Raw genomic sequence first — 114,588 nt, forward strand, 5'->3', positions numbered from 1 at the left:
CATGCTGGTTTTAAACACATAATTCGGATGAAGAGGGCGTGGCCCGCTCGCGGACGGCGCTGGGAAGCCTGATTTCCGTGTAAAAATCTTGTCCAGGTGGTAAAAATTCTCGCCGCCATCGCAAAACGTGCCGACCGGCCTCGCGATCCCGGCCTCTTTTACAGATCATGCATGTCGGGCTATGCAGACGGCGAACACGGACGCGAAGGATTGCCTTCTATATTGGGCGTATCCTTCAGGCATGCGCAGGCGCGATCATGGCATTCCTCTCAGACACTCTGCCGAAACTGCCCGTCACGGAGGCGCTGCCCGCACTCGGTGCGGCGCTCTCGTCAGGCACGCGCGCCATCCTTTCGGCGCCGCCGGGTGCGGGCAAGACGACGCTGGTGCCGCTCTTTCTTCTCGATGCGGCCTGGCGGGGCGACGGCCGGATCGTCCTGCTCGAGCCGCGCCGGCTGGCGGCGCGCGCCGCGGCCGGGCGGATGGCGTCCCTGCTCGAAGAAAAGGTCGGCGAGACCGTCGGCTACCGCATGCGGCTCGATGTCAGGGTTTCCCAGAAGACCCGCATCGAGGTGGTGACTGAGGGCGTCTTCGCCCGAATGATCCTCGACGACCCGGAACTGTCAGGCATTTCCGCCGTGCTGTTCGACGAGTTCCACGAACGCTCGCTCGATGCGGATATCGGGCTGGCGCTGGCGCTCGACGTGCAGGCGGCGTTGCGCGAGGACCTCAGGATCGTCGTCATGTCGGCGACGCTCGATGTCGAGCGGGTGGCAGCCCTGCTCGATCATCCGCCGTCGATCGTCAGCGCGGGGCGCAGCTTCCCCGTCGAGATCCGCCACCAGGACCGGCCCGCCGGCGAGCGCATCGAGGACACGATGGCGCGCGCCATAACAGAGGCGCACCGCGCGGAAAGCGGCTCCATTCTCGCCTTCCTGCCGGGACAGGCCGAAATCACCCGAACGGCCGAGCGGCTGGCCGGCCGGTTCGGGCCGGAAACGACGGTCGTGCCGCTCTACGGCAATCTCGGCCAGAAGGAACAGGACGCCGCGATCCGTCCCGCGCCCGCGGGCACACGCAAGATCGTGCTGGCGACCTCGATTGCCGAGACCTCCATCACCATCGACGGCGTGCGCATCGTCATCGACAGCGGATTGCAGCGCCTGCCGGTCTTCGAGGCGGCGACCGGCATCACCCGGCTGGAGACGGTGCGCGTGTCGCGCGCCTCGGCCGACCAGCGCGCCGGCCGTGCCGGGCGAACGGAGCCGGGCGTGGCGATCCGGCTGTGGCATGCCGGCCAGACGGCGGCGCTGCCCGCCTTCACGCCGCCGCAGATTCTCTCCAGCGACCTCTCGGGCTTCCTGCTCGACCTTGCCCATTGGGGCGTGACCGATCCTTCGGCGCTGCTTCTGGTCGACCAGCCGCCGGCCGCCGCCCTGGAGGAGGCGCGCAACCTGCTGCGCCTGCTCGGTGCGCTGGACGCCGCCGGCGCGCTCACGCCGTCCGGCAAACGCATCCGCGACCTCGCCTTGCCGCCGCGGCTCGCGGCGATGATCCTGCATGCGGCTGAGGACGGCGAACAGCTCGCCGCCGCGCGGCTGGCTGTGCTGCTCACCGAACAGGGGCTGGGCGGCACGGCCGTCGATATCGAGGAGCGGCTGCGGCGCTTTTCCAGCGAGCGCGGCGAACGGGCGGAGGCCGCCCGCCGGCTGGCGCAGCGCATGGCGGAGGGTTTCGGCACGGCGAAGGCCGCCGGTTCCCGCGCGCCCGGCGCCCTGCTCCTGCATGCCTTTCCCGATCGCATCGCCCTGCAGCGCGGCGGGCGCGGCCGGTTCGTGATGGCCAACGGCCGCGGCGGCGAGCTGCCGGAGACCGAGCGCCTGGCCGGCGCCGACATGATCGTCGTGGCCGATCTCACCGGACAGGCCGGCCGCCAGCGCATTCTCGCCGCCGCCGAGATCGACCGCGCCACGGTCGAGGCCGAGCTTGCCGACAAGATCGTGCGCGAGGACCAGTGCGTCTTCGACCGCGCCAGCCGGCAGGTGCGGGCGCGCCGGGTGGTGCGGCTCGGCGCGATGATCCTGGAGGAAACGCCGCTGCCGCGCCCGAGCGGGCCGAAGGCGGCGCAGGCGCTTGCCGATGGCGTGCGCCAGCTCGGGCTCCAGGTCCTGCCGTTTTCCCGTGAGGCGGCGCAGCTGCGCGACCGGATCGGCTTCCTCCACCGCTCGATCGGCGAGCCCTGGCCGGACACGGGCGAAGCCGCACTTCTTGCACGGCTCGACGACTGGTTCGTGCCCTTCCAGGAGAACACGCGCGGCCTTGACGACGTCACGGCGGCGAGCCTGCACGAGGGGCTGATGGCGCTGGTGCCCTATGAGATGCAGCGCGATATCGCCCGCCTCGCCCCCACCCACTTCGAGGCGCCGACGGGACAGCACCATCCGATCCGCTATGATGGCGAGGAACCGGTGCTGGCGATCCGGGTGCAGGAACTGTTCGGGCTGAAGCAGCATCCGGCGGTCGCCGGCGGGCGGCTGCCGTTGCTCTTGGAGCTGACATCGCCGGCCCACCGGCCGATCCAGACGACGCGCGACCTGCCCGGCTTCTGGGCGGGCTCGTGGCGGGACGTGCGCGCCGATATGCGCGGCCGCTATCCGAAACACCCTTGGCCGGAAGACCCGGCCGCGGCCATGCCGACGACGCGCGCCAAGCCGCGCGGCACATGAGAAGGACCCTATGATGGCAGGCTACCAGGACATCGATTTCGAAGGCTCCGGCCGTCGGCTGCGTCTCGAAACGCTCATCCGCCTGCGCTGGCTTGCGGTGGCGGGCCAGTCGATCACCGTCATCGCGGTCAGCCTGTGGCTGGAATTTCCCCTGCCGCTGGTGCCGGCCGCCATTCTCATCGCGCTGCTCGCCGCGGTGAACTTCTTCCTCACCGTGCGCTTTGCGCCCGCCCATCGCCTGACGCCGCCATCGGCCCTGCTGCTGCTCGCCTTCGACCTCTGCCAGCTGATGGCGCTGCTCTTCATCACGGGCGGCCTTGCCAATCCCTTCGCGCCGCTGGTCTGCGTTCCCGTCATCATCTCGTCGTCGCTCCAGCCGGTGCGCTTCAGCGTCGTTCTCGGCCTGCTCGCGGTCGCGGGCATCACGGCGCTGGCCTTCACGCCCTTTCCGCTGCCGTGGTTTGCCGGCACGCTGCTCGTGGTTCCGCCGATCCTGACGGCCGGCTTCTGGTTCGCGATCGTCTGCACGACGGCCTTCGCCGCCTTCTATTCCTACCGCGTGTCGCAGGAGGCGACAGAGCTGTCGGACGCGCTTGCCGCCACCGAACTCATCCTGCAGCGCGAAAAGCACCTGTCGCAGCTCGACGGGCTGGCGGCCGCCGCCGCCCATGAACTCGGCACGCCGCTTGCCACGATCAGCGTCGTCGCCCGCGAGATGGAGCGCGAACTCGGCAGCGACGAGCGCTTCCGGGAGGACGTGCAGCTTTTGCGCAGCCAGAGCGAACGCTGCCGCGACATCCTGCGCCGGCTCACGACCCTTTCCACCGAAGACGAGGCGCATATGCGCGTGCTGCCGCTCTCCTCGCTGATGGAGGAGGTCATGGCGCCGCACCGCGAATTCGGCATCGCGCTCAAGCTCGTCGAGAACGGCGACCGCGCGAGCGAGCCGGTCGGCACCCGCAATCCCGGCATTCTCTACGGCCTGGGCAACCTTCTCGAAAACGCCGTCGACCATGCCCGGGCGGAGGTGACGGTCACCGTGAGCCACACGCCGGAGCGGGTGACGATCGTCATCGAGGACGACGGCGAAGGCTATGCGACGGACATTCTCCAGCGCATCGGCGATCCCTATGTCACCAAGCGCCAGAAGGACGAGCGGGCCGGAGGACTGGGGCTCGGGCTGTTCATCGCCAAGACGCTGCTGGAGCGGTCGGGCGCCAGATTGGCCTTCGGCAACCGCACCGGCGACCAGCCGGGGGCGCGGGTATCGGTCGATTGGCCGCGGGCGCGCATGGAGGCAAAGGGTGCGAAATGACTTTACCCGCCGCATCTTAAGGGTGATAAGCTGATCCCGGTCAAGAATGGACGAAAATCCGCGACGGAAGACGTAAAATGGCAGAAAGCACCGAACCGCAGACGCAAACCGACGATATCGGCCCCGATCCCTCGCTTCTCCTCGTCGATGACGACGCGCCGTTCCTGCGCCGCCTGGCGCGCGCCATGGAGACGCGCGGCTTCGCCGTCGATACGGCCGAATCCGTCGCGGAGGGCATCGCCAAGGCCAAGACCACGCCGCCGAAATATGCGGTGGTGGATCTCAGGCTGGGCGACGGCAGCGGTCTCGACGTGATCGCCGCCATCCGCCAGCGCCGCGACGACACGCGCATCATCATGCTGACCGGCTACGGCAATATCGCGACGGCGGTGAACGCGGTGAAGCTCGGCGCGGTGGACTATCTCGCCAAGCCGGCGGATGCCGACGACATCTTCGCGGCGCTGACCCAGCGACCGGGCGAAAAGGTGGAGCTGCCGGAAAACCCGATGTCGGCGGATCGCGTGCGCTGGGAGCATATCCAGCGCGTCTACGAAATGTGCGATCGCAACGTCTCGGAAACCGCCCGCCGCCTCAACATGCACCGCCGCACCTTGCAGCGCATCCTGGCGAAGCGCGCGCCGAAGTAATCATCGCAGGATTGCGGACCCCCCTCATCCGCCTGCCGGCACCTTCTCCCCGTCGGGGAGAAGGAGGACATCAGAGGGCGCATCTCCTCCCTCCCTTCTCCCCCCGGGGAGAAGGTGGCCCGAAGGGCCGGATGAGGGGGTTTTTTACCGCAATGCTCCCTAAGCCGGCGTGTCCCGCCGTCCCGAAACGATGGCGGAGATATCCGGCCCGTCGCGCCTGGTATCCATGGAAAATTCCGCCAGCAGCAGCCGGCCCGCGGCCACGCGGGCAAAGGCGAAGGTCACGGCCTTGCGCGTCGGCGCGGCCAGCCTGTGTTCGGGCGCCTCGCGCAGCATGTGCGCGCCGTAGCCGTCCGACAGGATGAGCCCGCAGTCCTCGGGAAAGATATCGAGCGGCACGTCCTTGTGCGTGGCGAAGAACAGCCGGTCGCAATGGCGCCGGTAGTCCGGCCATTTGCGATCCACCCGGAAATCCTCGATCGAGGTCTTGATCTCGACGATCCAGATCTCGCCCTTGTCGGAGAGACTGATGAGGTCGGCGCGCCGGCCGCTCGCCAGCGTCAGTTCCGGCAGCACGGCATGGCGCATGTCCATCAGCATGCGCTGCACCCCGCGGCGTACCATCATGGCACGGTCGGACTGGCGGCCGTCGAGCAGCGGGTTGTCATTGTGCAGGGAAACGATCGTCATGTGGATCAACCTCGGCGATTCGCCATTCTAGCGCGAAGCGCGCGGGATGGCTCGAAACGGCCGGAAAAAGTTAAGGCGCGCCCGTCGGGACCGGTGCGCGCAACAGTTCATTAACCGCGCCGCGCGGTTCCTGTTCGCGCAGGGGCCGGCGGAGAGAAAACCGTTGAACGGCGCGCGGGGGCATGCTTGGCAAGAAACCGGGCATGGTGGAAGCAGCTGGCGGCCGGGCATTGTTGTTGCAAAAAAACAATCCCGCGGCTTTTTGCTTTGGCCAGAGCTCAGGCAAGGGCGCGCAGACTTGCATTGACCGGTTTAATCGAAAATAAACCATAATCAATGAAAGCTCCGCGTACCGGAACTTCTTAATCCCTGATCCAAGAGACTCACATGCGCTTCCGCAATGCCCTCCTTCTGTGCGGCCTGGCAGCGGCCGTCACACTCGCCGGTTGTTCGTCGTCCTCCACCTCAACGCCGGGCGAAAGGGTGGCGACAAATGCCATCTTTACCTCGGAATATGGCGCTGTTGAGGACAACGGTTACGCGCTGCCGGCCATCCCGATCAGCAGGGTGAACGAGAAGTTCCATCGCCAGATCGTCGATTACGCGACGAACGAGAAGCCCGGCACCATCGTGGTCAACACGCCGAACCGCTTCCTCTATTATGTCCTGCCCGGCGGCAAGGCCGTGCGTTACGGCATCGGCGTCGGCAAGCAGGGTTTTGCCTGGCAGGGCGAGGCCTATATCGCCTGGAAGCAGGAATGGCCGACCTGGCATCCGCCGCAGGAAATGGCCGCCCGCAAGCCTGACGTCGCCCGCTACGTCAAGGAAGGCATGGGCCCGGGCCTGAAGAACCCGCTCGGCGCACGCGCGCTCTACCTCTTCAATGAAAAGGGCCAGGACACGCTGTTCCGCCTGCACGGCACGCCGGAATGGGCCTCCATCGGCACGGCCGCCTCGTCGGGCTGCATCCGCCTGATGAACCAGGACATCATCGACCTCTACAAGCGCGTCCGCCCCGGCCGCTCGGCCCGCGTCGTCGTCCAGCAGTAACCGGACGAAACCCCCATCCGACAAGAAGCCGCCGGATCGCTCCGGCGGCTTCTTTCGTTTCGGGTCGATGCGGTGCCCCTCCCCGCGTTACGCGCAATTTACCCCTTCGCCTTCAGCTCCAGGCGGCGGCGATGCAGAACGGGCTCGGTGTAGCCGTTCGGCTGCTCGCGGCCCTTGAGCACCAGGTCCAGGGCGGCCTGGAAGGCGATGGAGCCCTCGAAATCGCCGGCCATCGGGCGATAGAGCGGGTCGCCGGCATTCTGCCCGTCGACCACGGCCGCCATGCGCTTCATCGTCTCGACGACCTGCGCTTCGGTGACGACGCCGTGGTGCAGCCAGTTGGCCATGTGCTGGGCGGAAATGCGCAGCGTGGCGCGGTCTTCCATCAGGCCGACATTGTTGATGTCGGGCACCTTGGAGCAGCCGACGCCCTGGTCGATCCAGCGCACGACATAGCCGAGGATGCCCTGGGCGTTGTTGTCGAGTTCGCGCTGGATCTCCTCCGGCGTCCAGTTCGGCCGGACCGCGACCGGCACCGACAGGATATCCGACAGTTTGGCGCGCGGGCGTGCGCGCAGCGACGCCTGCACGTCCGCGACATTGACCTTGTGGTAGTGCGTGGCATGCAGCGTCGCGGCCGTCGGCGACGGCACCCAGGCGGTGTTGGCGCCGGCCTTGGGATGGGCGATCTTCTGCTCCAGCATCGCCGCCATCAGGTCGGGCATGGCCCACATGCCCTTGCCGATCTGCGCATGGCCGGACAGGCCGCATTCAAGGCCGATATCGACGTTCCAGTTCTCGTAGGCGGAAATCCAGGCGGCCTGCTTCATGTCGCCCTTGCGGATCATCGGGCCCGCTTCCATCGAGGTGTGGATCTCGTCGCCGGTGCGGTCGAGGAAGCCGGTATTGATGAAGACGACGCGCTCCTTCGCCGCGCGGATCGCCTCCTTGAGGTTGACCGTGGTGCGGCGCTCCTCGTCCATGATGCCCATCTTCATCGTGTTGGGCGCCATGCCGATGGCGGCCTCGACGCGGCCGAAGAGCTTAGAGGCGAAGGCCACCTCTTCCGGCCCGTGCATCTTGGGCTTGACGACATACATCGAGCCGGCCTGAGAATTCTTGCGCCGGCCATTTTCGCCGACGTCGTGCAGCGCGATCAGTCCCGTCACCATCGCGTCCATGATGCCTTCCGGCACCTCGTTGCCGTCGCGGTCGCGGATCGCCGGATTGGTCATGAGGTGGCCGACATTGCGCACCAGCATCAGCGAGCGGCACTTCACTTCGAAGGTCGAGCCGTCGGGCGCGGTGTAGTCGAGATCGGGGTTGAGGCGGCGGATGAAGCTCTTGCCGCCCTTCGAAACCTCCTCCGAGAGGTCGCCCTTCATCAGGCCCAGCCAGTTGCGATAGACGACGACCTTGTCCTCGGCATCGACGGCGGCGACCGAATCCTCGCAGTCCATGATGGTCGTGAGCGCGGATTCGACCCAGACATCGGAAATATGCGCGGGATCGTCCTTGCCGGTCGGCGTCGCCGCATCGATCAGGATTTCGATATAGAGGCCGTTGTTGCGAAGCAGGACCTGGCTCGGGGCCGCCGCTTCACCAAGGTAGCCGGCGAACTTCCCGCCGTCGGCAAGGCCCGTCCGCACGCCGCTCGTCAAGGCGACGACAAGCTTTCCGCCTTCGACCGCAAGGCCGGCGACATCGCGCCAGAAGGCACCGTCGAGGGGGACGCTATCGTCCAGGAACGCGCGAACCCAGGCGATGACCCTGGCGCCGCGCACGGGATTGTAGCCCTTGCCCTTTTCCGCGCCGTCGGTCTCAGGGATCGCATCCGTGCCGTAGAGCGCGTCATAGAGCGAGCCCCAGCGCGCGTTTGCGGCGTTCAGCGCATAGCGCGCGTTCATGACGGGCACGACGAGCTGCGGGCCGGCGAGGCTGGCGATTTCAGGGTCGACGTTTTCCGTCGTCACCGTGAAGGCGTCGCCCTCGGGCAGCAGATAGCCGATCTCGCGCAGGAAGGCCTCATAGGCCGCCATGTCCGAAGGCGCACCGTTTTCGCGATACCAGGCGTCGATCTTCTCCTGCAGCGCGTCGCGCTTGGCGAGCAGCGCGCGGTTTTCGGGCGCAAGCTCGTGCACGATGGCGGAGAAGGCGGCAAAATAGGCCTCGGCGTCGACGCCCGTGCCGGGAAGGGCCTCCTTGACGAGAAAATCGTATAGATCGCTGTCGATCGAAAGACCGGCTTTTTCCGTATAGGTCATGAAAAGACTCCGAAGAACGGGACGAAGGGGGAGTATCCCGAATGCTGCCACTTTCCGCGGCTTTCATTCATAGTCAATTCGGCAATAACGTGAATTATTTATTCCGTAACGGAAACAATCCCGTCTAAGCCTCCCGGGCGATGCGCGGCCGGCCGCTGGCAGTCGCGGTAAAGCGTGCCTCGATCAGCTTGCGGCTGCCCTCCACCTCGGGCGCGTCGATCTCCTCGGCGAAGGTCACGGCCGGCTCGTCTGCGCCATTGGCGCGGGCAGCATGCAGGGCACCCGTCATCGCCCGCTCGCGGGCCAGCGAGAAGGCCGCGGTCTCGTCGACATGACGCACGCTCTCGCCCGCCCCGGCGACGACGAACACGCCCTCTTCCGGCTGCGTCACGAAGACGGTCACGCTGTTGCGCACCTGGCCGACGACCGCGCCGACGGCATTGGCCACCCCGGCATCGGCGGGAATGACCGATTCGGCACCGAGCATGGCGGCGATATCGGGATAGTAGACCGGTGCGGAGGCGCCTAGACCGACCAAAGGCCGGTCGAGCGCGATCTGGAACCGCACGATGCCGGCGCGCCGGTGCAGCGCCCGGTCGACGGCGACGGAGCCGGCCGGATCGATCGTACCCACGCCGTCATCGGCAAGGCACGCGGAGAGGATGACATCGCTGGATTGCCGGGTCAGCCGGTCGACGATGCGCCGCGCGAGCGCGTCCGGGCTGTCGGCGATCGGCCGGCCGGTGCCGTCCTTCACGCGGGCGGCAAGGGCAAGGCCGAGACGCGCGGCTTCGGCATCCCACTGTCCCTGCCCGCCCAGCACATGCATGGCGTCCGAGGGCGTCACCCCGCAGATATGCACGAGGCCGCGCGCCACCAGCCGGTCGAGCGTCGCCTTCTGCGGCGTCGTCATCAGCAGGCCGTCGAGCGGAACCGGAGCGGCGCCGATCTTCTCGTAGAGCGCCTGTTCCTGCGGCTGGAGGCCGCTTGCCAGCCGCTCGGGAACGCCCGTGCGCACGGCAAAACGCCCGTCGTGCCGGCCGACATGGGCGGTGCGCAGCTGGCGTTCCAGCACCGGCAGGATGCTGTCGGGATGCAGCGTCGAGGCAAGGCTGAGCGGCAGGAAACGCCGTGGGCCCAGATCGATGCGCGCCGCAAGCCCGCGGTCGTCGATGCGCACCTCCGAATCACCGCCGAGGCCGAAGGTGCGCATGGCGACAGCCTCCACCATGGTCCGGTAGCCGCCGACGACGGCTCCCTCCGCGTCGAGCTTCGGGCGGCCCTTGTCGAGCACCGCCACGTCGGTCGTCGTGCCGCCGATATCCGACACCACGGCATCGTCGAGGCCCGTCAGGTGGCGCGCGCCGACCAGGCTGGCCGCCGGGCCGGACAGGATGGTCTCGATGGGCCGCAGCCGTGCTTCGGCCGCCGAGATCAACGCGCCGTCGCCGCGCACCACCATCATCGGCACCTGGATGCCGCGACGCTGGAGAAAATCCTCGCAGGCGCCGATCAGCCGGTCGATCATCGAGACGAGGCGGGCATTGAGCAGCGTCGTCAGCGCCCGGCGCGGCCCGCCCAGCTTGGAGGACAGCTCGTGGCTGCAGGTCACCGGCAGGTGCGAGATGGCGCGGATGCGCTCGCGCACGCGCTGTTCGTGCGCCGGGTTGCGCACGGCGAAATAGCCGGCGACGGCAAAGGAGGACACGGTCTGCGACAGCGCGGGCAGCGCCTCGTCCAGCGCGCGCATGTCGAGCGGTGTCTCGTTGCCGTGCACATTGTGGCCGCCGGGCAGGAAGAGCACGGGGTCGGTGCCGAGCGCCTCGGCAAGGCCGTCGCGCTTGAGGTCGTCGGGGCCGAAGCCGATCATCACGAGACCCGCCCGGCCGCCCTGGCCTTCCACCAGCGCATTGGTGGCGAGCGTGGTGGAAAGCGAGACGAGGCCAATGGCGGAAACCGGCACCCTCGCCTTACCGAGCACCGCATCCACCGCGCCGGAAATGCCGACCGAAAGATCGTGGCGGGTGGTCAGCGCCTTGGCGCGCGCCACCACGCCGAGGGTTTCGCTGTAGAGGGCCGCATCCGTATAGGTGCCGCCGGTATCGATGCCGAGTAACAAATGGTCTGCCACGAGAATACTTCCAAACCGCATGCCGTCCCTGTTCAAAGCCGGCCTGGAATGGTGTTATGGCATGTCCGGCGCCGTTGTCACCATCCCGCCGGCGACATGCCTGTGAAGCATCGAGGAGACCCAGAGTGTTTGATCCGCGTCATGGAAACCGCCTGCTGAAAGTCCTCCTTGTCGGGACGGCCCTGCTCACCGCAGGCCTGCCCGCTGCCGCCCAGGAGGACGACGGGGCAGAGTATCAGGCCCAGATCCCCGATGTCTCGATCTACAAGGCGATGCTGGATGCCAACAAGCGCACGGGCTGGGTGCAGTTCCGCGAATATGCCGGCCAGCAGCTCATCTATTTCACGGCGTTGCAGAGCATGCATTGCCGGCTCAAGGAAGTGCGCTACTCCATCAATTCCGATGCGCTCGACCAGACCTTCCCGATGGCGACGTGCGATCCGGAGCTGCCTTTCAACCTGCCCTCGGACGACAGCCAGAACTGGATCTACATCAAGCTGAAGCCCGGCGAGGCGCAGACCATCGCCGTGCAGGCCGTCTGGGACGACGGCAGCGGCAGCGAGATCGTCGTCTACCAGCCGTGCAAGAACCCGGAAGCCACCTGCGCCGCGATCAAGACGATCAAGAAGGCGAAGGCCCGCGGGGACGAGCCCGCACCTTCAACGCCAGTCCGTTAGCCGGCTGCGTCGTCAGGCGCTGCACCGGCCAGGGCCTGGTGTCCTCCGTCATGTCGAAGCGGAAGCGGTGCATCAGCACGCCGAGCGCGATGATCGCCTCCTGCATGGCAAAGGTCGCGCCGATGCAGATGCGCGGCCCCGCGCCGAAGGGCAGGTACTGGAAACGGTGGATCTGGTCGCGGTTCTCGGGCAGGAAACGCTCGGGCATGAAGGCGCGCGGCTTCTGCCACAGCCGTTCGTGGCGGTGCAGCGTCCAGGGCATGACGAGGATCGTCACGTGGCGGGGGATCTCCACCACCTCGCCGTCCGGGCTCGTCCAGCTGTCGTCGGCGATGGCCTCGCGGTTGATGGAGGGTGCGGGCGGATAAAGCCGCATCGCCTCCTCGAAGGCCGCGCGCGTCCAGGGCATGCGGTCGAGCCAGTCGACGGGGTCCGCCCCGCTTTCCACCACGCGGTCGATCTCCTCTTCCATCGCCTCGCGCACATGCGGGGAATTGGCGACGCAGTAGAGCGTCCAGGCGAGCGCCCGGGCCGTCGTCTCGTGGCCCGCGCCGATGAAGGTCAGGATATTGTCCTCCACCTCCTCCATGGTCAGCCCGTCCGGCCCGGCGGCGCGCAACAGCAGCGTCAGGAAGTCGCTCGGCGCGTCGCCGCCTTCCGCCATGCGCTTGAGGCGAAGCTCCATCGTGTCGCGCACGATCTTGCGGAACTTGCCGAGCACCCGCTGCCCGCCGATGCGCGTGACGCGCGGCACCCAGGTCGGCGCGCGCAAAAGGTCCATCGGGTCGACGCGGCCCATGGAGTGCAGGAGATCGTCCACGTCATCGGCGAAATTCGTGGAGGCGGTGACGATCTCGCCGGAAAACAGCGTGTCCGACAGGATGGAAAAGGCAAGCTCCGTCATGTCGTTGCCGATATCGAAGACCGTGCCGTCCGCGCCTTCGTATTTCTGCACATAGAGCTCGGACTGCCTGAGCATCTGCGTGGCGAAGCCCTTGGCGTGGCGCGGCGTGAAGATGGGCGCGACGGCCTTGCGCGAGCGGCGCCAGACCGGACCCTCGGCCGTCAGCAGCCCGTCGCGCAGGATCGGCCGCAGCACAAGCTGGCGCACCACGGACATCTTGTAATTGGCGGCGTTGTCGACGAGCAGGTATTTGATCAGGCCGGGATCGTTGACGATCAGCGTCTTCTCGCCGACGAAGCTCGTCATGATCCAGGGCAGCGTGTAGGAGGGCTCACCCCACAGCTCCAGCGGATTGCGGAAGACGGTGCGGATGATTTCGAGTTTCGACGGCGGCACCGTGCGCGGGATCGGCGCGGGCGGTTCGAACGGCTCGGGACGCATGTCCATGGTCGGCTTCCTTCCTTCGGCTCGCCTCAATATGGGGCGCAACTGGGCCGAGAGGAAGGCGGCGGCCGGTCAAGGCCGCGTGAATCGACGCCCGATCGACGCCGAATTCGAGGAAAAGCCGCTAGAGCAGGCTGCGCAGGTCGTCCAGCTTGTCGTTGACCAGCCAGCCGTAATAGTTCTCTTCCGGCCAGGTCGCCTCGCCGGCGGCGCGGCGCGCGGCGAAGGCCGCGGCGCGCGCATCGGGCGTACCGATATTGTAGAGCGTCGCCGTCAGGCCGGGATTCTTGGAAATGTCCACGCCGGCGATCTTCTTGTAGGCGTCGATCGAGCGGCGGATGGCCGCGGCCATGTAGGCCAGTGAGATGTCCGGGTCCATGATCGCCTGGTAGACGCCGGCCGCATCGTTCTCGTCGAGCGGCTTATAGCCGGAGAAACGCGCCACGTCGTCGGTCAGCGTCAGCGCCGTCAGCGGGTTGATCTGGCCGAGGCCGAAGGTCTGGCCGGCATAGAAGGGCTGGAAGAACACCGCGCTGAAACGGTTCTTCGGGAAGGACGTGCCGCCGACCGTCTTGCCGCTGAAGGAGCGGTTCCAGACGTTCTCGCGGCAGGTCCACAGCGCGTAGGAACCCTTCTTGCCCTCGCATTCGGCGAACTGCGGACGCTTCAGGAAGTCGTCGATCGCCTCGCCTTCATAGGCGAAGCGGAAATTGCCGGTATAGGAGGCCGCCTTGACGTAATAGCTCTGCAGGCGGTCGTAGGCGTCGACATTGTAGGTGTGCTCGCCGACGATGGCGCCGACGATATGGATGGGGTCGATACCGTATTTACCGGCCGCCGCCTTGATCTTGCCCGTCAGCTGGCGATCGCCTGCCAGAAGGTCGCGCACCTTCTGGTATTTCGCCTCGAACGAGCTCTTGTTGCCCTTCGTGCGGCGAATGGAGGCGCCCGGAATGGCGGGCTGCTCCGCGTTGCGGTTGCCGGCGGGCACCACGTCGATCGCCAGCGCCGTGGTCTGGCTCTGCACGAAGAGGGCGGCTGCAAGGGCAAGCACGGGGAAGAGCTGTCGCACGGTTCCGGTTCCTGTCTGGTCAATCGTTCTAGATGGCATGGACGGGATGCAGGACAATCGTGTCGTCATCATGCCGGACGCGGCAATGGCCTAGGCCGCGTGTGCGGTTCTGTCGAGGGGGCGCGTGCCCAAAAGCGCGACACCGGCGGTTGCTAAGACAACCACCGGTGCCGAAACGTCACAGGATGTAGCGCGACAGATCCGTGTTGGCCGCCAGCGCGCCGACATGCTTCTTGACATAGTCGGCATCGATGACGAGGCGGTTGCCGCCCTTGTCCGGCGCCTCGAAGGAGATCTCGTCGAGCACCCGCTCCATCACCGTCTGGAGGCGGCGCGCGCCGATATTCTCGACGCTCGAATTCAGCTGCACGGCGACGTCGGCCAGCGCGTCGATGCCGTCCTCGGTGAATTCGAGTTCGACATCCTCCGTGCCCATCAGCGCCTTGTACTGGCGGATGAGGCTCGCTTCAGTCTCCGTCAGGATGCGGCGGAAGTCCTCGCGCGACAGCGCCTTCAGCTCGACGCGGATCGGCAGGCGGCCCTGAAGCTCCGGCAGGAGGTCAGAGGGCTTGGAGACATGGAAGGCGCCCGAGGCGATGAAGAGGATATGGTCCGTCTTCACCGGCCCGTATTTCGTGGCGACCGTCGTGCCCTCGACGAGCGGCAGAAGGTCGCGCTGCACGCCCTCGCGGGAAACACCCGCGCCCATGCCGCCGTCGCGCGCGGCGATCTTGTCGATCTCGTCGATGAAGACGATGCCGTCGTTTTCGGCAGAGCGGATGGCCTCGCGCTGGATCTGCTCGTTGTCGAGCAGCTTGTCGGATTCGTCGTCGATCAGGATCTTGTACGAATCCTTGACCGTCGTCTTGACCTTCTTGGTGCGCCCGCCCATCGCCTTGCCGAACATTTCCGACAGGTTCAGCACGCCGATATTGGCGCCCGGCATGCCGGGGATCTCGAAGCCGCCGGGCGTGCCGGTATCGGCCACGTCGACCTCGATGTCCTTGTCATCCAGCTCGTTGGCGCGCAGCTTCTTGCGGAAACTGTCCCGGGTCGCGGGCGAGGCGGTGGCGCCGACCAGCGCGTCGAGCACGCGTTCCTCGGCATTGGCATGGGCCTTGGCCGTCACCTCGGCGCGCTTCTTTTCGCGCACCAGGCCGATGCCGACCTCGACGAGGTCGCGCACGATCTGCTCGACATCGCGGCCGACATAGCCGACCTCGGTGAACTTGGTGGCCTCGACCTTGACGAAGGGCGCGCCGGCGAGCTTGGCGAGGCGGCGGGAAATCTCCGTCTTGCCGACGCCGGTCGGGCCGATCATCAGGATGTTCTTCGGCATGACCTCGTCGCGCAGGTCCGGCGCCAGCTGGTGGCGGCGCCAGCGGTTCCTCAGTGCGATGGCCACGGCGCGCTTGGCGTCATGCTGGCCGATGATGAAACGGTCGAGCTCGGAAACGATCTCGCGGGGGGAAAAATTGGTCATGGGTTTCCTCTAGCAACGGTCCCGGGCCAAGATCAGCGCCGGGCCGTCCTTTGTCATGCGTTGATCGAAAGCATGGAATCCGGCCTTCTCATAGGCCCGGATGGCATGCGCATTCTCAGGATGCGGATCGAGCACCACCCGCTCCACGCCCTCGGCGAACATCTTTTCCACGAAGGCATCGATCATGGCCGGCCCGTGGCCGAGGCCGACCATGTCGGCAGGGCCGATGAACTGGTCGATGCCGAGCGTGCGGTCCGGCCGGTCGCCGAAGGACAGGTCCGACGGGTCGATCCTGTAGCTTTGCAGATAGGCGAAGGGCTTTCCGTCATGGGAGACGATGAAGGACGCCATTGCAGGCTCGTCGAAATCCGCGGCGATACCCGCCACCTCCTCAGCCGGATCGCCCCACCAGCGCCGGACATGCGGCGCGGCGAGCCAGCGTTCCAGCATCGGCAGGTCGGCGGCCGTCACAGGCCGGAAAGCGTATGCCTCAGCGGTCGGCATCCAACGTCTCCACCACGACATTGTGGTTGGTGTAGACGCAGATGTCGCCTGCGATCTGCATGGCCTTGCGGGCGATCTCCTCGGCCGACTTGTCGGTGTCCATCAGCGCGCGGGCGGCGGCATAGGCATAATTGCCGCCCGACCCGATCGCCATGGTGCCGTGTTCCGGCTCCAGCACGTCGCCATTGCCGGTCAGCGCCAGCGTGACGGACTTGTCGGCCACCAGCATCATCGCTTCGAGACGGCGCAGGTAACGGTCGGTGCGCCAGTCCTTGGCGAGCTCGACGGCGGCGCGCATCAGCTGGTCGGGATATTGCTCCAGCTTGGCCTCGAGCCGCTCGAGCAGGGTGAAGGCATCGGCGGTCGCGCCGGCAAAACCGGCGATGACATCGCCCTTGGCAAGGCGGCGCACCTTGCGCGCATTGCCTTTCATGACGGTCTGGCCAAGGCTTACCTGGCCATCGCCCGCCATGACCACCTTGCCGTCCTTGCGGACGGTGATGATCGTCGTGGCGTGCATGGAAGCATAGGGATCGTGTTCACTCATATCAGACCTCTGAGGCCCGAGGACCGGGCAGGGATACCGTCGGCGAGGCGGCTTCGTTGTGCCCTATGTAAGCAGCGGTTCGGCGATTGCAAAGGCCGCGCGCCGTCATCGCGCGCCCGGCCCATGGAAAGCGCGGGAGAGGCTGGCTTCGTCCAAAATAAGCCTTGCTTTGTCTCTGGAATATGCGGGTTATGGTTTCCCATCCAATGTGAGGGTAATGACGATGGCCAAGGGTCAGGTCCGCAGCAACAAGGAAGTCCGCAAACCCAAGAAGGACAAGGTGGCCGCAAAAGCCGCCCCGACCCTTGGCGCGCAGGTGAAGAACAGCGAAAGCGCTACCAAAAAGAAATGACGGGCAAGGGCGCCGGTCCGCCGGCGCCCCTCTCCCCCATTTTCGTGCCGGCGCGATCCGAGCCACCCCTCCCCGCAATTGTCTTCGTCTTCGCTGTGCTTCGCAGGACTGTTGCGGTGTGGAGAAACGACGGTGGACACGGGGACGCCGTCACCGAAAAAACCCAATCATTCCAGTCCCAGCCGCCCTTTTCACCCACAAATCATCCCCGCTTTCCGCACATCGCCTATCCTGAACGTCCTTCCGCCGCCGGACGGATCGCGTAACGTGTCGATGCGGGCGGGAGGAGGCGCTTTCGTTGTCTGCCGTAACGTGCGGCGGGGGCGAGAGAGGTTTGGAGCGACGAAGGGGTGACGCCCTTCGTCGTGCGGGGCTTCCCCCTTCCCCGGGTCGCGGGGTCGGTTTGGGTCCGCCATGCAGGCAGGATGGCAGCCCATGCCCCCGGAAAGTGCGGAACGCGGTTTCCGGACAAGGCGCATGGGCCAGCCAGAATGCGCAGCGAAGCCCTGCCATGCCTGAAGGAGGACAAGACCGCCTCCGAAGAACGCCTGGGCCGCGCGAAAGCGAAGCCACCACACACACCCTTTCCAGAGGCGACGCTTTCGCGCGGTTCTCCGGATTGCCGAATGCTGATCACCCCGGCGGCGTGTCCGCGCGGGATCATCGCCGCATGCGCCGGAAACCCTCGAAAGACTGGCGTTTTATGAAGAGCCCTGTTAAGGAGCGCCAATAGTTTACCGGAGACTGCAATGAGCCGCACCGCCAGCGTTTCGCGCAAGACGAACGAGACCTCCGTATCGGTCACCGTCAATATCGACGGCACCGGCACGTCGACCATTTCGACGGGCGTCGGTTTCTTCGATCATATGCTCGACCAGCTGTCGCGCCATTCGCTCATCGACATGGAGATCAAGACCGAGGGCGACCTGCATGTCGACGATCACCACACCGTCGAGGACACCGGCATCGCCATCGGCCAGGCCATCGCGAAGGCGCTCGGCGACCGTCGCGGCATCACGCGCTATGCCTCGCTCGACCTTGCCATGGACGAGACGATGACGCGCGCCGCCGTCGATGTCTCCGGCCGCCCCTTCCTCGTCTGGAACGTCGATTTCTCGGCGCCCAAGATCGGCACCTTCGACACCGAGCTGGTGCGCGAATTCTTCAACGCGCTTGCCCAGCACGCCGGCATCACGCTGCATATCCAGAACATCTACGGCGTAAACAACCATCATATCTCGGAGACGTGCTTCAAGGCCGTCGCGCGCGTGCTGCGCACGGCGACCGAGATCGATCCCCGCCAGGCGGGCCGCGTTCCCTCGACGAAGGGTTCGCTGGCCTGAAAGCAATTCCAGCAAAAGCGTGAAGCGGTTTGCGTCCGGAATTGCGAAGCTAACAAAAGCCGGAGGCCGTCATGGCCACATTCCTCGTTCTGATACCACCGGGTGCCCTGAGCGGCGATGAAAAGGCCCGGTTCGTGCGCGACCGATTCTCCTGGGTCGCCTTCTTCCTGCCGTTCCTCTGGCTCGCCTGGCATCGCGCCTGGCTTGCGGCCGCCCTTGCCTTCGCCGTGCAAATGCTCGGCTCGGCCATCTCGGATCATCCGGTCTTCGGGCTTGCCGGGCTGGGCGTCTGCCTTGCCACCGGCCTGCTCGTGGCGCTCGAAGGCCCCTCGATGGTCGTCGCCGGCCTCGAGCGAAAGGGCTGGACGATCGATGCCGTGATCTCGGCCGAGGACCGCGCGACGGCGGAAGACATCTACGACATGGAAACCCCGGCCGGCGAGACGGAGGCGCGCGACGGCGTGTCCCTGCCGGCCTCCGGAACCGCCACGCGCCCGCATGCTCCCATGCTCGGCCTCGTCGGTTTCAAGGAAGGACGATAGAATGCGCGTAGCCATCATCGACTACGGTTCGGGCAACCTGCGCTCGGCCACCAAGGCCTTCGAGCGTGCCGCCCGCGAAGCCGGCATCGACGCCGAGATCGACCTCACGGACAAGGCCGACCGCGTGGCATCCGCCGACCGCATCGTGCTGCCCGGCGTGGGCGCCTATGCCGATTGCCGCCGCGGCCTCGACGCCGTGCCCGGCATGGTGGAGGCGTTGCGCGAGGCGGTGGAGGCCAAGGCCCGCCCCTTCCTCGGCATCTGCGTGGGCATGCAGCTCATGTCGTCGCGCGGCCTGGAAAAGACCACGACGCAAGGCCTCGGCTGGATCAAGGGCGACGTCGTGCTGATGACGCCGAGCGACCCGGATCTCAAGATCCCGCAGATCGGCTGGAACACGCTGGACCGCAAACGCGCGCATCCACTGTTTTCCGGCATCCCGGAAACGCTGCACGCCTATTTCGTGCACTCCTACCACCTCGCCGCCGAAAACCCCGACGACGTGGTCGCGACCGTCGATTACGGCGGTCCGATGACCGCCTTCGTCGCCAGGGACAACAAGGCCGGCGCGCAGTTCCACCCGGAAAAGAGCCAGGCGCTCGGCCTCGCCCTCATCTCCAATTTCCTCCGCTGGAAGCCCTGAACTGGAAAACGCCATGATCCTCTTTCCCGCCATCGACCTGAAGGACGGCCAGTGCGTTCGCCTGAAACTCGGCGACATGGAGCAGGCCACCGTCTACAATCCCGACCCGGCCGCGCAGGCCAAGGCCTTCGAGGACCAGGGCTTCGAATGGCTGCATGTGGTCGACCTCAACGGCGCCTTCGCGGGGACGAGCGTCAACGGTGCTGCCGTCGACGCCATCCTGAAGGCGACGAAGAACCCCGTGCAGCTCGGCGGCGGCATCCGCACGCTCGACCATATCGAGAGCTGGCTGGCGCGCGGGCTCTCCCGCGTCATTCTCGGCACCGTGGCCGTGCGCGATCCAGCACTCGTCATCGCGGCCTGCAAGGCGTTTCCCGGCAAGGTCGCCGTCGGCATCGATGCCAAGGGCGGCAAGGTGGCGGTCGAGGGCTGGGCGGAAGCCTCCGAGCTCGGCGTCATCGAGCTTGCGAAGAAGTTCGAGGGCGCCGGCGTTGCCGCGATCATCTACACCGACATCGACCGCGACGGCATCCTGACCGGCATCAACTGGACCTCCACGCTGGAACTGGCCGACGCCGTGTCCATCCCCGTCATCGCCTCGGGCGGCCTCGCCTCGATGCACGACATCCACCGCCTCGTCGCCCCCGATGCCCGCAAGCTGGAAGGCGCGATCTCCGGCCGCGCGCTCTACGACGGCCGCATCGATCCCGCCGAAGCGCTGGCGGTGATTCGTGAAGCACGGGGAGAAGCCGCATGACCCTCAAGGCCCGCATGATCCCCCGCCTCGAAAAGCAACCGCCCATAGCCCGGCGGCAGCGCTTTTCCTTCTCCCCCACGGGGAGAAGGTGGCCCGAAGGGCCGGATGAGGGGGCTTGCCCGATCTCGATCGTCAGCGTCACCCCCTCATCCCGCTGCCGCGACCTTCTCCCCGTCGGGGAGAAGGAAGCAGGACGCACCCTGCATGTTCAAGGTCCGACGGCCCTGCCCCGTGCAGCGCGGGCAACCGCGCAGCCGCGGAGCGGCGAGGACGCGCAAAACGAAAAGATGGAGGCCGTCCTTTGACCCTCAAGGCCCGCGTTATTCCCTGCCTGGATGTAAAGGACGGCCGCGTCGTGAAGGGCGTCAGCTTCCTCAATCTGGTCGATGCCGGCGATCCCGTCGAATCGGCCAAGGTCTATGATGCCGCCGGTGCGGACGAGCTGTGCTTCCTCGACATCACGGCCTCCTCGGACAACCGCGACACGATCTTCGACGTCGTGGCGCGCACCGCCGACCATTGCTTCATGCCGCTCACCGTCGGCGGCGGCGTGCGCACGGTCGCCGATATCCGCAAGCTGCTTCTGGCCGGTGCCGACAAGGTCTCGATCAACTCGGCCGCCGTCTCCAACCCGGATTTCGTGGCCGAGGCCGCCGACAAGTTCGGCAACCAGTGCATCGTCGTCTCGATCGATTCCAAGAAGGTCTCGGCCGAGGGCGAGGAAGACCGCTGGGAGATCTTCACCCATGGCGGACGCAAGCCGACCGGCATCGACGCCGTGGCCTTTGCGGAAAAGATGGTGGAGCGCGGCGCGGGCGAACTGCTTTTGACCTCCATGGACCGTGACGGCCAGAAGGGCGGCTATGACATCGCGCTGACCCGCACTATCGCCGACCGCGTTTCCGTGCCGGTCATCGCATCGGGCGGCGTCGGCACGCTGGATCATCTCGTCGAGGGCGTGCGCGACGGCCATGCGACGGCCGTGCTTGCGGCATCCATCTTCCACTTCGGCACCTATACGGTGGGTGAAGCCAAGCGCTACATGGCCGAGCATGGCATCGCCATGCGGCTGGACTGACGCGGCGCCGGCACATACCAAGCAATGAACAGGAGGCCCCGATGAGCACGTTTACCCTGGCCGATCTCGAAGCGATCGTGGCTGCCCGCGCGGCTGCCGATCCCTCGGAAAGCTGGACGGCAAAGCTCGTGGCGGCCGGGCAGCCGAAGGCGGCGAAGAAACTGGGCGAAGAAGCCGTCGAGACCGTGATTGCGGCCATCGAAGGCGACAAGGCCGCGCTGACCAGCGAGGCGGCCGATCTGCTCTATCATCTGATGGTCGTCTTGAAAATCGGCGGGGTGCCGTTACAAGATGTGCTGGGGGAGCTGGAGAGGCGCACGGGCCAGTCCGGCCTAGCGGAAAAGGCCAGCCGGAAGAATTGATGATCCAGGCAGCGCGCGACAAGGACCAGCCGGATATTCCGGATGATTTCGGCAACCGGAACTATTCGCCCTATCGATTCTTCCCCGCCGAGGAATGGGCGCATTTCCGTGCCGATACGCCGCTGACGCTGACGGCCGACGAGGTCCAGCGCCTGCGCTCGCTGAACGACCCGATCGATCTCGACGAGGTCCGGCGCATCTATCTCTCGCTGTCGCGCCTCTTGTCGGCCCATGTCGAATCCTCGCAGATGCTGTTCGAACAGCGCAAGCGGTTCCTGGCGCTGTCGAACGAGGCCAAGACGCCGTTCGTCATCGGCATTGCCGGCTCGGTCGCGGTCGGCAAATCGACCACGGCGCGTATCCTGAAGGAACTGCTGTCGCGCTGGCCGTCCAGCCCCAAGGTCGATCTCGTCACGACGGACGGTTTCCTCTATCCGAACGCCGTGCTCCAGCGCGAGAACCTGATGGAGCGCAAGGGTTTCCCCGAGAGCTACGATACCGGAGCGCTGCTGCGCTTTCTGTCGGCGATCAAGGCCGGCAAGCCGAACGTGCCGGCGCCGATGTATTCGCACCTCACCTATGACGTGCTGCCGAACGCCTTCCGTGCCGTCGACCGGCCGGATATCCTGATCTTCGAGGGCATCAATGTCCTGCAATCGCGCAACCTGCCGGCCGACGGCAAGATCGTGCCGATGGTGTCGGACTTCTTCGACTTCTCGATCTATATCGACGCCGAGGAAAGCCTGATCCACAGCTGGTATGTCGAGCGCTTCATGCGGCTGCGCGACACCGCCTTCCAGAACCCGGATTCCTACTTCCACCGCTATGCGCGGATCAGCGAGGCGGATGCGCTCGCCATCGCCGAAGGGCTCTGGCACAACATCAACCTGAAGAACCTGCACCAGAACATCCTGCCGACGCGCCCGCGCGCCGACCTCATCCTGCAGAAGGGCGAGAACCACCTCATCGAGACGGTGGCGTTGCGCAAACTTTAGCCGGATTCGAGCTAAGGATTGACGCGACGCAGCGTCAGGTTGATGCGCCCGGGATTTCTCAGGAGCGTGGACGTGCCGGGATAGATCCGGTCGACGCCATGGAAGATGAGCCGGCTCTCGCCCCCGAACACGAAGACGTCGCCGCTCGACAGCCGGAACGAGCGCGTCGGATCGCTGCGCGACGTGCCGCCGACGCGGAACAGGCACTGGTCGCCGAGCGAGACGGAGACGACCGGTGCGGCAAGATCCGTCTCGTCGCGGTCCTGATGCAGGCCCATCTTCGCCTCCGGGTCATAGAAATTGACGAGGCAGGCTTCCGGCGGCTTTGCGAAGCCGGAAACCGCTTCCCACAGGGCCAGAAGCGTTTGCGGGATGGCCGGCCAGGGGCGGCCCGTTTCCGGGTGGGTGGGCTGGTAGCGGTAGCCTTTGTCCTTGTCCGTCACCCAGCCGAGCGCGCCGCAATTGGTCATCCGCACGGACATCGCCTTGCCGGTCTTCGGCATGCGCGGCACGTAAAGCGGTGCATCGGCAACGACCGCGCGGATGGCGGCCACGAGGGCTTCCTGCGCCGCGCGATCGAAATAATCAGGGACATAGCGCAACCCCGGTGCGAGGTCGTGCCCCGTCTCCGTCACATCAGGTCTCCGACAGGTCCGGGATGCGCAGAACCTGGCCGGGATAGATCTTGTCCGGATGGGACAGCATCGGCCGGTTGGCGTCGAAGATCACGGTGTGCTTGGCGCCCTTGCCCTTGCCGTACTGGGCTTCGGCGATCTTCCAGAGGTTGTCGCCCTTCTTGACCGTGTAGAAGACCGGCTCGCTCGCGGGCGCGGACGCAACGGCAAGGCCTTCCGTATCGACCTTGGAGACGCCCAGCGTGTTGCCGACGGCGACGATGGCTTTCTCGAACACGGCCTGGTCCGCGACGCTGCCCTTCAGGACGACCTTGTCGTCGACAACCTCGACCTGCACCGCGTCGGTGCCGAGACCGTGCGATTCCAGTTCCTTCTTCACCGCTTCGGCATCCGGTGCATCGTCGCCGCCGCCGATGCCCAGCTTCTTGCCCGCGTTCTTGATAAAGCTGAAGAGACCCATGTGTTTACCTCCCGTTTTCAGCCGAATTAAGCAGACCCTTCCGGTAAAGGGAAGGAATTGTTTTCTTCAAACCGATAAACGGCCAAGTTGCGGCCGTCATTCGCCATCCGGCCGGGCGCGCATGCGCTTGACGTCGGAACGGCCGGATTTCGCCTTGAGGCGGCGCTCGACCGAGCCCTTCGTCGGCTTCGTCTTGCGACGCGGCGGCGGTGGCGGTTCGGCGGCCTTGAGGATCAGTTCCTTCAGCCGTTCGCGTGCATCCTCGCGGTTGCGCTCCTGGCTACGGAAGCGGCTGGCCTCGATCATCAGCACGCCGTCCTTGGACACCCGGCGGCCGGCGAGCTTCAACGCATTGGCCTTCACCCGCTCATTGAGCGCGGGCGAGTTGCGCAGATCGTAAAACAGCTGGACCGCCGTCGAGACCTTGTTGACATTCTGTCCGCCCGGACCGCCCGCCAGCACGAACTGCTCGGTCAGTTCCCAGCCGGCAATGGTGATCGTGTTGCTGATATGGAGGGGTTCGCTGGCCATGAGAGTTCCTTTCCACGTCGTTGTAACGGCGCGACCGGGAAACGGGAAGCCATTTGCGGCAACGAAAAACCCGGCCTTGCGGGCCGGGTTTCACGTGAATCACCGTCTGCAACAGGCTTATTCTGCTGCGACCTTGAGACCGGGAGCGGCGTCGCGCACGCTGCCGTCGACCTGATCCTCGAACTTCTCGAAGTTCGCAACGAACATGTCGACGAGCTTCTGGGCCTGCTTGTCGTAGGCGGCGCCGTTCGACCAGGTCGAGCGCGGATCGAGGATCTTCGTGTCGACGCCCGGCACCGAGACGGGCACCTGGAAGCCGAAATTGTCGTCGCGGCGGAAGAGCGCATCCTTCAGCGAGCCATCGAGGGCGGCAGCGAGCAGGGTACGGGTCGCCTTGATCGGCATGCGACGGCCTTCGCCGTAGGCACCGCCAGTCCAGCCGGTGTTGACCAGCCAGCAATCGACGCCGTGCTCGGCGATCAGTTCCTTGAGCAGGTTGCCATAGACCGTGGGGTGGCGCGGCATGAAGGGCGCGCCGAAGCAGGTCGAGAAGGTGGCTTCCGGCTCGGTCACGCCGCGCTCCGTGCCGGCAACCTTGGCAGTGTAGCCGGACAGGAAGTGGTACATGGCCTGGTCCGGCGTCAGACGGGCGATCGGCGGCATCACGCCGAAGGCATCGGCCGTCAGCATGATGATCGTCTCCGGATGCGGCGCACGGCCGGTGTCGCTGGCATTCGGAATGAAGTGCAGCGGATAGGCGCAGCGCGTGTTTTCCGTCAGCGAGCCGTCGTTGAAGTCGGGCACGCCGTTGGCGTCGAGCACGACGTTTTCCAGGACGGTGCCGAAACGCTGCGTCGTCGCGTGGATTTCCGGCTCCGCCTCGGCCGACAGGCGAATGGTCTTGGCGTAGCAGCCGCCTTCGAAGTTGAAGATGCCGTTCTCGCCCCAGCCGTGCTCGTCATCGCCGATGAGCGTGCGGTTCGGATCGGCCGAAAGCGTGGTCTTGCCGGTGCCCGACAGGCCGAAGAAGACGGCGGCGTCGCCGTCGGGGCCGACATTGGCCGAGCAGTGCATCGGCATGACCTTTTCGCTCGGCAGCAGCCAGTTGAGCACCGTGAAGACCGACTTCTTCATCTCGCCGGCATAATAGGTGCCGGCGATCAGCACGATGCCGCGCGTCAGGTCGCAGGCGATCATGGTTTCGGTGCGCGCACCGTGGCGGGCCGGATCGGCCTTGAAGGTCGGCAGGTCGATGATGGTGAGTTTCGGCGCGAATGTCGCAAGATCCGCCTCTTGCGGGCGGATGAGCAGGTTGCGGATGAACAGCGAATGCCAGGCGAGTTCGGTGACGACACGGGTCGGCAGCGCGTAATCGTCATCGGCACCGCCGATCAGGTCCTGCACGAAGAGATCGCGTTCGGCGGCATGGGCGAGCATGTCCGCGTGAAGCGCATCGAAATGCGCGCGCGACACGGCCTTGTTGTTATCCCACCAGATGGCGCTTTCGGTGTTTTCGTCGCGCACGACGAACTTGTCCTTCGGCGAGCGGCCGGTGTGCTGGCCGGTCAGCGCGCGAAGCGCGCCATGGGCGGTCTTGACCGCCTCGCCGCGGCCGAGCGCTTCTTCATAGAGCGCCTCGGCTGCAAAGTTGTACCGCACCGTGCCGTTTGTATGGATACCCATCGCGGTAAGCCCCTGCGCGGGGTTGCGAACGCCAAGTTCCTGCATGGTCCAACTTTCCTCCGTGGACGAAGACGCAAGGTCAATCTGGGCGGAACCTAATATGCAACTGTCACAAAGGCAAGCGCCTGATCGAAATTAGGCAATGATATCAAACAATTAATCGATTTAAATCTTTGTACTACTTTTTTAATCGTTTGAATAATCGATTTAAAAATGATTCGAAAAACCGCGGCGGAACGTCACCCTTTATCTTTGCCACAATTTGTTCCACCTTTATCCCCACAGAGGCGCATCACTTACCAGGACAGGAACTCGATCCGAGGTCGGGAAAGGCGCTCATGACTATGGAGACCAGCAGGATGCAAACGATCGCACTCGTCGACGACGACCGGAATATTCTGACATCCGTGTCGATCGCGCTTGAGGCGGAAGGATACAAGGTTGAGACCTATACGGACGGCGCCTCCGCGCTCGACGGCCTTCTCGCCCGCCCGCCGCAGCTTGCAATCTTCGACATCAAGATGCCCCGCATGGACGGCATGGAGCTTCTGCGCCGCCTGCGCCAGAAGTCCGACATCCCGGTGATCTTCCTCACCTCCAAGGACGAGGAGATCGACGAACTGTTCGGCCTCAAGATGGGCGCGGACGACTTCATCACCAAGCCGTTCTCCCAGCGCCTGCTGGTCGAGCGCGTCAAGGCGATCCTGCGCCGCTCCTCCAACCGCGAGGCCGCCGCATCGGCCGGTGCCGGCGGCAACGCCGCCAAGGCCGGCGAGATCGCCGCCCGCTCGCTGGAGCGCGGCCAGCTGGTCATGGACCAGGAGCGCCACACCTGCACCTGGAAGGGCGAGCCGGTGACGCTCACCGTTACCGAGTTCCTCATCCTGCATTCGCTCGCCCAGCGCCCCGGCGTGGTGAAGAGCCGCGATTCGCTGATGGACGCCGCCTATGACGAACAGGTCTATGTCGACGACCGCACCATCGACAGCCACATCAAGCGGCTTCGCAAGAAGTTCAAGATGGTCGACACCGATTTCGACATGATCGAGACGCTCTACGGCGTCGGCTACCGCTTCCGCGAGGCAGCGTAAGGCGCGATTTCGCTTGCATGAACCGCGGCAGCAATGGCATGCCGCGGTCGGCTGCGGAATGGCTCGAAAGGACGGATGCGCGTGTTGCAGGAGGTGCAGGAAAGGGCTGGTGAGGACGCCGAAGGCCGGCAGATGCCGCGTTCCTTGCGCCGCCGCTGGACCCATCCCTTCACGCTGGCGCGCCGCATCTTCGGCAATGCCGTCTTTTCCAGCCTCACGCGCCGCATCCTGTTCTTCAATCTCGTCGCGCTCGTCGTGCTGGTGGCGGGCATCCTCTATCTCAACCAGTTCCGCGAGGGGCTGATCGATGCGCGTGTCGAAAGCCTGCTGACGCAGGGCGAAATCATCGCCGGTGCGATTTCCGCCTCCGCCTCGGTCGACACCAACTCGATCACCATCGACCCGGAGAAGCTGCTCGAACTCCAGGCCGGCCAGAGCATCACGCCGCTGCCGAACGACGAGGACCTGGAGTTCCCGATCAATCCCGAGCGCGTGGCGCCCGTGCTGCGGCGGCTCATCTCGCCGACGCGCACCCGCGCCCGCATATACGACACCGACGCCAACCTGCTGCTCGATTCGCGCCATCTCTACACGCAGGGCCAGGTGCTGCGTTTCGACCTGCCGCCCGTCGAGCAGGAGAATGCCGGCGTCTTCGAGCGCCTGAACATCTGGTTCAACCGCATGCTGCAGCCCAGCAGGCTGCCGCTCTACAAGGAAGCGCCGGGCGGTGACGGCTCGATCTACCCTGAAGTGATGAACGCGCTGACGGGCGTGCGCGGCGCCGTCGAGCGGGTCAACGACAAGGGCGAGGTCATCGTCTCGGTCGCGGTGCCGGTGCAGCGCTTCCGCGCGGTGCTGGGCGTGCTTCTGCTCTCCACGCAGGCCGGCGACATCGACAAGATCGTGCATGCCGAGCGTCTCGCCATCATGCGCGTGGCGGGTGTTGCGGGTCTCGTCAACATCGCGCTGTCGCTGCTGCTCTCCAGCACCATCGCCAACCCGCTGCGCCGCCTTTCGGCCGCGGCGATCCGCGTGCGGCGCGGCGGCGCGAAGGAGCGCGAGGAGATCCCCGATTTCTCCGTCCGCCAGGACGAGATCGGCAACCTGTCCATCGCGCTCAGACAGATGACCACGGCGCTCTATGACCGCATCGACGCGATCGAAAGTTTCGCCGCCGATGTGAGCCATGAGCTGAAGAACCCGCTGACCTCGCTGCGCAGCGCCGTCGAGACCCTGCCGCTGGCGCGCACGGACGAATCGAAAAAGCGGCTGCTGGATGTCATCCAGCACGACGTGCGCCGCCTCGACCGGCTGATCAGCGACATTTCCGACGCCTCGCGCCTCGACGCCGAGCTGGCGCGCAGCGATGCCCGCACGGTCGATCTGGAAAAGCTGCTGGGCGACCTCATCGACGTCTCGCGGCAGATCAACACGCGCAAGAAGCCGGTGACGCTGGATTTCGTCGTCGACCGCAAGGACAATCCGAAGGCACGGTTCGAGGTCAGCGGCTACGAACTGCGCATCGGCCAGATCGTCACCAACCTCATCGAGAACGCCCGCTCCTTCGTGCCCGATCCGGGCGGGCGCATCGTGGTGCGGCTGTCGCGCGGGCGCGGCGACCGCTGCCTCGTGCAGATCGAGGACAACGGGCCCGGCATCCAGGCGGAAAACATCGACCGCATCTTCGAACGCTTCTACACCGACCGGCCGGCCGGCGAGGCTTTCGGGCAGAATTCCGGCCTCGGCCTCTCCATCTCGCGGCAGATCGCCGAGGCGCATGGCGGCACGCTGAAGGCCGACAACATCATCGACAAGGCGACGGGCGAGATCGCCGGCGCGCGCTTCACCCTCTCGCTGCCCGCCGACAAGCAGAAATGACAGCCCCTGTCCCCGCCCCGGCCAACGTGCATGGAACGGCGATCGTGATCGGCACGACGGGGCTTCTCTTCACCGGCCCCTCCGGCGCAGGCAAGAGCATGGCCGCGCTGCATTGCATGACGGAGGCGCGCGCACGCGGGCTGTTTTCCGCGCTCGTCAGCGACGACCAGATCCTGGTGAGCGTCGAAGGCGGCCGGCTCATCGCCCGGGCACCCGTTTCCATCGCCGGCCTTGCCGAACTGCGCGGCGCGGGCATCGTCTCCGCCGGGACCATCGAGGCGGCCGTGCTGCGCCGTGCCATCCGGCCGATCGCACCGCCGTTTGCCGAGCGGCTGGCGCCGGAAGGCGAAACCGTGGAGGTGCTGCCCGGCCACGCCCTGCCGCTGACGCGGCTGCCGCTTGCCGCCGGTTGCACCGCCTTTTCGCTGCTCGCCGCAATTCACCCGGAAATTACCGGGACTTGTTCGCGAAAGCCGCTCGAAAAGGGAAAAACGGCCATTTTAGGCTTGCCTTCGGACTTTTCATTGACATGATGGCCACCCCAATGGTGGACGGAATTGTTGCATTGCGATATTCCGCCGTCCGTTCGAATTGGGAAACGGGAGCGACTGCTGATGATCGGACTGGTGCTTGTCACCCATGGCAAGCTGGCGGAGGAATTCCGGCACGCCCTTGAACACGTTGTCGGACCGCAGAAGGCGATCGAGACCGTCTGTATCGGCCCCGAGGACGACATGGACCAGCGTCGCCAGGATATCCTGCGGGCGGTCCAGGAGGCCGATCAGGGCAACGGCGTCATCATCCTCACCGACATGTTCGGCGGCACCCCGTCCAACCTCGCCATCTCCGTGATGAACGGCGACGGCATCGAGGTGATCGCCGGCGTCAACCTGCCGATGCTGATCAAGCTTGCCGGCATCCGCGGCGAGAACAACATGGAGAAGGCGCTGATCGACGCATCGGAAGCCGGCCGGAAATACATCAACGTCGCCAGCCGCGTCCTCAGCGGCAAATAAGGTCTCCCGCCCTCCATGACCGTCTCGAAAGAGCTCCTCATCATCAACAAGCGCGGCCTGCACGCCCGCGCCTCGGCGAAATTCGTCCAGACGGTCGACGGTTATGACGCGGAGGTCACCGTCTCCAAGGACGGCATGACCGTGGGCGGCACCTCCATCATGGGCCTGATGATGCTCGCGGCCAGCCCCGGATGCAGCGTGCACGTCACCGCCACCGGCGCGCAGGCCCAGGAGGTTCTCGACGCGCTCGATGCGCTGATCGCCGACAGGTTCGGCGAGGAGATATAATCCTCCATCAGACATAAGGACATAAAGACTTCTTTATGTCTTGGTTGCTCCAGCCGGCATTTCCTGATAGGAAGCGCCATCAACCAGAGCCAGAAGGCTGGAGTATTTCATGACCACCACGCATGACTACCACGTCGCCGACATCGCGCTTGCCGATTTCGGCCGCAAGGAAATCGAGATCGCCGAGACGGAAATGCCGGGCCTGATGGCCTGCCGCGAAGAGTTCGGCGCATCCAAGCCGCTCAAGGGCGCGCGCATCACCGGCTCGCTGCACATGACCATCCAGACCGCCGTTCTCATCGAGACGCTGGTGGCGCTGGGTGCGGACGTGCGCTGGGCCTCCTGCAACATCTTCTCCACGCAGGACCACGCCGCCGCGGCCATCGCCGCCGCCGGTATCCCGGTCTATGCCGTGAAGGGCGAGACGCTGACGGAATACTGGGAATATACCGACAAGATCTTCCAGTGGACCGATGGCGGCCTCTCCAACATGATCCTGGACGACGGCGGCGACGCCACCATGTACATCCTGCTCGGCGCCCGCGCCGAAGCCGGCGAGAACGTGCTGTCCAATCCGGGCTCGGAAGAAGAAGAAATCCTCTTCGCCCAGATCAAGAAGCGCCTTGCCGCCTCCCCGGGCTGGTTCACCAAGCAGCGCGACGCCATCAAGGGCGTGACGGAGGAGACCACGACCGGCGTCAACCGTCTCTACCAGCTGCAGCAGAAGGGCCTGCTGCCCTTCCCGGCGATCAACGTCAACGATAGCGTCACCAAGTCGAAGTTCGACAACAAGTACGGCTGCAAGGAATCGCTGGTCGACGGCATCCGCCGCGGCACCGACGTCATGATGGCCGGCAAGGTCGCCGTGGTGTGCGGCTACGGCGACGTGGGCAAGGGCTCGGCCGCCTCGCTGCGCGGCGCGGGCGCGCGCGTCAAGGTCACGGAAATCGACCCGATCTGCGCCCTGCAGGCCGCCATGGACGGTTTCGAAGTGGTGCAGCTCGAGGATGTCGTGTCCTCCGCCGACATCTTCATCACCACGACCGGCAACAAGGACGTCATCCGCGTCGAGCACATGCGCGAGATGAAGGACATGGCGATCGTCGGCAATATCGGCCACTTCGACAACGAGATCCAGGTCGCGGCCCTCAGGAACTTCAAGTGGACCAACATCAAGCCGCAGGTCGACATGGTCGAGTTCCCCAAGGGCAACCGCATGATCCTGCTCTCCGAGGGACGCCTGCTCAATCTGGGCAACGCCACCGGCCACCCGTCCTTCGTGATGTCCGCCTCGTTCTCCAACCAGGTGCTGGCGCAGATCGAGCTCTTCACCAAGGCCGACGCCTACAAGAACGAAGTCTATGTCCTGCCCAAGCAGCTCGACGAGAAGGTCGCACGCCTGCACCTCGCCAAGCTCGGCGCGAAGCTGACGGAGCTTTCCGATGAACAGGCCGGCTATATCGGCGTGACGGTGCAGGGCCCGTTCAAGGCCGAACACTACAGGTACTGATCCTTACCCGGATTATCCACAACATCTAGGGGCGGCGCGCTTGACACGAGCGCGCCGCCTCTTTTTTAGGCCCGTCCCTTCCCGACGATTCGGTAAACAAGTATCGTTAACGCGTTGATTCGGCGTGCAGATGCGGACCCTTCGCGCCGGATTGGGATGTCTTGTCGATCAGGCGGCAAACGGACGGAGACATACCGGGGATGATGTCGGAACTGAAACGAGGCCGTTCCGGGCAGGCTTTTGGCATGCCGGAGCGGGACAGGGCGCATTCGGTTGCGCCGCAAAATGGATTTATGGTTAACGGACGGCTGATGCGCCCCGTGGCGCGCCGCCTGGCATCCGTGCTGGCGGCGGGATCGGCGCTTGCAGCATTCGCAGGACCGGCGCATGCCGCCGGCCCCTATCTCGCCACCACGGAAATCGTCACCGTCTCGATGCTGCTGGGCGTGATGTCCGCGGCCATGCTCTCCGCCATCTGGATGATCCGCCAGCGCGGCCGCATGGAAGCGGAAAACCGCGAGCTGCGCGCCCATCTCTCCGACGCCCGCCACAACGTGTCGCGCCTGCAGGCGCTGATCGGCGACAAGGACCGCCGCATCGTCATGTGGGACGGCCTGTCGGGCAAGCCCGAATTCCTCGGCCAGCTGGCGCCGGAAACCGGCGCACCGGTCGCCGACCGTGATTTCCTGGCCTTCGGCCGCTGGCTAAAACCCACTTCCGCCGCCGAGATCGAGCGTGCCGTCGAGCGGCTGCGCACGCAGGCGCAGAGCTTCGACCTCATTCTCGAAACGAGCCGTGACGAAGTGCTGGAGGCACAGGGCCGCGTGTCCGGCGGGCAGGCCTTCGTGCGCTTCGTGGCGCTGAACAATCTGCGGGCGGAAGCCGCCGAGCTGAAGCTCGAACGCGAACGGCTCGTCGCCGCGCTGAGCACATTGCAATGCCTCATCGACCAGATCGATCTTCCCGTCTGGCAGCGCGCGCCCGACGGCTCGCTCGCCTGGGTGAACGAGGCCTATGCGGAGGCCGTCGAGGCGAAGGACGCCGCCGCCGCGGTGCGCGAGGCGCGCGAGCTTCTTCCGACCGTCGCGCGCGAAAAGATCCGGGCGACCAGCACCTACGACACCCCGTTCCGCGACAAGGTCTCGACCGTCGTTCGCGGCAATCGCAGCTTCTTCGACGTGGTGGATGCGCGCACGCCCAATGGCTCGGCCGGCATCGCGATCGACGTCTCGGATGTCGAGGCGGTGCGCGAGGAACTGACGCGCACGCTGAAAAGCCATGCCGAAACGCTCGATCACCTTGCCACGCCCGTCGCCACCTTCGACGGCGAGCAGCGCCTGCAATTCTACAACCAGGCCTTCCAGCGCATGTGGGAGTTCGACACGGCGTTCCTGGAGAGCAAGCCCGGCAACGGCGAACTGCTCGACCGGCTGCGCGCCGCCGGCAAGCTGCCCGAACAGCTGAACTGGAAGCAGTGGAAGGACACAGCCCTTTCCGTCTACCGCGCCATCGACACCCAGAGCGACCTCTGGCACCTGCCGAACGGCCAGACGCTGCGCGTCTTCGCCACCGCCCGCCCGCAGGGCGGCGCCACCTGGGTCTTCGAGAACCTGACCGAGAAGGTCGACCTGGAGACGCGCTACAACACGCTGATGCTGGTGCAGGACGAGACCATCGACCACCTGGCCGAGGGTGTCGCGGTGTTCAGCCCCGACGGGCGCATCCGCCTGTCCAACCCGGCCTTCCGCGCCATCTGGGGCATCAGCGAGGCCGAGGCGAAGTCGGGCACGCATATCCGCGCCATCGAGCAGGCCTGTGCGCCGTCCTACGACAAGCCGGACGGCTGGAAGCGCTTCGGCCAGATGATCACCAGCTTCGACGACGAACGGCCCTCCTCGCAGGGCATGCTGGAACTGCGCACCGGCCTCGTGCTCGACTACGCCGTCATCCCGCTCTCCAACGCGCAGACGATGCTGACCTTCGTCAACATCACCGACAGCGTGCGGGTCAGCCGGGCGCTTACGGAGAAGAACGAGGCGCTGCGCAAGGCGGACGCGCTGAAGAACGATTTCGTCCAGCACGTTTCCTACGAGCTGCGCTCGCCGCTGACCAATATCATCGGTTTCGCCGACCTCCTGAAGACGCCGACCATGGGCGAGCTCAACGAGCGGCAGGCCGAATATGTCGACCATATCGCCACCTCGTCAGCGGTGCTGCTGACCATCGTCAACGATATCCTCGACCTTGCGACCGTCGACGCCGGCATCATGGAACTGGACTATACCGAGATCAACCTGACGGACCTGCTCGACGACGTGTCCATGCAGTTCGCCGACCGGCTGCACGAGGCGCAGGTGACGCTGGAGATCACCGCGCCCGACAATCTCGGCACCATCGTCGCCGACCAGCAGCGCCTCAAGCAGATCCTCATCAAGCTCCTGAGCAATGCCGCCAATTTCGCGCCGGAGGGGAGCGCCATCGGCCTGCGCTGCTGGCGCGAGGGGGCCGACCTCGTGCTGACCGTGACCGACCGTGGCCCCGGCATTCCGCAGGACGTCCTGACCACCGTCTTCAACCGCTTCGAAAGCCATGGCCGCCAGGGCGGGCCGGGGCTTGGCCTCTCGATCGTCGAGAGCTTCGTCAGCCTGCACCACGGCACCGTCACCATCGACAGCCAGGAAGGCCGTGGCACGAAGGTCACCGTGCGCATTCCTTCCGCGTCGATGACCTCGTTTGCAGCGGCGGAATAGCATGGCGCTCGACATCGTCCTTGCCGATGAAGCCGCAACCATCCGCTTCGGCGAGGACATGGCGCTGGCGCTGAAGCGCGGCGACTATGTCGCGCTATCGGGCGATCTCGGTGCCGGAAAATCCACCTTCTCCCGCGCCCTGATCCGCGCCATCGCCGATGACGCTTTTCTCGAAGTGCCGAGCCCGACCTTCACGCTCGTCCAGACCTATGACCTGCGCATTCCCGTCGCGCATTTCGACCTCTACCGCATCGCCGACGCCGCCGAGATCGACGAACTGGGCTTCGACGAGGCGCTGTCGGACGGCATCTGCCTGGTGGAATGGCCGGAAAAAGCCGACGGCGCGCTGCCCGCCGATGGCATAAGCCTGACTTTCGTGCATGAGGGCGATGGCCGGCGCGTCTTCATCGACGGCCCGGCACCGGCGCTCGCCCGCATCCGCCGGTCGCTCGCGATCCGCGCCTTTCTTGACGAAGCCGGCTACGGAAACGCCACGCGCCGCCACCTGACGGGAGACGCCTCCACGCGCGCCTATGAACATATCCATACCGGCGCGCGCCGCTTCGTGCTGATGGATTCGCCCGCGCACCTGCCCGGGCCGATCCTCGCGCAGGGCAAGTATTACCAGCAGATCGCCCATATCGCCGAAGACGTGAAGCCGTTCATAGCGGTGGGCCGCTATCTCGTTTCGCGCGGCCTGCGCGCGCCGGCAATCCATGCCATGGATATCGCGCAGGGCATTCTCCTGATCGAGGACCTGGGCAGCGACGGCGTTCTCGACGCCGGCGGCGCGCCGATCGCCGAGCGCTACCGCGAAAGCGCCGCCTGTCTTGCGCATCTGCACGGACAGGCTTTCGAGCGCGACCTGCCGGTGACCGACGGCATCATCCACCGCGTGCCGGATTTCGACCGGGATGCGATGCAGATCGAGGTGAGCCTGCTCACCGACTGGTACCTTCCCTTCACGCGCGGCACGCCGGCAAGCGACGCCGAGCGCCGCGACTATATCGCCATCTGGGACGGGCTGATCGAAAGCCTCGGGGCGGCGGAGCACAATCTGCTGCTGCGCGACTTCCATTCGCCCAACATCATCTGGCGGCCGGATGCCGCGGGCACCGACCGGGTCGGCATCATCGACTTCCAGGACGCGATGATCGGTCCTTCGGCCTACGACGTCGCCTCGCTGGTGCAGGATGCCCGCGTCGACATGCCCGACGCGGTCGCGCAGGGCGTGCTCGACCACTACCTTTCGCTGCGCGCGGCTGAGGGCGGCTTCGACCGGGCGCGCTTCCTGCGCGACTGGCACGTCATGGCCGCGCAGCGCAACTGCAAGCTCATCGGCCTGTGGGTGCGGCTGATGCAGCGCGACGGCAAGCCGGCCTATATGCGCCACATGCCGCGCACCTTCCGCAATCTCACGCGCGCGCTTTCCCATCCCGACCTCGCCCCCTTGCGCGACTGGTGCGAAAAGGCTGGAATCCTCGCGACCGAATCATAAGCGCGGGATAGCGATGAAGATCGAAGACGCCATGGTGCTGGCCGCCGGCCTTGGAACGCGCCTGCGGCCCATCACCGACACGATGCCCAAGCCGCTGGTGCCGATCGCCGGAAAGCCGATGATCGACTACGGGCTCGATGCACTCGCCGCAGCGGGCATCACGCGCGCCGTCGTCAACGTACATCACTTCGCCGAGCAGATGCGTGCGCATCTCGCCCGCCGCGCGGTGCCGGAAATCCTTCTCTCCGACGAGACGGAGCGGCTGATGAATTCCGGCGGCGGGCTGGCCAGGGGCCTGAAGCTGCTCGGGCGCGGGCCGGTCATGGTGATGAACGCGGATCTCTTCTGGATCGGCGAGAAAGCCGGCGAAAGAACCAATCTCCAGCGGCTTGCCGAACGGTTCGACCCTGACGCCATGGACATGCTGATGCTCTGCGTGCGGCTGGAGGACACGACGGGCCATAACGGCAAGATCGATTTTTCGCTCGACGATGCCGGACGTCTCACCCGCTATCGTGAAGGCTTCGGCACGCCGGTCGTCTATGCCGGTGCCCTGGTGCTGATGCCGGGCCTGCTCGACGACGCGCCCGACGACGCCTTCAACCTCAACATCTATTTCGACCGGGCCATCGAAAAGGGGCGGCTTCACGGCATGCTGCTCGACGGGCACTGGATCACCGTCGGCACGCCCGAGGCGGTCGGCGCGGCGGAGGCCGTGATCGCCTCGTTCGGCGAGGCGGCGGCATGAGCGGCGCGCCGGGCGGCCGGATCTACACGATCCCGGCGAGCCTGCCCTTCCTGAAGACGGTCGCCGAAGCGCTTGTCGACGGGCGGCTCGTGCCCGGCTTCACCTACGATCCCGCCGATCCGCTGGCCTTGGCGGATGTCACCATCTATGTGCCGACCCGCCGCTCCGCGCGCGTGCTGCGCTCGGAATTCGTCGACCTGTTCGGCGGCCGCTCGGCCATCCTGCCCACCATCCGGGCGCTGGGCGAGACCGAGGACGACAGCGGTTTCTTCGACGAGGTGGCGCCGGCACTGCTCGACATGGCCGAGCCGCTCTCCGGCCCGACGCGGCTTCTGGAACTTGCCCGCCTCGTGCTGGCCTGGCGCAACCAGCTGCCGGCCGCCGTGACCGCGGTGCATGCCGAAAGCCCCCTTGTCGCCCCGGCAAGCCCGGCGGATGCCGTCTGGCTCGCCCGCAATCTCGCCGACATCATCGACGCGATGGAGACGGAGGAGCTGGACTGGACGGCGCTCGATACGCTCGATACCTCCAACCATGCGCTGTGGTGGCAGCTGACGGCCGAATTCCTGAAGATCGCCAGCGATTTCTGGCCGGCGCGGCTGGCAGAACTCACCCGCTCCTCCCCTTCACTGCGTCGCAACGCGACGCTGCATGCCGAGACGGAACGCTATCGCCACACGCCGCCGGCTGGCCCCGTGATCATCGCGGGTTCGACAGGCTCCATTCCCGCCACCGCGGGGCTGATCGCGGCAGTGGCAAAGCTGCCGAACGGCGTCGTCATCCTGCCCGGCCTCGACCGCTTCATGAGCGACACCGACTGGCTGCTCGTCGGACATCAGGGCGGCGGCGCGGACACGACGCGCAAGCCGGATGCGGCTTCGCGCAGCCATCCGCAATACGGCCTCCACCGCCTGCTCGCCCGCATGGGCTGCACGCGCGACGATGTCGAGCCGCTGGGCACGCCGCCGGAGACGTTGGAATACCGCGCGCGGATCCTCTCCAGTGCATTCCTGCCGACGCAGGCGACGGCGGGCTGGGGCGACGTGCGCTCGACACTGGATGCCGGGCGCGTGGCCGATGCCTTCCGCGACGTCGCGCTGGTGGAAGCGGCCAATGAACGCGAGGAGGCCGTGGCGATCGCCATCGCGCTGCGGCTTGCGCTGGAGGACGGCCCGGACGCGCAGGCCGCGCTGATCACGCCGGATCGCAAGCTTGGCCGGCGCGTCGCCGCCGAGCTGGCCCGTTTCGGCATCGAGGCGGACGATTCCGCCGGCACGCCGCTCCTTTCCACCCCGCAGGGCACGCTGCTGCGCCTGCTCGCCGAGGCGGCCCTGCGCCCCGGCGATCCCGTGGCGCTCGTGGCGCTGCTGAAACATCCGCTTGCCCGCTTCGGACTTTCCGCCGACGACCGGCGCGACGCGGTGACGGCGCTGGAGCTGACGGCCCTGCGCGGCGGCACGGCGGAAATCGACATCTCGACGCTGGAGCCTTTGCTCGACGCCGCGCTGGCGCGGCAGGCCGAGGATCGCCACCCGCCGCGCTGGCGCAGTGCGCTGCCGGAAACCGCCCTTCCCCTGGCGCGCACGCTTGCAAGGCGCGTAGCAGACGCGGTGGAGCCGCTCGCCGGTGTGCTCGTGCAGCAGAGCCGCACGGGGCGGCGCTTCTCTTCCAGGCTTGCCGTCTCGGACTGGGCGGAGCGCACCGGCCGTGCGCTGGAGGTCGTCGCCATCGACGAGCGCAACGACCTGGCCGCGCTGTGGTCCGGCGAGGCGGGCGACAGCCTCGCCAACCTGCTCAAGAGCGTGATGGAGACCGACGGGCAGATCGAGGCCGACGGGCCGCAATGGTGCGATATCATCGAGGCGCTCGCGGCGAGCGAAAGCGTCAAGCCGCGCTCGATGCGCCATCCCCGTGTCTTCATCTTCGGCGCGCTCGAATCGCGCCTCCAGAGCGTCGATACCGTGGTCATCGGCGGGCTCAACGAGGGCACCTGGCCGGGCCAGGCAGCCAACGACGCCTTTCTCTCCCGCATCATGAAGGTGGAGATCGGCCTGGAGCCGCCCGAGCGCCGCATCGGCCAGCTCGGCCACGATTTGCAGATGGCCGCGGGTACGCGCAAGCTGATCCTCACACGGGCCTTGCGCAACGGCACCGCCCCGACCGTCGCCTCGCGCTGGCTGCAACGGCTGCTCGCCGTCGGCGGTCCTTCGCTGGCGAACGACCTGCGCAGCCGCGGCCGCGACCTGATCGACTGGGCCGGGCGGATCGATCAGGGCCAGAGCGTGCCGAACGCGCCGCGCCCATCGCCCAAACCGCCGGCCGGGCTGCAACCGAAGAAATATTCCTTCAGCGAGGTCGGGCGGCTGCGCCGCGACCCCTATGCGATCTATGCGCGGCATATCCTGCGGCTCGACCCCATCGCGCCGTTCAACCTCGACCCCGGGCCGGCCGAGCGCGGTTCGCTCTATCACCGCATCGTCGACCGGTTCGTGCGCGAGGAGAAGACCGGCGAACCGCTTACCCTCATCGACCGCATCCTGCACGAGGAATTCGACGCGGTCGCGCTGCCGCCGCATATCGATGCCGTCTGGCGGCCGCGCTTTGCCGCCGTCGCCCGCGCCTTCGTCGCCTGGCATGGCGAGCGGGCCGGCGGCGTGCGCGAGAGCCTGACGGAGGTGCCGGCGTCGCTCGATCTCTCGGTCGGCGACATAAGGCTGACCGGGATTGCCGACCGCATCGACATCCTGCCCGACGGCAGCGCCGACATTCTCGACTACAAGACCGGCAGCACGCCTTCGCTCAAGGTGGCGCGCGCGCTGCTCGATCCGCAGCTGGCGCTGGAGGCGGCGGCGATGCGGCGCGGGGCCTTCCGCGGCCCGGGACGCCGCGACCCGGCTAACCTTCTCTATGTGCGCCTGAAGCCCGGCGAGCGCTTCAAGGTCGAGCAGGTCAACAACGAACACACGAAATCCGCCAGCACGACGCCGAAATCCGCGTTCGACCTTGGCGAGGAGGCGCTGGCGGAGCTGGAGAAGCTGCTGACCGGGCTGATCGAAGGGCGCTTCGGCTTCGCCTCGCGGCTCATTCCAGAACAGGAGCGCGACTATGGCGGCGAATACGACCATCTGGCGCGCGTCGCCGAATGGTCGTCTGCCGAAAACGGCGGGGAGAGCGACGATGCTTGAAGACGACCGTCCCGCATCGGCGGAGCCGGCCGCCTGGCTGAGCTGGACCACGCAGAAACAGGCGATGGCGTCCGATCCCGCCCGCTCTGCCTGGGTTTCGGCCAATGCCGGTTCGGGCAAGACGCACGTGCTGACGCAGCGGGTGATCCGGCTGCTGCTCGCCGGCTGCCGGCCATCCGCCATCCTCTGCCTGACCTATACCAAGGCCGCCGCCTCCGAAATGTCGAACCGCGTCTTCGAGCGGCTGGCCGAATGGGCGACGCTCTCGGATGAGGACCTGTCCGACCGGGTGGCGGCCATCGAGGACGCGCGGCCCGACGTCTTCAAGCTCGCGGAGGCGCGGCGGCTCTTTGCACGCGCGCTCGAAACGCCGGGCGGCTTGAAGATCCAGACCATCCACGCCTTTTGCGAAGCGCTGCTGCACCAGTTTCCGCTCGAGGCCAATGTCGCCGGCCACTTCTCCGTGCTCGACGACCGTGCGGCCGCCGTGCTGCTGGCGGATGCGCGGCGCACGCTCTTGACGGCGACGGCGAGCGAGGACGACCAGGCGCTGGCGGATGCCTTCGCCACGGTGCTCGACATTGCCGACGATACCGGGCTGGAACGGCTGCTCTCCGACATCATCGCCAGCCGCGGGCCGATCCGCGATTTCCTCGAGCGGGCGGACGCGGCCGGCGGCATCGAGACGATCCTTCGCCGGGAAACGGGTCTTGGCCCGCAGGAAACGGCTGACGACATCCTCGCCGCCTTCTGGCCGCTCGACGGGCTGAACGGGGCGGTACTGGACGCCTATCTCTCGGCGGCGGAAAACCTCGGCAGCGAGACGGTGAAGACCTCGGCCGCCGGCCTGCGCGGCGTGATGCGCCTCACCGATGCCGAAGCGCGCCGGGCGGCGCTGCACGATCTGTTCTTCACGGCGACCGGCTCGCCGCGCAGCATCGACCGATCCTTCCTCTCGAAGAAGGTGCGCGACAGCGCGCCGCATTTCGAGGCTGCCCTGCTGTCCGCGCAAGCCCATGTCATCGCCTGCGACGACCGCCTGCGGCGCTTTCGCATGTATGAGGCGACGAAGGCGGCGCTCGTGATCGCCGAGCGGCTGACCGGCGACTACGAAGACCTGAAGCGGGCGCGCAGCCTGCTCGATTTCGACGACCTGATCGACCGCACGGCAACGCTTCTGACCCGCGACCGGGTGAGCGCCTGGGTGCATTACAAGCTCGACCAGGGCATCGACCACATCCTCGTCGACGAGGCGCAGGACACCAGCCCGCGCCAGTGGCAGATCGTGAAGGCGCTGACGGACGATTTCTTCGCCGGCGAAACGGCCCGCATCGCCGGCCGCACGATCTTTGCCGTGGGCGACGAGAAACAGTCGATATACTCCTTCCAGGGCGCACGGCCCGAGCGGTTTGCGGAGGAAGGCCGGGCGGTCGCCCGGCGCACCCAGGTGGCCGAAACCGCCTTCAGCCCGATCCGCCTGCTCCTGTCCTTCCGCTCGACGCGGGACGTGCTTTCGGCGGTCGACCAGGTGTTTCTCGATCCCGCCAACGCGCGCGGGCTCACTCCCGACGGCGGCGATATCGTGCATGCCTCCAATCGGGGGCGCGAGCCGGGGGCCGTCGATGTCTGGGCCATGATCGCCACGCCGCCCGGCCTCGATGAGGAGGACTGGACCGCGCCCTTCGACGCGGTGGCCGAGGAAGCGCCGATCAACGTGCTGGCGCGGCGCATCGCCGATACGCTTGCCGGCTGGATCGGCCATGAGACGGTGACGGAAAAGGGCAAGGCGCGGCCCATGGCGGCCGGCGACATCATCGTGCTGGTGCGCAAGCGCGACGCCTTCGTGAACGCGCTGACACGCACGCTGAAACAACGCCACGACCTGCCTGTGGCGGGCGCCGACCGGCTGGTGCTGACAAAGCATATCGCCGTGCAGGACCTCATGGCGCTGGGCCGCTTCGCCGTGTTGCCGCAGGACGATCTGTCGCTCGCCGCCCTCCTGAAAAGTCCGCTCTTCGGCCTGAGCGAGGAGACGCTGTTCGAACTTGCCGCCCGCCGCGGCGAGAACGAGGCGCTCTGGGCGCATCTTTGCAGCGTGGCCGCGTCGGACGACCGCCTTGCGCCCATCGTCGCGCGGCTGGAGCGGCTGATTGCCGATGCGGGAACGCAGTCCGTGCATGATTTCTATGCGCGCATCCTCGGGGCGGGCGGCGGGCGGCGGGCGTTCCTTGCGCGGCTCGGCGTCGAGGCGGGCGAGATCATCGACGAGTTCCTGACCTTCGCCCTGGAGCAGGAGGACAACGGCCTGCCCGGCCTGCAGGCCTTCGTCTCCACGCTGGAACTGGAGGCGCCGACGGTCAAGCGCGAACAGGACAAGGCGCGCGGCGAGATCCGCATCATGACCGTGCATGCCGCCAAGGGGCTGGAGGCGCCGGTCGTCTTTCTCGTGGATGGCGGCGCCAAGCCCTTCAGCCACAGCCACATGCCGCAGCTGCGCTTTCTCTCGACGACGGATCCTGCCGGCGGCCTGCCGGCCTGGCTGCCGCTCAAGGACTTTGCCAACACGCTGACGGAAGCGGATGCGGAGCGCATCAAGGACAGCGCCGAGGAGGAATATCGCCGCCTGCTCTATGTCGCGATGACGCGTGCGGCCGACCGGCTGATCGTCTGCGGCTATCGCGGGCGGCAGGAAAACAAGGACACCTGGCACACGATGATCGCGACGGCGCTCGCCGCCGACACGCAGCGTTGCGTGGAGGCGACCTTCTCGACGCGCAGCGAAAGCTGGGAGGGGCTGTCCTGGCGCGAGGCGGGCGCGGCGGCGATCGGCGACGTGACGGTGGCAAGCGCCGAGGAAAAGCCGCAGATCACGCTTCCGGAGGCGCTTGCAAGACCGCTTCCACCGCAGAAATCCCTTCCGCGGCCGCTCAGCCCCTCGGGTGCGGCGGCGGTGATCGAGACGGATGCGGCCGATCTGCTCGTGCCCTCCGCCCTGTTCGGCAAGGGCAAAGGCGGCCCGCCGGGCGCCGGGCTTGCGCTGGAGCGCGGGCGCATCCTGCACCGCTTCCTGCAGGTCCTGCCGGGCTTCGACCCTGCCGAGCGGCCGGCGGCGGCGCGGCGCTATCTGGAGCGGGCGGCCGCCCATTGGCCGGAGAGCGCGCGGGCCGGGCTGATTGCGGCGGCGCTTCACGTCATCGACGACGAGAGCCTGCGCGCCGTCTTCTCATCCGCGGCGCGCGCGGAAGTCTCCATCATGGGCACGTTGATGCTGGGCAGCCGGGAGTTTGCGGTATCCGGCCGCATCGATCGCATGGTGGTGACGGAGAGCGCGGTCGAGATCGTGGATTTCAAGACGAACCGCGTGCCGCCTCATACCGTCGACGCCATTCCGTTCGAGCACCGGGCGCAGCTCGCCATCTACCGCGCAATCCTCGCACCGCTCTATCCCGGCCGGGAGATCCGCTGCGGGCTGATCTACACGGAGGCGGCGAAAACCTTCTGGCTGGAGACGGCGCTGATGGAGGCGAGCCTTGCCGAACTCACGGCAAAGTGAGATACGGGACAGGACGTTTCGCCCATGGTGCGCGCCCTGACGGGCTTGAAAACGCAGCCCGGCGGCATCACATCTTGTGCAACACCCACCATTCAAGGAGCAGCCCTTATGGCTACCGTTAAAGTCGACCAGTCCAATTTCGAAGCCGAAGTGCTGAAGTCCGCAGAGCCGGTCGTCGTGGATTTCTGGGCCGAATGGTGCGGCCCGTGCAAGATGATCGCGCCTGCGCTGGAAGAAATCTCGACGGAACTCGCCGGCAAGGTGAAGGTCGCCAAGCTCAACATCGACGAGAACCCGGAGCTTGCCGCCCAGTTCGGCGTGCGCTCGATCCCGACACTCGCCATGTTCAAGGGCGGCGAAGTGGCCGACATCAAGGTCGGCGCCGCACCGAAGACGGCCCTGTCGTCCTGGATTTCCGGCGCCGCCTGATCGGCCCGACCGGTCCAACCGAAAAGCCCGGCTCGAAGCCGGGCTTTTTGTTGTCAGGTGGGCGGCGTGCCGTTGTCGGCCAGCACGTCGCCGACGAGATAGAGCGAACCGCCGATCAGGATGCGCGGCGGCACCGAATCCTCGGCCGTGATGCGCACGATCTCCACCAGCGCTTCGCCCACCGTCGCAAGCGGTGCGGCCTCCAGGCCCGCGCGTGCGGCATCCTCGGCGAGTGCGGCAGGGTCAAGCCCGGCATCGGAGCCGCGGATCGGCACGGTGAAGACCCGCTCGGCCAGCCCGCGGAACGGGTCGAAATAGCCGACGGGATCCTTCGTGTTGATCATGCCCGTGATGAGGAAGAGCGGACGCGCCTCGCGCTCCTCGAAATTCGCCATGGTCTCGGCAATGACCTGTCCCGCACCGGGATTGTGGCCACCATCGACCCAGATCTCGCTTGCGGGCGGGGCGAGGCGGAAGAGCGCGCCATCGGGGAGCCTTTGCAGGCGGCCCGGCCATTCGACGCGTGACAGTCCCGTCTCGATCGCCGGCTCGCCGACAGAAAAACCGGCCGCCTTGACGGCGCGGATGGCGGCGGCGGCATTGGCATATTGGTGCCGGCCCGGCAGGCGCGGCAGGGGAAGATCGGCAAGGCCGAACTCGTCCTGATAGACGAGACGGCCGAATTCCTCATGGGCGAGAAAATCCTGTCCGTAGACGGCGTGCGGGCAGCCCAGCCGCTCGGCGATCTCGATCAGCACGTCGCGGGCCGCCTCTTCCGGCTGGTAGCCGATGACGACGGGCACGCCACGCTTCATGATGCCGGCCTTTTCGGCGGCGATGAGTTCGACCCGGTCGCCGAGATAGGCCTGGTGGTCGAGCGAGATCGGCATGATGACGCATGCGGCCGGTCGCGGCATGACATTCGTGGCATCGAAGCGGCCGCCGAGGCCGACCTCGATGATCGCCACATCCGCCGGATGCTCGGCAAACAGCAGGAAGGTGACGGCGGTGAGGATTTCGAAGACGGTGATCTTCTCGCCGCCATTGGCATCGGCCACGCGGCGCACGGCATCGGCGAGAACGGCGTCCTCGACGAACTGTCCCCGGCCGCCGGCGACACCGAGGCGATAGCGCTCGTGCCAGTTGACGAGGTGGGGCGAGGTGTGGACATGCACGCTGAGGCCCTGGGCCTCGAGGATCGCCCGGCAGAAGGCCGTGACCGAGCCCTTGCCGTTGGTGCCGGCCACATGGATGACCGGCGGCAGTTTCAGGTGGGGATTGTCGAGCGCCGCGAGAAGCCGCGTGATGCGGTCGAGCGAGAGGTCGAAGCCCTTGGGGTGGAGACCGAGAAGCTTCTCGATCTCCAGCGCCGCTTCGCTGACCGCGACGCCCGTCATGTTATTGCGCCGCGATGGCGACGGCGGCGGTTTTTTCCACCACGGGTGCGGAAGCGGCCGGCTTCTTCATCAGGATCTTCAGAAGGCGGGCAAGCGTGGCGGGAATATCGTGGCGCTTGACGACCATGTCGACCATGCCGTGCTCAAGAAGGTATTCCGACGTCTGGAAGCCCTCGGGCAGCTTCTCGCGGATGGTCTGCTCGATGACGCGCTTGCCGGCAAAGCAGATTTCGGCGCCCGGCTCGGCGAGATGGATATCGCCCAGCATGGCGTAGGACGCCGTCACGCCGCCCGTCGTGGGGTTGGTGAGCACGACGATATAGGGCAGGCCCGCTTCCTTGAGCATTTCCACGGCGACCGTGGTGCGCGGAAGCTGCATCAGCGAGAGGATGCCTTCCTGCATGCGCGCGCCGCCGGAGGCGGGGAACATGACGAGCGGGCACTTCTCGGCGATGGCGCGCTCGAAGGCCTTGATGATGGCTTCGCCGGCGGCGATGCCGAGCGAACCGCCCATGAAGCTGAATTCATGCACGACGGCGACCAGCTTGACGCCGCGCACCTTGCCGACGCCGGCGAGGATCGTGTCCTCCAGGTCCGTCTTGATACGGCTGTCCTTCAGGCGATCGACATATTTCTTGGAATCGCGGAACTTCAGCGGGTCCTGCGCCACCTTCGGCTGCTGCAACGACTCGAAGACACCATCGTCGAACAGGTCCTTGAGGCGGGCTTTCGCCGGCATCTTCATGTGGTAGCCCGAGGCCGGGATGACCCACTTGTTTTCCTCGAGATCGCGATGGAACACCATCTCGCCGGTTTCCGGGCACTTGATCCAGAGGTTTTCCGGCACATCCCGGTCAGGGCGGCCGAGCATCGAGTTGATCTTCGGCCGAACGTAATTCGTGATCCAGTTCACGGTCTAGACTCCCGTTAATCTGCGCAATTCCGGGCGGAAAACCGCTTCACGGTTCTCCTGGATTTGCTTTCCGGTCCCATGTGGGAACTTTACTCCGCCGCCGCAAGGCGCGATGCGCGCACGCCGGATGCGAGGCTCCTGACGAGCGTCTCGACACCGGGAACGGTGGCGGCACTCGCCTTGCCGTCCGCCGTCAGGCTGGAGGCGATCTGGTTGACGATGGTGGTGCCGACGACGACGCCATCCGCCGACGCCCCGATGGCGCGGGCGTGTTCGGCCGTCTTGACGCCGAAGCCGACGCAGACCGGCAGCCTGGTATGCGCCTTGATGCGACCGACCGCGTCGCCGATCAGCGACGGATCCGGCAGGGCCGAACCGGTGATGCCGTTCATCGAGACATAGTAGACGAAGCCCGAGGTGTTCTTCAGCACGGCGGGCAGGCGCTTTTCATCCGTCGTCGGCGTGGCCAGACGAATGAAGTTGATGCCGCGCGCCAGCGCCGGGATGCACAGCTCGTCGTCCATTTCCGGCGGCAGGTCCACGACGATGAGGCCGTCGATGCCGGCCTCCACCGCGTCATCGAGGAAACGCTCGACGCCGTAGATGTAGATGGGGTTGTAGTAGCCCATCATGACGATCGGCGTCGCATCGTCCTCGCGGCGGAAATCGCGCGCCATCTGGATGGTCTTGGCGAGCGTCTGGCCCGCCTTCAGCGCGCGCTGGCCGGCCACCTGGATCGCCGGGCCGTCGGCCATCGGATCGGAGAACGGCATGCCCAGTTCGATGACATCGGAGCCTGCCTTGGGCAGCGCCTTCATGATCTCCAGCGAGCTCGCATAATCGGGATCGCCGCCCATGAAATAGGTGACGAGCGCCGGGCGGCCTTCGGCTGCGAGATCCGCAAAACGTTTGTCCATGCGTGCGGTCATCTTAAAGCTCCATGCCGAGGATCTTGCCGACGGTGAAGATATCCTTGTCGCCGCGGCCCGAGAGGTTCATCAGGATGATCTGGTCCTTGCCCATCTTCGGGGCGCGCTTGATCACCTCGGCGATGGCATGGCTCGGCTCCAGCGCGGGAATGATGCCTTCGAGCTTGGTCAGCAGCTGGAAGGCCTCCAGCGCCTCGTCATCCATGATCGGCACATATTCGGCACGGCCGATATCATGCAGCCAGGCATGTTCCGGACCGATGCCGGGATAATCCAGACCGGCCGAAATGGAATGGCCTTCCTTGATCTGGCCGTCCTCGTCCTGCAGCAGATAGGTGCGGTTGCCGTGCAGCACGCCCGGGGAACCCGCGGTCAGCGATGCACAATGCTCCTCGCCCTCCAGCCCCCGGCCGCCGGCCTCGACGCCGACGATCTGCACGTCCTTGTCGTCCAGGAACGGATGGAAGATACCGATGGCGTTCGAACCGCCGCCGACGGCGGCGATCACCATATCCGGCAGGCGGCCTTCGGCGGCCAGGATCTGTTCACGCGCTTCCGTGCCGATGACCGACTGGAAATCGCGCACCAGCTCCGGATAGGGATGCGGTCCGGCCGCGGTGCCGATGAGGTAATAGGTGTCGTCGACATTGGTGACCCAGTCGCGCAGCGCCTCGTTCATGGCGTCCTTCAGCGTGCCGCTGCCGGCGGTGACGGGCTTCACCTCGGCACCGAGCAGCTTCATGCGGAAGACGTTCGGCGCCTGACGCTCGACATCGGTCGCGCCCATATAAACGACGCAGGGCAGGCCGAAGCGCGCGGCGACCGTGGCGGAGGCAACGCCATGCTGGCCGGCACCGGTTTCGGCGATGATGCGCGTCTTGCCCATGCGCTTGGCAAGCAGGATCTGGCCGATACAGTTGTTGATCTTGTGCGAGCCGGTGTGGTTCAGCTCCTCGCGCTTGAAGTAGATCTTCGCGCCGCCGAGATGCTGCGTCAGGCGCTCGGCATAATAGAGCGGGCTCGGACGGCCGATATAGTGGGCGCCGAGATCCTTGAGTTCGGCCTGAAAGGCCGGATCGGTCTTGGCCTTGTTCCACTCTTCCTGGAGATCGAGGATCAGCGGCATCAGGGTTTCGGCAACGAAACGACCGCCGAAGATGCCGAAGCGTCCGTCTTCATCCGGTCCCTCGCGGAACGAATTCAGGTTGGGTGACTGGTTCACGTGCCTCTCCCTGCGACGGCGGTTTCGCTTTGCGCGTTTCGTGCCGCTTCAAAAAACGCTTCGATCAGGCCGAGATCCTTGACGCCGGGCGCACTCTCGACGCCGGAACTGGTGTCGATGCCGGGCGCGCCGGTCAGCTGGATCGCCTCGGCGAGGTTATCCTTGTTCAGCCCACCCGAAAGCATGTAATCCACGCTTCCGTCAAGCAAATGCATGAGGTTCCAGTCGAAGGAAACCCCGTTGCCGCCCGGGAGCTCAGAGCCTGCCGGCGGCTTGGCATCGAAGAGGAACCGGTCGGCGATGCCGATATAGGGATCGATCTTCTTGAGGTCGTCGGCTTCGCGCACCGAGAAGGCCTTGATGACCGGCAGGCCATAGACCGCCTTGACGGTGAGGACCCGTTCGGGGCTTTCCTTGCCGTGCAGCTGGAGAATGTCAGGCGAAAGCTGGTCGACGATCTCGTCCAGCGTATCGCTGTCGGCATCGACCGTCACCGCGACGATCTTGACGCGGCCGCGCACGCGATCGGCCAGCCGGCCGGCATCGGCCGGCTCGATGTTGCGCGGGCTCTTGGGAAAGAAGATGAAGCCGATATGGGTCGCGCCGAGCGCCACCGCCTTGTCGACGGCATCCTCGGTCTTCAAACCGCAGATCTTGATATCGAGTGTCATGGGGGACGAAGTCGCACGAATCACCGGAAGAGTCGAGCCGAAAGACGGCGGCAATAGGGCTTGCTGCGACGCCCTTGTCCGCCGCGTTACCGGGCCCATATGGAAGGAAACGACCGATCGGAGACCATCATGCGGCTCATCATCGCCATCCTCCTGCCCTTTCTCGCGTTTTTCACCATCGGGCGGCCTGTTGCCGGCATCATCTGCCTCATCCTGCAGGTCACGCTGATCGGCTGGCTGCCCGCCGCGATCTGGGCCGTCTATGCGCTTGGCCAATACAACACCGACAGGAAGATCAGCGAAGCGCTCGGAAACCGGCGCTAGTCTTCACCGCGCTGTCGGCCGGATCAGCCGAAATCGACCGCATGCAGGAGGCTGCCGTTGCGCTTCAGCCAGCGCTTGGCCTCCTCCGTCGCAGGGCAGAGCCTTTCGCACAAGGCCCAGAAGGCTGCACTGTGGTTCATCTCCTGGAGATGCGCCACCTCGTGGGCGGCGAGATAATCGATGACATGGGGCGGCGCCATGGCGATGCGCCAGGAGAAGCTGAGCGCGCCGTCCGCCGAGCAGGAGCCCCAACGGCTGCGGGTATCGCGCAGCGTCATCGACTTGACCTTGCGCCCGATCCGGCCGGCATGAACGGCGACCAGCCGGTCGAGATCCAGCCGCGCCTCCTTCTTCAGGAAATCGCAGATGCGGCGGGGAATGCTTTCCTCCATGCCGCCGACACGCAGCACCGCCTCGTCGTCCACCACCACCGCTTCGGTGATCCCGCGCAGGCGGCCCGTCGCCTCGATGCGATGGGACACGCCGCGGATCATGACATAGCCGCCATCGGCCAGTTCGTTCGTCGTGCGGAACCTCGCAAGCTTCGTCATCAGCCAGCCCTGGTGACGATCCAGAAAATCCTTGATGTCGCGCTCTGCGATGCCCGAGGGCACCGTCATGCGCAGCGCCCGGCCGCCGGGTTCGATGCGCAGCGTCAGGCGCGTCGCGCGCAGATCCCGCCGGATGGTGAGCGGCAGCTGCCGGCCGTTGACGTCGATCTCCCGCCGCTCCGGCGGAGGCGGTGACTTCAGGGCCTTTCTGGGCGTGCGGAACGAGGGAAACATGCTGTTCTTCTTAGCCGATTCGAGACCGTCTGAAACGGCCCAACAAAAAACCGGCGCTCGCGGCGCCGGTCGATTTCAGTGCTTGTCCAGCCTCTCCGCATCATGGCCAGGTTGACCCGGCCATGACGAGAGCGCAGGCGGCTTACGTTGCCGGGAAGCCGGGGACGTCGCCTTTGCCTTCGTTGCGGCGCTCGCGCATGAAGCGGTCGAACTCCTCCTGGTCCTTGGCGCGGCGAAGCTCGCGGACATAGGAATCGAATTCTTCACGCATCTCGTCGAGCTTGCGGCGTTCCTCGTCGAGGCGCGACAGTTCGGCGTCGCGCCAGTCGTCGAAGGCGACATTGCCCGTGGCACGGCGGAAGGCCGGGCCCTTGCCGCGGCCGAAGGCGCTGCGGCAGGAGGCGAACACGCCATCGACGGCATCATTGGCATCCTTCCTGAAGGACTTCAGGCGGTCGCCGAAGATGATGTAGGCCAGCATGGCGAGGCCGAGCGGCCAGAACACCACGAAGCCGAGCACCATCAGGGCGATGGTCGCGGGGGTCCAGTCGGGACGGATCAGGGCTGACTGATTCATGTGCAATCTTCCTCACGATCGGCGGAAACCACCTCGGTTTCCGGTGAATCCGATGTGGTTAGACCGCCGGTCGCGTTCAAGACAGCACAAGGTTAATTCGGGCAAGTGCCTGTAAACGGCCTGAAAAATCAGGCCGCACCGTCAGATTTGCCGCCCTTGATGACCCGTGGCACCGGTTTGGCCGGCTTGGCCCTGGACGCCTTGCCATGCGCCTGCACGAAGGAGACGATGCGCGGCGCGATCTCCTTGCGGAAGCGCGAGCCGTTGAAGACACCGTAATGGCCGACATCGGGCTGCATGTAGTGCATGCGCATGTCATCGGGGATGTTGGTGCAGATCGTCTGCGCCGCCTTGGTCTGGCCGACGCCGGAAATGTCGTCGTTCTCGCCCTCGACGGTCAAGAGCGCCACGTTGCGGATGGCGGTCGTGTCGACCGGGCGCGCGCGGTGCATCATCTCGCCCTTCGGCAGGGCGTGCTTCATGAACACGGTTTCTACGGTCTGGAGGTAGAACTCCGCCGTCAGGTCCATGACCGCGAGATATTCGTCGTAGAAATCGCGGTGCTTCTCGGCCGCGTCGCCGTCGTTCTTCACGAGATGGGCGAAGAACTCCTTGTGGGCGACGACGTGGCGGTCGAGGTTCATCGACATGAAGCCCGACAGCTGCAGGAAACCGGGATAGACCATGCGCATGAAGCCCGGCTGCGGCCACGGCACCGGCATGATGACATTGTCGCGGAACCACTCGATCGGCTTTTCTTTTGCCAGCTGGTTGACGGCGGTCGGGTTGATGCGCGTGTCGATCGGCCCGCCCATCAGCGTCATGGTGGAGGGCGCGAGCGGGTCGTCGTCGGCTTCCATCACCGCGACGGCGGCCAGCACCGGCACCGCCGGCTGGCAGACCGCCACGACATGGGTATCCGGCCCCAGCGCATGCAGCATCTGGATGACGTAATCGATGTAATCGTCGAGGTCGAAGCCGCCGTCGGCCAGGGGCACCATGCGCGCATCCACCCAATCGGTGATGTGCACCTCGGCATGCGGCAGCAGCGCTTCCACGGTGCCACGCAGCAGGGTCGCATAGTGGCCGGACATCGGCGCGACGATCAGGATCTTCGGGTCTTTGGGGTGGCCCGCCGGCAGACAGCGCTCGAAATGGATGAGATTGCAGAAGGGCTGCTTCCAGACGATCCTCTCATGCACGGACACGCTCTTGCCGTCGATGGTGGTCTGCGGCAGGTCGAAATCGGGCTTGCCATAGCGGCGGGTGCTGCGCTCGAGAACCTCGAAGCCCGCTGCCATCGTGCGGCCAAGATAGGTGTGCGCGAGCGGGTTGAGCGGGTTGCGGAAGGCGATCCGCATCTGGTCGGCCGCCGCGCGCCAGGGCGCCATCATCGCATGGTTGAGTTCATAGAGCTGATAATACATCGGTCGCGTTATCCCATTTCCCGATGCGGGGCGTTGGGCCGCCGCACCGTCTCACCCGGTTTCCGCAGTTGCGAAAACACTAACAGGTTTTCGCTGCGTGGCAACATGCCACGCCGGCATCCTAGACGCGGGATCCTTTCCGGGAAATGAACGGGTTGCGGCCCGGCCCGCACCGCCGCGGTTCAGGCCGCGACGTGCACGATGGCCTTGATCAGCCCGGATTTCTGCGTTGCCCAGCGGGCGAGATCCTGGGGCGCCTCTTCCAGCGTGGTGCGGTGGGTGACGAGCGCCTCGACAGGCACCCGGCCTGCCCGCATGCTGGCCATGACGTGATCGAAATCGACGCGCAGCGCATTGCGGCTGCCGACCAGCATCATCTCGCGCTTGTGGAATTCCGGGTCGGAAAACCGGATCTCGTCCTTCACCACGCTCACCAGCACCAGCGTGCCGCCATGGGCGACATGGGCGAAAGCGCCCTCCATCGAGCCGGCGTGGCCGGTCGCGTCGAACACGACGTCGAAGCCCTCGCCATCGGTCATCCGCGCGACATCGGCGGCGGCCGACGCGCCCGCAAGCAGGCCGTCCCGGAAGCCGAAACGCGTATCGGCCATGGCCAGCCGTTCGGCGGAGGTATCCATCATCGTGACCGCATGGCCGGCGATGCGCGAGAAGAGCGCGGTGCCGAGACCGATCGGCCCGGCGCCGATGACCAGCGCCCGCGACCCTTGCGGCGCCAGCGAGCGGCGCACGGCATGCGCGCCGATGGCCAGGAACTCGACCATGGCCGCGGCCTCGGGCGACAGCCCTTCGGCCGGATAGAGGTTTTCGCCGGGCACGACGATCTCCTCGCAGAAGGCGCCGTCCGTGTGCACGCCGAGCACGCGGATCGCCGTGCAGCAATTGGGCTTGCCCTTGCGGCAGGCAATGCAGGTGCCGCAGGAAATGTAGGGGTTGACCACCACCGTCATGCCGGTGGTCAGCCCGCTTTCGCCCGGCTCGACGACGGTGCCGGAAATCTCGTGGCCCATGATGCGCGGATATTCCAGGAACGGGTGCTTGCCCTCGAAAATGTGGTAATCGGTGCCGCAGATGCCGACATGGCTGACGGCGACGCGCGCCCAGCCCGGCGGAACGCTGGCCGGCGGCTCCCGTTCGACCAGCGCAAGGCGGCCGGGTTCAAGGCAGATGACGGCTCTCATCTCAGCGGCTTCCGCGGCGACGCAACTGGTCGAAATAGACGATCACGATGATCAGCAGGCCGGTGATGATGCGTTGCCAGAACGAATTGACGTTGAGCAGGTTGGCGCCGTTGTTGATGGTCGCGAGGATGAAGGCGCCGAGCAGCGGGCCGTGCACCGAGCCGACCGCGCCGAACAGGCTGGTGCCGCCGATCACCGACGAGGCGATCGCCTGGAGTTCCCAGCCTTCCGCCTGCGTGGCATTGCCGATGCCGATGCGCGAGGCGAGCAGCAGGCCGACGAAGGCCGCGCAGGTGGCCGACAGGATATAGGCGAGATAGATCGTGCGGTCGACATTCACGCCGGAAAGCCGCGCCGCCTCCTTGTTGGAGCCGACGGCGAAAAGATAGCGGCCGAAGCGCGAGAGATGGAGGAAGATGAAGGCGGGGATGCCCACCAGGATGACCATCCAGAACAGGCTCGGGATGCCCAGGAAATCCGCGCGGGAGAAGTTGGTGAACCCCTCGTGCGTGATCGAGATGGTGGAGCCGTTCGTGATCAGGAGGCCGATCCCGCGCAACGAGGTCAGCGTCGCCAGCGTGATGATGAAGGGCGGCAGGCCCATGCGCACGATGCCGAAACCGTGGAAGGCCCCGATCGCCACGCCCATCAGCAGCGTGAGGATGATGGCGGCCCAGAGCGGCACGCCGGCCTGCAGCAGCCAGGCGACGATGACGCTGGTGAAGCCGACAATGGCCCCCACCGAAAGATCGATGCCGGCGGTGATGATCACGAAGGTCTGGCCGACGGCGAGGATCGCCGTCATCGCGCCCTGGCGCAGCAGGTTCGAGATGTTGTTCGGCGACCAGAAGGCATTCGTTGCAAAGCCCAGCGCCACCCAGAGCGCCAGCAGGAGCCCGAGCAGCGTCAGGCCGAGCAGGATGTTCGTGCCCTTTCTGGGTGCCGGTGCGCTTTCCGTGGTCGTCTCAACGCTCATGTTCTTCTCCCTTTCTGCGCGACGCTCAGCCTGTCCTGCGCGATTGCGGACGAATGCCGCCGCGCAGTCCTGCCGGCACTGCTCTAACTGCCAATGGCCTGGGTCAGGACGTCCTCGTGCGTGGCCGCCCGGTGGTCGTGGCTGGCGACGAGCCGGCCGCCGCGGAAGACGTGCAGCCGGTCGGCAAGCTCGTAGACCTCCGGCAGGTAGGACGAAATCAGGATGATGCCCGCCCCCTGCTTGAGGAGCGCGCCGAACAGCCGGTAGATTTCCGCCTTGGTGCCGACATCGACGCCGACGGTCGGCTCGTCGAAGATGAAGAGCCGGGCGCCATGGCTCAGCCACTTGCCGATGACGATCTTCTGCTGGTTGCCGCCGGACATGGCCGAAGCGAGCACATGGCGCGACGGTGTCTTGATACGGAGGTCGGCGATCTGGCGCTCGGCGTTGCGGGCGGCATCGCCGCGCCTAATCGTCAGGCCCGAACTCAGCCGCTTGAGAACCGGCAGGTTGATGTTGAGCCCGATGGGCAGGTTGAGGCACAGGCCCTGGTCGCGCCGGCTTTCCGGCGCAAGCGCGATGCCGAGCGCCATGGCGACCCGCTCATTGGGAATGGAAACCTTGCGGCCCTCCCAGACGATCTCTCCGGCGGTCACGGGCTGGCGGCCGTAGAGGCCGAGCGCGAACTCGCTGCGTCCCGCCCCGATGAGGCCGTAGAGGCCGACGATCTCGCCGGCGCGGACCGTCATCGAGACATCCTCGAAACCCGGGCCGGACAGGCCCTTCGTCTCGACGATGACATCGCCGATGGGCACCTGCTCCTTGTGGTAGATCTGTTCGATCGAGCGGTTGATCATCAGGGCGATCAGCTCGTTCTCGTTGGTCTCGCCGATCAGGCGCGTGCCGACATGGGTGCCGTCGCGCAGCACGGACACGCGGTCGGCCAGTTCGAAGACCTCCTCCATGCGGTGGCTGATATAGACGACGGTGACGCCCTGATCGCGCAGGCGGCGGATGAGGCGGAAGAGCTGGGCCGATTCCTGGCGGGTCAGATAGGCCGTCGGCTCGTCGAAGATGATGAAGCGGATGCCGCGCATGGCGGCCTTGGCGGTGGCGACCAGCTGCTGCTGGCCGATGGTGAGGCTCTCCAGGCGCGCGCCGGCCGGCAAGTGGAAGCCGAGATCGTCCAGCACCGCCTGCGCGGCCTTTTCCATGGCGGCCTTGCGCATCAGGCCATTGCGGTTCATCTCATCGCCGAGGAACATGTTGGCGGCCACGGAGAGGTGCGGGCACAGCACGACTTCCTGATGCACCGCGTTGATGCCGCGGGAGATGGCCTCGGTGGGGGTGGCGAGCTGCACCGGCTTGCCGCACCAGAAGACCTCGCCCGCCGTGCGCCGGATAACCCCGGTCAGAAGCTTGATCAGCGTCGATTTGCCGGCACCGTTCTCGCCGACGATGGCGTGGATTTCACCCGCCAGGAAGCTGACCGTCACCGGCTTCAGCGCCTCCACGAGGCCGTATTTCTTCTGCAGGCCACGCAATTCGAGGATGGGCGCGCCGCGCGGCACGGTGTCGGATTCGGCAAGCCCGGCCTGGTCTTCATGCCGGCGGCTGAGTTCTTCGAGGCTGCTCATGGCGTTTTCTCCCGGACTGGGGACGGCATCCCGCCCGAAGCAGAGCCCGGGCGGGATGTGGCAGGGCCGCGAAGGCCCGGCCGATCAGTTGACCTTCGGGTTCAGCAGGGCGTCGATCTTGGGATCGGCCATGTTGTCCTTGGTCACGAGGTTGGCGCCGGTATCGACGAAGGTCTCGACCTTCTCGCCCTTGGAGACGGCGAGCGCCGTCTTCACGCCGTCATAGCCCATGCGGTAGGGGTCCTGTACGACGAGGCCGGCCAGCACGCCCTCCTTGAGGAAACCGACGGTCTTTTCGTCGCTGTCGAAGCCGATGACCTTGATCTTGTCCCCGAGCTTGTTTTCCGCGATCGCCTGGCCGACGCCCTGCGCCATGATGAGGTTGGAGGCGAAGACGCCGACGAGGTTCGGATTGGCGGTGATGAGGTCGGTCATGATGTTGAGGCCGGTCGTGGCCTGGCCGTCCGCATACTTGTCCGCGACCACCTTGAGGCCCGGATACTTGGTCTTCACCTCATCCAGGAAGCCTTCGCGGCGCTGGTCGAGCGAGCCGACGCCCGGAAGGCTGGTGATGATGGCGATGTCGCCCTCGTCCTTGCCCGTCGCGGCCTTGATGGCGGCGGCAAGCCCATCGGCGGCGATGCGGCCGCCCTGGACGTTATCGGTCGTCAGGAACGAGGTGAAGGCCTTGGAATCCGCCGACGAGTCGATGCCGATGATCGGAACGGACTTCGCCGCCTCGTCGATCGGCTTGCCGAGCGCCTTGAATTCCGTGGGCGAAATGACCACGGCGGCGGGTGCGCCGGCCACCGCGTTTTCGAGAATGGTGATCTGGCCGTTGATGTCGGCTTCCGACTGGGCGCCGAGTTCCGGCACCTTGACGCCGAGATCCTTGCCGGCCTGGCGCGCGCCGGCCAGCACGATCTGCCAGTAGAAGGAGGTGGTGTCCTTCACGATGATCGGAATGGTGACTTCCTGCGCGAAAGACGGCGCCGGGGTCATCGTGGCGAGGACTGCGGCACCCGCAAGCGCGGTGAAGGCGCGGCGGGTCAGAAGCGATCTTACAATGCTCATCTGGTTTCTCCTCTCAGGTGCTTCCTGTCCTCCTTGCGGGATCGGGTTGCAGGAAGCGAACAACTCGATCTTTTATCGATAAAAAACATTTATCGTTGCAAGCTACACCCGCTTCCATGCCTTGGCAAGCGGGGCATTTCTCTCTCGGAAACCTTGTTTTCCAGCACTCCAGTCCATGCCCTCGTCCTCCCAAACGACGGCGTCGGGTCCTAGACCCGGACGGATTCCTGCGGGTGCACGACACCCATCTTCAAGATCAGATTGCCATAAAGACGGGCTTCCGTCGTGGCCACAATGCAGGCCGCCTTGCGCGCCATCTCGTAGAAGGCGAAACGCTCGACCGGATGGATCGTGAAATCGCCCGCATGGCGATGCACGACCTCCTGAAAGGTGGAGCAGACCTCCGGCACCGCACCCGGATCGCCCACGACCTCCATGCGCCAGGCGGCCTTCGGCACGAAGGTATCGAGCGGCATGTGGGTCAGGATCGCCTCGGCCATCGCGACGGCATCCACGCCATCCGCGCGCACGACCCTGGGCCCGAGGAACGTCACCGGGAAATTGGCGTCGGCAATGACGATATCGTCGCCGTGGCCCATCGACCGCAGCGCATGCAGCAGGTCGGGACCGAGCAGGGGATGAATGCCTTTCAACATGGGTTTCGACCTTCCACGCTATTGCCGCACGGCCTCTTGCCCGAGTTCGGGCGCGACCAGCGTATACGGCTCGAAAGCCGGGTAAATGTTTTGGGGCAGCGGCGCGCGCGCCAGCTGCATGTTCCGGCGTAGGCTCTCGGGCCGCGCGGTGCCGATGAGGATGGAGGCGACGGACGGGTTTTCCAGCGGGAACCGCAGCGCCGGCGCGGCGAGCGGCACGCCGTTCCTCTCCGCGACCTCCACCATCGCGCCGACCTTGGCGGCGACGTCCGATGTCGCCGGCATGTAATCGAAATGCGCGCCCTCGACCGGTCCGGTCGCGAGAATGCCGGAATTGAACACACCGCCCACCACCAGCGACGTTCCCCGCGCCGCGCAGAGCGGCAGGAGCGCGCTCTCGGCCGTGCGGTCCAGCAATGTGTAGCGTCCGGCGAGCAGGATGCAGTCGAGATCGGCGTGGCGCATGACATCGAGGCAGACCGGCACCTCGTTCACGCCGAGCCCATAGGCCTTGATCGCGCCCGACGCTTTCAGTTCCGACAGCGCCTTCAGGCCGGAATCGAGCAGCTGGCGCAGATGGAAGGCGTTGCGTTCGGCACCGTGCGTATAGACCCCGATATCGTGCACATAGAGGATATCGATGCGGTTGAGGCCAAGGCGTGCATGGCTGAGCTCCACCGAGCGCATGATGCCGTCATAGCTGTAGTCGTAGCGCACATCGAAGGGCAGCGGATCGACATAGCCGTAGTCCGGCACCTTGTCGTCGGCGACGGGAACCATGATGCGGCCGACCTTGCTGGACAGCACATAGCTTCCCGACGGCTTGTCGCGCAGGAAATCGCCGGTGCGGCGCTCCGCCAGGCCGAAACCGTACCAGGGCGCGGTATCGAAATAGCGGATGCCCTCGTCCCACGCCGCTTCGAGCGTCGCCATCGCCGCGTCGCGCGGGCAGGCCCGGTACAGGCCCCCAAGCGCTGCCGTGCCGAAACTGAATTCGGTGACGGCAAGGCTGGTGCGCGCGATGTTGCGTGTCTTCATGGATCCTCCCGGCCGGCGTCCTCCCGCCGGCTATTTGTCTTTTATCGACAATAGACAGATCGCCGTCAATGGGTAATATGAAGTCCCCAACGCAACAGGACGGCGCGCACCCCGCCAGGACATCTGGCCATTCGCCCGCTCAGCCGCTAAGGGGCGCAGGACACAACGAACGGCAGCATTCATGGCCAAGCAGAACACCGTCTTCAAGGACGCCTTCAACCGCTGCCTCAAGCTTCTGGAACAGACGGCGAGCCTGCCTTCGGAACCGGAACTGGGCGCCACGCTCGGCGTGAGCCGCACCACCGTCCGCGCGGTGCTCGGGCGGCTGGAGGAGGTGGGCCTCTTGGCCTGGGACAAGCGGCGCAAGATCGTGCTCCGCAAGCCCGTGGCGGCCGACTACTTTCCGACGGAAGAGACGGATTCGCTTTCCGAGATCATCGAGCGCAGCTTCATGCGCCGGATTCTCGACGGCGGCGCGCAACCCGGCATGCAGATCAACGAACTGGAACTTGCCCGCGAGATCGGCATCGGCACGACGGGCGTGCGCGAATTCCTGATCCGCTTCAGCCGCTTCGGCCTGATCGAGAAGCGGCCCAACAGCCATTGGGTGCTGAAAGGCTTTACCCGGGAATTCGCGCTCGAACTCACGGAGGTGCGCGAGATCTTCGAGCTGCGGTCGGCGGCGGCCTTCGCGCATCTTCCGAAGGATCACGCGGCCTGGCAGGAGCTGGACGCCATCGAGGCCGTGCACCGTGACATCCTGGCCGACATCGACAATCGTTACCTGGATTTCTCCGAGCTCGACGAGCGCTTCCATCTTCTGGTGCACCGCGCCTCGCGCAACCGCTTCATCGTCGACTTCTACGACGTGATCGCCATCGTCTTCCACTATCACTACCAGTGGAACAAGACGAATGCGCGCCAACGCAATGCCCGCGCGCTGGAGGAACACCTGGCCTATATCGCGGCCTTGCGCTCGCGCGACCCGATCGAGATCGAGCTGGCCTGCCGCCAACACCTGAAATCCGCCCGCGAAACCCTGCTTCAGTCCATCAACTGACGGAGCCGCCATGGCCACGCCGATCCTGCAATTCGGAACCAGCCGCTTCCTCCAGGCGCATGCCGACCTCTTCGTCGACGAGTCCCTGAGAAGCGGCGGCGCGCTCGGCCGCATCACGGTGGTGCAGACCACGGGCGCGGCGGAACGCGCCGGCCGGCTCACCGCACTTGCGGCTCCGGGCGGCTATCCCGTCATCATCCGCGGCCGCAAGGACGGCCGCGACATCGAACGGCGGCAGCAGGTCGAAAGCATCGCCCGCGCGCTTTCGACGGCAAGCGACTGGGACGCGGTGCGCCAGGTCTTCCGTGACGAAGCCGCCGTTATCATCTCCAATACCGGCGATACCGGCTATCGGGTCGAGGCCGACGATCTGCGCGATGCGGTTCCCGCGTCCTTTCCCGGCAAGCTGCTGGCCCTTCTCCAGGCGCGCTTTTCGGCGAACGGCCGGCCGCTCACCATCCTGCCCTGCGAGCTGGTGTCGCGGAACGGCGACGTGCTGAAGCGGATCGTGCTGGAGCTCCAGGCCGATCGTTACCCGGATTCCGCTTTCCGGGACTGGCTGGCGAACACCGTCATCTGGGCCAATACGCTGGTCGACCGGATCGTTTCCGAACCGCTCGAGCCGGCGGGAGCGATCGCCGAACCCTATGCGCTCTGGGCGATCGAGGCGCAGCCGGGCCTCACCCTGCCCTGCCGCCATCCCGACATGGTGCTGGTCGACGACCTCACGCCTTTTGAAAAGCTCAAGCTGCACATCCTCAATCTCGGCCATACCGTTCTGGCGGATATCTGGATGCGGGAGAGCCGGCCGGCCGACGAGACGGTGAAGGCCATTCTGGCCGATCCCGCTGTTCGCGCACGGCTTCTCTCACTCTATCGCGACGAAGTCGTTCCCGGTTTTGCCGCGCACCGCCTTGGCGCAGAGGCCGAGGCCTATGTTGCGGCAACGCTGGAGCGCTTCGACAATCCGTTTCTGGCGCACCGCCTGCGCGATATCGCGAACCATCATGCGGAAAAGCGTGCCCGCCGCATCGGCGATTTCCTGGCCTGGAGCCCGTCCGTCCCGATGCCGGGACTGGCCGCTATCGCCTGCGGTCAGTAACCGCCACCGCGCGCCGCCGGAGCGGCCTCGCCGAGAAACTGGCGACGCAGGTCGCCCACGGCCGCGACGAGGCAGTTGACGTCGGTGCCGATCGCCATGAAATCCGCGCCGAGATCGCGATAGACCGCAGCCTGCGGCAGCGAGACCGTCATGATGCCGCGAGCCTTGCCATGGGCCTTGATCCGGCTAAAGGCATGGGTGATCGCGGCCAGCACCTCCGGCGCGCCGGGATTGCCGAGATGGCCCATGTCGGCGGCGAGGTCGGACGGGCCGATGAAGACGCCGTCGACACCCTCGACCGTCGCGATCTCGTCGATGGCGGCGAGGCCTGCGCGGTTTTCCACCTGCACGATGAGGCAGATCTCGTCATTGGCGGTGGTCACGTAATCCGCCACGCGGTTGAAATCGCTCGCCCGGCCAAGGCCCGCGCCGACACCGCGGATGCCGTGCGGCGGATAGCGCAGCGCCCGCACCAGCGCCCTGGCCTGTTCGGCGGATTCGACCATGGGAATGAGGAAGGTCTGGGCGCCCTGATCGAGCAGCTGCTTGAGAATCCAGGCCTCACCCATCGGCGGGCGAACCATGGCATGCGTCGGCGTATGGCGCAGCGCGCCGAGCTGGGCGCCCATCAAGGGCACGTCGTTGGGGCCATGCTCGCCGTCGATCAGCAGCCAGTCATAGCCGCTGGTCGCGAGGATTTCGGCCGCATAGGCGCTGCCGAGCGCTGCCCAGAGTCCCAGCTGGAACCGGCCTTCGCGCAGCGCGGCCTTGAAGGTGTTTTTCGGAGCGGACACGGTCTTTCCCTTCTTCAAACGCAAACCGGCCGGCAAGCGCCGGCCGGAAACATCAAACCCTTGCCTGATCTCAGCCGATACCGCCGAGGCAGACATATTTGATTTCAGTGAACTCCTCGATGCCGTAGCGCGAGCCCTCGCGGCCGAGGCCGGAGAGTTTTACGCCGCCGAAGGGCGCTTCGGCCGTCGAGATGAGGCCGGTATTGACGCCCACCATGCCGTATTCCAGCGATTCGGCCACGCGGAACACCCGCGACAGGTCCTTGGCATAGAAATAGGAGGCAAGGCCGAACTCCGTATCGTTGGCCTGCGCGATCACATCGTCCTCGTCCTTGAAGCGGAAGAGCGGTGCGACCGGACCGAAGGTCTCCTCGCGCGCCACCGCCATATCGGGCGTCACGCCGGCAATGACCGTCGCCTCGTAGAAGGTGCCGCCCAGTTCATGGCGCTTGCCGCCCTGGATGACCTTGCCGCCCTTCCTGACAGCATCGGCCACATGCTCCTCGACCTTCTCCAGCGCGGCCTCGTCGATCAGCGGCCCGAGGATCACGCCCTCGTCGAAGCCGTTGCCGGTCTTCAGCTTGCCGACGGCGGCCGCGAGCTTTTCGGAGAAGGCATCATAGACGCCGTCCTGCACGTAGAGCCGGTTGGCGCAGACGCAGGTCTGGCCGTTGTTGCGGAACTTGGCGATCATCGCGCCCTCGACGGCCGCATCCAGGTCGGCATCGTCGAAGACGATGAAGGGGGCATTGCCGCCAAGTTCCAGGCCGAGCTTCTTGATGGTCGGCGCGCACTGCTTGTAGAGCTCGGCGCCGATTTCCGTCGAGCCGGTGAAGGTGAGCTTGCGCACGGTCGGATTGGCGGTCAGTTCCGCACCGATCTCGCGGGCCGAGCCCGTGACGACGGAGAACAGGCCGGCGGGCAGGCCGGCGCGCTCGGCCAGCACGGCAATCGCAATGGCCGAGAACGGCGTCTGCGAGGCCGGCTTCAGCACCATGGCGCAGCCGGCGGCGAAGGCCGGGCCGGCCTTGCGGGTGATCATCGCATTGGGGAAGTTCCACGGCGTGATGGCCGCGACCACGCCGATCGGCTGCTTCATCACGAGGATGCGCTTGTCCTTCTGGTGGCCGGGCACGATATCGCCATAGAGACGGCGGGCTTCCTCGGCGAACCACTCGATGAAGCTTGCGCCATAGACGATCTCGCCGGTGGCTTCCGCCAGCGGCTTGCCCTGTTCCAGGGTGAGGATGCGGCCGAGATCGTCCTTGTTCTCGATCATCAGGTCGAACCACTTGCGCAGCACCGCAGAGCGTTCCTTGGCGGTGCGCGCCGCCCAGCCCTTCTGGGCTGCCGCGGCCGCGTCGATGGCCTCCTTCGTCTCCGCAGCACCGAGCTTCGGGACATAGCCGACCAGCTCACCCGTCGCCGGGTTCTTCACCGCGATGCCGCTCCCATCCGCTTCGATCCAGCGTGTGCCGACAAGGGCTGCCTGGCGCAGCAGGCTCGGGTCTTTCAGGCTCATCGGTAATTCTCCCATGTCACGATGCCATCCGGTCTTCGACCAGTGTTATAGGGCGTCAGCCACCCCTTCGACAATGCGACAGACATGCAATTTTGGCGCTTCGCAGCGGCCGGGCGCGGGTCTAATGTTGCAACGCACAGTCTGACATTCGAGGTTCGCAATGACCCATCCGACCGGCCGCAAGGCCGACCACACCATCGATCCGATCTTTCTCGACCGCTGGTCGCCCCGCGCCTTTACCGGCGAAGCCATGCCGCAGGAGACGCTGCTGTCGCTGTTCGAAGCCGCCCGCTGGGCGCCGTCGGCCGCCAACAGCCAACCGTGGCATTTCGTCTACGGCCACCGCGGCACGGAAGCCTTCGACACGATCTTCAACACGCTTTTCGAGGGCAACCGCCGCTGGGCAGACAAGGCCTCGGTGCTCGTCGCCATCGTGTCGCAGACCCATATTCCCAATGCCGAAGGCGAGTTGCGCCCGGCCTTTACCCATGCCTTCGATACCGGCGCGGCCTGGGCCTATCTGGCACTGGAAGCGACGCGCGCCGGCTACCATGCCCATGCGATGGGCGGTGTCGACCGGGAGGCCCTGAAAGAGGTTTTGGGCATTCCCGACAATTTCCGGGTGGAAGCAGCGCTTGCCATCGGCAAGATCGCACCGAAGGAGACGCTGCCGGAAGACCTGATGCAGCGCGAAGTGCCGAGCACGCGCAAACCCGTCACGGCCTTCATTTCCGAAGGCAAGTTCTCCGCCTGAGCCCGATATGAAAGAGCCGCCCCGCGGGCGGCTCTTTATCATCAGATGTCCAGGTTGGCGACGCTCAGCGCGTTTTCCTGGATGAAATCGCGCCGCGGCTCCACCTCGTCGCCCATCAGGCGGGCAAACAGGCCGTCGGCGTCGGTGGCGTCGTTGACCTTGACCTGCAACAGCGAGCGGACGTTCGGATCGAGCGTCGTTTCCCACAGCTGTTCGGCGTTCATTTCACCTAGGCCCTTGTAACGCTGCATGGACAGGCCCTTGCGGCCGGCGGCGAAGACGGCGTCCAGAAGGGCGCGCGGACCGGTGATCTCCGTCTGGCCATCCTTGCGGCGCAGCACCGGCGGCACCGCGTAGGTTTCCTTCAGGCGCGCGGAGAGCTGATCGATATGGCGCGCATCGGCAGAGCCGATCAGGGCCATGTCGAGATGGGCGAATTCCTTGACGCCGCGCACCATGCGCTCGAACCGCAGGCCGCCATCGGTTGCGACGGAGCCCTCCCAGCCACGCTCTGTCTCCTCGGCGATGATATCGAGGCGGCGGGCGACTTCCGTTGCCATGACGGCATAGGCATCGCGGTCGTGGCTGGTTTCGAGGTTCAGCGCGCCGGCAATGGCGGCCTGCTCGATGAGATCACGGTTGTAGCGCGAATGCAGGCCTTCAAGCAGCGTGCGCAGGCGCAGCGCATCCTGGATGAGCTCCATGATATCGCGCCCGACGCGCACTTCGCCCGTCGAAAGCTCCAGCGCCGCATCATCGAGGCCGGTGCCGATCAGGTAGTCTTCCAGCGCCTTTTCGTTTTTCAGGTACTGGCTCGATTTGCCGCGCGACACCTTATAGAGCGGCGGCTGCGCGATATAGAGATGGCCGCGCTCGATCAGCTCCGGCATCTGGCGGAAGAAGAAGGTGAGCAGCAGGGTGCGGATATGGGCGCCGTCCACGTCGGCGTCTGTCATGATGATGATCTTGTGGTAGCGCAGCTTGTCGGCGTTGAACTCGTCCTTGCCGATCGACGTGCCGAGCGCGGTGATCAGCGTGCCGATCTCCTGGCTGGAGAGCATCTTGTCGAAGCGCGCGCGCTCCACGTTGAGGATTTTCCCGCGCAAGGGAAGAATGGCCTGGTTCTCGCGCGAGCGGCCCTGCTTGGCCGAGCCGCCGGCCGAATCGCCCTCGACGAGGAAGACTTCCGACTTGGCGGGATCGCGCTCAGAGCAGTCGGCGAGCTTGCCGGGCAGCGAGGAGATGTCGAGCGCGCCCTTGCGGCGCGTCAGTTCGCGCGCCTTGCGGGCGGCCTCGCGGGCGGCAGCGGCCTCGACGACCTTGCCGATCAGCGTCTTGGCATCGGCCGGATGCTCTTCCATCCAGGTGCTGAGCGCCTCGTTGACGAGGCTTTCCACGACGGGACGAACCTCCGACGACACCAGCTTGTCCTTGGTCTGCGAGGAGAATTTCGGATCGGGCACCTTCACCGAGAGAACGGCGGTCAGGCCTTCGCGGCAGTCATCGCCGGTCAGCGTGACCTTTTCTTTCTTCATGATACCGGAGCTTTCGGCATAGGAGACGACCTGACGCGTCAGCGCGCCGCGGAAGCCCGCCATATGCGTGCCGCCATCGCGCTGGGGAATGTTGTTGGTGAAGCAGAGCACGTTCTCGTGGTAGCTGTCGTTCCACCACATGGCGACTTCGACGGTGATGCCGTCCTTCTCGCCGCGGATGGAGATCGGCTTGTCGACCAGCGGCTTCTTCGCCCGGTCGAGGAAGGTCACGAAGGCTTCGAGGCCGCCTTCGTACATCAGCTCGTCCTGCTTGATATCCGAATGCCGGCGATCGGTCAGGAGGATGCGCACGCCGGAATTGAGGAAGGCGAGCTCGCGCAGGCGGTGTTCCAGCGTCGAATAGTTGAAATCGATATTGGAGAAGGTCTCCGTCGAGGGCAGGAAGGTGACTTCCGTGCCGGTCTCGTTGCCGGCATCACCCGTTACGGCCAGCGGGCCGTCCGCGACGCCGTGGGTGAAGGACATTTCGTGGATCTTGCCGCTGCGGCGGATCTTGAGCTTGAGCTTGACGGAGAGCGCGTTCACCACAGACACGCCCACGCCGTGCAGGCCGCCCGAAACCTTGTAGGAGTTCTGGTCGAATTTGCCGCCGGCATGGAGCTGGGTCATGATGACCTCGGCCGCCGACACGCCCTCTTCCTTGTGGATGTCGGTCGGGATGCCGCGGCCGTTGTCCGTCACGGTGACGGAACCATCCGGATTGAGCGTGACCGTCACGATATCCGCGTGTCCCGCCAGCGCCTCGTCGATCGCGTTGTCGACGACTTCGTAGACCATGTGGTGCAGGCCCGAGCCGTCATCGGTGTCGCCGATATACATGCCGGGGCGCTTGCGCACCGCGTCAAGCCCCTTCAGAACCTTGATCGAATCTGCGCCATACTCGGCCGGGCCGTTTTCGGTCTCGGGTGTGTCAGTCATACAAACGTCTTTCCAGAGGTTTCGCGAAACGCGGGAGGCGCGGCGAATCACCGCTTTCCAAGTCCCTGAATATAGGGATTTTGGGCCCAAGTTCCAAATCGGAGAGCACCGAAAACCGGCAGAATTCAGGGTATCTTCAGGGTTTTACCCGGGAATTGCACGCTTTTTCGAGAATACCCGCCAGACGGCGGACGGTCGCCGGCGGCAGATTGCGGATCTCGGCAGAAAGCCGGTTGGCAAAGGCGGTATATTCCGGCGGAAGACCCGATGTATCCACCACCACGCGGGGGTCGGAAATCTGGGCGATACGGAACAGTTCTTCCGCCTCGTCCCAGATGACGTTGAAGTAACCGGCGACGCGCTGGAGGAAATCGAAACTCGGCGTGCCGCGCTTGCCATGCTCCAGCGCCGAGAGATAGGCCGGGCTTACGCCAAGGGCCGCCGCCATCTCCTTTTGCGAAACGCCCTTGCGATCGCGCAGGTGGCGCACGGCCTTGCCGAAGGGCGTGGTCATCGTTTCTCTCCCGGCTGGCGGGCGAGCCGGACATAGAGCGCGCCGTCGCCGCCATGGTTACGGGCAGCGGGCTCGTAGGACGAGATGAGCGGCCGGAATTCCGGCAGGGAGAACCAGAGCGGCACCGCCCGCTTCAGCGCGCCGTCGCTGCCGAGCGACGTGCCCTTGCCGGTGATGACGAGCACATGGCGCATGCCGCGCTCGTGGGCGCGGATAAGGAAGCCGAGCAGAAAGCCGTGCGCCTCGCTCTGGACCATGCCGTGCAGGTCGATGCGCGCCTCCAGCGCCAGGCGGCCCTTGGCGATCTTGCGCTTGACGGGAAGCTCCAGCGGATGGTGCCTCGTCTCCTTGCCGCGGCCGGCGCTGAGCGCGATGCCTTCGCCGGCCGGCTTCTCCGCCTTGGCCTTTTTCGGTGCGGGGACCGGCTGTTCCCCGGCGATCTCGATGAAGGCCGCCTCGAATTCGCTCAGCGCGTCGAGCTTGCCCGGCATGGCGCGCGTGCTGCGCGCCACCTTGCCCCACAGAATGCGATCCTCGCTGGAAAGGTTCTTATCCTTCGGCATGCAGGTAGCGCTCCGCTGCCGCGCGGGGGAGGAGAATATGGAAGGTCGCGGGGTTGCGGACATGGCCCGCCAGCGCGCCCGCCGCGTCGCCCGATCCGGTGAAAATATCGCCGCGCGCCGGCCCGACGATGGCCGTGCCGGTGTCCAGCGCCAGCATCAGCCGCCGGAACGGCTTGCCGCCGTCCATATGGGTGAGGCTGTCGCTCGAGATGAAGAAGGGCAGGCCGAAAGTATGGATCATGCGGTCGACCGCAAGCGAGCGTCCGGCGACCAGCGGCACCTTGGCGGCGGCGATCGGCCCGAGGTCGATATCGTCGACTACGGCCTCCTTGAAGAAGATGAAGGAGCGGTTGTGCCACAGGACGGCATCGACCTGGTCCTCATGGCGGGCGAGCCAGTCGCGGATCGAGGCCATCGAGACGGTTGCCGCATCGATCTCGCCGCGATCGATCAGGAGCTTGCCGATCGGCGAGAAGGGATGGCCCGACTTGCCGGCATAGGTGATGCGCTTGAGCGTGCCATCGGGGTAGACGAGCCGAGCCGCGCCCTGCACATGCGCGAAGAACACGTCGACCTTCGACCGGGCATAGGCGATTTCCAGCCCGCGCCCCGAGAGAAAACCGCGCTCGATTTCGCCGCGATCCGGATGCTCGACGAGGCCGCCCCCGGTCTTACGGCCGAAGGCGTAGCCGGCCGGAAAACCCGCCGGCCGATTGTCGTCGTCGATATCGACCAGGTCGTCCGGCCGACGATAGAACGGATAGCGATATTCCGCATCCGGCTCGGCACGCACGGCCACTTCCGGCTCGTAGAACGCGGTGACGAAGCCGGGCGCGCCATCGGCTTTCTCGATCAGGAAGGGAATGGTGTGGGCCTCGAAAAAGGTGCGCACGGCGTCCGCGCCTTGCGGGTCTTCGGCGACCACCGCATCCAGCAAGGACAAAAGCTCGCCGGCGGTGATGCCGAGCGAGCCTGTCTTGTAGGGCTTGACGTCGCGAATATGGTCGCGACAGCGGCGCATGGCCGCCATCAGCGGTGTCGGATCGTCCTCGTCCCAGCCGGGAATCGCGGAAAACCGGGCCGGAACCAGACGGTAGTCCATGACGCGTGCTCAGCCTTCCGATTCGGTGGCGATCAGTTTCCAGTTCGGATCGCGCGAGCGGGTGTCGCGGGCGAAGGTCCAGAGGTCGTTGACCTCGGCCACCGTGTCCGCATCGCCCTCGACCAGCTTACCTTCCTTGTCATAGGTGGCGGAAATCAGCTGGCTGACGATGCGCAACGTGATGTTCGCCTCACTGTCCTTGACCTCGGCGCCGACGATATCGGCCTTCTCGATGCCGACGAACGAGGACCGCACGACCTCGCCCTTGCTCTCGCGCTCGGAAATCGCGGCGTCGAAGCCTTCATAAACCTCGCGGGAGAGAAGGTTCTTCAGCGTCTTGCGGTCGCCATCGGCGAAGGCGACGACGATCATCTCATAGGCCATGCGCGCGCCGTCGATGAATTTCTTCGGCTCGAAGGACGGGTCGGTCTTGGCGAGCGCCCGCAGCGGCTCGTTGAGCGGCGTGCCGGGCGCGGCATAGGCATCGATGGCGGCGTAGGGGTTTTCATCCTCATCGAGGTCCCGCCGCGGCAGGGTGACGACCTTGCCGCGATCGGCCGAATCAGCCGGCTCCACGCCTTCCCGCTTGGAATAGGGATCGAACGGCGGGCGCTCGTTACCGGTGCGGCGGCCGAGCACACTGCGCAACTGGAGAAAGATCACCACCGCAGCCACGAGGAAGAAAATCGTTACAAAGTCGAATGAGCCCATTATCGATCCGCTGCCGGTTCCTGTTTTTAGTTATCTTCCCCATATAGTCCGCAACGGCGGATCATTCAAATGGCGATGACGTGAATGCGCCGGCCATCTGCTCGCGGTATCGGCTGACGGAAATCTATGCGACACTGGAGACCATGTTGAGACTTCTCTTTGCGTTCTTCTTTCTTCTCTTGCCGCTGGCGGAAATCGCCTGCTTCATCCTTGTCGGACGGCGGATCGGACTGATGCCCACACTCGGACTCGTCGTGCTCTCCGGCGTGGCCGGTATCGTGCTGATGCGCATACAGGGGTTCGGCGTGCTGGCCCGCATCCGCCAGTCCGGCCGTCAGGGCCGCGCGCCCGGCAAGGAACTGCTCGACGCCGCGATGATCCTGATTGCCGGCATCCTCTTCATCATTCCCGGCTTCCTGACCGATATCGTCGGGCTGGCGCTGTTTCTTCCGCCCGTGCGGACCTTTTTGTGGAACCGGCTGATGCGCAACATGGTTGTGGTGGATATCGGCAACATGCAGGGTGGAACGCGTCCGCAAACCGGACCGGACCGCACCATCGATCTCGACCGGGACGACTTCCATCGCGACGGCCGGCCCTGAGCCGAGGGTTGTAAGCCCATGGCCGAAATGCTAGATGGCCTGACTTTCCAGAGTCCCCGAGGATATTTCCATGACTGACGCAGCCACCCAGAACGACGCCGCGAACCCCTCGCTCAACATCCTTGCGCAGTATGTGAAGGACTTCTCCTTCGAAAATCCGGGTGCGCCGCGCTCGCTCCAGGCCCGCGACAAGGCCCCGGCGATCAATATCAGCGTCAATGTCAACGCCAACCCGCTGGCCGAATCCGATTTCGACGTCGTGCTTTCGCTGAACGCCGAAGCCAAGGACGGCGACAAGGTGCTGTTCAACGCCGAGCTGTCCTACGGCGGCGTGTTCCGCATCACGGGCTTCCCGCAGGAGCACATGCTGCCGGTTCTCTTCATCGAGTGCCCGCGCCTGCTCTTCCCCTTCGCCCGCCAGATCATTTCCGACGCCACCCGCAACGGCGGCTTCCCGCCGCTGATGATCGATCCCATCGATTTCGCGCAGATGTTCGCCCAGCGCATGGCCGAAGAACAGGTCAAGGCAAAGGTCCAGCCGAACTAAGCGGCCGAACCTCACGCACACGAAAACGCCCGGCCACATCGTGACCGGGCGTTTTTCTTTGATCGGTCGTGAGCCGGATTCAATCCCCGTATCTGGCCCAGATGGCTTTCGCGCCCATCTTCTCCACCATGGCGGCATGGGCGGCGCGTTCCTCCTGCGAAAGGCGGGGCGCAAGGGGCCTCGGCCGTATGCCGAGCGGCTGGATGATCTCGTCGTCCGCTTCGACCAGGGTCTTGCGGCCATTTTCGGCGGTGCCGAGACCGAGCGCCGCCTGCCGGCCGCCGATCATCTCGATATAGACTTCGGCGAGAAGTTCGGAGTCGAGGAGCGCGCCGTGCTTCGTGCGGTGCGAATTGTCGATGCCGTAGCGCCGGCAAAGCGCGTCCAGCGAGTTGGGACCCATCGGGTGCTTGCGACGGGCCAGCGCCAGCGTGTCCGTCACATATTCCATGGAGATGGGCGGCATGCCGAGCCGCTCGAATTCGGCATTGATGAAGCCCATGTCGAAATTGGCATTGTGCGCGACCCAGCGGGCGCCGGCGAAGAACGTGATGATCTCGTCCGCCACCTCGGCGAACGGCCGCTTGTCCTTCAGGAACTCATCTGTGATGCCGTGCACGGCAAGCGCATCCGGATGAACCTTGCGATCGCCCGGATTGATGAAGATGTGCAGCGTGCGGCCGGTCGGAAAATGGTTCTCCAGCTCAACGCCACCGATTTCGATGATGCGGTCGAGCTTGTTGTCGAGGCCGGTGGTTTCCGTATCGAAGATGATCTCGCGCATCCGTCCGTCGTCCTTTCAAAGTCCTGGCCGCGCCTCATGCGCGCTGGCGGTTCACATCGGGGATGTGAGTTCCGCAATCACCTCTTCCACCTGTTTGCGCGCCGCTTCAAGCCCCCGGCCCGTATCGATGATGAAATCGGCCCGCCGGCGCTTCTCCGCGTCCGGCATCTGGCGCGACAGGATCAGTTGGAATTTCTCCTCGGTCATGCCCGGGCGGGCAAGGACACGCGCACGCTGCGTCTCTGGATCGCAGGTCACGACGACCACCTTGTCCACCCGCGCTTCGCCGCCGGTTTCGTAGAGCAGCGGGATATCGAGCACGACGAGAGGTACGCCCTTCTCCCGCTCCTTGGCGAGAAACGCCGCCTCACGCGCCCGCACGAGCGGATGAATGATCGCCTCCAGGTCGCGAAATCCGTCCGGCGCTTCGGCGAGGAGCGCCGACAGCGCCTTGCGGTCGATGACGCCATCCTTCAGCGCGCCGGGAAAACGCGCCGCCACCGGCAGCACCGCCTCCCCCCGATAGAGGTCGTGCACGGTCGCGTCCGCGTCATGCACGGGGATATCCAGATCGCGGAACATCGCAGCCGTCGTCGACTTTCCCGTGCCGATCGATCCGGTCAATCCCAGCACGATCATCAGTGCGCATCCATGTCGGCAAGCACGACTGCGCGCAGCGCCGCGTCGACCTGCGGGCGTACGCCGAACCATTTCTCGAAGCCCGGGACGGCCTGGTGCAGCAGCATGCCGAGACCGTCCACCGTCGCAAAGCCCTGTTCCTGCGCCTGGTGCAGGATCGGCGTGACGAGGGGCACATAGACGATATCCGTCACGACCGCGCCGGGCGCCAGCGGCGAGAAATCGAAATCCGGCGCCGGCTCTCCTTCCATGCCGAGCGACGTGGTGTTGATGAAAAGCCCCGCCCCGCTCAAGACCTCGGCCAGCGCATCCATGGCATGCGCATGAACTCGCGGCCCGAACCGGTCGGCCAGTTCGCGGGCGCGGGGTACGGTGCGGTTCAGCACATGGATTTCCCCCACGCCGCGATCGCGCACCGCCTGGATGATCGCCCGGCTCGCACCGCCGGCGCCCAGAACCACGGCACGGTCCGCCCTGTCCCAGCCCGGCGCAAGCGCATCGAGATTGGCCAGGAAGCCGTAGCCATCCGTATTGGTGGCGTGAAGCTCTCCCTCGTCGAGCCAGAGCGTGTTGGCCGCGCCGAGCTCCTCGCTCAGGGCATCCGGCCTGTCGGCCAGCTCGAAGGCCAGCTCCTTGTGCGGGATGGTGACATTCCCTCCAATGAAGCCGGATTCGCCGCTCTTGAGCCTTGATATGAAGCCGGCAAACTCAGTCGGTTCGACTTCCTGGCGCGTATAGTTTCCCGCGAGACCAAGCTTTTCCAGCCAGTGGCGGTGGATCAAGGGGGACCGCGAATGTTTGACCGGATAGCCCGTGACGAAGGCGCGGCGGGGGAATGTTTCACGTGAATCATGCATCAATGGCATCCAGATCGCGAAGTTTAGCCAGCAAGGGAAGCAGCGGCAGGCCGAGGATCGTGAAGTAGTCGCCCTCGATGCGCTCGAAGAGCTGCACGCCCTCCCCCTCCAGCTGGTAAGCGCCGACGCTGGCCAGAACACGGGTTCCGACCCGCGCGAGATGGCGGTCGATGAAATCGGACGACAGCGGCCGCATCGTGAGATGGGCGACGGACACGTGACGCCACAGCACCGTCCCGTCCTGCACAAGCGCGACGCCGCAGTTCAGCGAGTGGGTACGGCCGGACATGGCGGCGAGATGCGACTTCGCTTCCCCCATGTCGGCTGGCTTGTGAAACACGCGGCCTTCCAGCGAAAGCGTCTGGTCCGAGCCGATCACCAGCGCACCGGGATTGCGGCCGGACACGTCGCGCGCCTTTTCAACGGCAAGCGCCTCGGCGATCACCTGCGGCGTCGGATTGCGTGCAGCAAGCGCGGCTTCTGCGGCGCGCTCGTCGATGGTCGCGGCCTCGGCCGTAAAGGCAAGGCCGGCATTCTCCATCAACATGCGGCGAAAGGGGCTTTGCGAAGCAAGGATGAGTGGCGGCGTCATGGCAATCTCCCGTTACCCCTCCGCGTTATCGAAGCTTGGGACGAAGAGCAACGATGGCGGCGGCCGTTTCCTCGATCGAACGGCGCGTGACATCGATGACGGGCCAGTTGTTGCGGGCACAGATGGCCCGGGCGTACTTCAGTTCCTCGGAAATCTGCGCGCGGTCGATATAGTCGTCACCACGAAAATCCTGGGTCTGGCCGAGCACCCGGTTCTGCCGCACCTGGGCGATCCGGTCGGTGGTGGCGATCAGGCCGACGATCAACGGCCGCCTGGCCTCCGACAGGCGCTCGGGCAGCGGCACGCCGAGCACGATCGGCACATTCGCCGTCTTGATGCCCCTGTTGGCGAGATAGATGCTGGTCGGTGTCTTCGACGTGCGGCTGATACCGATGAGAATGACATCGGCCTCCTCCAGATCGAGCGGAAGCTGTCCGTCGTCATGGTCCATCGTGAAGTTCAACGCATCGATGCGCGCGAAATAATCCGCGTTCATCACATGCTGCGCCCCGACGCGACGGCGCGACGGCGCGCCGAGATAGGACTGGAAGAGATCGATCACCGGCTCCAGCACGGAGACACAGGGTACGCCCATTTCCCGGCAGCGCTGGTCGATGATTTCCGAAAGCTCGCGGTCGACGACGGTGTAGAGCACGATGCCGGGGGCGCCATCGATCGCCTCGAGCACCGGCATGAGCTGCTTGCGATTGCGAATCAGCGGATAGACGTGCTCCAGCGCCTGGGAGGACTGGAATTGCGCGGCGGCGGCCCGGCCGGCGGCGATCAGCGTTTCGCCCGTCGAGTCCGAAATCAGGTGCAAATGAAAGTAGTTCTTGGTGCTGTCCACATTATCCTCCGCCCCCTGTTGATGACGCGGGACAAAGCGAAGCTAAGAACGGCCGGCGGGCGGAGGCAAGAGGATAAGTGCCGACTTGTCCACAATTGGCGATCGGCGGGAGACGGCGCGAAAGGGCATGTGGATAAGACTCACGGCCATGGCATAGTGTCGCTGTTGCCCACAGCCTGTCCACAGGCATGCGGTTTTGGAGGCCGCGGCAATCCGTTTGATTCCAAAGAGTGAATCGGCTTTTCCGCGTTTTGCGCCAAGAATCTGCTTTCTCAGATCGCTTTGTTCCGGCCACAACCGCAACCGCTGGCTTTGTGTGGACGGGATTTAATCCTTGATAGTCACCGACTCTAAGAAATAGAAACCTCTTCAAAGAGATTATTTCTTGATTGGGAGAACCCCTCAGGTGTCTGTGAAAAGCCGGAAGATCGTCGATGTCCTGAACGGGAAGACGATTTCCCCTCCTCCCCTGTGGCTCATGCGTCAGGCCGGCCGTTACCTGCCGGAATACCGTGCAACGCGCGCAGCGGCTGGAAGTTTCCTCGATCTCTGTTATTCGCCGGAGCTGGCCACGGAAGTCACGCTCCAGCCAATCCGCCGCTATGGCTTCGATGCGGCGATCCTGTTTTCCGACATCCTCGTCATTCCCGATGCGCTCGATCGGAATGTCCGCTTCGAAGAGGGCCATGGGCCGCGTCTCGATCCGATCGATACCGACGGCATCTTCGCCCTGAAGTCGGACGGCGTGCAGCAGCACCTCACGCCGGTCACAGAGGCGGTGAGCCGCATCCGCCACGCCCTGCCCGAGGAAACCGCCCTGCTCGGCTTCTGTGGCGCCCCCTGGACCGTTGCGACCTACATGATCGCTGGCCACGGCACGCCCGATCAGGCGCCGGCGCGGCTGTTCGCCTATCGCGAACCGAAGGCCTTCGCGCGTCTACTCGACCTGCTTGCCGATCTCTCTGCCGATTACCTGGTCGCGCAGATCGATGCGGGAGCGGATGCCGTTCAGATCTTCGATTCCTGGGCCGGTGTTCTCGGCGAAAAGGAATTTGCCGACTATGCCGTCCGGCCGGTGCGGCGTATCATCCAGTCGGTCAAGGCGCGGCGGCCGCAGGCCAAGGTCATCGCCTTTGCCAAGGGGGCGGGCCTGCTCCTGAAGACCTATCGCCAGCAGACTGGTGCGGACGCGATCGGCCTCGACTGGTCGGTTCCGCTCTCCTTCGCGGCGGAATTGCAGAAGGAAGGGCCCGTGCAGGGCAATCTCGATCCGATGCGGGTCGTGGCCGGCGGAAACGCGCTCGACGAGGGCATCGATGCCATTCTCCAGGCGCTCGGCAACGGACCGTTGATCTTCAATCTCGGCCACGGCATCACGCCGCAGGCCGATCCGGAAAACGTGACGCGGCTGGTGGCGCGGGTGCGGGGAGACGTTCGGTGACCGACAGGCAGACGGGTGACGATACGGGACGCCGCGCACGGCTTCGCGCCGCCGCGGCCCTGACCGTCTTCGTCCTCGTGGCCGGCCTGCTGGTGCTCTTTCCGCCCGACGATCTCTATCTCTGGATCAAGGCGCTGCACATCGTGGCGGTGATTTCGTGGATGGCGGGCCTGCTCTACCTGCCGCGCCTGTTCGTCTATCACACCGATGCGCCTGCCGGTTCCCCGCAGTCGGAAACCTTCAAGGTGATGGAGCAGCGACTTTTCGGCACGATCATGCGGCCGGCAATGGCGCTTTCCTGGTTGCTCGGTCTCTATCTCGCATGGTCGGTCTACGGCTTCCAGGGCGGCTGGCTGCATGCCAAGCTCGCATTCGTGGTGCTTTTGACCGGCGTGCATGAATTCTACGGTCGCGCCGTCAAGGCGTTTGCCGAAGACAGGAACCGCAGGACCGGCCGGCAATGGCGCCTGTGGAACGAGGTGCCGGCGCTGCTGATGGTCCTCATCGTGATCATGGTCGTCGTCAAACCTTTGTGAGCCGCCGCGACAAATCGGACGAAATTCCAAAGCCCCCTTGCGAGCACGGGCCGGAACCGCTATTTTCCGCGCATCTCATCTTTCGTGGCATGTGTATTCGTTCAGTGAACTGCATTCTTCCCCTCGCAGTTCGTCCTTGACCCGCACGCCTTTTTCCATCCCGATGACCCGCAGCATGGACCATTCATGGCCGAAATGAAGCTACAAGACCTCAAGAACAAGACTCCGACCGACCTCCTAGCCTTTGCCGAATCGCTCGAGGTCGAGAACGCGAGCACGATGCGCAAGCAGGAACTGATGTTTGCCATCCTCAAGATGCTGGCCTCCCAGGATGTGGAAATCATCGGCGAAGGCGTCGTGGAAGTGCTGCAGGACGGTTTCGGCTTCCTGCGGTCGGCCAATGCGAACTACCTGCCGGGCCCTGACGATATCTACATCTCGCCTTCGCAGATCCGCCGCTTCTCGCTGAAGACCGGCGACACGGTGGAAGGGCCGATCCGCGGCCCCAAGGAAGGCGAGCGCTACTTCGCCCTGCTCAAGGTCAACACGATCAATTTCGACGACCCGGAGAAGATCCGCCACAAGGTTCATTTCGACAACCTGACGCCGCTCTATCCGAATGAGCGCTTCAAGATGGAACTGGACATTCCGACGTCCAAGGACCTCTCCCCCCGCGTTATCGACCTCGTTGCGCCGCTCGGCAAGGGCCAGCGCGGCCTGATCGTCGCGCCGCCGCGCACGGGTAAGACCGTTCTGCTCCAGAACATCGCCCATTCGATCACCGCCAACCATCCGGAATGTTACCTCATCGTCCTTCTGATCGACGAGCGTCCGGAAGAAGTGACGGACATGCAGCGTTCGGTGAAGGGCGAAGTGGTTTCCTCCACTTTCGACGAACCGGCAACGCGCCACGTCCAGGTCGCCGAAATGGTCATCGAGAAGGCCAAGCGTCTCGTCGAACATGGCCGTGACGTCGTCATCCTGCTTGATTCGATCACCCGTCTCGGACGCGCCTACAACACGGTCGTTCCGTCGTCCGGCAAGGTCCTGACCGGCGGTGTGGATGCCAATGCCCTGCAGCGCCCGAAGCGTTTCTTCGGCGCCGCGCGCAATATCGAGGAGGGCGGCTCGCTGACGATCATCGCGACGGCGCTGATCGATACCGGCAGCCGCATGGACGAAGTTATCTTCGAAGAGTTCAAGGGCACCGGCAACTCGGAAATCGTGCTGGATCGCAAGGTCGCAGACAAGCGTATCTTCCCGGCCATGGATATCCTCAAGTCCGGTACCCGCAAGGAAGATCTGCTCGTCCCGCGCCAGGATCTCCAGAAGATCTTCGTGCTGCGCCGCATCCTCGCGCCGATGGGCACCACCGATGCGATCGAGTTCCTCATCGACAAGCTGAAGCAGACGAAGAACAACGGCGATTTCTTCGACTCGATGAACACCTAACCATCGTTCGGGTGAACGACATCCGATGGTCCCGCCTCGTGCGGGGCCATTTTTGTTTGAGACCATATCGATTCTCGACCGAAACGAACCCTTTCGATTCGTATCCGGAATAGTTTAGATGCGTGCTGGAACCATTTTTGCTCTGTCGAGTGGCGGCTTACCCTCCGGGGTTGCGGTCATCCGCATCAGCGGACCGGATTGCCGCACCGCGGTGGCGCGGCTTTGCGGCGCGGTGCCCCCTGAGCGCCGGGCATCGCTGCGATCGATTCGAGACCGCAACGGTGACGTGATCGACCAGGGAATCGTGCTGTTCTTCCCGGGGCCCAACTCTTTTTCCGGCGAGGATTGTGCGGAACTGCAAATTCATGGCGGGCGCGCCACCGTCGCCGCCGTGCTTTCTGCCTTGGGCGCTATCGACGGTCTGCGTCCGGCGGAAGCCGGTGAGTTTTCAAGACGCGCTTTCCTGAATGGCCGCATGGACCTCGTCGAGGTCGAGGGTTTGGCGGACCTGATCGCCGCAGAGACCGAGATGCAGCGTCGTTTGGCAGCGGAGCAGGCGTCCGGCGGCTTGTCGCGCCTGTACGATTCGTGGGCGAAACGATTGACGCATGCGCGCGCGATGATCGAAGCAGAACTCGATTTCGCGGAGGAAGACGATGTGCCCGGTTCCGTCGCTGCGTCCATCTGGTCGGACATGCGCGCTTTGTCGCAAGACATCCTTAACCATACCGACGGCGCGCGTGTGGGCGAGATTGTCAGAGATGGCCTGAAAGTGGTGATTGCCGGCCCACCCAATGCCGGGAAGTCGAGCCTTCTCAATTATCTCGCACAGCGTGACGTCGCGATTGTCACCGATGTCCCCGGCACGACGCGCGATGTCCTGCATGTCGACCTCGATATCGGCGGTTATGCGGTTCGTCTCTACGACACTGCGGGTTTGCGGGAGACGGATGATGTGGTGGAGCGCGAGGGTATCCGACGCACCCGGCTTTCGCTTCAACGGGCGGATCTGGTCCTCCTGCTTTCCGACGATGATGTAACGGACGCGGCGGACTTCCTGGGAGATTTCAGTGGGCCATTTCTGCGCATTCGATGCAAATCGGACATCATGGGCGAGACTTTGCCGGATAGCGCGATCGATGCTATGATCTCCACCAAATCCGGTGACGGTGTCGACGACCTGATCGAGCGGATCAGAGCTTATCTGCCGACGCTCGAAGTCGGGAACGCTTTGGCATTGCCGACGCGCGCGCGGCACAGGGACGGTCTTGTGACCTGCCGGCAGCATATTCTGGCGGCGCTGGAAAATGTGTCCGCAGGTCTCGATATCCAGGCGGAGCATTTGCGTTTGGCGGGTCAGGCCCTCGGACGGATCACGGGCCGGGTCGATGTCGAGAATCTTCTTGACGTCATCTTCTCGGAATTCTGCATAGGAAAATGATTCACGTGAAACAGTACAACGTCTACGAGTCGTGTGACGCGTTTCACGTGAAACAGGTGGATGAACCATGACCACAAAAGATCATTACGACGTCATCGTTATCGGCGGTGGGCATGCCGGCATGGAAGCGGCCGCGGCGTCAGCGCGTTTTGGCGCGTCGACCGCGCTGGTCACGCACAAGGCGAGCACGATCGGCGTGATGTCCTGTAACCCGGCCATTGGCGGCCTTGGCAAAGGGCATCTCGTCAGGGAAGTGGATGCACTTGATGGGCTGATGGGCCGGGTCGCGGATAAGGCGGGCATTCAATTCCGCTTGTTGAACCGTCGCAAGGGCCCGGCCGTGCGTGGACCACGCACCCAAGCGGACCGGAAGCTGTATCGCGAAGCCATGCAAGCTGAAGCCGCTTGCATTGCAAATCTTGCTATTGTCGAGGGCGACGCCTTCGACATCGTCCTTGATCAGGGGCGCGTTGCCGCGCTGACCCTTAAAGACGGACGTTCCCTGTCCTGTCGTGCCGTGGTGGTTACCACCGGAACCTTCCTGCGTGGCCTTATTCATATCGGCAACGAAAAGATTCCGGCGGGACGTGTTGGGGAAGCCCCGTCCCTTGGTTTGTCGGCGACTTTTGAACGCCTGGGTCTTGCTCTGGGCCGTCTCAAGACGGGAACGCCGGCGCGACTGGACGGGCGCACCATCGACTGGGCGGCGGTCGGCCGTCAGGCTGCGGATGAGGAGCCCGTTCCCTTCTCCTTCATGACGGACCGAATCACGACGCTGCAGATCGAATGCGGGGTCACGCGCACGACATCAGCGACGCATCGCATTATCGAAGAGAACATCGGCAAATCCGCCATGTATTCGGGGCAGATCGAAGGTGTCGGGCCGCGCTACTGCCCGTCGATCGAGGACAAGATCGTCAAGTTCGGCGAGCGGGACGGACATCAGATCTTTCTGGAGCCGGAAGGCCTGGATGATCCTACCGTGTATCCCAACGGTATTTCGACGTCGCTCCCGGCGGACGTCCAGGCCGCGTTCATTCATACGATACCCGGGCTTGAGACCGTTACCATCCTCCAGCCGGGTTACGCCATCGAGTACGACCATGTCGATCCGCGCGAACTTTCTCCGACGCTGGAAGTGAAGCGCCAGGAAGGCCTTTTTCTTGCCGGCCAGATCAACGGCACGACCGGATATGAGGAAGCAGCGGCACAGGGTCTCGTTGCGGGCCTGAATGCCGCGCGCCGGGCCGCCGGTCGCGATGGGCACGTTTTCAGCCGGACGGACAGCTATATCGGCGTGATGATCGACGACCTGACCTCGCGCGGCGTCACGGAGCCCTATCGCATGTTTACCTCGCGGGCAGAGTATCGCCTCTCCCTGCGCGCGGACAATGCCGATGTGCGCCTGACGCCGCTTGGGATCGATCTCGGTATCGTCGGTCGCGAGCGGGAGGCCCGTTTTTCGGCTTGGTCCGACGCGATTCAGGCGCTACGCGGGACGTTGCACGCGCTGAAGCTATCCCCCAATGAGGCTGGGATTCACGGCATCCGCTTGAACCAGGACGGTGTGCGGCGCAGCGCCTATGAACTTCTCGCCTATCCTGACATCGATTATGCGCGCCTCGCGGCCGTCTGGCCTGAAGCGCTCGCCGATGTGCCTGCCCGCGTTTCCGAGGCGGTCGAAATCGAGGCGGCCTATGCGGTCTATATGAACCGGCAGGAAGCGGATATTTCGGAGGCGCGCCGCGAGGAGCAACGGCAGATTCCGGATGATTTCGACTTCAACACGCTGCCGGGCCTCTCCATCGAGCTGCGTCAGAAGCTGACGGCCGCGCGGCCTGCCAACCTGGCGCAGGCGGCCCGCGTGGATGGCGTTACCCCCGCCGCCCTCACCCTCCTGCTTGCTTATCTCAAACGCCTGGGTACCGAACCGGCGCAAAGAATTGCGAAGACATGACTGCACTTCCCCGGCTTTTACGCGATCTCGATGTTTCACGTGAAACTGAAGAGCGCCTGACGATCTTTGTCGCGCTGTTTCAGAAATGGGCGAAGGCGATCAATCTCGTCGCACCCTCCACGCTGTTGGAGGTCTGGAACCGCCATATCGTCGATAGCGCCCAGATTTACACCCTTCGACCGGGTGCGCGGATATGGGCCGATCTTGGTAGCGGAGGCGGCTTCCCGGGGATTGTCACGGGCATCCTGTTGGCCGGAATCGGTGACGGATGGGTGCATCTCGTTGAAAGCAACAACAAGAAGGCGGCGTTCCTGCGGACGGCGATCCTGGAAACGGGCGCCCGCGCGTCTGTTCATGCCATCCGCATCGAGCAGGCTCCTGCTGTCATCGAGCATTGTGATGCTATTTCGGCGCGTGCCCTCGCCGATCTCGATTTGCTGTTGGAATTCGGTTTGCCCTGGGCCGAACGAAATCCCGACCTCAGCTTTTTTCTGCACAAAGGCCGGGATTACCAGCGCGAGGTCGATAAAGCGCTTGGTCGCTGGAGATTCGATCTGGTAAAACATGCCAGTGTGGTCGAGCCGGATTCTGTCGTGCTCGAAATCGCAAAGCTTTCGCGACAACCTCAGTGAGACTGGCAGCGTCCATGATAGGCGAGAAGAACCGGATCATCACCATTGCAAACCAGAAGGGCGGCGTCGGCAAGACGACGACGGCCATCAACCTGGCGACCGCCCTCGCCGCCATCGGCGAACGGGTTCTGATCGTCGACCTCGATCCGCAGGGCAATGCCAGCACGGGTCTCGGAATTGACCGGCGCAATCGCGAACTCTCGTCCTACGATCTTCTGGTCGGCAGCCATGGTGTGGCGGAGACGGCGCTGGCGACAGCGGTGCCGAATCTCTCGATCATTCCGTCGACCATGGACCTGCTCGGTATCGAAATGGAAATCGCCCAGCAGAACGATCGGGTGTTCCGCCTCAAGCGCGCACTTGCATCGGCCGATGCGATGACTTACTCTTACGTCCTGGTCGATTGCCCGCCGTCTTTCAATCTCCTTACGATGAACGCGCTTGCCGCGGCGCATTCCGTTCTGGTACCGCTGCAGTGCGAGTTCTTCGCGCTGGAAGGTTTGAGCCAGTTGCTGGAGACCGTCGATCAGGTGCGTCGCACCGTCAATCCGCGCCTCGATATCCAGGGGATCGTGCTGACCATGTTCGATTCGCGCAACAATCTGGCGCAGCAGGTCGTCAACGACGTGCGCACACATCTTGGCGAAAAGGTCTACCACACGCTCATTCCCCGGAATGTGCGGGTGTCGGAAGCGCCGTCCTATGGTAAACCGGCCATTCTTTACGATCTCAAATGCGCCGGAAGCCAGGCTTATCTTCAGCTCGCTTCCGAGGTCATTCAGCGTGAAAGGCAGCGCAAGGCCGCCTGACATTCGTATCTGTGAGTAGAATCGATGAATGAAGACAACTCAAAGAGGCGGCTTGGCCGTGGACTTGCGGCCCTGATCGGCGAGATGGACCAGATTCCGGCCGCCGAGATTGGCGCCGCGCCATCGGTGAACCCCGATCGGCTCGTCCCCATCGAGTTTGTCGGGCGCAACCCTCGCAATCCGCGCCGGTACTTCGACGAGTCGGAACTTCAGGATCTTGCGTCCTCGATCCGCCAGCACGGCATCGTCCAGCCGGTGGTCGTGCGCAACACGTCCGACAACCGCTACGAAATCATTGCCGGTGAGCGGCGCTGGCGTGCGGCGCAGCTTGCGGGCCTCACGGATATTCCTGTCATCATCCGCGACGTCGATGACCGTACGGCGCTGGAAATCGCCATCGTCGAGAACGTCCAGCGCTCCGATCTCAACCCGCTTGAAGAAGCGATGGGATACGAGCTGTTGATCGCCGATCACGGTTATACGCAAAACGACCTCGGCGAAATCATCGGCAAGAGCCGCAGTCACGTGGCAAACAGCCTCCGCCTGTTGAAGCTGCCGGATCCTGTCAGGGAAATGCTGGCGTCGGGCACGCTTTCGGCGGGTCATGCGCGTGCGCTTGTCCCGACCTCCGACCCGGTCGCACTCGCCCGGGCGATTGTCGCCAAGGGCATGTCGGTGCGCGATGCCGAGCGTCTGGCGCAGAACGATATCAAGTCGCAGAGCGATCCGAACCACGGCCAGGCGCCGCGCAAGGACGAGAAGGATGCCGATACGCTGGCGCTGGAGCGCACGCTGTCCGATGTCCTGGGTCTCGACGTGACCGTCAACCACAAGGGCAATGGCGGGCACCTGAAGATTTCCTACAAAACGCTGGAGCAGTTGGAGGAAATCTGCCGGCTTCTGGAACGCCGGTAACTTTCTTAGCCGGATTCAACGCCGTGCGGATTGCAGCACCGTCGCCAGCAGGGTCTGCATGGCGATGGTGTCTTCCAGGGCCGGCCGCTGCCGGCTTTGCAGAATGGCGGCCTGCAGGCGCTGCGTTTCACGCCGGATTGCGGGCGACGCCCATGTCTTCAGCGCATTTTCCACGATCGGCTTGCGCCGGAAATGCAGATGGCGGCCGAGCGTTGCCATGGCCTGGGCGGACGGTGCCCGTTTCTCGTCCATTTCCGCACGCATCAGTTCCAAGAGCTGGAACTGCCTGAGGCAGCCCTGCAGCACGAGGAAGATGGGCGTTTTCGACGTCACGATCTTCTGGATCGCGTGGAGAAAACCGTCCTTGTCGCCCTTGAGGATGGCATCGATCGCGTCATCGGTGGAGATGGCGCTGGCATCCCCGACGATGTCCTCGACATCCTGCTCCTCGATGAGCTCGCGTCCGCGGCAGTAAAGCGCGAGCTTGCGCAGTTCGTTGCGGGAAGCTAATCGGTCGCCGCCGATTGTTTCAACGAGCCGCTGGCGTGCTGCGGGCGCAATACGAAGGCCCTCTGCTGCAAGCTCCTGATCGATCAGTGCCTGAAGCGCGCGTCCGTCATCGGCATAACACGGGATCGCAACGGCCTGGGATGCGGCTTCCGCCGCCTTCCGCAGGGCGGAACCCTTCTTCAGGTCGCCGGCCTCGACGATGAGTGTCGAGGGGCCGGGGGATGCGCTGGCCAGCATATCGATGGCGTCGGCGACGCCTTTCTCGCTTGCGGCATTGCGGACCCAGACGAGCCGTTCGCCGCCGAAAAGGCCGATGGCGTTCATCTCGTCCATCAGGCGCCCCGGTTGGCTGCCGATTTCGCCCGCATCAAGCTTCACGACGGAGAAGGCGTCATCGAGATCGACGCCGCTGGCTGCCGCGATTGCCGCCGCCCGCTCGGAGACCAGGCCCCTGTCGGGGCCGTAGATCAGAAAAAGCCGCACGGGCAACGGCCTCCGTTTCAGGAAGGCGTCGAATTCGTGCGACTTCACTTCCGCCATGACAGATCAGCGACGGCTGAGCGCCGTGGCGACGTCGGCGCGGATCAGCTCGGCAAGCTCGCGGGCGGCGCGGTTTTCCGCATCGCGAATGGCGCGGAGCTTGGCGAATTCCTGCCTGGGAAAGTCGACGAGGGCGATTGCGGAACGCTTTCCGGAGGTGATCGTTTCGCCCGTATCGACCTTCACCAGGGTGAAGGTTCCCGAAACGGTCGTGCGGCCCGCGCGCATCGTGTCGGTGGCGGGGTCGTTGAGCACGCCGCCCGTTCCCGCGGTGACGCCCAGGTCGAGCCGGTAGGCGGCATTCTGCGGCTCGCCCGCGCCGCCGGCGAAGAGGAAGATCAGGTCGTTGCGAACCTGCTGCCCGACGCGGTTGTTGATCTCCGGGATCGACACCGATGCAAGCTTGCCTTCCGTGCCGCTTGCCGTGGAGTAGAGGGGACGCACCTGGCAGCCGGCGACGGCGGCCAGAAGCAGGACGCCCGCGATGGTCTTTCCAAGCCGCGAGAAACCGGTTCCGTTAGACAACAACATTCACGATCCTCTGCGGTACGACGATGATCTTCTTCGGGCGCTGGCCGGCAAGAGCGGCCTGGACCGCCTCTATGGCCAGAACCGCGGCCTCGACCGCACTCTGGTCTGCGTCGCGGCTGATTGTCAAATCCGCACGCTTCTTGCCGTTGATCTGCACGGGCAGCGTGACTTCGTTTTCGGCGACGAGGCGCTCTTCGTATTCCGGCCACGCGCTCATGGCGATGAGGCCCTCGCCGCCGATGGCACGCCAGCATTCCTCGGCAAGGTGCGGCGTCATCGGCGCGACGATGCGGATCAGGATATCGACGGCGTCGCGCAGGGCGGCCACGAGGTCGTCCGAGGCCTTGCCGGCGGCGGCCGTGGTCAGCGGTGCGGCCAGCGCATTGACGAATTCGTAGATACGGGCCACTGCCTTGTTGAAGGCAAGCTTGTCGTAGTCGCCCTGGACGGCCTTCAGCGTGCGGTGCGCGACCTGCGATACGGCCAGTGCTTCGCCTTCTGCGCCCGGCCGGCCTTGCACGGCCTTCAGGGCCGGTGCGGCTTCGGACAGCAGGCGCCAGACGCGCTGAATGAAGCGGTGCGCGCCTTCGACGCCGGCTTCCGACCAGATCACGTCACGGTCCGGCGGCGAGTCCGACAGCATGAAGAAGCGGGCAGTATCGGCGCCGTAAGAGGCGATGATGTCGTCCGGATCGACCACGTTCTTCTTGGATTTCGACATCTTCTCGATCGAGCCGATGGCGATTTCTTCGCCGGATTCGACGTGGATCGCGCGCCGCCTGCCGTCGATATCCTCGATGCGGATCTCGGCCGGTGTTACCCATTCGCGCTTGGCACCCTCGCCGCGGCTGTAGGTTTCATGCACCACCATGCCCTGCGTGAAGAGGCCCTTGAAGGGTTCCTTGAGATCGAGATGGCCGGTCGCTTGCATGGCGCGAGTGAAGAAGCGCGAATAGAGCAGGTGCAGGATCGCATGCTCGATGCCGCCGATATACTGGTCGACCGGCAGCCAGGCATTGGCGGCCGCCGGATCGGTCGGATTGTTTTCCCACGGCGCAGTGAAGCGGGCGAAGTACCAGGACGAATCGACAAAGGTATCCATCGTGTCGGTCTCGCGGCGTGCATCCTTGCCGCAATTCGGGCAGGCCACGTGACGCCAGGTCGGATGGCGGTCGAGCGGGTTGCCCGGCTTGTCGAAGGTCACGTCGTCCGGCAGCTTCACCGGCAGGTCGGCCTTCGGCACGGGAACGACGCCGCAGTCCTCGCAATGGATGACCGGGATCGGGCAGCCCCAGTAGCGCTGGCGCGAAATGCCCCAGTCGCGCAGGCGGAAATTCACCTTGCGCTCGCCCACCGGCCTGTTGCCGAGCGTGGCGGCGCTGAGGCGGTTGGCGACGTCCTCGAAGGCTTCCCTGGTGTCGAGACCATCCAGGAAACGCGAGTTGATCATCACGCCGTCGCCGACATAGGCTTCGTCACCAATGGTGAAGCTCGCGGCATCCGCACCCTTCGGCATGACGACGGGCACGACTGGCAGGTCGTATTTGCGGGCGAAATCCAGGTCGCGCTGGTCGCCGGACGGGCAGCCGAAAATCGCGCCCGTGCCGTAGTCCATCAGCACGAAATTGGCGATGTAGACCGGCAGCTCCCATTGCGGGTCGAAGGGATGGCGCACGCGAATGCCGGTGTCGATGCCCTTCTTCTCGGCCGTTTCGAGCGCAGCGAGCGACGTGCCGGCGCGGCGGCACTCTTCGGCAAAGGCTTCGATAGCCGGATTCTGCGCGGCAGCGGCCTTGGCCCACGGGTGGTCGGCCGCGATCGCGATGAAGGATGCGCCGAACAGCGTGTCGGGGCGCGTCGTGTAGACGGTGATTTCGGGTGAGAGCTGCTCTTCGGCGCGCAATGCCGCCGCTGCGCGTTCGGTGTCCTTGACCACTTCCCAGCGGACCAGCATGCCTTCGGAGCGGCCGATCCAGTTGCTCTGCATCAGCCGGACCTTTTCCGGCCATTGGTCGAGCGTCTCCAGCGAATCGAGCAGATCCTGGCTGAAATCGGTGATGCGGAAGAACCACTGCGTCAGCTCGCGCTGTTCGACCAGCGCGCCGGACCGCCAGCCGCGGCCGTCGATGACCTGCTCGTTGGCGAGAACGGTATGGTCGACCGGATCCCAGTTCACCTTGGACTGCTTGCGGTAGACCAGACCCTTCTCAAGGAAATCCAGGAACAGGTGCTGCTGGCGCTGATAGTATTCGACGTCGCAGGTGGCGAATTCGCGTGACCAGTCGAGCGACAGGCCCATCGATTTCAGCTGGCCGCGCATGGTCGCGATGTTCTCGTAGGTCCAGCCCTTGGGATGGACCTTGTTCTGCATGGCAGCGTTTTCGGCCGGCATGCCGAAGGCATCCCAACCCATCGGATGCAGCACGTTATAACCGCGCGCGCGCTTGTAGCGCGCGACCACGTCGCCCATGGCATAGTTGCGCACATGGCCCATATGGATGCGGCCGGAGGGATAGGGGAACATCTCGAGGACGTAGTACTTCTCGCGCGGGTCGTCGTTGTCCGTCAGGAAGACGTTTTCATCGTTCCATTTTGCCTGCCAGCGGGGTTCGGCATCGCGCGGGTTGTAACGTTCGGTGGCCATGTCTTTGATGTTCCGGAAGTCTTTTGGGAGTCTTGGAGGGCGGTTCGCCCCTGCGAATATGGTGTCGAGACCTTCATCATGAAACCACCGAAGCGTCAAGTTTTCCGGGCTTGCGGCGCTTGGCAAGGCGTGCCGTTTTCGCTAGGTCCGGGGTCTGGATGCCCGCGCATGCCGTTTCCGCAGATTTGCCCTTTAAATCCGCCCGGCCTGCCTTCGCCGATGGAGAGTGATCATGGAACTTGAGGACCGTCTCGAAGAGGTGCGCAGCCGCGTGCGCAAGGCCGCAAGCGAGGCTGGCCGCAGGCCCGAGCAGGTCACGCTGGTCGCGGTATCGAAGACCTTCGATGCCGATGCGATCCGGCCCGCCATCGCAGCCGGGCAGCGCGTCTTCGGTGAAAACCGCGTGCAGGAAGCGCAGGGCAAGTGGCCGGAATTGCGCGCGCAGACGGCCGGCATCGAGTTGCACCTGATCGGCCCCCTGCAATCGAACAAGACGGCGGATGCCGTTGCCCTGTTCGACGTGATCGAGACGGTCGACCGGGAAAAGATCGCGCGCAGCATCGCCGACGAGATGAAGCGGCAGGGACGGGCGCTGCGGCTTTACGTGCAGGTCAATACGGGGCTCGAGCCCCAGAAAGCCGGCATTGCGCCTGATGATACCCTCTCCTTCGTGACCTTCTGCCGCGAGGAGCTGGGCCTGACCATCGAGGGCCTGATGTGCATTCCGCCGGCGGATGAAAATCCCGGGCCGCATTTTGCCCTGCTGGCCAAGCTTGCTGCCCGCTGCAGCCTCGACCGGTTGTCGATGGGCATGTCGGGTGACTACGAGGTCGCCATCGGTTTCGGCGCGACCAGCGTGCGCGTCGGTTCGGCGATCTTCGGCACGCGCTGAGAAACGGCGTCCAGGCATACCGGCCGTCCATCTCAGGCTTTGGTCTGGCTTTGCGATGGTATCGCCCTCCCCTATTCTTCCTCTCGGAGGAACCGGCCGCGGCCGGGCATGTGGGAGAAGACGATGCAAAAGACCTATGCCGAGATCTATCGGGCGTGGAAGGACGATCACACGCGTCACTGGGCCGAGGCCGCGCGGGCGATAGACTGGTTCACGCCACCGGATGCGATTTTCGACGAGCGGCAAGGTGTCTATGGCCGCTGGTTTCCCGATGCCACCGGCAATACCTGTCACAATTGCGTGGATCGCCACATCGCGGCCGGCCGCGGCGACCAGGTGGCGCTGATCTATGATAGCCCGGTGACCGGCCGCAAGGCGATCTACAGCTACGACGGCCTGCTTTCGAATGTCAGCGCCATGGCGGCCGTGCTCCTCGATCACGGGGTAGAAAAGGGCGACCGCGTCATTCTCTATATGCCGATGATCCCGGAAGCCGTGTTCGCCATGCTGGCCTGCGCGCGTATCGGTGCGATCCATTCCGTGGTCTTCGGCGGCTTTGCGGCGAGCGAGCTTGCGACGCGCATCGACGATTCGTCGGCCAAGCTGGTCGTCTCGGCAAGCTGCGGCGTCGAGCCGAACCGGCTGGTGGCGTATAAACCGCTGCTGGATGCCGCCATCGCGCTGGCCCGGCACAAGCCGGCGCGATGCCTCGTGTTGCAGCGGCCGGAACTGACGGCCGAGCTCGATCCCGCGCGCGATGTCGATCTTGGTCCGGCGCTCGCTGCGGCCCGGGGCCGGACGGTCCCCTGTGCGGATCTCGCCGCAACCGATCCGCTTTATATTCTCTACACTTCGGGCACGACCGGCCAGCCGAAGGGCGTCATCCGTGACAATGGCGGGCACATGGTGGCGCTCGCCTGGACGATGCGGGCGCTGTACGGCGTCGAACCCGGCGAGGTCTATTGGGCGGCCTCGGATATCGGCTGGGTCGTCGGCCATTCCTATATCGTCTATGCGCCGCTGCTGAACGGCAGCGCGACGGTGCTCTATGAGGGCAAGCCGGTCGGCACGCCGGATGCCGGCGCCTTCTGGCGCGTGGTCGAAGAGTACAGGGTCTCGGTGCTGTTCACCGCGCCCACCGCCTTTCGCGCCATTCGCAAGGAGGACCCGGAGGGCGTTCTCGTCAAACGGTACGATCTTTCCAGCCTGCGGGCGCTGTTTCTGGCGGGCGAGCGGGCCGATCCCGATACGGTGCGCTGGGCGGAGGCCGTGCTCGGCGTGCCCGTCATCGATCACTGGTGGCAGACGGAAACCGGCTGGGCCATCGTCGGCAATCCGCTCGGTCTCGACCGGCTGCCGGTGAAACATGGCTCGCCCACCGTGCCGATGCCGGGCTACGAGCTGCATGTGCTCGACGATGCCGGCCACGCGGTGGCGCCGGGCACGCTCGGCAACATCGCCATCAAGCTGCCCCTGCCCCCCGGCTGCCTTCCGACATTCTGGAACGCCGATGCGCGGTTTCGCGAGGCCTGTCTTTCGGAGTTTCCCGGTTACTACAAGACGGCGGATGCCGGCTATGTCGATGAGGACGGTTACGTCTTCATCATGTCGCGCACAGACGACATCATCAATGTCGCCGGCCATCGCCTTTCGACGGGGGCGATGGAGGAAATCTGCGCCAGCCACCGGGACGTCGCCGAATGTGCGGTCATCGGCGTGACCGACGCGTTGAAGGGGCAGATCCCGGTCGGCTTCCTCGTTTTGAAGAGCGGTGTTTCACGTGAATCATCGGAGGTGGAACAGGAGGTGGTTGCTATGGTGCGCGAGCGGATCGGCCCCGTCGCCGCCTTCAAGACGGCGATCTGCGTGAAGCGGCTGCCGAAAACCCGGTCGGGCAAGATCCTGCGCGGTACCATGCAGAAGATCGCCGACGGGCAGGATTGGACGATGCCCGCGACCATCGATGATCCGGCCATCTTGGACGAGATCGCGCAGGCGCTTTCGGAGCGCAGGATCTGCTGAGACGCAAACCCCGGTTGGCAGCCGGGAGCCTGAAGGTGCCGGAGACAAAAAAACCGGCCGCTTTTGGCGACCGGTTTGTCAATTCGATTTGACGACGGCTCAGAAGTTGTCGTCTTCGTCCTCGTCCGGCGTGGACGACTTCAGCGACTTGAGCTTGGCGAAGACGGCGTCGGCGTTGATTTCCTGCTCGTCCTCGCGGTCGGTGCTGTAGGGCAGCTTTTCCGTTTCCTGGGCCGATTCGAGGGTGGCGCCGAGTTCGGCGGCGGTCGGCAGCGGACGGCCCTTGGAGGCGCGCTCGACTTCCAGGTCCAGATCGATCTGCGAGCACAGGCCGAGCGTCACCGGGTCCATCGGCGCCAGGTTGGCCGAGTTCCAGTGGGTGCGGTCGCGGATCTGCTCGATCGTCGACTTGGTGGTGCCGACGAGACGCGAGATCTGCGCATCCTTCAGTTCCGGATGGTTGCGCACCAGCCAGAGAATGGCGTTGGGACGATCCTGACGCTTGGAAACCGGCGTGTAACGCGGGCCCTTACGCTTGGACTCTGGAACGCGAACCTTCGGGTCGGAAAGCTTGAGCTTATGGGCGGGATTGGCTTCCGCGCGGGCGATCTCGTCGCGCGAGAGCTGGCCGGTGGCGATCGGGTCGAGGCCCTTGATGCCCTGGGCCGATTCGCCGTCGGCAATGGCCTTCACTTCGAGCGGGTGCAATTTGCAGAATGTCGCGATCTGTTCGAAAGACAGCGCCGTGTTGTCGACCAACCAGACCGCGGTCGCTTTTGGCATGAGGAGCTGCTGAGCCATGCATATAGTCCTTCTGTCCGTCCGCGCCGGGGTCGCGGGCCGTGGGTCGTAAACCACAATGTTCCGGGAATTCGGCCCTCTATAACCTCACTGTCTCAGAAATGCAATTCTTCAAGCACAAATGACCTTTTGTCTAATTGCCGGAAGGATTTGACCTGATATGAATGGTGCCGGAATGGCCGGGGCCGGAGGAAAAGCGGTGTCCCGCGCATGCGCAGTGAGGAGGAATCCATGTCCGCAAAGACCTATCCGGTCCTGAAATCCGCGAAAAGCCGTACGCTGATCGACAACGACACCTATCAGAAATGGTATCGCGAAAGCATCGAGAACCCGGAGCGTTTCTGGGACAAGCACGGCATGCGGATCGACTGGTTCAAGCCTTATACGAAGGTCAAGAACACCTCGTTTACCGGCAAGGTCTCGATCAAGTGGTTCGAAGACGGCATCACCAACGTCTCCTACAACTGTATCGATCGCCACCTGAAGGCGCATGGCGACGATATCGCCATCATCTGGGAAGGCGACAACCCGTATATCGACAAGAAGATCACCTATAACGAGCTTCACGAACACGTCTGCCGCATGGCGAATGTGATGAAGAAGCACGGCGTGAAGAAGGGCGATCGCGTCACCATCTACATGCCGATGATCCCGGAGGCAGCCTATGCCATGCTCGCCTGCGCGCGCATCGGCGCCATCCATTCTGTGGTCTTCGGCGGCTTTTCGCCGGATGCGCTGGCAGGCCGCATTGTTGACTGCGAATCGACCTTCGTCGTGACCTGCGACGAGGGCGTGCGCGGCGGCAAGCCGATCCCGCTCAAGGAAAACACCGACACGGCGATCGATATCGCCGCCAAGCAGCATGTCATCGTCAACAAGGTCCTCGTCGTGCGCCGCACCGGCGGCAAGACCGGCTGGGCGCCGGGCCGCGACATCTGGTACCACAAGGAAGTGCTGACCGTGCCGCGCGATTGTCCGCCGGCGAAGATGAAGGCGGAAGATCCGCTGTTCATCCTCTATACATCGGGTTCGACCGGCAAGCCGAAGGGCGTGCTGCACACCACCGGCGGCTACCTCGTCTATGCCTCGATGACGCACAAATACGTCTTCGATTACCAGGACGGCGATATCTACTGGTGCACGGCCGATGTGGGCTGGGTGACCGGCCATTCCTATATCGTCTACGGGCCGCTCGCCAACCGCGCGACGACCGTGATGTTCGAAGGCGTGCCGAATTTCCCGGATGCCGGCCGCTTCTGGGAGGTGGTCGACAAGCACAAGGTCAACATCTTCTATACCGCACCGACCGCGATCCGCGCGCTCATGGGCGCCGGAGACGATTTCGTGAAGCGTTCATCGCGTTCGTCGCTGCGGCTGCTCGGCTCGGTCGGCGAGCCGATCAACCCCGAGGCCTGGGAATGGTATTACAACGTGGTCGGCGAAGGCCGCTCGCCGATCGTCGATACGTGGTGGCAGACGGAGACCGGCGGCATCCTCATCACCCCCCTGCCCGGCGCGACGGAGCTGAAGCCCGGCTCGGCGACCCGGCCCTTCTTCGGCGTCAAGCCGGAACTGGTCGACAATGAGGGCCGTGTGCTGGAGGGCGTCGCCGACGGGAACCTCTGCATCACCGACAGCTGGCCGGGCCAGATGCGCTCGGTCTATGGCGATCACAAGCGCTTCGTCGAAACCTACTTCTCCACCTACAAGGGCAAGTATTTTACCGGCGACGGCTGCCGCCGCGACGAGGACGGCTACTACTGGATCACCGGCCGCGTCGATGACGTGCTCAACATTTCCGGCCACCGCCTCGGCACGGCGGAAATCGAATCGGCGCTCGTCTCGCACCATCTCGTGTCGGAAGCGGCCGTCGTCGGCTATCCGCATAGCCTCAAGGGCCAGGGCATCTACTGCTATGTCTCTCTGATGGCCGGCGAGGAAGGCAACGATGCCTTGCGCCAGGACCTGGTCAAGCACGTCCGCAAGGAGATCGGCCCCATCGCGACTCCGGACAAGATCCAGTTCGCGCCGGGCCTGCCGAAGACCCGCTCGGGCAAGATCATGCGCCGCATCCTGCGCAAGATCGCCGAGGACGATTTCGGTTCGCTGGGCGACACCTCGACGCTCGCCGATCCCGCCGTCGTCGACGACCTGATCGCCAACCGCCAGAACAAGGCGGGCGGCTGAGAAGCGGACGTTACTACAAAGCGAGACGGCGGCCGATCGGCCGCCGTTTTCGTTCGGGAGATGCTTGCAGGGGTATTGAGTGAGGCAACGCCCCTCCACCTCTCTTACGTCATCCTCGGGCTTGACCCGAGGATCTTCCATACCCGTACCGTCAGTATGACGGAGAAGATGTTGTGGCAGGATGCACGACGGAGCGGATTCCTGAGCCGGCTTCCCAAACCTCAGAAGTCGATGGCGCGGCCCTTGATTTCCCAGTCGCCGAAGCGGGCGGGGTCTTCGCCGCCGCGGCCGCCGATCTCGGGTTGCCGCTCGACCGGGGCGGCCGCCTTGCGTCGCTCTTCGGCTTCCTTCAGGGCGCGCTGCGCCGCGGGCGGGAGCACCTTGCGGCCATCCGAATGATTGTCGTTGTCGCTTTCCATGAAAACCGGCATCCTCCAGGGATATTGAAGACGTGCTGTTGGTTCACCATCATATAGGAGCGTGAGCGCGCTGTGGAAAGCGCTGATTCACGTGAAACATTCCCTTGACACGGGGAATTGTCAGGCAAGCACACGATTTTACGGGAGCCGGAAACGCATGAACATCCTTCGCACAGCCATGCTTCTCGCCTTCATGACGGCGCTTTTCATGGGCGTGGGTCTGCTCATCGGCGGCAAGGGCGGCATGATGATCGCGCTCCTCGTCGCGATCGCCATGAACTTCTTCTCCTATTGGAATTCCGACAAGATGGTGCTGTCCATGTACGGCGCCAAGGAGGTGGATGAACGCTCGGCGCCGGAATATTACGGCATCGTGCGCGATCTCGCCAAGCGGGCGGGCCTGCCCATGCCGCGCGTCTTCGTCATCAACAGCGAGCAGCCGAATGCCTTTGCGACCGGCCGCAACCCGCAGAACGCCGCCGTCGCCGCCTCCACCGGCCTTCTTCAGGCGCTGAGCTATGAGGAGGTCGCCGGCGTGATGGCGCATGAACTGGCGCATATCCAGAACCGCGATACGCTCACCATGACGCTGACGGCCACGATTGCCGGTGCGATCTCCATGCTGGCGAACTTCGCGATGTTCTTCGGCGGCAGCGGCAACCGCGAGAACAACAATCCGCTCGGCTTCATCGGTATTCTCATCGCCATGATCGTCGCTCCCTTCGCCGCGATGCTGGTGCAGATGGCGATCAGCCGCACGCGAGAATATTCCGCCGACAAGCGCGGCGCGGAAATCTGCGGCAACCCGCTCTGGCTCGCCTCGGCCCTGAAGAAGATCGCCATGGCTGCGGGCCGCATTCCCAATGATGCGGCCGAGCATAACCCGGCGACGGCGCATATGTTCATCATCAATCCGCTGTCGGGCGAGCGCATGGACAACCTGTTTTCGACCCATCCGAACACGGAAAACCGCATCGCCGCGCTGCAGGAATTGGCCCGCGGCATGCAGGCGCGCTCGACGGAATCGGTCCGGACTGATAATGCCTCGCGCAAATCGCGTTCCGTCCCGACCACCGGCTGGGGACGCGGTGGTTCCGAACCACCCAAGGGTCCCTGGTCTTGAACGACGACATTCGCAGAAAAAAACCGCATCCCAACCGTCATCGTGGCAAAGGCGCTCAAAAGCCTGCGCCGGTGGATGATCACGTCGAAAAACCGGGCCTGCGTGCCCGGCAGGCGGCGGCCAAGATCCTTGCGGCGGTGGTCGACCGCAGGACGTCGCTCGACGGGATGCTGGATCCCGAAAACGGCAATCCGGCCTATCGGCAGCTGAACGACGCCGACCGCGCGCTCGTTCGCGCTATCATCAATACGGCGTTGCGCCATCTGCCCCGCATCGAGGCGATCCTCGATACGCTCGTCGGCACGCCGCTCCCGGACGGCGCCCGCGCGCTGCATCATGTGCTGACGGTGGCCGCCGCGCAGATCCTCTATCTCGACGTGCCCGATCATTCCGCCGTCGACCTCGCCGTCGAACAGGCGCAGCTCGATCCGCGCAACCGCCGTTTCGCCAGTCTCACCAATGCCGTGCTGCGCCGCCTGTCGCGCGAGAAGGCAACGCACCTTGCGGCCACGCAGGCGCTGCCGGTCATTCCGGCCTGGTTCTACGAGCGGCTGATATCGGTTTACGGCGAGGCGCATGCCGCCAGCATTGCCGATGCCGTGCTGGAACCCTCCGCCATCGACCTCACCGTCAAATCGGATCCCTCTGGCTGGGCCGGCAAGCTGGGCGGGCTCGTCCTGCCGACCGGCTCCGTTCGCCTGCCTGCCGCCTCCGGCGCCATTCCGGCGCTCGAGGGTTTCGAGGTGGGAGAATGGTGGGTGCAGGACGCCGCTGCCAGCCTGCCGGCCAGGCTTTTCGGTGACCTCGCGGGCAAGCATGTCGCCGATCTGTGCGCCGCACCGGGCGGCAAGACCGCGCAGCTTGTGTTGGCCGGTGGCGCCGTGACGGCGCTTGACCAATCGGGCAACCGGCTTCGGCGGCTGGAAAGCAATCTGGCGCGGCTCGGCCTTTCCGCGACAACGCTGGAGGCCAATATGGCGGATTTCCGCCCCGAGACGCTGTTCGATGCCGTACTGCTTGATGCGCCGTGCTCCTCGACGGGCACGATCCGCAAGCATCCCGACGTGCTCTGGACCAAGGGGCCGGAGGATATCGAAAAGCTGGCACGCCTGCAGGAACGCCTGCTGCGCCACGCGTTGACGCTGGTGAAACCGGGCGGCGATCTCGTCTTCTCCAACTGCTCGCTCGATCCCGCCGAGGGTGAGGACATGATCGACCGGGTGCTGGCGGACAATCCGGACTGGCGGCTCATTCCCGTCGACGCGGCGGACTGGCCCGGCCTGGAGGAGGCGATTTCGCCGCGCGGCGAATTCCGCACCACGCCCGCCATGCTGCCCGCGACCGCCGGCCATGCCGGCGGCGTCGATGGCTTCTATGCGGTCCGGCTGCGCAGAAACGGCTGATCCCCCGCATATTGCCGTCATCAACAGTCCATCAGCAGGCGATGAATTGACGCCGCTCCTCTCCTCGGCCTACCTATAGGCTTGGAGGCATTTGTTAACCATGCAGCTTTCCGACCGCCAACGGCTTCTCTATCTGTATCTGCGTGAGGGTTGGCGCCGCTTCTCGCGAAGGCTTGCGCTTGGCAAGATCAGCGCCGTGCGCTTTTCCGGCGGCGCGCCGGACCGCCTCATCGTCGCGCCGACCGACCTGCACCCCGCCGATTCCTTCGCCGGCGAAGAGATCACCGCCGGTCGTTTCCCGCTTGCCGGTCGCATATTGGATTGCGAGGGCGAATCACCCTTCGCGCTGGAGCTCCCGTCCGAGGAATTCGCCGTCCGCCTGCATTCCTTCGGCTGGCTGCGCCATCTGCGGCTCGTCGATCCCGACAAGGCGGCGCATACGGCCCGCTTCATCGTCGATGACTGGCTGCAAAGCCACGGCCGTGTCATCGGCGGGCTTGCCTGGCGCCCGGATGTCGCGGCGCAACGCATCATCGCCTGGCTGTCCCATTCGCCCGTCGTGCTGAAAGACGCGGATTATCCGTTCTACCGCCGGTTCCTCAAGAGCCTTGCCTTCCAGGTGCGTTACCTGCGCCATGTCGCCGATACGACGCGGGACGGCGAGCCGCGGCTTCGCGTGCGCATCGCGCTGGCCATGGCCTCGATCGCCATGCCCGCGACCGCGTCCAAGATGCGCAACGCCGCCCGCAATCTCGATGCGGAGCTGGATCGGCAGATCCTGCCGGATGGCGGCCATTGCTCGCGCAATCCGCGGGCGGCACTCGACCTGCTGCTCGACCTGCTGCCGCTGCGACAGACCTATGTCAATCTCGGCCACGACATGCCCTTGCAGCTCATCCCGAGCATCGACCGCATCTATCCGGCCCTGCGCTTCTTCCGCCACCAGGGCGGTGAACTCGCGCTGTTCAACGGCGCGACCTATACGCTCGCCAACGAACTGATGTCGGTGCTGCGCTACGACGAGACCGGCGGCGTCCCCTTCAAGGCCCTGCCTTCGATCAACTACGACCGGCTCGCCGTGAAGGAGACGGTGGTGCTGATGGATACCGGCATGCCGAAATCCATCGATCTCTCCGCGACGCATTCCGCCGGCACGCTTTCCATCGAGATGTCGTCGGGCAAGAACCGTTTCATCGTCAATTCCGGCCGGCCGCGCTTTGCCGGCGATGCGATGCGCCAGATGGCGCGCATGACGGCGGCGCATTCGGTCGCGACCCTCAACGACACCTCGTCGTCGCGCATCTCCACCTCCCGCTTCCTCGGGCCGATCATCATCGGCGGCGTCAGCAAGGTGAATGTCGCGCGCGCAGAGCGCGATTCCGGCGCCGACGGCATCACGGCGAGCCATGACGGCTATCTCCAGCGCTTCGGCCTGATCTACGAGCGGGATATCTTCGTTTCCGCGTCGGGCATGGAAATCCGCGGCAGGGAGCGCTTCTTCAAGCCGGGCGCGCCCGGTGCCGCCATCGACAAGGGCACGGCCGTCGTGCGCTTCCACGTCCATCCGAACATCCAGCTCTATCCGGCTTCCGACAATGAGGTGCGGCTGGTCGCGCCCGATGGCGAGGCCTGGGCGCTGACCTGCCTCGATATCGGCATCGAGGAGGAGGAGGATGTGTTCTTCGCCGATCCCTCGGGCGTGCGCGCGTCGCGCCAGCTGACATTGACCATGCTGCTTGCGGAGACACCGGAAGTCCAGTGGTCGCTGGCGCGTCGGCGCTGAGCTTTTCTCATTCGAGGTTTTCTCCGGGCGGCGCCTGTGTTAACGGGGCGCATGACCATCCGGCCCCCTCCTCCCGGGCCGTCAGAACGGAGCGCCCAATGGCCGTTGTTTCCAAGAAGATCCCCGCCCCCGATCGTGTTGCCGTGCGCACCGCGCTGCTCTCCGTCTCCGACAAGGCCGGCGTCGTCGCGCTCGCCAAGGCGCTTGCCGACAAAGGCGTTCGTCTGCTCTCGACGGGCGGTACGCACAAGGCGCTCAGCGATGCCGGGCTTGCCGTTACCGACGTTTCCGAGGTCACGGGCTTTCCGGAAATCATGGACGGTCGCGTGAAGACGCTTCATCCTTCGGTTCATGGCGGGCTTTTGGCGATCCGAGACGATGCCGAGCATGTCGAAGCCATGAAGGCGCATGGCATCGGTGCCATCGACCTCGCTGTCATCAACCTCTATCCGTTCGAGGACGTCCGCGCCAAGGGCGGCGACTATCCGACGACCGTCGAGAACATCGATATCGGCGGCCCGGCCATGATCCGCGCCTCGGCCAAGAACCACGCCTATGTCACCATCGTCACCGATCCCGCCGATTACGAGGCGCTGATCGCGGAACTGGCTGACGGCACGACTTCCTATGCCTTCCGCCAGCGCATGGCGGCGAAGGCCTATGCGCGCACCGCCGCCTATGACGCCGCGATCTCCAACTGGTTCGCCGAAGCGCTCGACATCGCCATGCCGCGCCATCGCGTCATCGGCGGCGTGCTGAAGGAAGAGATGCGCTACGGCGAAAACCCGCACCAGAAGGCGGGCTTCTACGTGACCGGCGAAAACCGCCCCGGCGTCGCCACCGCGACGCTCCTGCAGGGCAAGCAGCTTTCCTACAACAATATCAACGATACGGATGCCGCCTTCGAACTGGTCGCCGAGTTCCTGCCGGAAAACGGCCCGGCCTGCGCGATCATCAAGCACGCAAACCCCTGCGGCGTCGCCACCGGCAAAACGCTGAAGGACGCCTATGCCCGGGCGCTGGCCTGCGACCCGGTCTCCGCCTTCGGCGGTATCATCGCGCTCAATTCGACGCTGGACGGCGAGACGGCGGAAGAGATCGTCAAGCTGTTCACCGAGGTCATCATCGCGCCGGATGCGGATGAAAAGGCCCGCGCGGTGATTGCCGGCAAACCCAATCTGCGCCTTCTCGTGACGGGCGGCCTGCCCGATCCGCGCGCGCCGGGCTTGTCTGCCAAGACCGTTTCGGGTGGCCTCCTGGTGCAGAGCCGCGACAACGGCGTGGTCGAGGACCTGGAGCTGAAGGTCGTCACCAAGCGGGCGCCGACCGAACAGGAGCTGATCGACATGAAGTTCGCCTTCAAGGTGGCCAAGCATGTGAAGTCGAATGCCGTGGTCTATGCCAAGGACGGCCAGACGGCCGGCATCGGCGCCGGTCAGATGAGCCGCGTCGATTCGGCCCGCATCGCCGGCCTGAAGGCCGAGGAAGCCGCCAAGGCCATGGGGCTTTCGCAGCCGCTGACGCGCGGCTCGGCGGTGGCGTCGGAAGCCTTCCTGCCCTTTGCCGACGGCCTGCTCTCCGCCATCGCCGCCGGGGCCACGGCCGTCATCCAGCCCGGCGGCTCGATGCGCGACGCCGAAGTCATCGCCGCGGCCGATGAGGCGGGCGTTGCCATGGTGTTCACAGGCATGCGCCACTTCCGCCATTGATCCTTACCCGGATTCTCGGTCCGGATGGAGACGCCCCGCTTGCGGGGCGTTTTGCGTTTCAGCGGGTGACTTCGGCGGCGGGATAAGGCGTGCGCAGCAGGAGCAGGAAACCGGCTACAAGGAAGACGATCAGCGCCATCATGCCCAGGCGTGCCGAGCCCGTCGCCGTGGTGACGAGGGCGACGGAGAGCGGCGCCAGGAAGGATGTGGCGCGGCCTGAAAGCGCATAGAGCCCGAAATAACGGCCCGCCTCGTCCGGGTGGATGCTTTGGGCGAGATAGGAACGCGCAGACGCCTGGACAGGGCCGAATGCGAGCCCGATCAGCAGGCCGTAGAGGATGTAGGCCTTTTCCGCAGCTGTGCCGAACAGCCCGCCGGTACTCTCGACGGACAGCGGGACGAGACCGAAGAGCGTGAAACCCGGTCCCGTCGAGACGATGCCGATCGTCGCCATCGTCAGGCAGACGAGACTTCCGATGACGACGGCCTTCGAGCCGAGGCGCTTGTCCAGCCGGCTGGCATAGAGGCAGCCGCCGATGGCGACGACATTGAGGATGATGCCGTAGATGCCGAGCTCGAAGGTCTGCCAGGCGAACATGCCGGCGGCGAAGGTGCCGCCAAGCGCGATGAGGCCGTTGACGCCGTCCTGGTAGACCATGCGTGCGATGAGAAAGCGCAGGATGCCCGGCCTGCCGCGAAGATCGCGCAAGGCCGCGGTGAGGTCCGCGAAGCCTGCGCGAACGGCGTGTGCGATCGGCAGGCCCCTGCTCTGGTCCGGCGTGAAGAAGAACATCGGCAGGATGAAGACGAGATACCAGATCGCCGAGATCGGTCCGGTGATGCGGGCATCCTCGCCGGTCGCGGGATCGATCCCGAATATCGGCCTGATGCCGAGGACCGTCTCGCCCGTTACGGGATTTGCGGCGATCAGCGCGATGACCACGATCAGCACGATCATGCCACCGAGATAGCCGAGGCCCCAGGCAATGTTGGAGATGCGGCCGGTATCGGCCGGGCTCACCAGCCGCGGCATCATGGAATCGTTGAAGACGATCGAAAATTCCGCCGCGACGGTAGCGAGCACGATCATCGCCATGGCGAAGGCGAGGCTGCTGCCCGGCACGGCCAGCCAGAGCCCCATGAGGGAGAGGATCTTCACCACGGCGAAGGCGGCGATCCAGGGTTTTCGGGCGCCCGAGGCATCGGCGATCGATCCCATGACGGGCGCCAGCAAGGCAATCACGATGCCGGCGATCGTCAGCGTGTAGCTCCAGGCCGCCTGTCCCGCGACCGGATCGTCCGTCAGGCGCGCGACGAGATAGGGACCGAAGATGAAGGTGGTGATGACGGTGAAAAACGGCTGCGCCGCCCAGTCGAACAGCATCCAGCCGGTGATGCCGAGGCGGCTTGCGCGCGGCGCGGCGGTTTTCGTGTCCATGCTCATCGCCCCTCCTTTGCCGGGGCGATGATGCGCCCGTCCTCAAGCCGGCTAACGGAGCGTCGTCCGCCAGCCGGCAAGGGACTGTGTCATTTCACCCTTTCCTGCGCAAGGTCGCTCAGGATGCCGGCGGCGACGCTGACCTTGGCAAGCGTCGCCTCGCCCGTCTCCGTCAGCGCGGAGAGGTTGGCCGTCACACGGGCCAGCCGTTCCTTCTCGCTCTGCTGCCAGGCGGTAAGCGGCGCCTTGTCGCCCTTGTGGCGGGTCAGCACGGCGGTGGTGAGGTCGCGGCGGGCATTGGCGATGTCGGTGAGGCTGCGCTGCAGGGCCAGCGCCTCGTAGAGATCGCCGGTCGGAATGCGGGCGGCCGCGGCCAGCAGGCGGCCGATGTTCAAGCTGCCGCTGATGCCCGCGAAGGCCTGCGCGGTCTTGCTCAGCGTATCGCCGGTCGCCGTCGCGATCAGCATCACCTCGGGAACGAAGATCAGCATGGAAAGCGTCGTGATCTCGGCGGCGAGCTCTGCCGGCACGCCTTCATCCTCATAGGCATGGGCCCTGCGGCGGGCCTCGTCGCCGGCGGCCTCCGACACGAGCGTCGAAAGATGCGGGCGAAGCTGCTTCAGCGCCTGCTTGAGCTTGTGGATCGCCTGGTCGAGCGGGCCGGACACGGCGCCCGTGGTCAGGAGCAGGCTGGTGACCGTCGCATAGATGCGGCCGATCTCCTCGTAGAGCTCGTTCTGGACGTCTCCGGAAACCTGGTTGTCCAGCGCATCGACGCCGGCATAGAGCGCAGGCAGGCCGTAGCCATCCCGCGCGATGACGGCCGCCTTGACCGCATCGGCCGGGCCGAAGCCCGTGCCGTCGGTGAGGCCGTTGATGAAGGCCGGACCGCCGCGGTTGATCACCTCGTTGACGAGGATGGTCGCGATGATCTCGCGGCGCAGCCGATGCGAGCGGATATCGTCGGCATAGGCCTTCTGCATCTTGGCGGGGAAGTAGCCCGTCAGCGTCGGCTCGAAATAGGGATCATCGGGCAGGCTGGTGTGAATGAGTTCGTCGAACAGCACCAGCTTGGCATAGGAGAGCAGCACGCCGATTTCCGGGCGCGTCAGCGGCTTGCCGGCCTGGTAGCGTTCGGCGAGCGTGCGGTCATCAGGCAGCGTCTCGACCTTGCGGTTGAGATGGCCGGAGCCCTCCAGGCGGTCCATCAGGCGGGTAAGGGATGCGCGGTTGCCCGTGCCCTGCCGTTCCGTGAGCGAAATCGCCAGCGATTGCAGGTAGTTGTTTCGCAGGACGAGTTCGGCGACCTCGTCGGTCATGGTGGCGAGCAGCACGTTGCGCTTGGCACGTGTGAGCCGCTCGTCGCGCATGGCCGAGGCGAGCGCGATCTTGATGTTGACCTCGACGTCGGAGGAATTGACGCCCGCCGAGTTGTCGATGGCGTCGGAATTGCTGCGTCCGCCCTTCAGGCCGAAGGCGATGCGGCCGCGCTGGGTGACGCCGAGATTGGCGCCCTCGCCGATCACCTTGGCGCGCACGTCCTCGCCGACGATGCGGATGGCGTCGTTGGCGCGGTCACCGACCTCGGCATCCGTCTCGTTCTGGCCGCGGATATAGGTGCCGATGCCGCCGAACCACAGGAGGTCGACGGGGGCTTTCAGGATCGCCGTCATGATCTCGAATGGCGTCGCCTTGGCCTTGTCGATGCCGATGACCGCCATGGCCTCCGGGGTCAGCGTCACGGATTTTTCCGTGCGCGGAATGATCATCGCACCCTTTGAAAGCGCCGAGCGGTCGTAATCCTGCCAGCTGGAGCGCGGCAGGTTGAACATGCGGCGCCGCTCGGCAAAGGACGTGTCGGTATCCGGGTTCGGATCGATGAAGATGTCGCGATGGTCGAAGGCCGCGACGAGGCGGATCTTGCGCGACAGCAGCATGCCGTTGCCGAAGACGTCGCCCGACATGTCGCCGACGCCGGCCACCGTGAAGGGTGTCTTCTGGATGTCGATGTTCATTTCGCGGAAGTGGCGCTTGACGGTTTCCCAGGCGCCGCGGGCGGTGATGCCCATCTTCTTGTGGTCGTAGCCGGCCGAGCCGCCGGAGGCGAAGGCGTCGTCGAGCCAGAAGCCGGCTTCCTGAGCAAGGCCGTTGGCCGTGTCGGAGAAGGTGGCCGTGCCCTTGTCGGCCGCGACGACGAAATAGGGATCGTCACCATCGAGACGGATGGTATCGGCCGGCGGCACGACGTCCTGCCCGACAATGTTGTCGGTGACGGAGAGCAGCGTGCGGATATAGGTCTTGTAGGCCTCGGTGCCCGCCTTGAAGATGGCGTCGCGGCTGCCGCCGGCGGGAAGCTGCTTGGGATAGAAGCCGCCCTTGGCGCCAACGGGCACGATGACGGCGTTCTTCACCTGCTGCGCCTTGACGAGGCCGAGCACTTCCGTGCGGTAATCCTGTGCCCGGTCGGACCAGCGCAGGCCGCCGCGGGCGACCTTGCCGAAGCGCAGGTGCACGCCCTCCACCTCGGCACCGTAGACGAAGATCTCGCGGAACGGACGCGGTTCCGGCAGGCCGTCGAGCGCCTTCGGGTCGAGCTTGATCGCCAGCGTCTTGCGCGGCTTTCCGTCGGCATCGTGCTGGAAATAGTTGGTGCGCAGCGTCGCCTGCAGCGCATTGACGTAGCGGCGCAGGATCCGGTCCTCGTCGAGGCTCGGCACGTCGGCCAGCGCATCCTCGATGGCCGTTGCGGCTTCGGTGGATTTCTTGTCGCGCTGGCGTTCGGACAGTTTCGGGTCGAGACGTGAATCGAACAGGCGGAACAGGCTCGCGGCAATGGCCGGGTACTTGTTCAGCGTATCGGCTATATAGCCCTGGGAATAGGCGATGCCGGTCTGGCGCAGGTAGCGCGAATAGGTCCTGAGCGCCATGACCTCGCGGGCGGAAAGCCCGGCGGTGATGATGAGGCGGTTCAACGCGTCGTCGTCCACCTCGCCATGCCAGGCGGCGAGGAAGGCCTCCTCCAGCATCGGGCGCAGCCTGGCGAGATTGATCTCGATACCGTCGCGGTGCTTCAGCTCCATGTCGTGCAGCAGCACGCGGCGCTGCTCGCCGTCGAGACCGACGACGGTGAGGTCATGCGTCTGCTCGCTGATGACGTTGAAACCGAGATTCTCGAGCAGTGGCACGCGGCGCGACAGCGAGACCGGCTCGTTGGCGTGGAAGATCTTCAGCTCGACGGAGCTGAGGTCGGTGTTCCAGGCCTTGCGGTAGAAGGCGATGCTGATCGGGTTGTCGGCGGTCGCGGTGGTGATGAGCGCGAGGTCGGCATGGGCTTCGGCGGGGGTGAAATCCTCCTGATAGCCGCGATCGGCGATGAGCCGCAGGCCGTTCCTGTCGGACAGTGCCTCGAAGCGATCTGTCCAGCGCGTCGCGATCTCGCGCACGGCCTGTTCGAGCTTGTTCTGCGCAATGCGGGGCGTCTTGCCGCCGGAGCGGCCGATGATGAAATGCACGCGCGCGAGGCCGCCTTCCGGGAAGGCCGGATAATAGGCGGAGACGCGGCCGTCGTAAGCCGACTTCAGGTAATTGCCGATCTTCTCGCGCACATCCGAATCATATTGCTCGCGCGGCACATAGACGATGACGGAGACGAAGCGGTCGAAGCGGTCGATGCGCGGCAGGACCCGGATGCGCGGCCGGTCGGACAGTTCGTTGATCTGTTCGCAGAAGGTGGCGAGCAGGCCGGTGTCGATCTGGAAGAGGTCGTCGCGCGGATAGGATTCCAGCGTGTTGATCAGCATCTTGCCGGAATGGCTCTTGGGGTCGTAGCCGAAATGCTCGACGACATGCTCCACCTTGGAACGCAGCAGCGGGATCTGGCTGGCGGCGTGGGTATAGGCGGTGGAGGTGAACAGGCCGACGATACGCAATTCGCCGATGACCTTGCCCTTCTCATCGAAGCGCTTGAGGCCGATATAGTCCATATAGGCGCGCCGGTGCACGACGGACTTCGCATTGGCCTTGGTGACGATGAGGAAATCCGGCCCCTCCAGGAATTCCAGGATTTCCGGTGTTGTCGTCACGGCGTCCTTGCCGAGGCGCAGCACGCGGACGTCGGGATCGGAGAGAATGCCGAGGCCCTCGCCGCCGCGTTCCACCGTGGCATTCGCGCCCTTGCCGGAATAGCTGTATTCCCGCATGCCGAGGAAGGTGAAGTTGTTGCCGCGCAGCCAGTCGAGGAAGGCGAGTGCTTCGCTCTTGCCGGCTTTCTCCTTGGCGAAGCGCTCCAGGTCGCCCCGCGCGCCATCGAGCTTTTCCAGCATGGCGGGCCAGTCGTCCACCGCGAGATGGACCTGATTGAGGACGTTTCTCACGCGCTCGGTGAGGGCCGCGGCTTCTGCCGCCGACATTTCGGGCAGGTGGATCTCGATATGGCTGACCCGCTGGCCGGGTTCGCTTGGCTCGTCCGGCGAAAACAGCTTCGGTGCGGCACCGGGCGCGACAACGAGAATGGGGTGGATCGCCAGAAGGATATCGCGGTAGCTGCTGGTCACCTCGCCCATCACCGAATCGTAAAGGAACGGCTGGTTGCGATCGGTGACGGCGAGGACGGACACCGGCTGGCCCTGCGGCTTCACGTCCGGCAGGGTGGTGACCGTCACGCGCGGTGCGGTGCCGTCCCAGGCTTCCAGCTCGCCCATGGCATGGGCGGAAGCAACCGCCAGCATCGCGCCGGTATAGTGGTCGAGATCGTCCTTGCTGGCACGTCCGAAAAGGATGTCCGGGTTCAGTGTTTTCGCGCCGAGGGCTGCGGCAGCCGCCTTGGCGGCCTCGATATGCTTTTCTCTTTTCATGCTCATCCTGGAACCCCTGGAAATTCCCTCGAATCCGATGCCGGGACGTTAGCAGAAGAAAAAAACGGCGCGATGAAATTTGTGTTTTCCTGAGAAAATTCAATCGATTTTGTCCGAAATAGGTCAGTTATACTGTCGTTTCGACGGGAAATTCATGGATTTTCGTCGGAATGCCGTTTGAAGCGGCTCCAGACCGTATCGGACGTCGGTCTGCATGATGCCTTCTGTCGGTGCCGACGTTGACAGGGCGTGGTGCGGTTTGCCATCACTTTTGCGCAGAAGGGGAGCAGGCCATGGGTGAGAGCGACAAGGGCGCGGTCATCGTCATTTCGAGCCATGTGGTGCGTGGCACGGTGGGCAATCGCGCGGCCGTCTTCGCGCTGGAGACGCTCGGCCATCCGGTCTGGGCGCTGCCGACGGTCATCCTGCCGTGGCACCCCGGCCATGGGAAATCCACGCGCGTCGTGCTGTCGCCGGAAGAGTTCGATGCGATGATCTCCGACCTCACCCAGGCGCCCTGGCGCGGCGAGGTCAAGGCCGTCCTGACCGGCTATCTCGGCAGTGCCGCGCAGGTGCGCTCCGTCGCGCGGCTGGTCGAGAGTCTGCGGGCCGAAAATCCCGATCTTCTCTATATGTGCGACCCGGTCTGCGGCGATGAGAAGGGCCTCTACATCGCCGAGGAGACGGCGGTCGCCATTCGCGACGACCTCATTCCGCTCGCATCGATCGCAACGCCCAACCGGTTCGAACTCGCCTGGCTTGCCGGCGCGCCCTTGGAGACGAACGGGCAGATCATGGAGGCGGCGCTGGCGCTCGGTCCCTCACGCATGCTGGTCACCTCGGCGCTGCCGCTGATGGCCGGCAGTACGGGCAATCTCTATCTGTCCGGCCGCAACGCGCTCTTGGCCGAGCACCGGCTCGTGCCCAACCCGCCGAACGGCACCGGCGACCTGCTGGCCGCCATTTTCCTGTCGCGCCTGATGGAGGATCTGACGGAGGAGCGACGCCTGATGACGGCGACGGCCAGCGTCTTCGAGATCGTTGCGCGCACGGCCAAGCGCGGCGCCGACGAACTCACGCTTGAACAGGACGCATCCAGCATCTCCACGCCGATGGCCATGGTGCACATGCGCCGGCTGATGCATCCGGCGCAGACGCGCAAGACCTGACGCGATCCGGCCTTGCGCGGTGGCCTTCGGGATGGTTTATGCAGAACCGGATGAGGCCATCCGCCAGATCGCACACGGGGTATTCCGACACCATGAACCGCTTTCCCGATCGCCTCCTGAACGGCTACCGCAATTTCATGTCCGGGCGTTATGCCGAGCAGTCGGCGCGTTATCGCGCGCTGGCCGAGACCGGCCAGAAACCCAAGACGCTCGTGGTCGCCTGTTGCGACTCCCGCGCCGCACCGGAGACGATCTTCGACAGCGGCCCGGGTGAACTCTTCGTCGTCCGCAACGTGGCCAACCTCGTGCCGCCCTATGAGCCGGACGGGCAGTTCCACGCCACGTCGGCCGCGCTCGAATTCGCGGTGCAGTCGTTGAAGGTCACGGACATCCTCGTCATGGGCCATGGCCGCTGCGGCGGTATCTCGGCAGCGCTCGATCCGGAAGCCGAACCGCTCTCGCCGGGCGATTTCATCGGCAAGTGGATGGGCATGCTCAAGCCCGTCGCCGAGCAGATCCAGGGTGCGGAAATGCTCACGCAGGGCGAGCGCCAGCGTGCGTTGGAGCGCGTTTCCATCCGCAATTCCATCGCCAATCTCAGGACCTTCCCCTGCGTGCGTATTCTGGAGGAAAAGGGTCGCCTCCAGCTGCATGGCGCCTGGTTCGATATCTCGACGGGCGAACTGTGGATCATGGACGCGGTCACCGGCGATTTCCGGCGCCCGAGCGCATGAAAAAACCGGCGTGGTTGCCCGCGCCGGTTTCATGTCCATGAGTTGGTAGCCCTGCGGCGGCGCGATGCGCCGCGCAGCAAGACGTTCCTCAGTTGCCGTCGATTTCAGCGCCGATGATGGCGATCGCGCGCTGGTAGACGCTTGCGGCGTTCCAGCCCTGAAGCGCGCCGAAGTTCGGCTGGCCGGGCTGGTAGCCCGCGCCCGCGCTCCAGCCGTGGCCGCGCAGGAAGTTGGCCGTGGAGGCCAGCGCGTCGGCCTTGGAGCCGACGAGGTCGATGCGGCCGTTGCCGTCGCCGTCGACGCCGTATTTCAGGACGTTTGCCGGCAGGAACTGCGTCTGGCCGATCTCGCCATGCGCCGCGCCGCGGGCCGTGGTCGAAAGCGTGCCGTTCTGCACGAGCTGTAGCGTCGCGTAGAGCTGGTTGGTGAAGTATTCCGAGCGGCGGCAGTCATAGGCGAGCGTCGCGACGGCGGAGATGGTGTGCTCCTTGCCGAGGAAGCTGCCGAAGCCGGTTTCCATGCCCCAGATCGCCAGAAGCGGGCCGGCGGGAACGCCGTAGCGGGCTTCGATGCGGTTGAACAGCGCCGCGTTCTGCTGCTTCAGGCTCTTGCCGCGGCGAATGATCGCCTGCGCGCCGCGCTTCTGCATGAACTGGTCGAGGGAAAGCTTGAAGCTCTTCTGTCCGCGGTCGGCGCGGATCGTCGCACGGGCATAGCTGACATTGGCGAAGGCCTTGTCCAGCGTCGAACGGCTGATGCCGCGGCTTGCCGCCTCGCCCTTGAAAGCGTCGATCCAGGCGGGGAACCCGCCCGCGTCGTTGCCACACTTGGCAGCGTGTGCCGCCGCCGGCATCGCCGCGATGGCGATCATTGCGGCCAGAACCTTGCCCGCGCTCTTTGTCATGCCCATCAAGAACCCCGTGATCTCGTCAATACCGCTGCGGGAACATGCCATGCTCCCCTGTTCCTGTCATCGCAACTCGGCGTGAACCGGCCGAGGCCTTCAAGACAAAGCCCCGACTGTTCTTTAACGGAACAACCGGGACTTTTATTGAAACATGATTAAGAGAACGTTGCCATTTCTTGAGAAAGCCGGCCGAACCGTTCCCTTTATCCTGTCAGGCGGCCTGCTTCTTCGCCTTGATCAGGCCGCGGGCAACGAGCAGCTCCGCGATCTGGATGGCGTTGAGGGCTGCACCCTTGCGCAGGTTGTCGGAAACGACCCACATGTTCAGGCCGTTTTCGACGGTCGCGTCCTCGCGGATGCGCGAGATGTAGGTGGCGTCCTCACCGGCGGATTCGTAGGGCGTGATGTAGCCGCCGTTCTCGTGCTTGTCGATGACCTGGCAACCGGGTGCTTCGCGCAGGATCTCGCGCGCCTCGTCGGCGGTGATTTCCTTCTCGAACTCGATGTTGACCGATTCCGAATGGCCGATGAAGACGGGAACGCGCACGGCCGTGCAGGTGACCTTGATCTTCGGGTCGAGCATCTTCTTGGTTTCGGCGAGAACCTTCCACTCTTCCTTCGTGTAGCCGTCTTCCATGAAATTATCGATGTGCGGGATGACGTTGAAGGCGATGCGCTTGGTGAACTTCTTCGATTCGACGGGATCGGCGACGAAGACGGCGCGGGTCTGCTGGAAGAGTTCGTCCATGCCTTCCTTGCCGGCGCCGGAGACGGACTGGTAGGTCGAGACGACGACGCGCTTGATGGTGGCGCGGTCGTGCAGCGGCTTCAGCGCAACGACGAGCTGGGCGGTCGAGCAATTCGGGTTGGCGATGATGTTCTTCTTGCTGAAGCCCGCAATCGCATCCGGGTTCACTTCAGGAACGATCAGCGGAACCTCGGCGTCGTAGCGCCAGGCCGACGAATTGTCGATGACGACACAGCCCTGGGCGCCGATCTTCGGCGAATACTTCTGCGAAACGGTGCCGCCGGCCGACATCAGGCAGATGTCCGTATCGGAAAAATCGTAGTTTTCGAGGTTCTGCACCTTCAGCGTCTTGTCGCCGAAGGAGACCTCGGTGCCCTGCGAACGGGCGGAGGCCAGCGCCACGACCTCATCGGCGGGAAAACCGCGCTCGGAAAGGATGTTCAGCATTTCACGGCCGACATTGCCGGTCGCGCCGGCGACTGCGATCTTGAAACCCATGTCTAAAGCTCTCTTTCTCTGTCTCTCCGCTGGGTCAGGAGGGGAAACCCGTCGGCCATGACGCGGGTTTCGGTCCCCGGCCATACCGGGGAGAGAGCGGTGGCCAGAGACGTCAGACGGTTTTCGTCGTCGTTTTGGCCGTTGTTTTGGAAATCGATACGCAATGACGAACCCGTCCGGCGTTGAAGGCCGGAGCGATCATGCGGGCGATGGAATTTCCAAGGCGAAACATGGCGGTCCCTTTTGCGTGCGTGCTGAATACGCTCATCTGGTGAAGAGTCAAGTGTTCCTTGACGCTCGGCGGCATTCCATCGGCCACCCAGTCTCCATCTAAGGCTTCCACTTAAGTCTTACGCCAAAAGTCATAAGCCGAAAGCAGCGGTGATGTCACAATCTGTTTTCTGTCATCCTTTCATCAGGCGCACCCTGCCCTGTGTTCTCGGGAGGAACACGGGGCCTTTCACGGGCTGCCCGACACGCCGTTTTTGTGGAGGACAATGAAATGGCAAATGTTTCGACCGTGGGCGACGCCAAGGCCGCGCCCATGACGGGCGAGCAGAAGAAGGTGATCTTCGCCTCTTCGCTCGGCACCGTCTTCGAGTGGTACGACTTCTATCTCTACGGTTCGCTGGCCATCTATATCGGCGCGACCTTCTTCAGCCAATATCCGGAAACGACGCGCAACATCTTCGCGCTTCTGGCCTTTGCCGCCGGCTTCCTGGTGCGCCCCTTCGGCGCGCTGGTGTTCGGCCGCCTCGGCGATCTCGTCGGGCGCAAGTACACCTTCCTCGTCACCATCCTGATCATGGGCGTCTCGACCTTCGTGGTGGGCCTGCTGCCCGGCGCGGCCACCATCGGCATCGCGGCTCCGATCATCCTGATCATCCTGCGCATGCTGCAGGGCCTGGCGCTTGGCGGCGAATACGGCGGTGCTGCGACCTATGTTGCCGAGCACGCCCCCCAGGGCCGGCGCGGCTACTTCACCTCATGGATCCAGACGACGGCGACGCTCGGCCTGTTCCTGTCGCTGGTGGTGATCCTTGCGGTACAGTTCATCGTCGGCAAGGAAGCCTTCGCCGAATGGGGCTGGCGCATTCCGTTCCTGCTGTCTGTCGTTCTGCTCGGCGTTTCCGTCTGGATCCGCCTGAAGATGAACGAATCGCCCGCCTTCAAGAAGATGAAGGAAGAGGGCAAGGGCTCCAAGGCACCGCTGACGGAAGCCTTCGGCCAGTGGCGCAATGCCAAGATCGCGCTGCTCGCGCTGTTCGGCGCCGTCGTCGGCCAGGCCGTCGTATGGTATTCCGGCCAGTTCTACGCTCTGTTCTTCCTGACGGGCGTGCTGAAGGTGGACGGCCAGTCGGCCAATATCATGGTCGCCTGTTCGCTTCTCATCGGCACGGGCTTCTTCGTCTTCTTCGGCTGGCTGTCGGACAAGATCGGCCGCAAGCCCATCATCATGGCCGGCCTGCTGCTGGCGATGCTGACCTACTTCCCGCTGTTCAAGGCACTGACCTGGGCCGGCAACCCGGCGCTCGCCGAGGCGCAGGCGACGATCCGCGCGACCGTCACCGCCGCGCCCGGCGACTGCAAGTTCCAGTTCAACCCGACGGGCACGGCGAAGTTCACGACATCGTGCGATATCGCCACCTCGTTCCTCACCCGCAACTCGGTGCCCTATGACGTCGTCACGACGGCGCCGGCCGGCACGCCGGCCACGGTGAAGATCGGCGAGCAGACGATCACGAGCTATGACGCGATCGCTGCCGGCGACCAGGCCAAGGCCCTCGACGGCGCCTTCCAGAAGCAGACCAACATCGCGCTCCACGACGCCGGCTATCCGCTGGTGCGCGGCGCGGCCAAGGTCCCGGACTCCAAGCTCGACGCCTTCGTCGCGGCCAATCCGGAACTTGCGCTCGATGCGACGGCGATCCGCGCCGGCGAGAAGGCGACCACGCCGGTCGCCGACCTGGTCACCGCCAAGCTGTTGACGGCCGAAGAGGCTGCCGGCGCCACCGAGATGGACGTCTACACGATTGCCAATGGCGGCGCCTTCACCATGGTCGCCGACCCCGCAAACGTTAACTGGATCGGCACCATCGCGGTCCTGACCGTCCTCGTGATCTATGTCACGATGGTCTATGGCCCGATCGCCGCGCTGCTGGTCGAACTGTTCCCGACCCGCATCCGCTACACCGGCATGTCGCTGCCCTACCATATCGGTAACGGCTGGTTCGGCGGCCTGCTGCCGGCAACGGCCTTCGCGATGAGCGCGGCCCAGGGCGATATCTACTACGGTCTCTGGTATCCGATCGTCTTCGCAGGCATCACGCTGGTCATCGGCCTTCTGTTCCTGCCGGAAACGAAGGACCGCGACATCCACGCCATGGATTGATCACCCCCTTCCGATCCGCCCATGGCGACCCGGCTCGTGGCAACACGGGCCGGGTTCTTTCATTTCGGGGATGGAAGAAGCGTGGTCAGCCGCGGCCAGCCGTTTTCGCCGAACCGGAAGAGCCATTGCCGGCTCGCGAAGAAAAACGCGGTCGCCACCGCCGTCCAGAGGCCGAGCAGGAGGCCTGCGGCCACGTCGCTCGGATAATGCGCGCCGACGATGACACGCGAGACGCCGATCGTGAGAGCGCCCAGCAGGAAAAGCGGCCGCAGCCGTGGCGCGAGCATGGAAAAGGCGCCGAAAAAGGCCCCGACCGCCGCCGAATGGCCGGACGGGAAGCTGGAATAGAGATCGTCATAGGCGAACGGCGTCAGGCTGTAGGCGCCGTGGTCGGCAAAGAGTTCCGGCCGTGCCCGGCCCACGATCAGCTTGAAAAGATGCACCAGCGCGCTCGTCGCGCCGATGGTCACGAAGAAATAGAGCGCCAGCCATCCCGCCGCCGTCGCCCGCTCTCCCAGCGCATGGTTCCAGCTCACGCGCCCGAGGATGTAAGCGAGGATCACGACCAGCCCGGAGCCGTAGATCATCCAGCGGAAGGTGCCGAAATCCGTGATGTGCCGGTTGAAGGTGACGATGGCGTCCGGAAGCCTCTGCGCGTATTGTGAAATCAACGGATCGAGGGGAAGCAGGGCCACGACGAGCACGGCCGTGGCGGCGAAAATCCAGAGCGAGGAGGTCGCAAGCGATCGGTTCATGGTGGTCCTTTGAAACAGGCGTCGTCTGCATGTGTTCGCCGGTTGTGGCTTTTCAAGGGATGCAAACGAAAAAGCTCCCGGCGCGCTGGCGACGGGAGCCTTTTTGGACCACGCCGGCGATGCCGGCGCGTGTTGTCAGGCGGAGAGTTTCTTGAAGGCGGCGAGGATGGCGTCGCCCATTTCGACCGTGCCGACCTGGCGGCAGCCTTCGGCCATGATGTCGCCGGTGCGCACGCCGCTGTCGAGAACCTCGGCGATCGCCTTCTCCAGGTTGTCGGCCTCGGCGATCATGTTGAAGGAGTAGCGCAGGCACATGGCGAACGAGGCGATCATGGCGATCGGGTTGGCGATGCCCTTGCCGGCAATGTCGGGCGCCGAGCCGTGGACCGGCTCGTACAGCGCCTTGCGCCGACCCTTGACGTCGGGGGCGCCGAGCGAGGCCGACGGCAGCATGCCGAGCGAGCCCGTCAGCATGGCGGCGACGTCGGAGAGCATGTCGCCGAACAGGTTGTCCGTTACGATGACGTCGAACTGTTTTGGCGCACGGACGAGCTGCATGCCGCCGGCGTCGGCGAGCATATGCTCCAGCTTGACGTCGGAATAGGCGCGCTTGTGCGTCTCGGTCACGACCTGGTTCCACAGCACGCCCGACTTCATGACGTTGCGCTTTTCCATGGAGCAGACGCGGTTGTTGCGCGTGCGGGCGAGTTCGAAGGCGACGCCTGCGATACGCTCGATCTCGTAGGTGTCGTAGACCTGCGTGTCGATGCCGCGCTTCTGGCCGTTGCCGAGATCGATGATCTCCTTCGGCTCGCCGAAATAGACGCCGCCCGTCAATTCGCGCACGATGAGGATGTCGAGGCCTTCCACGAGCTCAGGCTTCAGCGAGGAGGCATTGGCAAGCGCCGGGTAGCAGATGGCCGGGCGCAGGTTCGCGAAAAGCTGCAGGTCCTTGCGCAGGCGCAGCAGGCCGGCTTCGGGACGCACTTCATAGGGCACGTCATCCCACTTCGGGCCGCCCACGGCGCCGAACAGGACGGCGTCGGCCGCAAGCGCCTTCTCCATGTCGCCTTCCGAGATCGCCGCGCCATGGGCGTCGTAGGCGCTGCCGCCGACGAGGCCTTCGTCGGTGGTGAAGCCCGCGCCGAGTTCGGCGTTCATATAGGCGATGATCTTGCGGACTTCCGCCATGGCTTCCGGGCCGATGCCGTCGCCGGGCAGAAGGAGGAGGTTACGCGCTGTCATGGGATTGTCCTTGATGTCACGGAATGGTCGCG

At 65.0% G+C, this 114,588-nt stretch carries 99 protein-coding genes and 2 pseudogenes; 50 read left to right on the forward strand and 51 right to left on the reverse strand.

Translation table 11 applies throughout. From position 1 onward, the window contains the following. The first annotated feature begins 257 nt into the window (after positions 1 to 257). The 3 genes from hrpB (at position 258) to GR158_RS15280 (ending at position 4,688) form a co-directional block, all read left to right on the forward strand. Positions 258 to 2,726 (forward strand): ATP-dependent helicase HrpB, encoded by a 2,469-nt coding sequence (gene hrpB, locus GR158_RS15270; protein WP_160871663.1) that lies wholly within the window; start codon positions 258 to 260, stop codon positions 2,724 to 2,726. Positions 2,727 to 2,739: 13 nt separating this feature from the next. After that, a complete protein-coding gene (locus tag GR158_RS15275) occupies positions 2,740 to 4,041 on the forward strand; it encodes an ActS/PrrB/RegB family redox-sensitive histidine kinase (protein WP_134652696.1) in 1,302 nt (433 codons plus the stop codon). Between the two features lie 77 nt (positions 4,042 to 4,118). Then, the gene (locus GR158_RS15280) at positions 4,119 to 4,688 is read left to right on the forward strand and encodes an ActR/PrrA/RegA family redox response regulator transcription factor (protein WP_134652698.1); all 570 of its coding nucleotides are present in this window, start codon (positions 4,119 to 4,121) and stop codon (positions 4,686 to 4,688) included. Positions 4,689 to 4,847: 159 nt separating this feature from the next. On the opposite strand, the gene GR158_RS15285 is transcribed toward GR158_RS15280, so the two are convergent. Next, on the reverse strand, positions 4,848 to 5,378 hold the full coding sequence (locus GR158_RS15285) for an MmcB family DNA repair protein (protein WP_134652700.1): 531 nt from the start codon (positions 5,376 to 5,378) through the stop codon (positions 4,848 to 4,850). A 387-nt stretch (positions 5,379 to 5,765) separates the two neighbouring features. Between GR158_RS15285 and GR158_RS15290 the strand changes: the two genes are divergently transcribed. Then, positions 5,766 to 6,428: a L,D-transpeptidase gene (locus tag GR158_RS15290; RefSeq protein WP_160871665.1), complete on the forward strand. Its 663-nt coding sequence runs from the start codon at positions 5,766 to 5,768 to the stop codon at positions 6,426 to 6,428. A gap of 98 nt (positions 6,429 to 6,526) precedes the next feature. Here the strand turns inward: GR158_RS15290 and GR158_RS15295 are convergent, their stop codons facing one another. Both GR158_RS15295 and GR158_RS15300 read right to left on the reverse strand, forming a co-directional pair. Further along, entirely contained in the window at positions 6,527 to 8,692 is a 2,166-nt protein-coding gene (locus GR158_RS15295; RefSeq protein ID WP_160871666.1) for a malate synthase G, read from the reverse strand. A 124-nt stretch (positions 8,693 to 8,816) separates the two neighbouring features. Further along, on the reverse strand, positions 8,817 to 10,823 hold the full coding sequence (locus GR158_RS15300) for a hydantoinase/oxoprolinase family protein (protein WP_160871667.1): 2,007 nt from the start codon (positions 10,821 to 10,823) through the stop codon (positions 8,817 to 8,819). Positions 10,824 to 10,948: 125 nt separating this feature from the next. On the opposite strand from GR158_RS15300, the gene GR158_RS15305 reads away from it, so the two are divergent. Next, a complete protein-coding gene (locus GR158_RS15305) occupies positions 10,949 to 11,500 on the forward strand; it encodes a hypothetical protein (protein ID WP_160871668.1) in 552 nt (183 codons plus the stop codon). Here GR158_RS15305 and GR158_RS15310 read toward each other — a convergent pair. The 5 genes from GR158_RS15310 to hslV form a co-directional block, all read right to left on the reverse strand. After that, positions 11,445 to 12,851, reverse strand: a complete 1,407-nt coding sequence (locus GR158_RS15310; protein WP_160871669.1) for a cytochrome P450 — start codon at positions 12,849 to 12,851, stop codon at positions 11,445 to 11,447. The two genes, GR158_RS15305 and GR158_RS15310, sit on opposite strands and share 56 nt — an antisense overlap. A gap of 121 nt (positions 12,852 to 12,972) precedes the next feature. Further along, entirely contained in the window at positions 12,973 to 13,920 is a 948-nt protein-coding gene (locus GR158_RS15315; RefSeq protein WP_160871670.1) for a DUF1402 family protein, read from the reverse strand. 178 nt (positions 13,921 to 14,098) lie between these two features. Continuing rightward, a complete protein-coding gene (gene hslU, locus GR158_RS15320; RefSeq protein ID WP_160871671.1) occupies positions 14,099 to 15,403 on the reverse strand; it encodes an ATP-dependent protease ATPase subunit HslU in 1,305 nt (434 codons plus the stop codon). 9 nt (positions 15,404 to 15,412) lie between these two features. After that, positions 15,413 to 15,907, reverse strand: coding sequence for a GNAT family N-acetyltransferase (locus tag GR158_RS15325; protein ID WP_160871672.1), 495 nt, complete (start codon positions 15,905 to 15,907; stop codon positions 15,413 to 15,415). Beyond that, a complete protein-coding gene (gene hslV, locus GR158_RS15330) occupies positions 15,894 to 16,454 on the reverse strand; it encodes an ATP-dependent protease subunit HslV (RefSeq protein WP_134652718.1) in 561 nt (186 codons plus the stop codon). The genes GR158_RS15325 and hslV overlap by 14 nt, the downstream gene beginning before the upstream one ends. A 217-nt stretch (positions 16,455 to 16,671) precedes the next feature. Between hslV and GR158_RS25525 the strand changes: the two genes are divergently transcribed. From GR158_RS25525 to coaA, 9 genes are all read left to right on the forward strand, one after another. Beyond that, positions 16,672 to 16,806 (forward strand): hypothetical protein, encoded by a 135-nt coding sequence (locus GR158_RS25525; protein WP_256365817.1) that lies wholly within the window; start codon positions 16,672 to 16,674, stop codon positions 16,804 to 16,806. Between the two features lie 749 nt (positions 16,807 to 17,555). After that, on the forward strand, positions 17,556 to 18,149 hold the full coding sequence (gene hisB / locus GR158_RS15335; protein ID WP_160871673.1) for an imidazoleglycerol-phosphate dehydratase HisB: 594 nt from the start codon (positions 17,556 to 17,558) through the stop codon (positions 18,147 to 18,149). 71 nt (positions 18,150 to 18,220) lie between these two features. After that, on the forward strand, positions 18,221 to 18,691 hold the full coding sequence (locus tag GR158_RS15340; protein ID WP_134648627.1) for a DUF2628 domain-containing protein: 471 nt from the start codon (positions 18,221 to 18,223) through the stop codon (positions 18,689 to 18,691). Position 18,692: 1 nt separating this feature from the next. Beyond that, entirely contained in the window at positions 18,693 to 19,334 is a 642-nt protein-coding gene (gene hisH / locus GR158_RS15345; protein ID WP_160871674.1) for an imidazole glycerol phosphate synthase subunit HisH, read from the forward strand. 13 nt (positions 19,335 to 19,347) lie between these two features. Continuing rightward, positions 19,348 to 20,091: a 1-(5-phosphoribosyl)-5-[(5-phosphoribosylamino)methylideneamino]imidazole-4-carboxamide isomerase gene (hisA, locus tag GR158_RS15350; RefSeq protein ID WP_160871675.1), complete on the forward strand. Its 744-nt coding sequence runs from the start codon at positions 19,348 to 19,350 to the stop codon at positions 20,089 to 20,091. Continuing rightward, the gene (locus tag GR158_RS15355; RefSeq protein WP_160871676.1) at positions 20,088 to 20,396 is read left to right on the forward strand and encodes a hypothetical protein; all 309 of its coding nucleotides are present in this window, start codon (positions 20,088 to 20,090) and stop codon (positions 20,394 to 20,396) included. Before hisA ends, GR158_RS15355 begins: the two co-directional genes overlap by 4 nt. Continuing rightward, positions 20,393 to 21,169 (forward strand): imidazole glycerol phosphate synthase subunit HisF, encoded by a 777-nt coding sequence (gene hisF, locus GR158_RS15360; RefSeq protein ID WP_134648624.1) that lies wholly within the window; start codon positions 20,393 to 20,395, stop codon positions 21,167 to 21,169. The genes GR158_RS15355 and hisF overlap by 4 nt, the downstream gene beginning before the upstream one ends. A 41-nt stretch (positions 21,170 to 21,210) precedes the next feature. Then, positions 21,211 to 21,531: a phosphoribosyl-ATP diphosphatase gene (locus tag GR158_RS15365; protein WP_134648623.1), complete on the forward strand. Its 321-nt coding sequence runs from the start codon at positions 21,211 to 21,213 to the stop codon at positions 21,529 to 21,531. Beyond that, entirely contained in the window at positions 21,531 to 22,526 is a 996-nt protein-coding gene (gene coaA, locus GR158_RS15370; RefSeq protein WP_134648621.1) for a type I pantothenate kinase, read from the forward strand. Before GR158_RS15365 ends, coaA begins: the two co-directional genes overlap by 1 nt. Before the next feature lie 11 nt (positions 22,527 to 22,537). Here the strand turns inward: coaA and GR158_RS15375 are convergent, their stop codons facing one another. The 4 genes from GR158_RS15375 to GR158_RS15390 all read right to left on the reverse strand — a co-directional run bounded on the left by GR158_RS15375 (position 22,538) and on the right by GR158_RS15390 (position 25,880). Next, on the reverse strand, positions 22,538 to 23,161 hold the full coding sequence (locus tag GR158_RS15375; RefSeq protein ID WP_160871677.1) for an alpha-ketoglutarate-dependent dioxygenase AlkB: 624 nt from the start codon (positions 23,159 to 23,161) through the stop codon (positions 22,538 to 22,540). Between the two features lies 1 nt (position 23,162). After that, on the reverse strand, positions 23,163 to 23,621 hold the full coding sequence (gene lysM / locus GR158_RS15380) for a peptidoglycan-binding protein LysM (RefSeq protein WP_160871678.1): 459 nt from the start codon (positions 23,619 to 23,621) through the stop codon (positions 23,163 to 23,165). 96 nt (positions 23,622 to 23,717) lie between these two features. Then, positions 23,718 to 24,152, reverse strand: a complete 435-nt coding sequence (arfB, locus tag GR158_RS15385; protein ID WP_134648615.1) for an alternative ribosome rescue aminoacyl-tRNA hydrolase ArfB — start codon at positions 24,150 to 24,152, stop codon at positions 23,718 to 23,720. 117 nt (positions 24,153 to 24,269) lie between these two features. Then, positions 24,270 to 25,880, reverse strand: coding sequence for a phosphoenolpyruvate carboxykinase (locus GR158_RS15390; RefSeq protein ID WP_160871679.1), 1,611 nt, complete (start codon positions 25,878 to 25,880; stop codon positions 24,270 to 24,272). 314 nt (positions 25,881 to 26,194) lie between these two features. On the opposite strand from GR158_RS15390, the gene GR158_RS15395 reads away from it, so the two are divergent. From GR158_RS15395 to trxA, 12 genes are all read left to right on the forward strand, one after another. Continuing rightward, the gene (locus GR158_RS15395; RefSeq protein WP_202402299.1) at positions 26,195 to 26,926 is read left to right on the forward strand and encodes a response regulator transcription factor; all 732 of its coding nucleotides are present in this window, start codon (positions 26,195 to 26,197) and stop codon (positions 26,924 to 26,926) included. Positions 26,927 to 27,058: 132 nt separating this feature from the next. Continuing rightward, entirely contained in the window at positions 27,059 to 28,804 is a 1,746-nt protein-coding gene (locus GR158_RS15400; protein ID WP_134648638.1) for a sensor histidine kinase, read from the forward strand. After that, positions 28,801 to 29,337 (forward strand): HPr kinase/phosphorylase, encoded by a 537-nt coding sequence (locus tag GR158_RS15405; RefSeq protein WP_160871680.1) that lies wholly within the window; start codon positions 28,801 to 28,803, stop codon positions 29,335 to 29,337. The genes GR158_RS15400 and GR158_RS15405 overlap by 4 nt, the downstream gene beginning before the upstream one ends. Before the next feature lie 81 nt (positions 29,338 to 29,418). Continuing rightward, entirely contained in the window at positions 29,419 to 29,820 is a 402-nt protein-coding gene (locus GR158_RS15410) for a PTS sugar transporter subunit IIA (RefSeq protein WP_134648607.1), read from the forward strand. Between the two features lie 15 nt (positions 29,821 to 29,835). Further along, positions 29,836 to 30,108, forward strand: coding sequence for an HPr family phosphocarrier protein (locus GR158_RS15415; protein WP_134648605.1), 273 nt, complete (start codon positions 29,836 to 29,838; stop codon positions 30,106 to 30,108). A gap of 109 nt (positions 30,109 to 30,217) precedes the next feature. After that, positions 30,218 to 31,618, forward strand: a complete 1,401-nt coding sequence (gene ahcY / locus GR158_RS15420; protein WP_160871681.1) for an adenosylhomocysteinase — start codon at positions 30,218 to 30,220, stop codon at positions 31,616 to 31,618. Between the two features lie 203 nt (positions 31,619 to 31,821). Then, positions 31,822 to 34,368, forward strand: a complete 2,547-nt coding sequence (locus tag GR158_RS15425) for a PAS domain-containing sensor histidine kinase (RefSeq protein ID WP_370359679.1) — start codon at positions 31,822 to 31,824, stop codon at positions 34,366 to 34,368. 1 nt (position 34,369) lies between these two features. Beyond that, positions 34,370 to 35,866, forward strand: a complete 1,497-nt coding sequence (gene tsaE / locus GR158_RS15430; protein WP_160871683.1) for a tRNA (adenosine(37)-N6)-threonylcarbamoyltransferase complex ATPase subunit type 1 TsaE — start codon at positions 34,370 to 34,372, stop codon at positions 35,864 to 35,866. 13 nt (positions 35,867 to 35,879) lie between these two features. Then, on the forward strand, positions 35,880 to 36,614 hold the full coding sequence (locus GR158_RS15435; protein WP_160871684.1) for a nucleotidyltransferase family protein: 735 nt from the start codon (positions 35,880 to 35,882) through the stop codon (positions 36,612 to 36,614). After that, positions 36,611 to 39,799 (forward strand): double-strand break repair protein AddB, encoded by a 3,189-nt coding sequence (addB, locus tag GR158_RS15440; protein ID WP_160871685.1) that lies wholly within the window; start codon positions 36,611 to 36,613, stop codon positions 39,797 to 39,799. Before GR158_RS15435 ends, addB begins: the two co-directional genes overlap by 4 nt. Continuing rightward, entirely contained in the window at positions 39,792 to 43,352 is a 3,561-nt protein-coding gene (addA, locus tag GR158_RS15445; protein ID WP_160871686.1) for a double-strand break repair helicase AddA, read from the forward strand. The genes addB and addA overlap by 8 nt, the downstream gene beginning before the upstream one ends. Before the next feature lie 108 nt (positions 43,353 to 43,460). Next, complete coding sequence (gene trxA / locus GR158_RS15450; protein WP_134648592.1) at positions 43,461 to 43,781, forward strand: thioredoxin; 321 nt, start codon at positions 43,461 to 43,463, stop codon at positions 43,779 to 43,781. A gap of 53 nt (positions 43,782 to 43,834) precedes the next feature. Here trxA and GR158_RS15455 read toward each other — a convergent pair whose 3' ends face one another. The 5 genes from GR158_RS15455 to GR158_RS15475 all read right to left on the reverse strand — a co-directional run bounded on the left by GR158_RS15455 (position 43,835) and on the right by GR158_RS15475 (position 48,913). Beyond that, on the reverse strand, positions 43,835 to 45,178 hold the full coding sequence (locus GR158_RS15455) for a folylpolyglutamate synthase/dihydrofolate synthase family protein (RefSeq protein ID WP_134648590.1): 1,344 nt from the start codon (positions 45,176 to 45,178) through the stop codon (positions 43,835 to 43,837). A 1-nt stretch (position 45,179) separates the two neighbouring features. Then, on the reverse strand, positions 45,180 to 46,091 hold the full coding sequence (gene accD, locus GR158_RS15460) for an acetyl-CoA carboxylase, carboxyltransferase subunit beta (RefSeq protein WP_134648588.1): 912 nt from the start codon (positions 46,089 to 46,091) through the stop codon (positions 45,180 to 45,182). Positions 46,092 to 46,180: 89 nt separating this feature from the next. Next, complete coding sequence (gene trpA / locus GR158_RS15465; protein ID WP_134648586.1) at positions 46,181 to 47,020, reverse strand: tryptophan synthase subunit alpha; 840 nt, start codon at positions 47,018 to 47,020, stop codon at positions 46,181 to 46,183. 1 nt (position 47,021) lies between these two features. Then, a complete protein-coding gene (gene trpB / locus GR158_RS15470) occupies positions 47,022 to 48,242 on the reverse strand; it encodes a tryptophan synthase subunit beta (protein ID WP_160871687.1) in 1,221 nt (406 codons plus the stop codon). Then, complete coding sequence (locus GR158_RS15475; RefSeq protein ID WP_134648582.1) at positions 48,239 to 48,913, reverse strand: phosphoribosylanthranilate isomerase; 675 nt, start codon at positions 48,911 to 48,913, stop codon at positions 48,239 to 48,241. The genes trpB and GR158_RS15475 overlap by 4 nt, the downstream gene beginning before the upstream one ends. Positions 48,914 to 49,042: 129 nt before the next feature. On the opposite strand from GR158_RS15475, the gene GR158_RS15480 reads away from it, so the two are divergent. Continuing rightward, a complete protein-coding gene (locus GR158_RS15480) occupies positions 49,043 to 49,237 on the forward strand; it encodes a YqaE/Pmp3 family membrane protein (RefSeq protein WP_134648580.1) in 195 nt (64 codons plus the stop codon). Positions 49,238 to 49,260: 23 nt separating this feature from the next. Here the strand turns inward: GR158_RS15480 and GR158_RS15485 are convergent, their stop codons facing one another. The 9 genes from GR158_RS15485 to GR158_RS15525 form a co-directional block, all read right to left on the reverse strand. After that, a complete protein-coding gene (locus tag GR158_RS15485) occupies positions 49,261 to 50,022 on the reverse strand; it encodes a M48 family metallopeptidase (RefSeq protein ID WP_160871688.1) in 762 nt (253 codons plus the stop codon). A 142-nt stretch (positions 50,023 to 50,164) separates the two neighbouring features. Beyond that, positions 50,165 to 50,599: a DUF2852 domain-containing protein gene (locus GR158_RS15490; protein ID WP_134648576.1), complete on the reverse strand. Its 435-nt coding sequence runs from the start codon at positions 50,597 to 50,599 to the stop codon at positions 50,165 to 50,167. A gap of 128 nt (positions 50,600 to 50,727) precedes the next feature. After that, the gene (gene phaZ, locus GR158_RS15495; protein ID WP_134648574.1) at positions 50,728 to 52,026 is read right to left on the reverse strand and encodes a polyhydroxyalkanoate depolymerase; all 1,299 of its coding nucleotides are present in this window, start codon (positions 52,024 to 52,026) and stop codon (positions 50,728 to 50,730) included. Between the two features lie 182 nt (positions 52,027 to 52,208). After that, the gene (locus tag GR158_RS15500) at positions 52,209 to 53,225 is read right to left on the reverse strand and encodes a zinc-binding alcohol dehydrogenase family protein (RefSeq protein ID WP_160871689.1); all 1,017 of its coding nucleotides are present in this window, start codon (positions 53,223 to 53,225) and stop codon (positions 52,209 to 52,211) included. Position 53,226: 1 nt separating this feature from the next. After that, positions 53,227 to 54,201 (reverse strand): ABC transporter permease, encoded by a 975-nt coding sequence (locus GR158_RS15505; protein WP_134648570.1) that lies wholly within the window; start codon positions 54,199 to 54,201, stop codon positions 53,227 to 53,229. Between the two features lie 83 nt (positions 54,202 to 54,284). After that, positions 54,285 to 55,838 (reverse strand): sugar ABC transporter ATP-binding protein, encoded by a 1,554-nt coding sequence (locus GR158_RS15510; protein ID WP_134648568.1) that lies wholly within the window; start codon positions 55,836 to 55,838, stop codon positions 54,285 to 54,287. Between the two features lie 84 nt (positions 55,839 to 55,922). Next, positions 55,923 to 56,912, reverse strand: coding sequence for an ABC transporter substrate-binding protein (locus tag GR158_RS15515; RefSeq protein ID WP_134648566.1), 990 nt, complete (start codon positions 56,910 to 56,912; stop codon positions 55,923 to 55,925). Between the two features lie 209 nt (positions 56,913 to 57,121). Then, positions 57,122 to 57,568: an RbsD/FucU family protein gene (locus tag GR158_RS15520; RefSeq protein ID WP_160871690.1), complete on the reverse strand. Its 447-nt coding sequence runs from the start codon at positions 57,566 to 57,568 to the stop codon at positions 57,122 to 57,124. Between the two features lie 18 nt (positions 57,569 to 57,586). Next, positions 57,587 to 58,606, reverse strand: coding sequence for an aldo/keto reductase (locus GR158_RS15525; protein ID WP_160871691.1), 1,020 nt, complete (start codon positions 58,604 to 58,606; stop codon positions 57,587 to 57,589). Between the two features lie 181 nt (positions 58,607 to 58,787). On the opposite strand from GR158_RS15525, the gene GR158_RS15530 reads away from it, so the two are divergent. Next, positions 58,788 to 59,666: a GntR family transcriptional regulator gene (locus GR158_RS15530; protein WP_134648560.1), complete on the forward strand. Its 879-nt coding sequence runs from the start codon at positions 58,788 to 58,790 to the stop codon at positions 59,664 to 59,666. A gap of 10 nt (positions 59,667 to 59,676) precedes the next feature. Continuing rightward, positions 59,677 to 60,768: a mannitol dehydrogenase family protein gene (locus GR158_RS15535; protein ID WP_160871692.1), complete on the forward strand. Its 1,092-nt coding sequence runs from the start codon at positions 59,677 to 59,679 to the stop codon at positions 60,766 to 60,768. Here the strand turns inward: GR158_RS15535 and GR158_RS15540 are convergent. After that, entirely contained in the window at positions 60,762 to 61,562 is an 801-nt protein-coding gene (locus GR158_RS15540) for an HpcH/HpaI aldolase/citrate lyase family protein (protein ID WP_160871693.1), read from the reverse strand. The two genes, GR158_RS15535 and GR158_RS15540, sit on opposite strands and share 7 nt — an antisense overlap. 70 nt (positions 61,563 to 61,632) lie before the next feature. Then, a complete protein-coding gene (gabD, locus tag GR158_RS15545) occupies positions 61,633 to 63,084 on the reverse strand; it encodes an NADP-dependent succinate-semialdehyde dehydrogenase (RefSeq protein ID WP_160871694.1) in 1,452 nt (483 codons plus the stop codon). Between the two features lie 160 nt (positions 63,085 to 63,244). On the opposite strand from gabD, the gene GR158_RS15550 reads away from it, so the two are divergent. Beyond that, positions 63,245 to 63,838, forward strand: coding sequence for a nitroreductase family protein (locus GR158_RS15550; protein WP_160871695.1), 594 nt, complete (start codon positions 63,245 to 63,247; stop codon positions 63,836 to 63,838). A gap of 41 nt (positions 63,839 to 63,879) precedes the next feature. On the opposite strand, the gene gyrB is transcribed toward GR158_RS15550, so the two are convergent. The 6 genes and pseudogenes from gyrB to GR158_RS15575 all read right to left on the reverse strand — a co-directional run bounded on the left by gyrB (position 63,880) and on the right by GR158_RS15575 (position 69,202). Next, on the reverse strand, positions 63,880 to 66,312 hold the full coding sequence (gyrB, locus tag GR158_RS15555; protein ID WP_160871696.1) for a DNA topoisomerase (ATP-hydrolyzing) subunit B: 2,433 nt from the start codon (positions 66,310 to 66,312) through the stop codon (positions 63,880 to 63,882). Between the two features lie 136 nt (positions 66,313 to 66,448). Then, a complete protein-coding gene (locus GR158_RS15560; RefSeq protein ID WP_134648548.1) occupies positions 66,449 to 66,826 on the reverse strand; it encodes a helix-turn-helix domain-containing protein in 378 nt (125 codons plus the stop codon). After that, positions 66,823 to 67,167: pseudogene (locus GR158_RS25640) on the reverse strand (Smr/MutS family protein); the annotation flags it as partial. The pseudogene GR158_RS25640 and the gene GR158_RS15560, both read right to left, overlap by 4 nt. Before the next feature lie 119 nt (positions 67,168 to 67,286). Beyond that, a pseudogene (locus tag GR158_RS25645) lies at positions 67,287 to 67,389 on the reverse strand (DNA mismatch repair protein MutS); the annotation flags it as partial. Beyond that, a complete protein-coding gene (locus GR158_RS15570; protein ID WP_160871698.1) occupies positions 67,376 to 68,491 on the reverse strand; it encodes a murein transglycosylase A in 1,116 nt (371 codons plus the stop codon). The pseudogene GR158_RS25645 and the gene GR158_RS15570, both read right to left, overlap by 14 nt. A gap of 9 nt (positions 68,492 to 68,500) precedes the next feature. Further along, on the reverse strand, positions 68,501 to 69,202 hold the full coding sequence (locus GR158_RS15575; protein ID WP_134648542.1) for a Tim44/TimA family putative adaptor protein: 702 nt from the start codon (positions 69,200 to 69,202) through the stop codon (positions 68,501 to 68,503). A gap of 80 nt (positions 69,203 to 69,282) precedes the next feature. Between GR158_RS15575 and GR158_RS15580 the strand changes: the two genes are divergently transcribed. Both GR158_RS15580 and secB read left to right on the forward strand, forming a co-directional pair. Further along, complete coding sequence (locus tag GR158_RS15580) at positions 69,283 to 69,804, forward strand: FxsA family protein (RefSeq protein ID WP_371731668.1); 522 nt, start codon at positions 69,283 to 69,285, stop codon at positions 69,802 to 69,804. A 70-nt stretch (positions 69,805 to 69,874) separates the two neighbouring features. Further along, positions 69,875 to 70,351: a protein-export chaperone SecB gene (gene secB, locus GR158_RS15585; RefSeq protein WP_134648540.1), complete on the forward strand. Its 477-nt coding sequence runs from the start codon at positions 69,875 to 69,877 to the stop codon at positions 70,349 to 70,351. Positions 70,352 to 70,430: 79 nt separating this feature from the next. Here secB and dnaQ read toward each other — a convergent pair whose 3' ends face one another. Genes dnaQ through GR158_RS15610 form a run of 5 tightly spaced genes read right to left on the reverse strand, consistent with a single transcriptional unit; the run spans position 70,431 to position 74,070 of the window. Continuing rightward, the gene (gene dnaQ / locus GR158_RS15590; protein WP_160871699.1) at positions 70,431 to 71,135 is read right to left on the reverse strand and encodes a DNA polymerase III subunit epsilon; all 705 of its coding nucleotides are present in this window, start codon (positions 71,133 to 71,135) and stop codon (positions 70,431 to 70,433) included. Between the two features lie 51 nt (positions 71,136 to 71,186). Beyond that, a complete protein-coding gene (gene coaE, locus GR158_RS15595) occupies positions 71,187 to 71,774 on the reverse strand; it encodes a dephospho-CoA kinase (protein ID WP_160871700.1) in 588 nt (195 codons plus the stop codon). Then, positions 71,774 to 72,631, reverse strand: coding sequence for a shikimate dehydrogenase (locus tag GR158_RS15600; protein WP_160871701.1), 858 nt, complete (start codon positions 72,629 to 72,631; stop codon positions 71,774 to 71,776). The genes coaE and GR158_RS15600 overlap by 1 nt, the downstream gene beginning before the upstream one ends. Further along, positions 72,624 to 73,223 carry a Maf-like protein gene (locus tag GR158_RS15605; RefSeq protein WP_160871702.1) on the reverse strand — a complete coding sequence of 200 codons (600 nt, stop codon included), beginning with the start codon at positions 73,221 to 73,223 and terminating at the stop codon, positions 72,624 to 72,626. The genes GR158_RS15600 and GR158_RS15605 overlap by 8 nt, the downstream gene beginning before the upstream one ends. 25 nt (positions 73,224 to 73,248) lie before the next feature. After that, complete coding sequence (locus tag GR158_RS15610; protein WP_134648530.1) at positions 73,249 to 74,070, reverse strand: pyruvate, water dikinase regulatory protein; 822 nt, start codon at positions 74,068 to 74,070, stop codon at positions 73,249 to 73,251. A 478-nt stretch (positions 74,071 to 74,548) separates the two neighbouring features. Between GR158_RS15610 and hemE the strand changes: the two genes are divergently transcribed. From hemE to GR158_RS15650, 8 genes are all read left to right on the forward strand, one after another. Next, complete coding sequence (gene hemE, locus GR158_RS15615; RefSeq protein ID WP_246665678.1) at positions 74,549 to 75,511, forward strand: uroporphyrinogen decarboxylase; 963 nt, start codon at positions 74,549 to 74,551, stop codon at positions 75,509 to 75,511. After that, positions 75,508 to 76,047: a protoporphyrinogen oxidase HemJ gene (hemJ, locus tag GR158_RS15620; protein ID WP_160871704.1), complete on the forward strand. Its 540-nt coding sequence runs from the start codon at positions 75,508 to 75,510 to the stop codon at positions 76,045 to 76,047. Before hemE ends, hemJ begins: the two co-directional genes overlap by 4 nt. A 186-nt stretch (positions 76,048 to 76,233) precedes the next feature. Beyond that, positions 76,234 to 77,499, forward strand: a complete 1,266-nt coding sequence (gene rho, locus GR158_RS15625; protein ID WP_134648524.1) for a transcription termination factor Rho — start codon at positions 76,234 to 76,236, stop codon at positions 77,497 to 77,499. Positions 77,500 to 77,617: 118 nt separating this feature from the next. After that, a complete protein-coding gene (gene mnmE, locus GR158_RS15630; RefSeq protein WP_160871705.1) occupies positions 77,618 to 78,940 on the forward strand; it encodes a tRNA uridine-5-carboxymethylaminomethyl(34) synthesis GTPase MnmE in 1,323 nt (440 codons plus the stop codon). Positions 78,941 to 79,007: 67 nt separating this feature from the next. Then, complete coding sequence (gene mnmG, locus GR158_RS15635) at positions 79,008 to 80,897, forward strand: tRNA uridine-5-carboxymethylaminomethyl(34) synthesis enzyme MnmG (RefSeq protein ID WP_160871706.1); 1,890 nt, start codon at positions 79,008 to 79,010, stop codon at positions 80,895 to 80,897. Then, the gene (gene rsmG / locus GR158_RS15640; RefSeq protein ID WP_160871707.1) at positions 80,894 to 81,529 is read left to right on the forward strand and encodes a 16S rRNA (guanine(527)-N(7))-methyltransferase RsmG; all 636 of its coding nucleotides are present in this window, start codon (positions 80,894 to 80,896) and stop codon (positions 81,527 to 81,529) included. The genes mnmG and rsmG overlap by 4 nt, the downstream gene beginning before the upstream one ends. Before the next feature lie 14 nt (positions 81,530 to 81,543). Next, the gene (locus tag GR158_RS15645) at positions 81,544 to 82,338 is read left to right on the forward strand and encodes a ParA family protein (protein WP_134648516.1); all 795 of its coding nucleotides are present in this window, start codon (positions 81,544 to 81,546) and stop codon (positions 82,336 to 82,338) included. A gap of 24 nt (positions 82,339 to 82,362) precedes the next feature. Continuing rightward, a complete protein-coding gene (locus GR158_RS15650) occupies positions 82,363 to 83,253 on the forward strand; it encodes a ParB/RepB/Spo0J family partition protein (RefSeq protein ID WP_160871708.1) in 891 nt (296 codons plus the stop codon). A 15-nt stretch (positions 83,254 to 83,268) separates the two neighbouring features. Here the strand turns inward: GR158_RS15650 and holA are convergent, their stop codons facing one another. Genes holA through leuS form a run of 3 tightly spaced genes read right to left on the reverse strand, consistent with a single transcriptional unit; the run spans position 83,269 to position 87,478 of the window. Beyond that, positions 83,269 to 84,303, reverse strand: a complete 1,035-nt coding sequence (gene holA, locus GR158_RS15655) for a DNA polymerase III subunit delta (protein WP_160871709.1) — start codon at positions 84,301 to 84,303, stop codon at positions 83,269 to 83,271. 6 nt (positions 84,304 to 84,309) lie between these two features. Continuing rightward, the gene (gene lptE / locus GR158_RS15660) at positions 84,310 to 84,834 is read right to left on the reverse strand and encodes an LPS assembly lipoprotein LptE (protein WP_160871710.1); all 525 of its coding nucleotides are present in this window, start codon (positions 84,832 to 84,834) and stop codon (positions 84,310 to 84,312) included. Then, entirely contained in the window at positions 84,821 to 87,478 is a 2,658-nt protein-coding gene (gene leuS, locus GR158_RS15665) for a leucine--tRNA ligase (RefSeq protein WP_160871711.1), read from the reverse strand. The genes lptE and leuS overlap by 14 nt, the downstream gene beginning before the upstream one ends. Positions 87,479 to 87,710: 232 nt before the next feature. On the opposite strand from leuS, the gene GR158_RS15670 reads away from it, so the two are divergent. After that, positions 87,711 to 88,370 carry a YggS family pyridoxal phosphate-dependent enzyme gene (locus GR158_RS15670; protein WP_160871712.1) on the forward strand — a complete coding sequence of 220 codons (660 nt, stop codon included), beginning with the start codon at positions 87,711 to 87,713 and terminating at the stop codon, positions 88,368 to 88,370. Between the two features lie 123 nt (positions 88,371 to 88,493). Then, on the forward strand, positions 88,494 to 90,392 hold the full coding sequence (locus tag GR158_RS15675; protein WP_160871713.1) for a propionyl-CoA synthetase: 1,899 nt from the start codon (positions 88,494 to 88,496) through the stop codon (positions 90,390 to 90,392). A gap of 99 nt (positions 90,393 to 90,491) precedes the next feature. On the opposite strand, the gene GR158_RS15680 is transcribed toward GR158_RS15675, so the two are convergent. After that, entirely contained in the window at positions 90,492 to 91,193 is a 702-nt protein-coding gene (locus GR158_RS15680; protein WP_134648504.1) for a DUF1013 domain-containing protein, read from the reverse strand. A 231-nt stretch (positions 91,194 to 91,424) separates the two neighbouring features. Between GR158_RS15680 and acs the strand changes: the two genes are divergently transcribed. Then, the gene (acs, locus tag GR158_RS15685; RefSeq protein WP_134648502.1) at positions 91,425 to 93,380 is read left to right on the forward strand and encodes an acetate--CoA ligase; all 1,956 of its coding nucleotides are present in this window, start codon (positions 91,425 to 91,427) and stop codon (positions 93,378 to 93,380) included. A 221-nt stretch (positions 93,381 to 93,601) separates the two neighbouring features. Here acs and GR158_RS15690 read toward each other — a convergent pair whose 3' ends face one another. Continuing rightward, positions 93,602 to 93,799, reverse strand: a complete 198-nt coding sequence (locus GR158_RS15690; protein ID WP_160871714.1) for a DUF1674 domain-containing protein — start codon at positions 93,797 to 93,799, stop codon at positions 93,602 to 93,604. 157 nt (positions 93,800 to 93,956) lie between these two features. On the opposite strand from GR158_RS15690, the gene htpX reads away from it, so the two are divergent. The 4 genes from htpX to purH all read left to right on the forward strand — a co-directional run bounded on the left by htpX (position 93,957) and on the right by purH (position 99,817). Then, complete coding sequence (gene htpX, locus GR158_RS15695) at positions 93,957 to 94,922, forward strand: zinc metalloprotease HtpX (RefSeq protein ID WP_160871715.1); 966 nt, start codon at positions 93,957 to 93,959, stop codon at positions 94,920 to 94,922. Next, the gene (locus tag GR158_RS15700) at positions 94,919 to 96,325 is read left to right on the forward strand and encodes an RsmB/NOP family class I SAM-dependent RNA methyltransferase (RefSeq protein ID WP_160871716.1); all 1,407 of its coding nucleotides are present in this window, start codon (positions 94,919 to 94,921) and stop codon (positions 96,323 to 96,325) included. The genes htpX and GR158_RS15700 overlap by 4 nt, the downstream gene beginning before the upstream one ends. Before the next feature lie 100 nt (positions 96,326 to 96,425). Further along, the gene (locus GR158_RS15705; RefSeq protein ID WP_160871717.1) at positions 96,426 to 98,108 is read left to right on the forward strand and encodes a heparinase II/III family protein; all 1,683 of its coding nucleotides are present in this window, start codon (positions 96,426 to 96,428) and stop codon (positions 98,106 to 98,108) included. A gap of 98 nt (positions 98,109 to 98,206) precedes the next feature. Continuing rightward, on the forward strand, positions 98,207 to 99,817 hold the full coding sequence (purH, locus tag GR158_RS15710) for a bifunctional phosphoribosylaminoimidazolecarboxamide formyltransferase/IMP cyclohydrolase (protein ID WP_160871718.1): 1,611 nt from the start codon (positions 98,207 to 98,209) through the stop codon (positions 99,815 to 99,817). Positions 99,818 to 99,875: 58 nt separating this feature from the next. On the opposite strand, the gene GR158_RS15715 is transcribed toward purH, so the two are convergent. Together GR158_RS15715 and GR158_RS15720 are read right to left on the reverse strand one after the other, a co-directional pair. Next, entirely contained in the window at positions 99,876 to 101,255 is a 1,380-nt protein-coding gene (locus GR158_RS15715) for an MFS transporter (protein WP_246665672.1), read from the reverse strand. 89 nt (positions 101,256 to 101,344) lie between these two features. Further along, positions 101,345 to 106,114 (reverse strand): NAD-glutamate dehydrogenase, encoded by a 4,770-nt coding sequence (locus GR158_RS15720; RefSeq protein ID WP_160871719.1) that lies wholly within the window; start codon positions 106,112 to 106,114, stop codon positions 101,345 to 101,347. A 287-nt stretch (positions 106,115 to 106,401) separates the two neighbouring features. Between GR158_RS15720 and pdxY the strand changes: the two genes are divergently transcribed. Both pdxY and GR158_RS15730 read left to right on the forward strand, forming a co-directional pair. Next, entirely contained in the window at positions 106,402 to 107,277 is an 876-nt protein-coding gene (pdxY, locus tag GR158_RS15725; protein ID WP_134648485.1) for a pyridoxal kinase PdxY, read from the forward strand. 92 nt (positions 107,278 to 107,369) lie between these two features. Continuing rightward, on the forward strand, positions 107,370 to 108,011 hold the full coding sequence (locus tag GR158_RS15730) for a carbonic anhydrase (RefSeq protein ID WP_134648483.1): 642 nt from the start codon (positions 107,370 to 107,372) through the stop codon (positions 108,009 to 108,011). Between the two features lie 88 nt (positions 108,012 to 108,099). Here GR158_RS15730 and GR158_RS15735 read toward each other — a convergent pair whose 3' ends face one another. The 3 genes from GR158_RS15735 to GR158_RS25165 form a co-directional block, all read right to left on the reverse strand. Beyond that, positions 108,100 to 108,921, reverse strand: a complete 822-nt coding sequence (locus tag GR158_RS15735) for a lytic transglycosylase domain-containing protein (RefSeq protein WP_160871720.1) — start codon at positions 108,919 to 108,921, stop codon at positions 108,100 to 108,102. A gap of 208 nt (positions 108,922 to 109,129) precedes the next feature. Further along, positions 109,130 to 110,164: an aspartate-semialdehyde dehydrogenase gene (locus GR158_RS15740; RefSeq protein ID WP_134648479.1), complete on the reverse strand. Its 1,035-nt coding sequence runs from the start codon at positions 110,162 to 110,164 to the stop codon at positions 109,130 to 109,132. A gap of 112 nt (positions 110,165 to 110,276) precedes the next feature. Further along, positions 110,277 to 110,483 (reverse strand): hypothetical protein, encoded by a 207-nt coding sequence (locus GR158_RS25165; RefSeq protein WP_134648477.1) that lies wholly within the window; start codon positions 110,481 to 110,483, stop codon positions 110,277 to 110,279. Positions 110,484 to 110,666: 183 nt separating this feature from the next. Here GR158_RS25165 and GR158_RS15745 point away from each other — a divergent pair, with 183 nt between their 5' ends. Then, on the forward strand, positions 110,667 to 112,556 hold the full coding sequence (locus tag GR158_RS15745) for an MFS transporter (RefSeq protein ID WP_160871721.1): 1,890 nt from the start codon (positions 110,667 to 110,669) through the stop codon (positions 112,554 to 112,556). Positions 112,557 to 112,615: 59 nt separating this feature from the next. Here GR158_RS15745 and GR158_RS15750 read toward each other — a convergent pair whose 3' ends face one another. Both GR158_RS15750 and leuB read right to left on the reverse strand, forming a co-directional pair. Next, complete coding sequence (locus tag GR158_RS15750; RefSeq protein WP_160871722.1) at positions 112,616 to 113,311, reverse strand: phosphatase PAP2 family protein; 696 nt, start codon at positions 113,309 to 113,311, stop codon at positions 112,616 to 112,618. A 135-nt stretch (positions 113,312 to 113,446) separates the two neighbouring features. Further along, positions 113,447 to 114,556, reverse strand: a complete 1,110-nt coding sequence (leuB, locus tag GR158_RS15755) for a 3-isopropylmalate dehydrogenase (protein ID WP_134648471.1) — start codon at positions 114,554 to 114,556, stop codon at positions 113,447 to 113,449. Between the last annotated feature and the right edge of the window lie 32 nt (positions 114,557 to 114,588).

The organism is Shinella sp. AETb1-6 (assembly GCF_009826875.1).
GTDB classification, from domain to species: Bacteria; Pseudomonadota; Alphaproteobacteria; order Rhizobiales; family Rhizobiaceae; genus Shinella; species Shinella sumterensis.

What these genes read in the sequence shown, in the direction of transcription:
- hrpB (WP_160871663.1), top strand. Translation starts at nt 258, where the DNA reads ATGGCATTCCTCTCAGACACTCTGCCGAAACTGCCCGTCACGGAGGCG.
- GR158_RS15275 (WP_134652696.1), top strand. Translation starts at nt 2,740, where the DNA reads ATGGCAGGCTACCAGGACATCGATTTCGAAGGCTCCGGCCGTCGGCTG.
- GR158_RS15280 (WP_134652698.1), top strand. Translation starts at nt 4,119, where the DNA reads ATGGCAGAAAGCACCGAACCGCAGACGCAAACCGACGATATCGGCCCC.
- GR158_RS15285 (WP_134652700.1), bottom strand. Translation starts at nt 5,378, where the DNA reads ATGACGATCGTTTCCCTGCACAATGACAACCCGCTGCTCGACGGCCGC.
- GR158_RS15290 (WP_160871665.1), top strand. Translation starts at nt 5,766, where the DNA reads ATGCGCTTCCGCAATGCCCTCCTTCTGTGCGGCCTGGCAGCGGCCGTC.
- GR158_RS15295 (WP_160871666.1), bottom strand. Translation starts at nt 8,692, where the DNA reads ATGACCTATACGGAAAAAGCCGGTCTTTCGATCGACAGCGATCTATAC.
- GR158_RS15310 (WP_160871669.1), bottom strand. Translation starts at nt 12,851, where the DNA reads ATGGACATGCGTCCCGAGCCGTTCGAACCGCCCGCGCCGATCCCGCGC.
- hslU (WP_160871671.1), bottom strand. Translation starts at nt 15,403, where the DNA reads ATGACCAATTTTTCCCCCCGCGAGATCGTTTCCGAGCTCGACCGTTTC.
- GR158_RS15325 (WP_160871672.1), bottom strand. Translation starts at nt 15,907, where the DNA reads ATGCCGACCGCTGAGGCATACGCTTTCCGGCCTGTGACGGCCGCCGAC.
- hslV (WP_134652718.1), bottom strand. Translation starts at nt 16,454, where the DNA reads ATGAGTGAACACGATCCCTATGCTTCCATGCACGCCACGACGATCATC.
- GR158_RS25525 (WP_256365817.1), top strand. Translation starts at nt 16,672, where the DNA reads ATGACGATGGCCAAGGGTCAGGTCCGCAGCAACAAGGAAGTCCGCAAA.
- hisB (WP_160871673.1), top strand. Translation starts at nt 17,556, where the DNA reads ATGAGCCGCACCGCCAGCGTTTCGCGCAAGACGAACGAGACCTCCGTA.
- GR158_RS15340 (WP_134648627.1), top strand. Translation starts at nt 18,221, where the DNA reads ATGGCCACATTCCTCGTTCTGATACCACCGGGTGCCCTGAGCGGCGAT.
- hisH (WP_160871674.1), top strand. Translation starts at nt 18,693, where the DNA reads ATGCGCGTAGCCATCATCGACTACGGTTCGGGCAACCTGCGCTCGGCC.
- hisA (WP_160871675.1), top strand. Translation starts at nt 19,348, where the DNA reads ATGATCCTCTTTCCCGCCATCGACCTGAAGGACGGCCAGTGCGTTCGC.
- GR158_RS15355 (WP_160871676.1), top strand. Translation starts at nt 20,088, where the DNA reads ATGACCCTCAAGGCCCGCATGATCCCCCGCCTCGAAAAGCAACCGCCC.
- GR158_RS15365 (WP_134648623.1), top strand. Translation starts at nt 21,211, where the DNA reads ATGAGCACGTTTACCCTGGCCGATCTCGAAGCGATCGTGGCTGCCCGC.
- coaA (WP_134648621.1), top strand. Translation starts at nt 21,531, where the DNA reads ATGATCCAGGCAGCGCGCGACAAGGACCAGCCGGATATTCCGGATGAT.
- lysM (WP_160871678.1), bottom strand. Translation starts at nt 23,621, where the DNA reads ATGGGTCTCTTCAGCTTTATCAAGAACGCGGGCAAGAAGCTGGGCATC.
- arfB (WP_134648615.1), bottom strand. Translation starts at nt 24,152, where the DNA reads ATGGCCAGCGAACCCCTCCATATCAGCAACACGATCACCATTGCCGGC.
- GR158_RS15390 (WP_160871679.1), bottom strand. Translation starts at nt 25,880, where the DNA reads ATGCAGGAACTTGGCGTTCGCAACCCCGCGCAGGGGCTTACCGCGATG.
- GR158_RS15395 (WP_202402299.1), top strand. Translation starts at nt 26,195, where the DNA reads ATGCAAACGATCGCACTCGTCGACGACGACCGGAATATTCTGACATCC.
- GR158_RS15400 (WP_134648638.1), top strand. Translation starts at nt 27,059, where the DNA reads ATGCCGCGTTCCTTGCGCCGCCGCTGGACCCATCCCTTCACGCTGGCG.
- GR158_RS15405 (WP_160871680.1), top strand. Translation starts at nt 28,801, where the DNA reads ATGACAGCCCCTGTCCCCGCCCCGGCCAACGTGCATGGAACGGCGATC.
- GR158_RS15410 (WP_134648607.1), top strand. Translation starts at nt 29,419, where the DNA reads ATGATCGGACTGGTGCTTGTCACCCATGGCAAGCTGGCGGAGGAATTC.
- GR158_RS15415 (WP_134648605.1), top strand. Translation starts at nt 29,836, where the DNA reads ATGACCGTCTCGAAAGAGCTCCTCATCATCAACAAGCGCGGCCTGCAC.
- ahcY (WP_160871681.1), top strand. Translation starts at nt 30,218, where the DNA reads ATGACCACCACGCATGACTACCACGTCGCCGACATCGCGCTTGCCGAT.
- GR158_RS15425 (WP_370359679.1), top strand. Translation starts at nt 31,822, where the DNA reads ATGTCGGAACTGAAACGAGGCCGTTCCGGGCAGGCTTTTGGCATGCCG.
- tsaE (WP_160871683.1), top strand. Translation starts at nt 34,370, where the DNA reads ATGGCGCTCGACATCGTCCTTGCCGATGAAGCCGCAACCATCCGCTTC.
- GR158_RS15435 (WP_160871684.1), top strand. Translation starts at nt 35,880, where the DNA reads ATGAAGATCGAAGACGCCATGGTGCTGGCCGCCGGCCTTGGAACGCGC.
- addB (WP_160871685.1), top strand. Translation starts at nt 36,611, where the DNA reads ATGAGCGGCGCGCCGGGCGGCCGGATCTACACGATCCCGGCGAGCCTG.
- addA (WP_160871686.1), top strand. Translation starts at nt 39,792, where the DNA reads ATGCTTGAAGACGACCGTCCCGCATCGGCGGAGCCGGCCGCCTGGCTG.
- trxA (WP_134648592.1), top strand. Translation starts at nt 43,461, where the DNA reads ATGGCTACCGTTAAAGTCGACCAGTCCAATTTCGAAGCCGAAGTGCTG.
- GR158_RS15455 (WP_134648590.1), bottom strand. Translation starts at nt 45,178, where the DNA reads ATGACGGGCGTCGCGGTCAGCGAAGCGGCGCTGGAGATCGAGAAGCTT.
- trpA (WP_134648586.1), bottom strand. Translation starts at nt 47,020, where the DNA reads ATGACCGCACGCATGGACAAACGTTTTGCGGATCTCGCAGCCGAAGGC.
- GR158_RS15475 (WP_134648582.1), bottom strand. Translation starts at nt 48,913, where the DNA reads ATGACACTCGATATCAAGATCTGCGGTTTGAAGACCGAGGATGCCGTC.
- GR158_RS15480 (WP_134648580.1), top strand. Translation starts at nt 49,043, where the DNA reads ATGCGGCTCATCATCGCCATCCTCCTGCCCTTTCTCGCGTTTTTCACC.
- GR158_RS15485 (WP_160871688.1), bottom strand. Translation starts at nt 50,022, where the DNA reads ATGTTTCCCTCGTTCCGCACGCCCAGAAAGGCCCTGAAGTCACCGCCT.
- GR158_RS15490 (WP_134648576.1), bottom strand. Translation starts at nt 50,599, where the DNA reads ATGAATCAGTCAGCCCTGATCCGTCCCGACTGGACCCCCGCGACCATC.
- phaZ (WP_134648574.1), bottom strand. Translation starts at nt 52,026, where the DNA reads ATGTATTATCAGCTCTATGAACTCAACCATGCGATGATGGCGCCCTGG.
- GR158_RS15500 (WP_160871689.1), bottom strand. Translation starts at nt 53,225, where the DNA reads ATGAGAGCCGTCATCTGCCTTGAACCCGGCCGCCTTGCGCTGGTCGAA.
- GR158_RS15505 (WP_134648570.1), bottom strand. Translation starts at nt 54,201, where the DNA reads ATGAGCGTTGAGACGACCACGGAAAGCGCACCGGCACCCAGAAAGGGC.
- GR158_RS15510 (WP_134648568.1), bottom strand. Translation starts at nt 55,838, where the DNA reads ATGAGCAGCCTCGAAGAACTCAGCCGCCGGCATGAAGACCAGGCCGGG.
- GR158_RS15515 (WP_134648566.1), bottom strand. Translation starts at nt 56,912, where the DNA reads ATGAGCATTGTAAGATCGCTTCTGACCCGCCGCGCCTTCACCGCGCTT.
- GR158_RS15520 (WP_160871690.1), bottom strand. Translation starts at nt 57,568, where the DNA reads ATGTTGAAAGGCATTCATCCCCTGCTCGGTCCCGACCTGCTGCATGCG.
- GR158_RS15525 (WP_160871691.1), bottom strand. Translation starts at nt 58,606, where the DNA reads ATGAAGACACGCAACATCGCGCGCACCAGCCTTGCCGTCACCGAATTC.
- GR158_RS15530 (WP_134648560.1), top strand. Translation starts at nt 58,788, where the DNA reads ATGGCCAAGCAGAACACCGTCTTCAAGGACGCCTTCAACCGCTGCCTC.
- GR158_RS15535 (WP_160871692.1), top strand. Translation starts at nt 59,677, where the DNA reads ATGGCCACGCCGATCCTGCAATTCGGAACCAGCCGCTTCCTCCAGGCG.
- gabD (WP_160871694.1), bottom strand. Translation starts at nt 63,084, where the DNA reads ATGAGCCTGAAAGACCCGAGCCTGCTGCGCCAGGCAGCCCTTGTCGGC.
- GR158_RS15550 (WP_160871695.1), top strand. Translation starts at nt 63,245, where the DNA reads ATGACCCATCCGACCGGCCGCAAGGCCGACCACACCATCGATCCGATC.
- gyrB (WP_160871696.1), bottom strand. Translation starts at nt 66,312, where the DNA reads ATGACTGACACACCCGAGACCGAAAACGGCCCGGCCGAGTATGGCGCA.
- GR158_RS15560 (WP_134648548.1), bottom strand. Translation starts at nt 66,826, where the DNA reads ATGACCACGCCCTTCGGCAAGGCCGTGCGCCACCTGCGCGATCGCAAG.
- GR158_RS15570 (WP_160871698.1), bottom strand. Translation starts at nt 68,491, where the DNA reads ATGGACTACCGTCTGGTTCCGGCCCGGTTTTCCGCGATTCCCGGCTGG.
- GR158_RS15575 (WP_134648542.1), bottom strand. Translation starts at nt 69,202, where the DNA reads ATGGGCTCATTCGACTTTGTAACGATTTTCTTCCTCGTGGCTGCGGTG.
- secB (WP_134648540.1), top strand. Translation starts at nt 69,875, where the DNA reads ATGACTGACGCAGCCACCCAGAACGACGCCGCGAACCCCTCGCTCAAC.
- dnaQ (WP_160871699.1), bottom strand. Translation starts at nt 71,135, where the DNA reads ATGCGCGAGATCATCTTCGATACGGAAACCACCGGCCTCGACAACAAG.
- coaE (WP_160871700.1), bottom strand. Translation starts at nt 71,774, where the DNA reads ATGATCGTGCTGGGATTGACCGGATCGATCGGCACGGGAAAGTCGACG.
- GR158_RS15600 (WP_160871701.1), bottom strand. Translation starts at nt 72,631, where the DNA reads ATGCATGATTCACGTGAAACATTCCCCCGCCGCGCCTTCGTCACGGGC.
- GR158_RS15605 (WP_160871702.1), bottom strand. Translation starts at nt 73,223, where the DNA reads ATGACGCCGCCACTCATCCTTGCTTCGCAAAGCCCCTTTCGCCGCATG.
- hemE (WP_246665678.1), top strand. Translation starts at nt 74,549, where the DNA reads ATGCGTCAGGCCGGCCGTTACCTGCCGGAATACCGTGCAACGCGCGCA.
- rho (WP_134648524.1), top strand. Translation starts at nt 76,234, where the DNA reads ATGGCCGAAATGAAGCTACAAGACCTCAAGAACAAGACTCCGACCGAC.
- mnmE (WP_160871705.1), top strand. Translation starts at nt 77,618, where the DNA reads ATGCGTGCTGGAACCATTTTTGCTCTGTCGAGTGGCGGCTTACCCTCC.
- mnmG (WP_160871706.1), top strand. Translation starts at nt 79,008, where the DNA reads ATGACCACAAAAGATCATTACGACGTCATCGTTATCGGCGGTGGGCAT.
- rsmG (WP_160871707.1), top strand. Translation starts at nt 80,894, where the DNA reads ATGACTGCACTTCCCCGGCTTTTACGCGATCTCGATGTTTCACGTGAA.
- GR158_RS15645 (WP_134648516.1), top strand. Translation starts at nt 81,544, where the DNA reads ATGATAGGCGAGAAGAACCGGATCATCACCATTGCAAACCAGAAGGGC.
- GR158_RS15650 (WP_160871708.1), top strand. Translation starts at nt 82,363, where the DNA reads ATGAATGAAGACAACTCAAAGAGGCGGCTTGGCCGTGGACTTGCGGCC.
- holA (WP_160871709.1), bottom strand. Translation starts at nt 84,303, where the DNA reads ATGGCGGAAGTGAAGTCGCACGAATTCGACGCCTTCCTGAAACGGAGG.
- lptE (WP_160871710.1), bottom strand. Translation starts at nt 84,834, where the DNA reads ATGTTGTTGTCTAACGGAACCGGTTTCTCGCGGCTTGGAAAGACCATC.
- leuS (WP_160871711.1), bottom strand. Translation starts at nt 87,478, where the DNA reads ATGGCCACCGAACGTTACAACCCGCGCGATGCCGAACCCCGCTGGCAG.
- GR158_RS15670 (WP_160871712.1), top strand. Translation starts at nt 87,711, where the DNA reads ATGGAACTTGAGGACCGTCTCGAAGAGGTGCGCAGCCGCGTGCGCAAG.
- GR158_RS15675 (WP_160871713.1), top strand. Translation starts at nt 88,494, where the DNA reads ATGCAAAAGACCTATGCCGAGATCTATCGGGCGTGGAAGGACGATCAC.
- GR158_RS15680 (WP_134648504.1), bottom strand. Translation starts at nt 91,193, where the DNA reads ATGGCTCAGCAGCTCCTCATGCCAAAAGCGACCGCGGTCTGGTTGGTC.
- acs (WP_134648502.1), top strand. Translation starts at nt 91,425, where the DNA reads ATGTCCGCAAAGACCTATCCGGTCCTGAAATCCGCGAAAAGCCGTACG.
- GR158_RS15690 (WP_160871714.1), bottom strand. Translation starts at nt 93,799, where the DNA reads ATGGAAAGCGACAACGACAATCATTCGGATGGCCGCAAGGTGCTCCCG.
- htpX (WP_160871715.1), top strand. Translation starts at nt 93,957, where the DNA reads ATGAACATCCTTCGCACAGCCATGCTTCTCGCCTTCATGACGGCGCTT.
- GR158_RS15705 (WP_160871717.1), top strand. Translation starts at nt 96,426, where the DNA reads ATGCAGCTTTCCGACCGCCAACGGCTTCTCTATCTGTATCTGCGTGAG.
- purH (WP_160871718.1), top strand. Translation starts at nt 98,207, where the DNA reads ATGGCCGTTGTTTCCAAGAAGATCCCCGCCCCCGATCGTGTTGCCGTG.
- GR158_RS15715 (WP_246665672.1), bottom strand. Translation starts at nt 101,255, where the DNA reads ATGGACACGAAAACCGCCGCGCCGCGCGCAAGCCGCCTCGGCATCACC.
- GR158_RS15720 (WP_160871719.1), bottom strand. Translation starts at nt 106,114, where the DNA reads ATGAGCATGAAAAGAGAAAAGCATATCGAGGCCGCCAAGGCGGCTGCC.
- pdxY (WP_134648485.1), top strand. Translation starts at nt 106,402, where the DNA reads ATGGGTGAGAGCGACAAGGGCGCGGTCATCGTCATTTCGAGCCATGTG.
- GR158_RS15730 (WP_134648483.1), top strand. Translation starts at nt 107,370, where the DNA reads ATGAACCGCTTTCCCGATCGCCTCCTGAACGGCTACCGCAATTTCATG.
- GR158_RS15735 (WP_160871720.1), bottom strand. Translation starts at nt 108,921, where the DNA reads ATGGGCATGACAAAGAGCGCGGGCAAGGTTCTGGCCGCAATGATCGCC.
- GR158_RS15740 (WP_134648479.1), bottom strand. Translation starts at nt 110,164, where the DNA reads ATGGGTTTCAAGATCGCAGTCGCCGGCGCGACCGGCAATGTCGGCCGT.
- GR158_RS15745 (WP_160871721.1), top strand. Translation starts at nt 110,667, where the DNA reads ATGGCAAATGTTTCGACCGTGGGCGACGCCAAGGCCGCGCCCATGACG.
- GR158_RS15750 (WP_160871722.1), bottom strand. Translation starts at nt 113,311, where the DNA reads ATGAACCGATCGCTTGCGACCTCCTCGCTCTGGATTTTCGCCGCCACG.
- leuB (WP_134648471.1), bottom strand. Translation starts at nt 114,556, where the DNA reads ATGACAGCGCGTAACCTCCTCCTTCTGCCCGGCGACGGCATCGGCCCG.